Annotated in this window: 113 protein-coding genes and 1 pseudogene (2 of these 114 only partly in view); 70 read left to right on the plus strand and 44 right to left on the minus strand. The window is 67.5% G+C overall.

From position 1 onward, the window contains the following. On the plus strand, positions 1 to 967 hold the 3' portion of the coding sequence (locus tag IU448_RS26540; RefSeq protein WP_416383053.1) for a phosphatase PAP2 family protein. It extends 482 nt beyond the left edge of the window; only the last 967 of its 1,449 coding nucleotides appear in the window; the start codon falls outside the window, past its left edge; its stop codon occupies positions 965 to 967. A gap of 296 nt (positions 968 to 1,263) precedes the next feature. Here the strand turns inward: IU448_RS26540 and mnhG are convergent, their stop codons facing one another. From mnhG to IU448_RS26585, 9 genes are all read right to left on the minus strand, one after another. Beyond that, complete coding sequence (mnhG, locus tag IU448_RS26545) at positions 1,264 to 1,602, minus strand: monovalent cation/H(+) antiporter subunit G (protein WP_195058444.1); 339 nt, start codon at positions 1,600 to 1,602, stop codon at positions 1,264 to 1,266. Beyond that, positions 1,599 to 1,859 carry a monovalent cation/H+ antiporter complex subunit F gene (locus IU448_RS26550; RefSeq protein WP_195058445.1) on the minus strand — a complete coding sequence of 87 codons (261 nt, stop codon included), beginning with the start codon at positions 1,857 to 1,859 and terminating at the stop codon, positions 1,599 to 1,601. Before IU448_RS26550 ends, mnhG begins: the two co-directional genes overlap by 4 nt. Beyond that, positions 1,856 to 2,410 (minus strand): Na+/H+ antiporter subunit E, encoded by a 555-nt coding sequence (locus IU448_RS26555; RefSeq protein WP_195058446.1) that lies wholly within the window; start codon positions 2,408 to 2,410, stop codon positions 1,856 to 1,858. Before IU448_RS26555 ends, IU448_RS26550 begins: the two co-directional genes overlap by 4 nt. Then, on the minus strand, positions 2,407 to 4,002 hold the full coding sequence (locus tag IU448_RS26560; protein ID WP_195058447.1) for a Na+/H+ antiporter subunit D: 1,596 nt from the start codon (positions 4,000 to 4,002) through the stop codon (positions 2,407 to 2,409). The genes IU448_RS26555 and IU448_RS26560 overlap by 4 nt, the downstream gene beginning before the upstream one ends. After that, a complete protein-coding gene (locus IU448_RS26565) occupies positions 3,999 to 4,379 on the minus strand; it encodes a Na(+)/H(+) antiporter subunit C (RefSeq protein ID WP_195058448.1) in 381 nt (126 codons plus the stop codon). Before IU448_RS26565 ends, IU448_RS26560 begins: the two co-directional genes overlap by 4 nt. Further along, positions 4,376 to 7,162 carry a Na+/H+ antiporter subunit A gene (locus IU448_RS26570; RefSeq protein WP_195058449.1) on the minus strand — a complete coding sequence of 929 codons (2,787 nt, stop codon included), beginning with the start codon at positions 7,160 to 7,162 and terminating at the stop codon, positions 4,376 to 4,378. The genes IU448_RS26565 and IU448_RS26570 overlap by 4 nt, the downstream gene beginning before the upstream one ends. 432 nt (positions 7,163 to 7,594) lie before the next feature. Next, positions 7,595 to 9,835: an AAA family ATPase gene (locus IU448_RS26575; RefSeq protein ID WP_324188725.1), complete on the minus strand. Its 2,241-nt coding sequence runs from the start codon at positions 9,833 to 9,835 to the stop codon at positions 7,595 to 7,597. Between the two features lie 33 nt (positions 9,836 to 9,868). Then, positions 9,869 to 10,321: a hypothetical protein gene (locus IU448_RS26580; RefSeq protein ID WP_195058451.1), complete on the minus strand. Its 453-nt coding sequence runs from the start codon at positions 10,319 to 10,321 to the stop codon at positions 9,869 to 9,871. A 186-nt stretch (positions 10,322 to 10,507) separates the two neighbouring features. Then, entirely contained in the window at positions 10,508 to 10,672 is a 165-nt protein-coding gene (locus tag IU448_RS26585; RefSeq protein ID WP_195058452.1) for a hypothetical protein, read from the minus strand. 199 nt (positions 10,673 to 10,871) lie between these two features. Here IU448_RS26585 and IU448_RS26590 point away from each other — a divergent pair, with 199 nt between their 5' ends. Then, positions 10,872 to 11,324 (plus strand): SRPBCC family protein, encoded by a 453-nt coding sequence (locus IU448_RS26590; protein ID WP_195058643.1) that lies wholly within the window; start codon positions 10,872 to 10,874, stop codon positions 11,322 to 11,324. Here the strand turns inward: IU448_RS26590 and IU448_RS26595 are convergent. Further along, positions 11,299 to 12,345: a beta-ketoacyl-ACP synthase III gene (locus tag IU448_RS26595; protein ID WP_195058453.1), complete on the minus strand. Its 1,047-nt coding sequence runs from the start codon at positions 12,343 to 12,345 to the stop codon at positions 11,299 to 11,301. The two genes, IU448_RS26590 and IU448_RS26595, sit on opposite strands and share 26 nt — an antisense overlap. A gap of 255 nt (positions 12,346 to 12,600) precedes the next feature. On the opposite strand from IU448_RS26595, the gene IU448_RS26600 reads away from it, so the two are divergent. The 5 genes from IU448_RS26600 (at position 12,601) to IU448_RS26620 (ending at position 15,815) form a co-directional block, all read left to right on the plus strand. Continuing rightward, complete coding sequence (locus IU448_RS26600) at positions 12,601 to 12,861, plus strand: GlsB/YeaQ/YmgE family stress response membrane protein (RefSeq protein WP_195058454.1); 261 nt, start codon at positions 12,601 to 12,603, stop codon at positions 12,859 to 12,861. Positions 12,862 to 13,002: 141 nt separating this feature from the next. After that, positions 13,003 to 13,728, plus strand: a complete 726-nt coding sequence (locus IU448_RS26605; RefSeq protein WP_195058644.1) for a phosphatidylserine decarboxylase — start codon at positions 13,003 to 13,005, stop codon at positions 13,726 to 13,728. Continuing rightward, on the plus strand, positions 13,728 to 14,621 hold the full coding sequence (locus IU448_RS26610; RefSeq protein WP_195058455.1) for a CDP-alcohol phosphatidyltransferase family protein: 894 nt from the start codon (positions 13,728 to 13,730) through the stop codon (positions 14,619 to 14,621). The genes IU448_RS26605 and IU448_RS26610 overlap by 1 nt, the downstream gene beginning before the upstream one ends. Positions 14,622 to 14,672: 51 nt before the next feature. After that, complete coding sequence (locus IU448_RS26615; RefSeq protein WP_195058456.1) at positions 14,673 to 15,440, plus strand: Clp protease N-terminal domain-containing protein; 768 nt, start codon at positions 14,673 to 14,675, stop codon at positions 15,438 to 15,440. Between the two features lie 81 nt (positions 15,441 to 15,521). Next, a complete protein-coding gene (locus tag IU448_RS26620) occupies positions 15,522 to 15,815 on the plus strand; it encodes a DUF222 domain-containing protein (protein WP_195058457.1) in 294 nt (97 codons plus the stop codon). A gap of 101 nt (positions 15,816 to 15,916) precedes the next feature. On the opposite strand, the gene IU448_RS26625 is transcribed toward IU448_RS26620, so the two are convergent. Next, the gene (locus tag IU448_RS26625; RefSeq protein ID WP_195058458.1) at positions 15,917 to 17,518 is read right to left on the minus strand and encodes an amidase; all 1,602 of its coding nucleotides are present in this window, start codon (positions 17,516 to 17,518) and stop codon (positions 15,917 to 15,919) included. Positions 17,519 to 17,891: 373 nt separating this feature from the next. On the opposite strand from IU448_RS26625, the gene groL reads away from it, so the two are divergent. From groL to IU448_RS26645, 4 genes are all read left to right on the plus strand, one after another. Beyond that, positions 17,892 to 19,517 (plus strand): chaperonin GroEL, encoded by a 1,626-nt coding sequence (gene groL, locus IU448_RS26630; RefSeq protein WP_195058459.1) that lies wholly within the window; start codon positions 17,892 to 17,894, stop codon positions 19,515 to 19,517. 224 nt (positions 19,518 to 19,741) lie between these two features. Further along, positions 19,742 to 20,209, plus strand: coding sequence for a hypothetical protein (locus IU448_RS26635; protein ID WP_195058460.1), 468 nt, complete (start codon positions 19,742 to 19,744; stop codon positions 20,207 to 20,209). Next, entirely contained in the window at positions 20,202 to 20,564 is a 363-nt protein-coding gene (locus tag IU448_RS26640; protein ID WP_195058461.1) for a hypothetical protein, read from the plus strand. The genes IU448_RS26635 and IU448_RS26640 overlap by 8 nt, the downstream gene beginning before the upstream one ends. Positions 20,565 to 20,633: 69 nt before the next feature. After that, a complete protein-coding gene (locus IU448_RS26645) occupies positions 20,634 to 21,401 on the plus strand; it encodes a hypothetical protein (protein WP_195058462.1) in 768 nt (255 codons plus the stop codon). Between the two features lie 509 nt (positions 21,402 to 21,910). Here IU448_RS26645 and IU448_RS26650 read toward each other — a convergent pair. After that, entirely contained in the window at positions 21,911 to 22,915 is a 1,005-nt protein-coding gene (locus IU448_RS26650) for an SMP-30/gluconolactonase/LRE family protein (RefSeq protein ID WP_195058463.1), read from the minus strand. A gap of 121 nt (positions 22,916 to 23,036) precedes the next feature. On the opposite strand from IU448_RS26650, the gene IU448_RS26655 reads away from it, so the two are divergent. Together IU448_RS26655 and IU448_RS26660 are read left to right on the plus strand one after the other, a co-directional pair. Further along, positions 23,037 to 23,537 carry a MarR family winged helix-turn-helix transcriptional regulator gene (locus IU448_RS26655; RefSeq protein WP_228814375.1) on the plus strand — a complete coding sequence of 167 codons (501 nt, stop codon included), beginning with the start codon at positions 23,037 to 23,039 and terminating at the stop codon, positions 23,535 to 23,537. 135 nt (positions 23,538 to 23,672) lie between these two features. Continuing rightward, complete coding sequence (locus IU448_RS26660; RefSeq protein ID WP_195058464.1) at positions 23,673 to 25,745, plus strand: prolyl oligopeptidase family serine peptidase; 2,073 nt, start codon at positions 23,673 to 23,675, stop codon at positions 25,743 to 25,745. A gap of 5 nt (positions 25,746 to 25,750) precedes the next feature. On the opposite strand, the gene IU448_RS26665 is transcribed toward IU448_RS26660, so the two are convergent. Beyond that, a complete protein-coding gene (locus IU448_RS26665) occupies positions 25,751 to 26,611 on the minus strand; it encodes an alpha/beta fold hydrolase (RefSeq protein WP_195058465.1) in 861 nt (286 codons plus the stop codon). Positions 26,612 to 26,651: 40 nt separating this feature from the next. Beyond that, positions 26,652 to 27,284 carry a TetR/AcrR family transcriptional regulator gene (locus IU448_RS26670; RefSeq protein WP_195058466.1) on the minus strand — a complete coding sequence of 211 codons (633 nt, stop codon included), beginning with the start codon at positions 27,282 to 27,284 and terminating at the stop codon, positions 26,652 to 26,654. A 245-nt stretch (positions 27,285 to 27,529) separates the two neighbouring features. Here IU448_RS26670 and IU448_RS26675 point away from each other — a divergent pair, with 245 nt between their 5' ends. Then, positions 27,530 to 28,216, plus strand: a complete 687-nt coding sequence (locus tag IU448_RS26675) for a ZIP family metal transporter (RefSeq protein WP_195058467.1) — start codon at positions 27,530 to 27,532, stop codon at positions 28,214 to 28,216. A 29-nt stretch (positions 28,217 to 28,245) separates the two neighbouring features. On the opposite strand, the pseudogene IU448_RS26680 reads toward IU448_RS26675, so the two are convergent. Both IU448_RS26680 and IU448_RS26685 read right to left on the minus strand, forming a co-directional pair. Further along, positions 28,246 to 29,316, minus strand: a pseudogene (locus IU448_RS26680) (NADP-dependent oxidoreductase); the annotation flags it as partial. 150 nt (positions 29,317 to 29,466) lie between these two features. Continuing rightward, positions 29,467 to 30,567 (minus strand): helix-turn-helix domain-containing protein, encoded by a 1,101-nt coding sequence (locus IU448_RS26685; protein WP_324188726.1) that lies wholly within the window; start codon positions 30,565 to 30,567, stop codon positions 29,467 to 29,469. Between the two features lie 124 nt (positions 30,568 to 30,691). Here IU448_RS26685 and lpdA point away from each other — a divergent pair, with 124 nt between their 5' ends. Next, complete coding sequence (gene lpdA / locus IU448_RS26690; RefSeq protein WP_195058470.1) at positions 30,692 to 32,095, plus strand: dihydrolipoyl dehydrogenase; 1,404 nt, start codon at positions 30,692 to 30,694, stop codon at positions 32,093 to 32,095. A 268-nt stretch (positions 32,096 to 32,363) separates the two neighbouring features. Continuing rightward, positions 32,364 to 32,645: a hypothetical protein gene (locus IU448_RS26695; protein ID WP_195058471.1), complete on the plus strand. Its 282-nt coding sequence runs from the start codon at positions 32,364 to 32,366 to the stop codon at positions 32,643 to 32,645. A 6-nt stretch (positions 32,646 to 32,651) separates the two neighbouring features. On the opposite strand, the gene IU448_RS26700 is transcribed toward IU448_RS26695, so the two are convergent. From IU448_RS26700 to IU448_RS26715, 4 genes are all read right to left on the minus strand, one after another. Continuing rightward, the gene (locus tag IU448_RS26700) at positions 32,652 to 33,197 is read right to left on the minus strand and encodes a carboxymuconolactone decarboxylase family protein (RefSeq protein ID WP_195058472.1); all 546 of its coding nucleotides are present in this window, start codon (positions 33,195 to 33,197) and stop codon (positions 32,652 to 32,654) included. Positions 33,198 to 33,287: 90 nt separating this feature from the next. Next, a complete protein-coding gene (locus IU448_RS26705; protein WP_195058473.1) occupies positions 33,288 to 34,004 on the minus strand; it encodes a polysaccharide deacetylase family protein in 717 nt (238 codons plus the stop codon). Between the two features lie 258 nt (positions 34,005 to 34,262). Further along, a complete protein-coding gene (locus IU448_RS26710) occupies positions 34,263 to 34,664 on the minus strand; it encodes an ArsR/SmtB family transcription factor (RefSeq protein WP_195058474.1) in 402 nt (133 codons plus the stop codon). Further along, positions 34,664 to 35,320, minus strand: coding sequence for an SRPBCC family protein (locus tag IU448_RS26715; RefSeq protein WP_195058475.1), 657 nt, complete (start codon positions 35,318 to 35,320; stop codon positions 34,664 to 34,666). Before IU448_RS26715 ends, IU448_RS26710 begins: the two co-directional genes overlap by 1 nt. A 363-nt stretch (positions 35,321 to 35,683) precedes the next feature. Between IU448_RS26715 and IU448_RS26720 the strand changes: the two genes are divergently transcribed. Continuing rightward, positions 35,684 to 36,955 carry a helix-turn-helix domain-containing protein gene (locus tag IU448_RS26720; protein ID WP_267467263.1) on the plus strand — a complete coding sequence of 424 codons (1,272 nt, stop codon included), beginning with the start codon at positions 35,684 to 35,686 and terminating at the stop codon, positions 36,953 to 36,955. Between the two features lie 77 nt (positions 36,956 to 37,032). Here the strand turns inward: IU448_RS26720 and IU448_RS26725 are convergent, their stop codons facing one another. Beyond that, complete coding sequence (locus IU448_RS26725) at positions 37,033 to 37,884, minus strand: patatin-like phospholipase family protein (protein ID WP_195058477.1); 852 nt, start codon at positions 37,882 to 37,884, stop codon at positions 37,033 to 37,035. 169 nt (positions 37,885 to 38,053) lie between these two features. Here IU448_RS26725 and IU448_RS26730 point away from each other — a divergent pair, with 169 nt between their 5' ends. The 9 genes from IU448_RS26730 to ramB all read left to right on the plus strand — a co-directional run bounded on the left by IU448_RS26730 (position 38,054) and on the right by ramB (position 46,506). Then, a complete protein-coding gene (locus IU448_RS26730; RefSeq protein ID WP_195058478.1) occupies positions 38,054 to 38,434 on the plus strand; it encodes a VOC family protein in 381 nt (126 codons plus the stop codon). 171 nt (positions 38,435 to 38,605) lie between these two features. Beyond that, positions 38,606 to 39,475, plus strand: coding sequence for a nuclease-related domain-containing protein (locus IU448_RS26735; RefSeq protein ID WP_195058479.1), 870 nt, complete (start codon positions 38,606 to 38,608; stop codon positions 39,473 to 39,475). Between the two features lie 156 nt (positions 39,476 to 39,631). Continuing rightward, the gene (locus tag IU448_RS26740; RefSeq protein ID WP_195058480.1) at positions 39,632 to 41,458 is read left to right on the plus strand and encodes an acyl-CoA dehydrogenase; all 1,827 of its coding nucleotides are present in this window, start codon (positions 39,632 to 39,634) and stop codon (positions 41,456 to 41,458) included. 85 nt (positions 41,459 to 41,543) lie between these two features. After that, on the plus strand, positions 41,544 to 42,767 hold the full coding sequence (locus tag IU448_RS26745) for a multidrug effflux MFS transporter (protein WP_195058481.1): 1,224 nt from the start codon (positions 41,544 to 41,546) through the stop codon (positions 42,765 to 42,767). A 139-nt stretch (positions 42,768 to 42,906) separates the two neighbouring features. Next, positions 42,907 to 44,127, plus strand: a complete 1,221-nt coding sequence (locus IU448_RS26750) for an inorganic phosphate transporter (protein ID WP_195058482.1) — start codon at positions 42,907 to 42,909, stop codon at positions 44,125 to 44,127. A gap of 1 nt (position 44,128) precedes the next feature. Further along, positions 44,129 to 44,410 carry a hypothetical protein gene (locus tag IU448_RS26755; protein ID WP_195058483.1) on the plus strand — a complete coding sequence of 94 codons (282 nt, stop codon included), beginning with the start codon at positions 44,129 to 44,131 and terminating at the stop codon, positions 44,408 to 44,410. After that, on the plus strand, positions 44,410 to 44,748 hold the full coding sequence (locus IU448_RS26760; protein WP_195058484.1) for a DUF3349 domain-containing protein: 339 nt from the start codon (positions 44,410 to 44,412) through the stop codon (positions 44,746 to 44,748). Before IU448_RS26755 ends, IU448_RS26760 begins: the two co-directional genes overlap by 1 nt. Further along, positions 44,748 to 45,026, plus strand: coding sequence for a DUF3349 domain-containing protein (locus tag IU448_RS26765; protein ID WP_195058646.1), 279 nt, complete (start codon positions 44,748 to 44,750; stop codon positions 45,024 to 45,026). Before IU448_RS26760 ends, IU448_RS26765 begins: the two co-directional genes overlap by 1 nt. 73 nt (positions 45,027 to 45,099) lie before the next feature. Beyond that, entirely contained in the window at positions 45,100 to 46,506 is a 1,407-nt protein-coding gene (ramB, locus tag IU448_RS26770; RefSeq protein WP_195058485.1) for an acetate metabolism transcriptional regulator RamB, read from the plus strand. A gap of 463 nt (positions 46,507 to 46,969) precedes the next feature. On the opposite strand, the gene IU448_RS26775 is transcribed toward ramB, so the two are convergent. Further along, on the minus strand, positions 46,970 to 47,932 hold the full coding sequence (locus IU448_RS26775) for a hexose kinase (protein ID WP_280456674.1): 963 nt from the start codon (positions 47,930 to 47,932) through the stop codon (positions 46,970 to 46,972). A 97-nt stretch (positions 47,933 to 48,029) separates the two neighbouring features. Further along, positions 48,030 to 49,031, minus strand: coding sequence for an XdhC family protein (locus IU448_RS26780; protein ID WP_195058486.1), 1,002 nt, complete (start codon positions 49,029 to 49,031; stop codon positions 48,030 to 48,032). A gap of 638 nt (positions 49,032 to 49,669) precedes the next feature. Here IU448_RS26780 and aceA point away from each other — a divergent pair. The 5 genes from aceA (at position 49,670) to IU448_RS26805 (ending at position 58,095) form a co-directional block, all read left to right on the plus strand. Continuing rightward, positions 49,670 to 50,959: an isocitrate lyase gene (gene aceA / locus IU448_RS26785; protein WP_195058487.1), complete on the plus strand. Its 1,290-nt coding sequence runs from the start codon at positions 49,670 to 49,672 to the stop codon at positions 50,957 to 50,959. Between the two features lie 574 nt (positions 50,960 to 51,533). Next, positions 51,534 to 52,397: a 3-hydroxybutyryl-CoA dehydrogenase gene (locus IU448_RS26790; RefSeq protein ID WP_195058488.1), complete on the plus strand. Its 864-nt coding sequence runs from the start codon at positions 51,534 to 51,536 to the stop codon at positions 52,395 to 52,397. 351 nt (positions 52,398 to 52,748) lie between these two features. Continuing rightward, complete coding sequence (gene metE / locus IU448_RS26795) at positions 52,749 to 55,058, plus strand: 5-methyltetrahydropteroyltriglutamate--homocysteine S-methyltransferase (RefSeq protein WP_195058489.1); 2,310 nt, start codon at positions 52,749 to 52,751, stop codon at positions 55,056 to 55,058. A gap of 297 nt (positions 55,059 to 55,355) precedes the next feature. After that, the gene (locus tag IU448_RS26800) at positions 55,356 to 56,408 is read left to right on the plus strand and encodes an NAD(P)-dependent alcohol dehydrogenase (RefSeq protein ID WP_195058490.1); all 1,053 of its coding nucleotides are present in this window, start codon (positions 55,356 to 55,358) and stop codon (positions 56,406 to 56,408) included. 571 nt (positions 56,409 to 56,979) lie between these two features. Next, positions 56,980 to 58,095 carry a S1C family serine protease gene (locus tag IU448_RS26805; protein ID WP_195058491.1) on the plus strand — a complete coding sequence of 372 codons (1,116 nt, stop codon included), beginning with the start codon at positions 56,980 to 56,982 and terminating at the stop codon, positions 58,093 to 58,095. A 22-nt stretch (positions 58,096 to 58,117) separates the two neighbouring features. Here IU448_RS26805 and IU448_RS26810 read toward each other — a convergent pair whose 3' ends face one another. The 10 genes from IU448_RS26810 to IU448_RS26855 form a co-directional block, all read right to left on the minus strand. Further along, positions 58,118 to 58,684: a vitamin K epoxide reductase family protein gene (locus IU448_RS26810; RefSeq protein ID WP_195058492.1), complete on the minus strand. Its 567-nt coding sequence runs from the start codon at positions 58,682 to 58,684 to the stop codon at positions 58,118 to 58,120. Beyond that, complete coding sequence (locus IU448_RS26815; RefSeq protein ID WP_195058493.1) at positions 58,681 to 59,427, minus strand: DsbA family protein; 747 nt, start codon at positions 59,425 to 59,427, stop codon at positions 58,681 to 58,683. Before IU448_RS26815 ends, IU448_RS26810 begins: the two co-directional genes overlap by 4 nt. A 140-nt stretch (positions 59,428 to 59,567) precedes the next feature. Further along, a complete protein-coding gene (locus IU448_RS26820) occupies positions 59,568 to 60,413 on the minus strand; it encodes a polyphosphate kinase 2 family protein (protein ID WP_195058494.1) in 846 nt (281 codons plus the stop codon). A gap of 10 nt (positions 60,414 to 60,423) precedes the next feature. Beyond that, positions 60,424 to 61,164, minus strand: a complete 741-nt coding sequence (locus tag IU448_RS26825; RefSeq protein ID WP_195058495.1) for an ESX secretion-associated protein EspG — start codon at positions 61,162 to 61,164, stop codon at positions 60,424 to 60,426. After that, complete coding sequence (locus IU448_RS26830) at positions 61,161 to 61,736, minus strand: hypothetical protein (protein ID WP_195058496.1); 576 nt, start codon at positions 61,734 to 61,736, stop codon at positions 61,161 to 61,163. Before IU448_RS26830 ends, IU448_RS26825 begins: the two co-directional genes overlap by 4 nt. Beyond that, complete coding sequence (locus IU448_RS26835) at positions 61,729 to 62,133, minus strand: hypothetical protein (RefSeq protein WP_195058497.1); 405 nt, start codon at positions 62,131 to 62,133, stop codon at positions 61,729 to 61,731. The genes IU448_RS26830 and IU448_RS26835 overlap by 8 nt, the downstream gene beginning before the upstream one ends. Positions 62,134 to 62,290: 157 nt before the next feature. Beyond that, complete coding sequence (locus IU448_RS26840; protein WP_195058498.1) at positions 62,291 to 62,974, minus strand: class I SAM-dependent methyltransferase; 684 nt, start codon at positions 62,972 to 62,974, stop codon at positions 62,291 to 62,293. Further along, a complete protein-coding gene (locus IU448_RS26845; RefSeq protein WP_195058499.1) occupies positions 62,971 to 64,212 on the minus strand; it encodes a saccharopine dehydrogenase family protein in 1,242 nt (413 codons plus the stop codon). Before IU448_RS26845 ends, IU448_RS26840 begins: the two co-directional genes overlap by 4 nt. Before the next feature lie 39 nt (positions 64,213 to 64,251). Further along, the gene (locus IU448_RS26850; protein WP_195058500.1) at positions 64,252 to 65,655 is read right to left on the minus strand and encodes an ABC1 kinase family protein; all 1,404 of its coding nucleotides are present in this window, start codon (positions 65,653 to 65,655) and stop codon (positions 64,252 to 64,254) included. A 126-nt stretch (positions 65,656 to 65,781) separates the two neighbouring features. Then, the gene (locus IU448_RS26855) at positions 65,782 to 66,468 is read right to left on the minus strand and encodes a TetR/AcrR family transcriptional regulator (RefSeq protein ID WP_195058648.1); all 687 of its coding nucleotides are present in this window, start codon (positions 66,466 to 66,468) and stop codon (positions 65,782 to 65,784) included. 194 nt (positions 66,469 to 66,662) lie between these two features. On the opposite strand from IU448_RS26855, the gene IU448_RS26860 reads away from it, so the two are divergent. The 5 genes from IU448_RS26860 to IU448_RS26880 all read left to right on the plus strand — a co-directional run bounded on the left by IU448_RS26860 (position 66,663) and on the right by IU448_RS26880 (position 71,167). After that, positions 66,663 to 68,015 (plus strand): DUF445 family protein, encoded by a 1,353-nt coding sequence (locus IU448_RS26860; RefSeq protein ID WP_195058501.1) that lies wholly within the window; start codon positions 66,663 to 66,665, stop codon positions 68,013 to 68,015. A 98-nt stretch (positions 68,016 to 68,113) separates the two neighbouring features. Beyond that, a complete protein-coding gene (locus tag IU448_RS26865; RefSeq protein WP_228814379.1) occupies positions 68,114 to 68,608 on the plus strand; it encodes a helix-turn-helix domain-containing protein in 495 nt (164 codons plus the stop codon). After that, entirely contained in the window at positions 68,605 to 69,273 is a 669-nt protein-coding gene (locus tag IU448_RS26870; protein ID WP_195058502.1) for a heparin-binding hemagglutinin, read from the plus strand. The genes IU448_RS26865 and IU448_RS26870 overlap by 4 nt, the downstream gene beginning before the upstream one ends. Positions 69,274 to 69,341: 68 nt before the next feature. Then, complete coding sequence (locus IU448_RS26875; protein WP_280457634.1) at positions 69,342 to 69,638, plus strand: DUF2516 family protein; 297 nt, start codon at positions 69,342 to 69,344, stop codon at positions 69,636 to 69,638. Positions 69,639 to 70,123: 485 nt separating this feature from the next. Further along, positions 70,124 to 71,167 carry an alpha/beta fold hydrolase gene (locus IU448_RS26880; protein ID WP_228814380.1) on the plus strand — a complete coding sequence of 348 codons (1,044 nt, stop codon included), beginning with the start codon at positions 70,124 to 70,126 and terminating at the stop codon, positions 71,165 to 71,167. Positions 71,168 to 71,193: 26 nt separating this feature from the next. Here IU448_RS26880 and purU read toward each other — a convergent pair whose 3' ends face one another. Together purU and IU448_RS26890 are read right to left on the minus strand one after the other, a co-directional pair. Further along, entirely contained in the window at positions 71,194 to 72,078 is an 885-nt protein-coding gene (purU, locus tag IU448_RS26885) for a formyltetrahydrofolate deformylase (RefSeq protein ID WP_195058503.1), read from the minus strand. A 101-nt stretch (positions 72,079 to 72,179) separates the two neighbouring features. Beyond that, positions 72,180 to 72,713: a GNAT family N-acetyltransferase gene (locus IU448_RS26890; RefSeq protein WP_195058504.1), complete on the minus strand. Its 534-nt coding sequence runs from the start codon at positions 72,711 to 72,713 to the stop codon at positions 72,180 to 72,182. Between the two features lie 167 nt (positions 72,714 to 72,880). Here IU448_RS26890 and deoC point away from each other — a divergent pair, with 167 nt between their 5' ends. Beyond that, positions 72,881 to 73,567, plus strand: coding sequence for a deoxyribose-phosphate aldolase (gene deoC, locus IU448_RS26895; RefSeq protein ID WP_195058505.1), 687 nt, complete (start codon positions 72,881 to 72,883; stop codon positions 73,565 to 73,567). A gap of 58 nt (positions 73,568 to 73,625) precedes the next feature. On the opposite strand, the gene IU448_RS26900 is transcribed toward deoC, so the two are convergent. From IU448_RS26900 to IU448_RS26915, 4 genes are all read right to left on the minus strand, one after another. Continuing rightward, entirely contained in the window at positions 73,626 to 74,351 is a 726-nt protein-coding gene (locus tag IU448_RS26900; RefSeq protein ID WP_195058506.1) for a DUF2993 domain-containing protein, read from the minus strand. 128 nt (positions 74,352 to 74,479) lie between these two features. After that, the gene (locus IU448_RS26905; protein ID WP_324188728.1) at positions 74,480 to 75,277 is read right to left on the minus strand and encodes a class I SAM-dependent methyltransferase; all 798 of its coding nucleotides are present in this window, start codon (positions 75,275 to 75,277) and stop codon (positions 74,480 to 74,482) included. Beyond that, complete coding sequence (locus tag IU448_RS26910; protein WP_195058507.1) at positions 75,247 to 75,762, minus strand: DUF2505 domain-containing protein; 516 nt, start codon at positions 75,760 to 75,762, stop codon at positions 75,247 to 75,249. The genes IU448_RS26905 and IU448_RS26910 overlap by 31 nt, the downstream gene beginning before the upstream one ends. 59 nt (positions 75,763 to 75,821) lie before the next feature. Next, complete coding sequence (locus IU448_RS26915; RefSeq protein WP_195058508.1) at positions 75,822 to 76,310, minus strand: DUF2505 domain-containing protein; 489 nt, start codon at positions 76,308 to 76,310, stop codon at positions 75,822 to 75,824. 90 nt (positions 76,311 to 76,400) lie between these two features. Here IU448_RS26915 and IU448_RS26920 point away from each other — a divergent pair, with 90 nt between their 5' ends. Continuing rightward, on the plus strand, positions 76,401 to 77,441 hold the full coding sequence (locus tag IU448_RS26920; protein WP_195058653.1) for a UDP-N-acetylmuramate dehydrogenase: 1,041 nt from the start codon (positions 76,401 to 76,403) through the stop codon (positions 77,439 to 77,441). Between the two features lie 230 nt (positions 77,442 to 77,671). Here IU448_RS26920 and IU448_RS26925 read toward each other — a convergent pair whose 3' ends face one another. Continuing rightward, on the minus strand, positions 77,672 to 78,406 hold the full coding sequence (locus tag IU448_RS26925; RefSeq protein ID WP_195058509.1) for an SDR family NAD(P)-dependent oxidoreductase: 735 nt from the start codon (positions 78,404 to 78,406) through the stop codon (positions 77,672 to 77,674). A 108-nt stretch (positions 78,407 to 78,514) separates the two neighbouring features. Between IU448_RS26925 and IU448_RS26930 the strand changes: the two genes are divergently transcribed. The 8 genes from IU448_RS26930 to IU448_RS26965 all read left to right on the plus strand — a co-directional run bounded on the left by IU448_RS26930 (position 78,515) and on the right by IU448_RS26965 (position 88,022). Further along, positions 78,515 to 79,339: an alpha/beta fold hydrolase gene (locus IU448_RS26930; protein WP_280456614.1), complete on the plus strand. Its 825-nt coding sequence runs from the start codon at positions 78,515 to 78,517 to the stop codon at positions 79,337 to 79,339. Positions 79,340 to 79,716: 377 nt separating this feature from the next. Then, a complete protein-coding gene (gene mshA / locus IU448_RS26935) occupies positions 79,717 to 81,057 on the plus strand; it encodes a D-inositol-3-phosphate glycosyltransferase (RefSeq protein WP_195058510.1) in 1,341 nt (446 codons plus the stop codon). Next, on the plus strand, positions 81,054 to 81,551 hold the full coding sequence (locus IU448_RS26940; RefSeq protein ID WP_195058511.1) for a YbjN domain-containing protein: 498 nt from the start codon (positions 81,054 to 81,056) through the stop codon (positions 81,549 to 81,551). Before mshA ends, IU448_RS26940 begins: the two co-directional genes overlap by 4 nt. Positions 81,552 to 81,709: 158 nt before the next feature. Then, entirely contained in the window at positions 81,710 to 82,636 is a 927-nt protein-coding gene (locus IU448_RS26945; protein WP_195058512.1) for an ROK family protein, read from the plus strand. Between the two features lie 126 nt (positions 82,637 to 82,762). Continuing rightward, entirely contained in the window at positions 82,763 to 83,500 is a 738-nt protein-coding gene (locus IU448_RS26950) for a phosphoglyceromutase (RefSeq protein ID WP_195058513.1), read from the plus strand. A gap of 330 nt (positions 83,501 to 83,830) precedes the next feature. Continuing rightward, positions 83,831 to 85,882: a CocE/NonD family hydrolase gene (locus IU448_RS26955; protein WP_195058514.1), complete on the plus strand. Its 2,052-nt coding sequence runs from the start codon at positions 83,831 to 83,833 to the stop codon at positions 85,880 to 85,882. 218 nt (positions 85,883 to 86,100) lie between these two features. Continuing rightward, positions 86,101 to 87,336: a sensor histidine kinase gene (locus tag IU448_RS26960; RefSeq protein ID WP_195058515.1), complete on the plus strand. Its 1,236-nt coding sequence runs from the start codon at positions 86,101 to 86,103 to the stop codon at positions 87,334 to 87,336. Beyond that, positions 87,333 to 88,022, plus strand: a complete 690-nt coding sequence (locus IU448_RS26965; RefSeq protein WP_195058516.1) for a response regulator transcription factor — start codon at positions 87,333 to 87,335, stop codon at positions 88,020 to 88,022. Before IU448_RS26960 ends, IU448_RS26965 begins: the two co-directional genes overlap by 4 nt. A gap of 341 nt (positions 88,023 to 88,363) precedes the next feature. Here IU448_RS26965 and IU448_RS26970 read toward each other — a convergent pair whose 3' ends face one another. Both IU448_RS26970 and IU448_RS26975 read right to left on the minus strand, forming a co-directional pair. Next, on the minus strand, positions 88,364 to 88,669 hold the full coding sequence (locus tag IU448_RS26970) for a hypothetical protein (protein WP_195058517.1): 306 nt from the start codon (positions 88,667 to 88,669) through the stop codon (positions 88,364 to 88,366). A 299-nt stretch (positions 88,670 to 88,968) separates the two neighbouring features. After that, positions 88,969 to 89,820: a hypothetical protein gene (locus tag IU448_RS26975; RefSeq protein WP_195058655.1), complete on the minus strand. Its 852-nt coding sequence runs from the start codon at positions 89,818 to 89,820 to the stop codon at positions 88,969 to 88,971. A gap of 144 nt (positions 89,821 to 89,964) precedes the next feature. On the opposite strand from IU448_RS26975, the gene IU448_RS26980 reads away from it, so the two are divergent. The 9 genes from IU448_RS26980 (at position 89,965) to IU448_RS27020 (ending at position 98,632) form a co-directional block, all read left to right on the plus strand. Continuing rightward, a complete protein-coding gene (locus IU448_RS26980) occupies positions 89,965 to 90,993 on the plus strand; it encodes a Ppx/GppA phosphatase family protein (protein ID WP_195058518.1) in 1,029 nt (342 codons plus the stop codon). Continuing rightward, positions 90,990 to 92,660 (plus strand): hypothetical protein, encoded by a 1,671-nt coding sequence (locus tag IU448_RS26985; RefSeq protein ID WP_195058519.1) that lies wholly within the window; start codon positions 90,990 to 90,992, stop codon positions 92,658 to 92,660. Before IU448_RS26980 ends, IU448_RS26985 begins: the two co-directional genes overlap by 4 nt. Before the next feature lie 12 nt (positions 92,661 to 92,672). Beyond that, complete coding sequence (locus tag IU448_RS26990; RefSeq protein WP_195058520.1) at positions 92,673 to 93,542, plus strand: sugar phosphate isomerase/epimerase family protein; 870 nt, start codon at positions 92,673 to 92,675, stop codon at positions 93,540 to 93,542. A gap of 271 nt (positions 93,543 to 93,813) precedes the next feature. Further along, on the plus strand, positions 93,814 to 94,716 hold the full coding sequence (locus tag IU448_RS26995; RefSeq protein WP_195058521.1) for a thioesterase family protein: 903 nt from the start codon (positions 93,814 to 93,816) through the stop codon (positions 94,714 to 94,716). A gap of 118 nt (positions 94,717 to 94,834) precedes the next feature. Then, on the plus strand, positions 94,835 to 95,653 hold the full coding sequence (proC, locus tag IU448_RS27000) for a pyrroline-5-carboxylate reductase (RefSeq protein WP_195058522.1): 819 nt from the start codon (positions 94,835 to 94,837) through the stop codon (positions 95,651 to 95,653). Positions 95,654 to 95,816: 163 nt separating this feature from the next. Next, on the plus strand, positions 95,817 to 96,047 hold the full coding sequence (locus IU448_RS27005) for a helix-turn-helix domain-containing protein (protein WP_086007797.1): 231 nt from the start codon (positions 95,817 to 95,819) through the stop codon (positions 96,045 to 96,047). 206 nt (positions 96,048 to 96,253) lie between these two features. After that, positions 96,254 to 96,355, plus strand: coding sequence for a 30S ribosomal protein bS22 (locus IU448_RS27010; RefSeq protein ID WP_003402602.1), 102 nt, complete (start codon positions 96,254 to 96,256; stop codon positions 96,353 to 96,355). A 184-nt stretch (positions 96,356 to 96,539) separates the two neighbouring features. After that, a complete protein-coding gene (locus tag IU448_RS27015) occupies positions 96,540 to 97,622 on the plus strand; it encodes an NAD-dependent epimerase/dehydratase family protein (RefSeq protein WP_280456618.1) in 1,083 nt (360 codons plus the stop codon). Beyond that, the gene (locus tag IU448_RS27020; RefSeq protein ID WP_195058523.1) at positions 97,619 to 98,632 is read left to right on the plus strand and encodes a lysophospholipid acyltransferase family protein; all 1,014 of its coding nucleotides are present in this window, start codon (positions 97,619 to 97,621) and stop codon (positions 98,630 to 98,632) included. Before IU448_RS27015 ends, IU448_RS27020 begins: the two co-directional genes overlap by 4 nt. A gap of 31 nt (positions 98,633 to 98,663) precedes the next feature. Here IU448_RS27020 and IU448_RS27025 read toward each other — a convergent pair whose 3' ends face one another. Beyond that, complete coding sequence (locus IU448_RS27025; protein WP_416383049.1) at positions 98,664 to 99,689, minus strand: HAD family hydrolase; 1,026 nt, start codon at positions 99,687 to 99,689, stop codon at positions 98,664 to 98,666. Between the two features lie 108 nt (positions 99,690 to 99,797). On the opposite strand from IU448_RS27025, the gene IU448_RS27030 reads away from it, so the two are divergent. From IU448_RS27030 to IU448_RS27070, 9 genes are all read left to right on the plus strand, one after another. After that, complete coding sequence (locus IU448_RS27030) at positions 99,798 to 100,061, plus strand: glutaredoxin family protein (RefSeq protein WP_195058524.1); 264 nt, start codon at positions 99,798 to 99,800, stop codon at positions 100,059 to 100,061. A gap of 247 nt (positions 100,062 to 100,308) precedes the next feature. Continuing rightward, positions 100,309 to 101,268: a redox-sensing transcriptional repressor Rex gene (locus IU448_RS27035; protein ID WP_280456619.1), complete on the plus strand. Its 960-nt coding sequence runs from the start codon at positions 100,309 to 100,311 to the stop codon at positions 101,266 to 101,268. Then, a complete protein-coding gene (locus tag IU448_RS27040; RefSeq protein ID WP_195058525.1) occupies positions 101,265 to 102,692 on the plus strand; it encodes a glutamyl-tRNA reductase in 1,428 nt (475 codons plus the stop codon). The genes IU448_RS27035 and IU448_RS27040 overlap by 4 nt, the downstream gene beginning before the upstream one ends. Then, positions 102,689 to 103,870: a hydroxymethylbilane synthase gene (hemC, locus tag IU448_RS27045; protein WP_228814382.1), complete on the plus strand. Its 1,182-nt coding sequence runs from the start codon at positions 102,689 to 102,691 to the stop codon at positions 103,868 to 103,870. Before IU448_RS27040 ends, hemC begins: the two co-directional genes overlap by 4 nt. After that, the gene (locus IU448_RS27050) at positions 103,867 to 105,429 is read left to right on the plus strand and encodes a uroporphyrinogen-III synthase (RefSeq protein ID WP_195058526.1); all 1,563 of its coding nucleotides are present in this window, start codon (positions 103,867 to 103,869) and stop codon (positions 105,427 to 105,429) included. Before hemC ends, IU448_RS27050 begins: the two co-directional genes overlap by 4 nt. A 364-nt stretch (positions 105,430 to 105,793) precedes the next feature. After that, positions 105,794 to 106,777, plus strand: coding sequence for a porphobilinogen synthase (gene hemB / locus IU448_RS27055; RefSeq protein ID WP_195058527.1), 984 nt, complete (start codon positions 105,794 to 105,796; stop codon positions 106,775 to 106,777). Beyond that, positions 106,765 to 107,274, plus strand: a complete 510-nt coding sequence (locus IU448_RS27060) for a hypothetical protein (protein ID WP_195058528.1) — start codon at positions 106,765 to 106,767, stop codon at positions 107,272 to 107,274. Before hemB ends, IU448_RS27060 begins: the two co-directional genes overlap by 13 nt. Before the next feature lie 355 nt (positions 107,275 to 107,629). After that, positions 107,630 to 108,139, plus strand: coding sequence for a hypothetical protein (locus tag IU448_RS27065; RefSeq protein WP_195058529.1), 510 nt, complete (start codon positions 107,630 to 107,632; stop codon positions 108,137 to 108,139). A gap of 128 nt (positions 108,140 to 108,267) precedes the next feature. Then, the gene (locus IU448_RS27070) at positions 108,268 to 108,543 is read left to right on the plus strand and encodes a hypothetical protein (protein ID WP_195058530.1); all 276 of its coding nucleotides are present in this window, start codon (positions 108,268 to 108,270) and stop codon (positions 108,541 to 108,543) included. Here IU448_RS27070 and IU448_RS27075 read toward each other — a convergent pair. Next, entirely contained in the window at positions 108,525 to 108,920 is a 396-nt protein-coding gene (locus IU448_RS27075; RefSeq protein WP_228814384.1) for a hypothetical protein, read from the minus strand. The genes IU448_RS27070 and IU448_RS27075 overlap by 19 nt on opposite strands. 171 nt (positions 108,921 to 109,091) lie before the next feature. Here IU448_RS27075 and hemL point away from each other — a divergent pair, with 171 nt between their 5' ends. The 6 genes from hemL to resB all read left to right on the plus strand — a co-directional run. Continuing rightward, a complete protein-coding gene (hemL, locus tag IU448_RS27080) occupies positions 109,092 to 110,426 on the plus strand; it encodes a glutamate-1-semialdehyde 2,1-aminomutase (RefSeq protein WP_416383050.1) in 1,335 nt (444 codons plus the stop codon). Positions 110,427 to 110,515: 89 nt separating this feature from the next. Further along, positions 110,516 to 111,187, plus strand: coding sequence for a histidine phosphatase family protein (locus IU448_RS27085; protein WP_280456626.1), 672 nt, complete (start codon positions 110,516 to 110,518; stop codon positions 111,185 to 111,187). Beyond that, a complete protein-coding gene (locus IU448_RS27090; protein ID WP_195058532.1) occupies positions 111,184 to 111,810 on the plus strand; it encodes a TlpA disulfide reductase family protein in 627 nt (208 codons plus the stop codon). The genes IU448_RS27085 and IU448_RS27090 overlap by 4 nt, the downstream gene beginning before the upstream one ends. Then, on the plus strand, positions 111,807 to 112,061 hold the full coding sequence (locus IU448_RS27095; protein ID WP_195058533.1) for a hypothetical protein: 255 nt from the start codon (positions 111,807 to 111,809) through the stop codon (positions 112,059 to 112,061). The genes IU448_RS27090 and IU448_RS27095 overlap by 4 nt, the downstream gene beginning before the upstream one ends. After that, complete coding sequence (locus tag IU448_RS27100; RefSeq protein ID WP_195058534.1) at positions 112,058 to 112,942, plus strand: cytochrome c biogenesis CcdA family protein; 885 nt, start codon at positions 112,058 to 112,060, stop codon at positions 112,940 to 112,942. The genes IU448_RS27095 and IU448_RS27100 overlap by 4 nt, the downstream gene beginning before the upstream one ends. Further along, positions 112,939 to 113,971 carry the 5' portion of a cytochrome c biogenesis protein ResB gene (gene resB / locus IU448_RS27105; protein ID WP_195058535.1) on the plus strand. It continues 584 nt past the right edge of the window, so 1,033 of the gene's 1,617 nt are visible here — the first part of the coding sequence; it begins with the start codon at positions 112,939 to 112,941; its stop codon lies off the right edge, out of view. The genes IU448_RS27100 and resB overlap by 4 nt, the downstream gene beginning before the upstream one ends.

Below are 113,971 nucleotides of genomic sequence, written 5' to 3' on the forward strand. Positions count from 1 at the left end.
CTGGGTGATGGGCCGGGCGCTGGAGGTTCTGGGCCCGATACCGGATGCCGTTCTGCATTGGGTGTACATCGAATTGCCCGCGGCGGCGATCGTGGTGGCGGTATGGCAACTGCGTGCGGTGGCGGGCGGCGGCCGGTGGCCGAGCCACTATCTGGTGCGGACGTTCCTGGTGCTGGGGCTGGTGGGGCCGCTGGTGTACATCCTGTTCCCGGTGGTCGGGCCCATGTTCGTCTACGGCGTGGACGGTAACGGTTTCCAGGTGGGCAACTTCTGGCCCGGTGTGGTTCCGCCGCTGGACCGCAGTCCCGAGGCGCTGTTGTTCTCCGATCTGGCCCCGCGCAACTGCATGCCTTCGATGCACACGGCCTGGGCGCTGGCTCTTTTCCTGCACACGCGCCGGCGGGCCGACGGCACCCTGGCCCCCACCTGGTTGCGCTGGGGTGGCACCTTCTGGCTGCTGTGCACGCTGGCCGCGACTCTCGGATTCGGCTACCACTACGGCGTCGACCTGGTCGCCGGTGCGGTGCTCTGCCTGACGGTGGAGTCGGCGCTGCGTGAACCCGAACGCGGCTGGGGCTGGTTCCGGGTGCGCCTGGTGGGCGGCGGCGTGCTGGTCCTGTTGACGTTGCTGCTGGGGTATCGGTTTCTCGCAGTACAGATGGCCGACCATCCGGTGGTGGCGGGATCGATCGTGCTCGCCCTGCTGGCGGCGGTGGCCGCCGGTTTCCACGCGACCTGGTTCGCCCGCCGCCGCGCCGGTGTGCCCTTGGCCGTAGGCTCGGACGGGGCGGGCACGGACAAGTTCCTGACCGCCCCGGCCGGCGTCCCGGACCGCCATCCGGCAGCGGAGTCCGTGCGGCAGCGGACAGCGGGAGCCCGGAGCAGGACCGGTGATATGCCGCCGGATTCATCCGGGACCGTCGACAGGACCTCCGAGTCGCCGGGCGAACCTGTCGAATCACGCTGACCTGGGGAGTCGCCTATGTCCGTACTGCAAGACCGGCCGGGCCCACCCACCTGAGTCGTGCGGCCAGTGCCGCGTTCCGCCGTCGCGGCATTCCGCTAGCCCGGTGCCCGTAGGCGAGGCGTCGCTGCCGCGCGCGATCCCGGCAGAGCACGACGGGGTCGCGATAATTCATCTGGACGGTTCCATCCCGTGCCGGAAGCGCGTGCACCACGCCATCGCCGGACGCCCGCAAGCTCCCGCCCCGCGCAAGCAGCGTCGGAAGCGGGGGCCGAATGCCGTATCGGGGGTAGGGGCCGCTACTGCTCGAGTTTGTCGCCGAGTTCGTCGACGACGAGCAGGTCGGCGCGGTAACGCCGTTCCCGGTAGGCGGTGCGGCCGATGAGGTGGGCGATCACCGGGGCGGTGAGCAGGGTGAACAGGCCGACGAGTACCAGCATCCAGACGTTCGGGTCGTCGTAGACCCGCAGGCAGGTCCCCGCCAGTACCAAGTTGAGGCCGATCACCTGCGGTTTGGTCGCGGCGTGCATACGCAGCAGGGTGTCGGGGAAACGTACGATCCCGATCGCCGCGGTGAGTGCCAACAGCGCGCCGATGATGATCAGGGTGCCCGACAGCCAGTTCAATATCGTGTTCATCGGTCGTCCCGGACCCGGTAGCGGGTGACGGCGGCGGATCCCAGGAAACCCACCAGCGAAAGGGCCACGATGGCGGGCACCACGGAGGTGTCGCGGCTGTAGGCGGCCCATACCGCCAAACCGCAGATCGCCATCGCGATGATCGAGTCGATTCCGACCACCCGGTCGAGAGTGCCCGGACCGGCGAGAATGCGGTATCCGGTGATCAATGCGGCCGCCGAGAGCAGGACGGCGGCCACTACGGCTACGACGATCACGGCTTCACCTCCTGAGGGGGCAGCGGGGTTGCGCGGTTCTCCAGACCCGCGATCAGCAGCGCTTCGATCTGCCGGATGGTGCGGTAGAAGCTGGTTACGGCCTTATCGCTGCTGACATCGATAACGTGGACATAGGCCGCGCACCGTTCCCGGTCGATTTCGAGCACCATGGTGCCCGGGATCAGGTTGAGCAGGTTGGCGCACAGCACCATCACGAGATCCGAGCGGAACGCGAACTGTACCTCCAGCACACCCGAGACGGGCGGCGGCCCGGGGCGCAGGGCGAACCAGGCCAGTTGGAGACTCGATTCGATCGCGGAGTAGATACTCACCCCGAGCAGTTTCAGCAGCGGCCATATTCGCAGCCGGCCGCGTACCGGGATCCGGGGCAGCGGCAGCGCCACCATGATGACCGCGCCGACCACCAGCCCCGCCAGCACATTGGCCACGCTGATCTGCCCCCACAGCCCGACCCACACCAGCGCCAGCCAGGCCAGTACGCCGAGGCGATGGGCGTTGTCGCGGCTGAGTGCCAGCCGCAGCCGAGTCATTTCGTACTCCCGCCGAGGACTGCGCTGATATAGATTCCGCGGTCCTGGAGTTCGGCGGCGGAGCGATCGGCGATACCCAGCACCGGCCCGGCCCAGACGGTGAGCGCGATACCGACTGCCACCAGCGCGGCGGTCGGCAGCACCATCATGGCAGGCAACCGGCCGGGGTCGGTGCGTTCGTCGTAGAGCATATCGGTGTTGTCCTCGACCAGCGAGGGCAGTGTCGCAGAGACCAGATGACCGTCCGGTGCCTGTTCGCGCGGCCGCCAGAACGCCTTGCTCCACACCCGGGCCATCACATACAGCGTGAGCAGGCTGGTCACGATCGAGCCGGCGACCAGAACCCAGGCCAGCGCACTCCCGTCCTCGGCGCCGGCCTGCAGTAACGCCACCTTTCCGATGAAACCGGAGAACGGCGGAATTCCACCGAGGTTCAGCGCCGGGATCAGGAACAATGCGGCCAGTATCGGGCTGGCCGCCGCCATTCCGCCGACCCGGCGCAGGGAGGTCGAACCGGCTTGGCGTTCGATCAGTCCGGCCACCAGGAACAGTGCGGTCTGCACGAGAATATGGTGCGCGATGTAGTACACGGCACCGGTCAGGCCGATCTTGTTCGCGATTCCCACCCCGAACAGCATGTAGCCGATATGGCTGACCAGGGTGAACGAGAGCAGCCGGCGGATATCGTTCTGGGCGATCGCGCCGAATATGCCGATCAGCATGGTGAGCAGGCCGGCGATCAGCAGCAGATTGTCGAAGCCGCCGTCGGGGAACAGCAGGGTCTGGGTGCGCACGATGGCGTAGACACCCACCTTGGTGAGCAGGCCGGCGAAGACCGCGGTGACCGGCGCGGGCGCGGTGGGGTAGGAGTCGGGCAGCCAGTTGGACAGCGGGAACACCGCCGCCTTGATGCCGAACGCGACGAGCAGTACGGCATAGCCGGCCTGACGGATCCCGTCGGGAACGGTATCCATCCGCACGGCCAGCTGCGCGAAGTTCAGGGTGCCGGTGGCGCCGTAGACGACGGCGATACCGATCAGGAAGATCAGCGACGACACCATCGACACCATCACATACGACACACCCGCCCGGATGCGTTCGGCGGTAGCGCCCAGAGTCAGCAGGACGAACGAGGCCACCAGCAGGATCTCGAAGCCGACGAACAGGTTGAACAGGTCACCGGCGAGGAACGCCATCGAGACACCGGCATTGAGCACGAGGTAGGTGGGCCAGAAGATCGAGGTGGGCTGGCGCACCTTGCTGTCCCCGATGTTCTGCCCGGCGCCGTAGGCCGCGACGGCGAGCAGCACGATCTGCGAAACCAGCAGCATGGCGGCCGACAGCCGATCCACCACGATGGTGATCCCGATCGGAGACTCCCAGCCGCCGACCTGAACCGCGACCGTACCGTCGCGGTCGGCCAGGTACAGCATCAACGCGCACACCACGACTACGGCGATATGCGCGACCATGACCACGACGCGCTGGAAGCGGGGCCGGCGGCCGACGATGAGGGTCGCCGCGGCGGTGAGCAACGGGATGAGCACCGGCAGTGGTGCCAGGACGGGAAGCAGAGTCTGCGGCAGGGTCATTCCTCGGGTTCCTCCAGCTCGCGCTCGGCGATCCCGACATCCTCCGGGTCGTTCTCGACTTTTTCGCTGGTGGTCAGGATGTAGGAGCGGTATGCCAGCGCGAGAACGAACGCAGAGACGCCCATGGTGATGACGATGGCGGTCAGGATGAGGGCCTGTGCGAGTGGATCGGACATTCGGTCGCGGACGGTATCGACGGCGCCTTGGATCGGTGGTGCGCCGTCGGGTCCGCTCATGGTGAGAATGAGCACGTTCACGGCGTTGCTGACCAGCAGGATGCCGAGCAGCATTTTCGTGACCGTACGTTCGAGCAGCAGGTAGACCCCGCAGGCGATCAGGACTCCGGCGACGGTCAGCAGGGTGAGGTTCGCGCTCATGATTGCACCAGTTCGTCGTCGAGGCGCGCGCCGAGGCTGCGCAGGACGTCCAGGACCAGCCCGACCACGATCAGGTAGACACCGAGGTCGAAGAACAGCGAGGTCACCAGTTTGACATGGCCGAGCAGCGGGAGCGTGGCCTCCAAGATGACCGACTGCAGCGGCGGCGCACCCAGCAACAGCGGGACGGTGGCCGTTCCGGCGGCCAGGATCAGACCGGCGCCGAGTAGATGGCCGGCGTCGACGGGCAGCGCCTCGCCCAGTTCGTACTGTCCGCCGGCCAGATAGCGCAGGACCAGCGCGAGACCGGCGATGAGTCCGCCGGCGAACCCGCCACCGGGCGCGTTGTGGCCGGAGAAGAAGAAGTAGATCGACAGCACCATCATCGTCGGGAACACGAGGCGGGTGGTGATCTGCAGAACCATCGACCGTTCCCGGCGGTCGACCAGCCGGCCGGCCGGCAGCCAGCCCACTTTCCCGGGACTGTAGTTCGGTGCGTCCGCGGCCCGCGGCGGCAGACCGAACCGGCGACTGCGGAACACCAGTGAGGCCACGCCGGTGGCGGCCACCAGCAGCACCGATATCTCGCCGAGGGTGTCCCAGGCGCGCATATCGACCAGAAGTACGTTGACCGCGTTCTTCCCGCCGCCGAATTCGTAGGCGGCCGCAGGTATGCGTTCCCAGATCGGCACGGTGCTGCGCGCGGCGCCGGCGAACGCTGCCAGCACCGGCACCGCGATACCGACGGCGATGGCGATCGCGGCCCGGCCGATCTGGAACCCGGCCTGCTGGTCCGGTCCGATCTCGGCCGGGAAAGCGCGCAGCACCAGCACGAACGCCACCAGTGTCAGGGTTTCCACGAGGAACTGGGTCAGGGCCAGATCGGGTGCGCCGTGCAGCGCGAAGATCACACCGCAGCCGTAGCCGGTGAGCCCGACCACCAGCACACTGGCCAGGCGGTTGCGCAGCACGGTCGCGCCCAGCGCCATGGCGATCATGATCGCGCCGATCACCAATTGCAGCGGGCGGTCCCAGAGCCGTAACTCGACGCCCGTGCGCGTGCCGACGGCCAGGACCGTCGCCGGGAGGATCACCAGGGTGCCGAGGATGATGGCCTGATTCAGGGGCAGGGAACCGCGCTGCACCGAACCGGTCATCCGCAGCGATATCCGGTCCATGGCCCGCAACGCGGCATCGTAACCGCGGTCGGCGTTGCCGAGCAGGGTCGCCGATTCACCGAACCACTCCCGGCGGGCGAAGAACAGGGCGCCGCCGGCGATGATCACCACGGTCAGCAGTAGCGGCCAGGTCAGGCCGTGCCACAGTTGCAGGTGCGCAGTCAGGGCGCCGGGCAGCGTGGCAGCGTACGGCGCGAGCAGGCCGTCCACCCAGGGCGCGGCGAGCCCGGCGCCGAGCGAGCCGAGTGCCAGCAGGGCCGGTACGGCGATCAGCGCGACCCCCGGCGCATGCCAATCGGGGACCGGGACACCGCCTTTGCCGGCGAAGGCGCCCCAGAGGAAGCGCGCGCTGTACGCGAGGGTCAGCATCGAGCCCAGCACCAGGCCGGCGCAGAGCAGGATCCGGCCGGTGCCGCTCAGCGGCTCCGCGTCCAGGACCGCGCCGAGCGCGGATTCCTTCGCCACGAAGCCCCACAGCGGGGGGATGCCCGCCATGCTCAGCGCGGCCGCGGTCGCGGTCGCGAACAGCACCGGCGAGCGGCGGCCGAGCCCGGACAGTTCGCGGATGTCACGAGTGCCCGCACCGTGGTCGATGATGCCGACCACCAGGAACAAACAGGCCTTGAACAGGGCGTGCGCGACGATGAGCGCGATACCGGCGAGTGCGGCGTCGGGTGTGCCGAGGCCGACCATGACCACCAGGAAGCCCAATTGGCTGACGGTGCCGAAGGCGAGGACCAGTTTCAGGTCGGTGACCTGCATGGCGCGCAGGCCGGCGAGCAACATCGAGGCCAGGCCGAGGGTGAGGATCAACGGCCGCCAGACCGGTTCGCCGGCGAAGGCGGGCGCGAGGCGGGCGATCAGGTAGACACCGGCCTTCACCATGGCCGCGGCGTGCAGGTAGGCGCTGACCGGGGTGGGCGCCGCCATCGCGCCCGGCAACCAGAAATGCAGGGGGACGATGGCCGATTTGCTCAGCGCGCCGACCAGTACCAGCACCAGCCCGACCTGCACGGCGATCCCCCCGGGCGGTTCCTGGGCGAGCAGGTCCGAGAGCAGATAACTGCCGTAGGTCTGGCCGAGTACGACGATCCCGCCGAGCATGGCCAGCCCGCCCGCGCCGGTGACAAGCAGTGCCTGTAGTGCGGCCCGGCGTCCGGGCACGCTGTCGGAGTTGTGTCCGACCAGCAGGAAGGAGAGCACCGTGGTGATCTCCCAGAAGACGAACAACAGCAGCATGTTGTCGCTGGTGACCAGGCCGAACATGGCTCCGGCGAAGGCGACGAGCCAGGCCGCGAAGGACCCGAGTTTCGGTTCGTCGTCGTCGAAGTAGCGGGCGCAATAGGCGAGCACCAGGGCGCCGATCCCCAGGACCAGCGCGCTCATCACCGTGGCGAGAGAGTCGAAACGCAGCTGCAGGGCGAGGTCGATCGTGGGCGCCCAGGCGTAGCGCACCTGTTGGACGTCGTTCCATCCCGCGATCACCCATACCAGTGAGAACAGCGGGACCAGTGCCAGCGGGTAGAACGCGTTACGCCCCACTGCTCGCACGGCTGCGGGCGCGGCAAGCGCGGCCAGGGCGTGTGCGAGCAGGATGGCGAGCAAGCGTTACCTCCGTCGGAATCAGGGGCGGCGGGGTATTGCGCGCTCATCATATGCGAGCACGAACTGGCACAATCGTACACGTATGCGGACCTCGGTCCGTATCCGGCTACCGTTCGGCAACGGTTTGCGCAGGTCAGACATAACGGACAAGGCTCCGCGGCGACCGGCTCCCGGACCGATGCCGACCCGGACGCAATCGGTGTCCCCGGCCTGCTCATCGGCTCGGCAAATCGACGCGCCCGGCGACCGTGCCCGGCCCTGGTACCGGTCCTGGTCCGGTTTCCGTCGTACACCTTGCAGGTGCCGATGCCGAGGTCGTCGCGGGCGAGATCGGGATCGTGGCTTCGCCGAGCCCGGCCGATTCCGTCGAGGCGTGCAGAATCCACGGATCGAAATCCGCGGTCCCGGAGCCGTCGTGAATCAGGGGAGCGATTACCCCTCGGAGTAGCGGCGCAGCGCTTCGACCTGGGCCGGGTCGAGCGACGGGCGGACCGTCCGCCGGGCGGCGGCGATATCGTCGGCGGTGACATCGGCGGCCAGCACATCGCGGCGCATCGCGGCGAGTGCGGCTTCGCGCAGCAATGCGGCGCAGTCGGCGGCGGAGAAACCGTCCAGGTCGGCGGCCAGCCGGGCCAGGTCCACCGATTCGGTCAGCGGAACCGAACGCCCCGCCGTCCGCAGGATCGCCTCCCGGGCCTGGGCGTCCGGTGGTGGAACGAAAACCAGCCGTTCGAGGCGGCCCGGCCGCAACAGTGCCGGATCGATGAGCTCCGGACGGTTCGTGGCGCCCAGCACCACGACGTCTCGCAGCGGTTCCACCCCATCGAGCTCGGTCAGCAGGGCCGCGACCACACGATCGCCGACCCCGGAATCGGAACTCTGCCCGCGCCGCGGCGCCAGCGCGTCCACTTCGTCCAGGAAGATCAGCGACGGCGCGGAATCGCGGGCGCGCTGGAACAACTCCCGCACCGCCCGCTCCGACGAGCCGACCCATTTGTCCATCAGCTCGGCGCCCTTGACCGTGTGCACGCTCAACTGCCCGCTACCCGCCAGCGCGCGCACCAGGAAAGTTTTTCCGCACCCCGGCGGGCCGTACAGCAGAACCCCGCGCGGCGGATCGATCCCCAGCCTGGCGAACGAATCGGGGTGGCGCAGCGGCCACAGCACCGCCTCGGTGAGCGCCTGTTTGGTCTCGGCCATATCGCCGACATCGTCGAGGCCGAGACTGCCGATCGCCAGTTCTTCGGTTCCCGACCGGGACAGCGGCCGGATCACCTCCAGTGCACCCAGCAGATCCTCGTGTTCCAACCGGGGCTCGATGCTGCCTTCCCGGCTGGCCCGCGCCGCGGCCCGCAACGCCGCCTCCCGGCACAGCGCGGTGAGATCGGCGACCACGAAACCGGGCGACCGCGCGGCGATATCCTCGAGCCGCAGTTCGCCGGTGGGCACCTTCGCCAGCAACTGTTCGAGCAGGGCCTTACGGATCGCCGCGGTGGGCAGGGCCAGCGCGAGTTCGCGATCGCACAGGTCCGGCGCCCGCAGCCGGGTATCGACCGCGGCAGGATGCGCGGTGGTTGCCAGCAGGGCCACACACGGCTCGGCCACCGCCGCGCGCAACTGATCGAGAATCAGGGTCGCCACCGGTTCGGCCGGTTCCGGTAGCAGGGCGTCGATATCGGTGATGAGCAGTACGCCGCCCTTACCCGAGGTCGCCGCAACAGCCGCCGCCACCTCGCGTAACCGGGCCCCGCTCTCGGCAGCGCCCACCGAGGGGCCGTCCAACTCCACCACCCGGCGCGGTGCGGCCACCGCCCGCGCCAACGTGGCCTTGCCCACTCCGGCCGGCCCGGTGATGAGAACGCCCAGGTGCGGTGCGGCGCCCAGCGCTTTCAGCAATTCGGGTTCGTCGAGTGCCAGACTCAGCCATTCGTCGAGTTTGGCGGCCTGCTGACGCGCACCGGCCAATTCCTCCACCCGCACTCCGGGCGCGGGCGCACCGGTCACCGGGGCCGGCAGATCGGTTTCACCGACCGTGTCGAGGTGACTCGGCACCAGCGGCTGCTCCGGCCCGCCCTGCTCGTTCACCCGCACCGCCGCCGGGTGGTTCCCGGCCACCGCACCGGCGGCCCATTCGACCGCCGAGTTCGGCTGTACGCTCACCGGTCCGCCGGGGGGATCGGTGGCGACCACCGTGAGCAGTTCGGAGGTCCAGGCGATGCCGAACGCCCGCGACAGAGCCTGGCTGGCCGTCGACGACGGAATATCCGGGCCCAGATCGCGGGGGAGCAGCGAGACCGTATCGCCGACGGTCACCACTTTGCCGAGCAGAGCCTGCCGCAGGGTGGCGGCCGGTATCGACCGAGTGGCGTGCCGCGACCCGCTCACCGAAATATGCCGGGCGCCATGTACCACCGCGGGGGACACCACCACCGTGGCGTTCTCCCGGAGCCCCGCGTTGGACAGGGTCACATCGTCGAGCAGGGCGGTCCCGGCCGGCGTATCGGCCGGCGCGCGCCCGGCGACGGCGGCGGTCCGGCGCGCGCCGACCAGGGTGATCCCGTCCCATTCGCGCAGCCCGAGCGCGGTCAGCACTTCCGGGTGGAGCCGGATCACCCCCCGCCGGGCATCCGCGGCGGACGAATTCAGTCGGACGGTCAAAGCCAGATCAGCCACAGGTTCCATTCTGCGCGCCCGGCGGGGGACAACTCACCCTTCGACGATGCCGGATACTACGGCGACTTTCTGATCGGCGAGCTTGCTGGAATTACAGACCAGCTTCGCGGTACCCAGAGCGGCGTTGGGGTTGCCGACGAACGAACTGTCGGGGTTCTCGGCGAGAATCGCGTGAACCAGTTGTTGCTGCTGCGGCTCATCGAGCTGGGCGAACTGGGCGCATGTGGTGTCGGACGCCCGCCCGGAAGCGGGGGCTTCCGCCGCGGCGGAGGTCGGCGCGGGCGCTTCGGCGGCCTCGGTGCTTTCGCTCGGCGCGGGGGATTCTTCGGTGCTGCCGGTCTCCGAACCGGTCTGCGGCGACGTCTGCGTGGTACCGGTGCTCTTCGGGGGGCCGGATGTTTCGGCCGGTTCCTCCGATGAGCAACCCGTCAGCACCAGCGCCGCGGCGGCGGCAGCGGCCAGGACAACAGTTGAAATTCGCTTCATAACGCATTCCCCGAGATCAGCCACGCCGGAGCCTCCGGCGCGACCAGCAGCGTACTGGGTTCGAAAGCGCTGCCTCCGGGGCAGCGCGGGGTTCGGGGTTCCGCACCGTTCATGTGAACCGTCGGGGAGTTCGGTGTCGGTGCCGCTGTCCGCGGTGATCAGGGGCCTGGGCGGCGAGCCCGGTAATCAAACCCGGTGTTTGCGCACCATATCGAGTTCGGTGGGGGTGAGCAGACGTTCCAGCCGCTCGTCGACGCGGTCGTCGGCGAGGGTGTCATCCGGTGGTTCGAGCGCGGGCAGCTTGGGTAAGCCCTCGGAGTTCTGGCGGCGTAATAGCGAGCGAAGGTTCACGGCCCATCACCTTACCGTAGCTGAGTGTTTGCTGGCGTCGTGTCTTGCTTGCGGTGGCGTTGACTGAACTCGCGGGTCTTACACCTCGATTCTGCTTCCGGATCCACGTCATCGATATGACGGCCGGGAAAACGTGACCGAGACGAAGCCGATCGCTACTCTTTCTGATACTTGGAGTGTCAGCTACCTGGAGGCAATGGTGCCGAAGAACTTGGAAGCCAGTATCGATATCGCCGCGGCGCCGGAACGGGTGTGGGCGGTGCTCGCCGACCCGCGCCGGATGCCGGAGTTCAGTCCGCAATGCGTGCGCATGATCCCGATCGGCAAACCGAAAGCCGGCGTGATCACCGTCAACCTCAACCGCGACGGCTGGAAATTCTGGCCGACCACCTCCCGCATCGTGCGCTACGAGAAGAACAGTGCACTGGCGTTCCGGGTCAGCCAGAACCGCACCGTCTGGACCTACACGCTGGAGCCGACGGCGGACGGCACCCGGCTGATCGAACGCCGGGACGTCCCCAACGGCACCACCTGGGTATCGCAGACTCTGATCAACGCGATGCTCGGTGGCGAACAGGCATTCGAGGAGAGCCTCGTCCACGGAATGAACGAATCGCTGGCGCAGATCAAGAAAGCGGTCGAGGCGGGCTGAACTGCGGCAGCTTCACCACCTGCGCGGCGTAGGACAGTCCGGCGCCGAAGGCGATCAGCAGTGCGGTATCGCCCGGTTTCGACTCGCCGGTCCGCAGCAGCGTCTCCATGGCCAGCGGAATCGAGGCTGCTGAAGTGTTGCCGGCCTCCTCGATATCGTTGGCCAGCGCGCAGTTCTCCGGAAGTTTCAGCACCCGCGCCATGATCTCGATGATCCGGCCGTTGGCCTGATGCGGGATCATGGCGTTCAGGTCGTCCATGGCCAGCCCGGCCCGGTCGACCGCGTCGCGACAGACCTTCTCCAGCGAATGTGCCGCCCACCGGAACACCGCCGTGCCCTCCATCGCGAGATACGGGCGCACGGCGTCGAGGCCCTTCTCCTCGATCTCGGCGAAGAACTCGATCCAGTCCTTGTCCTGCCGGATCGCCTGGTGCTGGGTGCCGTCGGACCCCCATACGGTCGGGCCGATCCCCGGTTCGTCGGCCGGCCCCACCACCACTGCCCCCGCGCCGTCGGCGAACAGGAACGCGGTGCTGCGATCGGCCGGGTTGATCGTATCGGTCAGTTTTTCCACTCCGATGACCAGCACTCGCGACGATGTCCCGGCGCGGACCAGGTCCGAGGCCATTGCCAGGCCGTGGCAGAAACCGGCGCAGCCGGCGGAGATATCGAAGGCCGCGGCGCCGCCCGCGCCCAGTTCGGTGGCGATCCGGGGCGCGGCCGCGGGGGTGAGCAGCAGATGGGTCGAGGTCGCGACGATCACGCAGTCGACCTGGTCGGCGGCGATCTTGGCGGATTCCAGGGCGCCGCGTGCGGCCGCGACGCTCATCGAGTGGATGGTCTCGGAATCGTCGGCGAATCGGCGGGTGCGGATACCCGAGCGGGTGCGGATCCACTCATCGCTGGAATCGATCGGGCCGGCCACTTCGTCGTTGGTGACCACGCGTGCCGGGCGATAGACGCCCAGTCCCAGGATCGCGGTGGACTGCGCCCCGGTCGTCTGGGCGATCTGAGTAGCCATGGTGCTTCTCCTATGTACCTGCGGCGGCGTCGCCGCGAGGGTTGACCCGATTCGATGTGGATTCCTCGCCCGGTATCGGCTGACGTCTGCCGGGCAATCCGAAGACATGAGGCACCCTCATATTAGCTCGGTGTTCGCGAGATGGCAGCTCATATCCGATTTTCCTCGCGGGGTTATCCCGACCGTGCCCGGGTACCGCCCGGGTAGGCGTTCGTCACCGCGAACGTGCAACCGGACAGATAGCGAGGAACACTCATGCTCGGTCTCGGCATCATCGGCTGGATCATCATCGGCGGCATCGCCGGCTGGATTGCCAGTAAGATCATGAAAACCGATGCGCAACAGGGCATCCTGCTCAATATCGTGGTCGGTGTCGTCGGTGGTCTGCTCGGCGGCTTCCTGCTCGCGGCCTTCGGGGTCGACGTCGCGGGAGGCGGCTGGTGGTTCAGCTTCTTCACCTGCCTGCTCGGCGCGATCATCCTGTTGTTCCTGGTGAAGTTGGTCGTCAGGAGGTAAGCCTGCGGCGACACCCGGCACGAATACACCCGCTCGGCGTAAGGTGTGAACGCTTGCGCCGACAGGTTCGGCCGGGACGCCACGGGTGTCCGACCGTACCGTCGGTCCGAGTGGATCGAATCGAGTATGAAAGAGGAATCTGTGGCACGCCGTCCCACTCCGCCCGGCACCCCGGAACGCACCGGGCCGGGCCATCTGGCCGATCTGGTGCGCAAAGCGGTCCCGCCCATGCATCCGGCCGGATTGCCGTTCGTGGCCGCGCCGCTGGCCGTGGCGCTCGTGGGACGGCGTCGCCCCTGGCTACGCCGCGCCGGCCTGGCCGCCGCCGCGGCGAGTGCCACCTTCTTCCGGCACCCGCACCGGGTGCCGCCGAACCGGCCGGGCGTCGTTGTCGCGCCCGCCGACGGTGAGGTGGCGCTCGTCGATACCGCGGCCCCGCCCGCCGAGCTCGGTCTCGGGGACGCTCCGCTGCCGCGGGTCAGTATCTTCCTGTCGGTCCTGGACGTGCATGTGCAGCGCACACCGGTTTCCGGTGTGGTCGGCGGGGTGCAGTACCAGCGCGGCAGCTTCAAATCCGCCGACCTCCCCGAAGCCAGCGCGATCAACGAACGCAACAGCATGGTGATCGATACCGAATCCGGGGAACAGGTGGTCGTGGTCCAGATCGCCGGGCTGCTGGCGCGGCGGATCGTCTGCGATGCGGCCCCCGGCGACCGGATCACCATCGGCGACACCTACGGCCTGATCCGTTTCGGCTCGCGGGTCGATACGTATTTCCCGGCCGGCACCGAACTGCTCGTGAACACCGGGCAGCGGACGATCGGAGGGGAGACGGTGCTGGCGGTCCTGCCGTCGGCAGGATCGTGATGGAGCAGGTCATCGAAGGCAGGCGGCGCCGATCCATCAGGTTGCTGCCCAGTATCGTCACGATCCTGGCGTTGTGCTCGGGGCTTTCCGCGGTGAAATTCGGCCTCGAGGGCGAGTTGGAGATCGCGCTGGCCATGATCGGCGCCGCCGCGGTCCTCGACACCCTCGACGGCCGGCTGGCCCGGTTGCTGTCGGCCACCACCAAGATCGGGGCGGAGCTGGATTCGCTGTCCGACGCCATCTCGTTCGGAGTGGCGCCGGCGCTGGTGGTCTATATCGTGCTGTTCGACGGCGAGAGCAATAGTGCCGGCTGGATCATCGCCCTGCTGTACGCGGTGAGCATTGTGCTGCGGCTGGCACGGTTCAACACGCTGATGGACGACGACACCCGGCCGGATTGGTCCCGGGAGTACTTCGTCGGTGTGCCCGCGCCCGCGGGTGCCCTCATCGCGATGGCGCCGATCGCGCTGTTCGTCCAGTTCGGCGACGGCTGGTGGACCAGTTTTCCGATCGTGGCGGCCTGGACCGTGTTCACCGCGGCACTGTGCGTGAGCACGATTCCGACACTGGCCATGAAATCGGTCTCGGTGGCGCCACAGGCGGCCGCCGGGCTGCTCGTGCTGGTCGCGCTGGCCGGAGCCGCGTTGATCACCTACCCGATCGTGCTGCTGCTGGTGCTCATCGTGCTGTATCTGGGGCATATACCGTTCGCCTGGTATTCGCAGCGGTGGGTGGCCGCCCGCCCGGAGACCTGGCAGTACAAACCGGCCGAGCGGCGCGCTCAGCGCCGGGCCGATCGCCGGTTGCCGGTACTTCGCCGGCCGGAGATCCGGCGGCCGGTGCTGCGGGGGGACTCCCGCTTGCGATTGCGGCGGCCCAGCGGCCGGAGCTGAGATCGTCAACCTGTAGTTGACGGTAAATGTACGTCAACCTATAGTTGACGGATGAACTCGCCAGTGCGCTTGGACGATCTCATCGAGGTCATCAAAAAAGCCCGTCCCGACAATGCCCTGGAACAGCTCTCCGACGCGGTGGTCGCCGCCGGACACCTCGGCGATGTGGCCGACCATCTGATCGGTCATTTCGTCGATCAGGCCCGCCGGTCAGGTGCCTCCTGGACCGAAATCGGCACGAGTATGGGCGTCAGCAAACAGGCCGCGCAGAAACGCTTCGTGCCGAAGGCGCCCGGAGATCCGTCCGCCGAAATGGACGCAGATGCGGGCTTCGCCAAATTCACCGAACGAGCCCGGACCATGGTCGTCGCCGCGCAGGAAGCGGCCAATGCATCCGGCAGCGCCGAAATCCACCTCGTCCATCTCGTCCTCGGCCTGCTCAGCGAATCCGACAGCCTGGCCGTCCGGCTCATCGCCGACCAGGGCATCGCGCCGGCCGATCTCGCCACCGCCGCCATCGCCGCCGCAGGGGCGCAACCGGGCGCCGCGATCTCGCCCGAGCAACTGAAAGCCGCTACTTCCAGTGGCACGATGAGCGGTCTCGTGCCGTTCGACGGCGAAACCAAGAAGGTTCTGGAACTGACATTCCGGGAAGCGCTGCGGCTCGGTCACAACTACATCGGCACCGAACACGTCCTGCTGGCGATCCTGGAACAGGAGAACGGCACGGGCATCCTGTCGGATGCGGGCCTGCGCAAGGCTGCGCTGGAAACGCGGCTGGTCGAGCTCCTTCAGCAGATCGTCGCCGGTAGGGGGTAATCCGGCGGTTGCGCGATGGCCCGGCGTTGGCGTTCGCGTCGGCGTGCCCAGTACGGGCGGTTATCCCGGTAATCTATAGCAATGGCGGATGAAACGGACCCCGATCTGGTCGCCGGGGAACACCGGGACGATCTGCTGCGCGCGCTCACCTATGTCTCCACCGAATCCCTGTCCGACGGCAGCTACGTCGTCAACGGTGACCTGCCACCCGAGGTCGCACCCCCGTTCATTCGAGCGATCATGCGGGTCGAAGCCGAGCTTCTCCTGCACGACGCCGAATTCGTCACTGTCGACGAGGGGGAGCCCCGGAGTCCGGAAGAGCGGCGCGCGGACGCCTTCCTGGCCCTGGCCCTCCGGGTCACCGACAGTCTCTGACCCGGCGCCGATCCCCGCGCCGGGCACTGCCGCACCGTCGAGGTTCCCCGATTGCGACGTTGCACTCCTCGGGCAGTGACGTCCCGCGGGTGCGTTGGGGGTCAGCTGGTGGCGGTGGTCGGGACGAACCGGAACGGCGGGGGGACGACGATCGTGCCGGTCGGATCAGGTCCTCGTCCGGGTGCCGATCGTGCGGTATCCGGAAGTTCCCGGGTGCCATCCGGTAGATCGGGCATCTCCTCCCAAACCGGTTCAGCGGCCTGTAGCTCGAGTCCGATACGGATTAATTCGGGCTCCGACCAGGGCCGGCCGCTGATCTGTACGCCGAACGGTAGGCCCGTGGCAGCGGAACGGCCGATCGGTAGCGCCACTACGGGAGCACCGCAATAGTTGGCCCCGATCGTGGGCGGGCTCGTATCGAGCGGGTCGGGAGGGGTGTTTCTGCGCTCCTGCCGGTCATTGGTGACCGTAGGCAGGATCACGGCCGCCAGATCGTTCTCGATGAGTAATCGGTTGTAGTTGTGCTGATACCGGAGGCGCTCGCGTTCGAACGTCAGGTATATCTCGATCGGTGCCGCCAGGGCGGCCAGTCCCGAAGTGACCATGGCTGCGGACGCCGGTTGGTAGAGCCCCAGCCGATCGATCCACTGGTGGTGATAGCGTCCTATTTCCACACTGTCGTCGAGGAGAGTGCCGGGCAGTTCAGGCATCGTGATATCGCGTAGCCGGCCGCCGAGCCGGACGACGAGGTCGAGGAAGCCGGACATCAGCACGCCCAGGGCGGCGGGGAGTTGGTCCATCGTTTTCCGGTCCACGCCGAACACCTGGCCGGCGAGGGGCGTCGTGCCGCCCGTGGCAGTCAGCGGATATCCGCCCTGGGGAACCGCGGACGCGGTGGCGGTTGCGGGATCGTTCGGGTCCGTTCCCGTAAGTGCCGAGAGCAGTAGCGCGGCATCGGCGATACTGCGTGCCATCGGACCGATATGGTCGCGCGATGGAACTGTGGGAACGACGCCGTGGCGGCTCACCTGACCATAAGTGGGCTTGATTGCGCTCACTCCCGAGCGCGAGCTCGGGATACGCAGCGAACCGCCGGTATCGGTGCCCACGGCCAGCGGAGCGAAACGTGCCGCCAGCACCGCCGCATTACCGCCGGAGGAGCCGCCGACCGATGCGGTGGTATCCCACGGGTTACCGGTCTGCGCGCAAATACCCCCGAACCCGAATTCGTCGTTCTGAGCGTGGCCCACCAGAACCGCGCCCTGGTCACGCAGTCGCTGCCAGGCCGTGGCATCGCCGGCGGCGATATTGCCTGCGAGTACTCGGCTGCACGCGGTTACCGGTAGTCCCGCGACCGCGATCAGATCCTTCAACGCGATTGGCAGCCCGCACAGCAGCGGCGCATCTCCGGCCGCCAATCGCCGACCGGCCTGTTCTGCCTGCTCGTAGGCCAACTCGGGATATGTCCGCACCCAGGAGTTGATCGGACCGTCGAATCGGGCGCTGCGGTGTAGGCAGGCTTCGAGCAGCTCCCGGGGATGTAATCTCTTGGCCTGCAGCAGCGCGGCGGCATCCGACGCAGAAAGTAGCGCCGGGTCTGCGGGGATCCGGTTGGGTGCGGGTAATGGGGCCGATCGTGCTGTTGTGGGTGGAGCGGCGACAATCGCGGCCGCGAGTCCGGCCCCGACCGAGTGCAGGAACATGCGCCGGGATGGTTGGGGAATCACCGTATCAACCTGCTGTCCGTGGGGCAGCGATCGATCTCGGCCCGTCACGTCGGGGGATACTGTGACATTCCATCAGCGGATCCTAATGGCCTGATAGGGCTTTCACAATCTTTGCGCGGCGTTCTTGGGGGGTAGCGCGACGGTCGACCTTGCACTCGCTATCGACGAGTGCTAAAAATGGCTTTGGCACTCTCGATCGGAGAGTGCTAGGTCGGGACGGTGAGATCGGGTACACGACACCCCTGGTCGTCCGTCGCGGGCACCGGGCCTGGCCACAGCGTAGCTAAGGGTGACCCGACAAGGCGGTCATCCTGTGTGTCAGCCTCATTACTTGGAGGATCTCACCGCAATGGCCAAGACAATTGCGTACGACGAAGAGGCCCGTCGCGGCCTCGAGCGGGGCCTGAACAGCCTCGCCGACGCGGTCAAGGTGACGCTGGGGCCGAAGGGCCGCAACGTCGTGCTCGAGAAGAAGTGGGGCGCCCCCACGATCACCAACGATGGTGTGTCCATCGCCAAGGAGATCGAGCTCGAGGACCCGTACGAGAAGATCGGCGCCGAGCTGGTCAAGGAAGTCGCCAAGAAGACCGACGATGTCGCGGGCGACGGCACCACCACCGCCACCGTGCTCGCTCAGGCGCTGGTGCGCGAGGGCCTGCGCAACGTCGCGGCCGGCGCGAACCCGCTGGGCCTGAAGCGCGGTATCGAGAAGGCCGTCGAGGCCGTCACGGCCAAGCTGCTCGACTCCGCCAAGGAGGTCGAGACCAAGGAGCAGATCGCCGCCACCGCCGGTATCTCCGCGGGCGACCCGTCCATCGGTGAGCTGATCGCCGAGGCCATGGACAAGGTCGGCAAGGAAGGCGTCATCACCGTCGAAGAGGCGCAGACCTTCGGTCTGTCGCTGGAGCTCACCGAGGGTATGCGCTTCGACAAGGGCTACATCTCGGGCTACTTCGTCACCGACCCCGAGCGTCAGGAAGCGGTCCTCGAGGATCCGTACATCCTGCTGGTCGGCTCGAAGGTTTCCACCGTCAAGGATCTGCTCCCGCTGCTGGAGAAGGTCATCCAGGCCGGTAAGCCGCTGCTTATCATCGCCGAGGATGTCGAGGGCGAAGCCTTGTCGACCCTGGTCGTGAACAAGATCCGCGGCACCTTCAAGTCCGTCGCCGTCAAGGCCCCGGGCTTCGGCGACCGCCGCAAGGCCCAGCTCGCCGATATCGCCATCCTCACCGGTGGCGAGGTCATCAGCGAAGAGGTCGGCCTCAACCTGGAAACCGCCGGTATCGAGCTGCTCGGCCAGGCCCGCAAGGTCGTCGTCACCAAGGACGAGACCACCATCGTGGAGGGCTCCGGCGACGCCGAGGCCATCCAGGGCCGGGTTTCGCAGATCCGCACCGAGATCGAGAACTCGGATTCCGACTACGACCGCGAGAAGCTGCAGGAGCGCCTGGCCAAGCTGGCCGGCGGTGTTGCGGTGATCAAGGCCGGCGCCGCGACCGAGGTCGAGCTCAAGGAGCGCAAGCACCGCATCGAAGATGCCGTGCGCAACGCCAAGGCTGCCGTCGAAGAGGGCATCGTCGCCGGTGGTGGCGTGGCCCTGCTGCAGTCGGCCCCGGCGCTGGACGACCTGAAGCTCGAGGGTGACGAGGCGACCGGCGCGAACATCGTCAAGGTGGCGCTGTCGGCTCCGCTGAAGCAGATCGCCTTCAACGCGGGCCTGGAGCCCGGCGTGGTGGCGGAGAAGGTTTCCAACCTTCCGGCCGGCCAGGGCCTCAACGCCCAGACCGGTGATTACGAAGACCTGCTCGGCGCCGGTGTCGCCGACCCGGTCAAGGTCACCCGCTCGGCCCTGCAGAACGCGGCGTCCATCGCGGCCCTGTTCCTGACCACCGAGGCCGTTGTCGCCGACAAGCCGGAGAAGGCGGCCGCCGCGCCGGCCGATCCGACCGGCGGCATGGGCGGCATGGACTTCTGAGTCCTGCTACCCGGCAACCAGTTTCGAACCGATGGCCGGTCCACCTACGGGTGGGCCGGCCATCGGCCTTTCGCGCCTGTGTCGATACAGGCTCATGGGGCATCCTGGACGTCTACAACCGACCGGCGATACCCAGAGGGGTGGGTGGCCGCAACAAGGCGGCCTACCGTCGATAGCTCCCGCAATCAACTGAACTACTTTCGAAGTCGGGGTATCATGGCGGCATGGCTACTCGGACCTTCGCTTTCTCGACGCTGATCAACAAGCAGACCAGTGTCTTCCCCGCTCTGGAGGATGCGGATGTGATCCTCGAGCGTCGTGACGCGGAGAACCTGGTGCTCATGCGCTCCGAGCGCTTCGATGCGCTGGTCCAGGGGCTCGGTCTGGCCGCTCGCTCGCTGGCCATCATCGCCAAGAGTAACCGGGCACTTGCGGAAGAGGTCTTCGCCGAGGAGCTACCCTGGCTGAAGTGGCTCCCTGTCGAAGCGCGGCCGCAGTGTGTCACTGAACTTCTGGATCACCTACTCGCCGGTGCGGCAACTGGACTGCTGTTGCCTTTTGCGCGGGCGTTCACAGAATGGCAGTCGACCGCCGAGATCTACTCCGATCCAGTTCTGGTCGCGCGCCTACGCGGGCCGTTCGATACAACCGGGTCCGCGGAAGTGCAGCGGCCCGGTGGTGGTGATGACTGACAAGCTGGGGCGTGGTGACGAAGTCCGCCGCCCGACCGGCTGGGTGGTGCGGGTGGTCGATCGGCAGGCGGCGATCGGATGGGCCGCACTTCGGTCTCAGGTTCCAGGGAACCTGGACCGCGCTTGGTTCGCACTGACCGCCGATCCGCGGTGCCGTGATGAACCAGCCCGGCAGCATCCGTTGAAGTACGACCTGGCCAGAGTGAAGATCGATGCTATCGAACTGGAGCAGTGGCAATACGAGGTCACCGGTGGCGGTCGTGTCTGGTATGCGATCGACGACGAGTCCCGGACAGTGTGGATAACGCAGGCCGGGGCCGGGCATCCCAAGCAGACGGATAGGCGTCGCCGGTGACGGTCTGGAATCCGCCGGGCAAGTCGAAACCTACGCGGGAGAAATTCCTTGCCGACCTACGATGACAAGATGAGCGAGCCCGGTGTGTCCGCGCGGCGGATCCGGGCTCTCACGCCCGCCGATGTGCGGACCTGGGAACACATCGAGGGCGGGATCCGGCTCGGCTCCGTGGTGGGGGAGGGTTACGGCCGGATGAGCGTCGGCTTCACGCAGCTGGACGCCGGCACGCGGGCTCCGCTCTTGGCCCCCTACGAGGAAGTGTGGATCGTTACGGCGGGGAAGATGATCGTCGACAGCGACGACGGCAGTGTCTGCGCGCGGCCGGGAGACCTGATCGCGCTGCGTGCGGCGAGCCGCGGTGAACTGCGCGTCGAGGCCGATGTGGAGATGATCGCGCTGGCCTATCCGCCCGCGTGGGAAATCGACAGCGCGGCATGGGAAAGCGCCCGTGTTCGGTCGGTCGCAGGACCGCCGGCGACCGTCTTGCCTGCCGGCCGGTCATCGGGCGTGCGGCCGAGGGGAGAGAGCCGGGAATTGTTCGCTGCCCACGAAAGAGCCGATTCGGCGCAGAATCACTTCGGAACCGGGTTCTGGCGGGCGGAGACCCAGGCCGGTATCGAGTTCCACACCCCACGCGACACTCTGGTGGCGGCAACGGCCGGGCAGTTCGGGATCGGTGTCGGCGAGGAGCCGCACGGCGGCCGTCGCGCGACTCCCGCGCAGCGCCGGCTCGTAACTATCCGGCCGGGGGAATTCGCTTACCTGCCCGCGGGTTCCGCCGGCACGCTGTCGGCCGGTCCGGGTGCGGAGATGGTATGGGCGCAGCAGGCACAGTGAACCCGGCAGAGCAGGCCGGTCGGGAGTTCGGTACCGCGACTCCGGCGTCGGGTGGGGCCCGGGCTCGCCCGTCTCCACCGGGCACTCGGGCATTAGCCGCGCTCGGTGCTGTATCAGGCCGCCGACGTGGACGGGATCGACGTGGCCGGTGGCCGGAAGGGATTGCGCGAGAGCGATGCCCGTGTCGACGAGTGATGAGCGGCGGAGGCGGATGACATCGGAAGTCGGTGTCCAGATCGATTCGGCGATCTGCCCGTTGGGTTCGGCCCGGAGCTCGCCGCCGGTGATGCGAAGGGCGTAGAAAACGCCCACGTTCTGGTGCTCGGCTCCGGAGCGGGCGACGGCCGCGGGGATCACCCTCGAATCCACGCCGAGTAGGCGTTCCACGGTGCCGCGACAGCCGGAGGGCAGGATGGGCGGTGCAACAGTTGCAGCACCGTGGCGCCGAACAAGTCCGTTGCTGTGTAGCGAATGAACGTGGCCGGTCGGTCCGGGTGCCGCAGGTGTGCTCAGATTCCGGATATCTCCAGGACTCGGAAGGCAATGGTGGGGGAGCCGGGACCGAGCGGGCCGCCCTTGTCGAACTGGGAGGCGACGACCAGGGTGTGACCCGAGTGGTGGACCAGGGTGGTGGGCGTGTCGAGGGCCTCGTCGTGGTAGCCGGTTGTGCGGGTTGCGGAGGAGCCGTCGGGGGACACTGTCCAGGCGCTGAGCGTGTCGTCGGTGTTGTGGGCGACCCGGAGAGTGCCGTCGTGCAGGTCGAGGCCGTCGCCGAGGTGCAGATCGCCGCCGTCGAGAGTCACCTTGCTGACTGCGGCGGTGGGGGTGGTGAGGTCTATCCGGTAGAGGTCGCCGCCGGTGGAGTCGACGGTGAGCAGGTAGGAGCCGGTGGGGTCGGCGGCTATGCCGTTGAGGGTGTACGCGCCGGGGTCGTGGGGTTCCAGGGATGGGTTCAGGTCTACGGAGTCGGTGAGTTCGCCGTGGCCGCCGGCGGCGATCGCGCGGGTGAGGGCGTCGGGGGTCACCCGGTAGACGACAGCGCGGCGGCTGTCGGTGAGGTAGGCCGTGCCGTCGGGGGTGAGGGCGATGTCGTTGAGGAATCGGTCCGCGGGGCCGACTGCGTCGAGGCGGGCGAGGAGCGCGCGTGTGGTGAGGTCGTAGACGGTGACGCCGGTGGTGGAGTCGATAATCCAGAGCCGGCCGTCGGGGTCCACGCGTAATCCGTTGGCTGTCCGGCGGCCGTCGCTGCCGGCTGGTAGGAAGACCTCGGCCCGCGGGGCGCCCGGAGCGGCCCGGTAGATGGTGCCGTCGGCGAAGGAGCCGACGTAGATATCGCCGGTCCGTTCGTCCAGTGCGATGCCTTCCGGGTAGACCCGGTCGCCGGGGAGTTCGAAAGCCGTCTCGATTCCGGTCGGTGGTGTGGGCGGGGCTGTGCTCCCGCATCCGGTCAGGGCAAGTCCCGCGACGACCGCGATCAACGGCGCCGACCAGCGCTGGAGCTTCGTTTCGAGCATGGGTAATCGGGCCTTTCCGAAGTTTCGATAGCAAGCGAATCAGGATGCGAGCACGAAGCATAATTAGAGTACTAATGCTCGTCAAGACTCTAATCTGTGAGTGGCTGGATACCATGCCTGCATGACCTCCATGCCCGCCGGCGAACGCATCGGTTCGTACGTGAAACGCGCGGAACAAGCGCGCACCGCGGCCAAACTCGCCGTGCTGAAACCGGCGGGGGTTACCGAAGCCCAGTACGCGGCGTTGCTGTTCCTCACCGAGAACCCCGGCATCTCCGCCGCGGCACTGGCCCGGCTGTGCGGGGTGACCCCGCCCACCATGAACACCGTGCTCACCAACCTCGTCGACCGCGGGATGATCGAGCGCACTCCGCACCCCTGGCACCGGAACATGCTGGAAACCCGCCTCACCGAGAAGGGGGAATCGGTGATGCACGATGCCGATGCGCGCGCGATCGCGGTGGAGCGGTCCGTCGGCGACGGGTTCACCGATACCGAACGGGAAACGCTGTTCCGGTTGCTCACCCGCTGCGCCGACCTGTTCGACACCGCTCGGGCGGAAATCCCCGCCCGTTTCGAGGGCCCGGCGGGCTCCCCGGATGAACCCACGCGGAAGTCGTGACGGCGCGAGCCCCGCAACGCTGACCGTCGGCCCGGTCCGTCCGGCGACCCGAACCCGGACGCGCCGGCTGCCCGTACCGGCGGATCAGGGCTGACCGGCGGTACGCACCTCGTCGTGCTGGGTGAGAATGGTCGGATGAGCGATGCACGGGACAGCGCAGCCGACCCCTATCTCTGGCTCGAAGAGGTCACCGGCGAGCGGTCGCTGGATTTCGCCCGGGCGCACAATGAGGTGGTTGTGCAGCGGTTCGCCGCGGCCGACCGCTTCGATGTGCTGCAGCGGCGGATCCTGGAAATGCTCGATACCGATGCCAAGATCCCGTTCCCGGGGCGGCGTGGGGAATGGTTGTACAACTTCTGGCGCGATGCGCACAATCCCCGGGGATTGTGGCGGCGGACCACTTTCGCGGAGTACCGGAAACCGGAACCGGAATGGGATGTCCTCATCGACCTCGACGCCGTGGCCGCGGCCGAGGACGAGAACTGGGTATGGGGCGGGGCCGGTGTCCTGCGGCCGGAACAGAATCGTGCCCTGATCAGCCTTTCCCGCGGCGGTGCCGATGCCAAGGTGGTGCGTGAATTCGACCTCGAGGCCAGGGAATTCATCGCTCCCGAGGACGGTGGCTTCTTCCTGCCGGAAGAAAAATCCCGGCTGAGCTGGATCGATATCGACACCGTGTATGTGGGAACGGATTTCGGACCGGGCTCGCTCACCGATTCCGGCTACCCGCGGATCGCGAAACGCTGGCGCCGCGGCACCGCTCTCGACAGCGCGGAAACGGTGTTCGAGGGTGCGGTGACGGATGTCGCCATCAGTGCCGGCTACGATCGCACACCCGGCTACGAGCGCCACTATGTGGGGCAGGCGACCGATTTCTACAACGAGGACGTCTACCTGCTGCAACCCGACGGTTCCCGGGTCCGGCTCGAAACCCCGTCCGATGCCGACGAATCCTGGTACAAGGATTGGCTGCTGGTGCGGTTGAAGTCCCCGTGGGAGACCGGTGGCCGCACCTACGTGGCGGGATCGCTGATCGTCACGAATTTCGACCGGTTCCTTTCCGGCGAACGCGTTTTCGAGGTGTTGTTCGAGCCCGACGCGCATACCGCGCTGCACGGTTACGGCTGGACCGAGAACCATCTGCTGCTGGTGACCCTGGAAGATGTGCAAACCAAACTGTATGTCCTGACCCCGGGGGACGGCGGCTGGCACCGGGCACCGCTCGCCGATACCCCGGCCATGGCCACCACCGGCATCATGAATCTCGATCCGCTCGAAGGCGGTGACGATTTCATGCTGATGACAAGCGGTTTCACCACGCCGACGACGTTGCTTTCGGGGGTGGTCGGCACACCGGCGACCGAGTTGAAACAAGCGCCCGCCTTCTTCGACGCAACCGGAATCGATACCGAGCAGTTCTTCGCTCGTTCGGACGACGGCACGATGATCCCGTACTTCGTGATCCGGCATCGCGATAATCGCGGTGAGCCCGCGCCCACGGTGATGTCCGGCTACGGCGGATTCGAGGTTTCCCGCACGCCCGGATACAGCGGAGCATCCGGGATGGGCTGGCTGGAGCAGGGCGGCACCTGGGTGACGACCAATATCCGCGGTGGCGGGGAATACGGTCCGGAATGGCATACCTCCGTGCAGAAAGCGAACCGGCACAAGGTCTATGAGGATTTCTCCTCGATCGCGCGGGATCTGGTGGAGCGGGGGATAACCACCGCGCCGCAATTGGGCGCCGTGGGCGGCAGTAACGGCGGTTTGCTGATGGGTGTGATGCTCACCCGGTATCCGGAATTGTTCGGCGCCATCGTCTGTCAAGTTCCGCTACTCGATATGCGGCGCTATCACCTGTTGCTGGCCGGGGCATCGTGGGTCGCGGAATACGGTGATCCCGATATACCCGAGGAATGGGAGTACATCAGCCGCTATTCGCCTTATCAGAAAGCGATGGAAAACGGTGCGGGCGTGACGTATCCGCCGATTCTGCTCACCACCTCCACTCGTGACGACCGGGTGCATCCCGGGCACGCGCGGAAAATGGCGGCGCTACTCGAGGATCAGGGACACCGCGTCTGGTATCACGAGAACATCGAGGGCGGGCACGGCGGTGCCGCGGACAACAAGCAGTCGGCCTTCCAAGCAGCGCTGATCTACGAATTCTTCACCCAGATGCTGGTCGAGGGCCGTACCTCGAAATAGCCGCCTCAGCGGTCGTGCAACCATCTCTCGATCCGGTCCACTACCGGGGCCGGTTCGGAAATCCAGCCGTTGTGTCCCAGTTTCCGGGGTTCGTGCCAGCTGGTCGTGTCCGCGGCGGGGAGTTTTTCCAGCAGGTGGCGGGCCGAGGCGGGCGGGGCCAGTTCGTCGCCGGTGAGGGTGATCGACAGGACCGGCAGTTTCAGCCGGGCGATTCGCTGCTCGTAGTCGATATCCGCACCGGCCGGGGTGAACCGGCCGGTGCGCGCCAGCCGCGCCCAATCCGAGATCAGTACTTTGGATTGGCGGCCGAACCCGTTGAGGCCGAGTTTGTCGCCCGGCCAGACACCGGCGAGGTTGGCGGTGAGCGAGACGGCGGCGGTGCCGAGCAGCAGCCCCGGGCCCAGGATGCCGCGGAATCCGCGGTAGTACGGGGTGCCGGAGGCGACGAGTATCAGCCCGCCGAGCCGCCCGCGGACCCGCGCCGCGTACAGCACCGAGAGATGTCCGCCCATACTGTGGCCGAGCAGGTACGGGGTGCTGTCCGGGAACCGGGTGCGGACCGCTTCGAAGATCGCCGGGAAATCGACCGCGGCCAGTTCGTGATAGCCGTAGGAGCTGGCCGCGCTCGGTTTCGGGGTGCTGTCGCCGTTGCCGCGTAGTTCGCCGACCGCCACGTCGACGCCGCGGCGGGCGAGTTCCCGGGCGAAGTACAGGTAGTACTCGCCGGGTACGCCCAGCCCGGGAATCAGCACGAGTACGGGGCGTGGCCGGTCGAGGGCTATCGGATGCCGGTGTGGTCCGGTGGCGGGGATCAGCCGCACCGGGACGGTGCTACCGTCCGGCATCTGGATGGCAACGGTTTCCACGGCGTCAACGCTAATCGACGCGCCCGGCCGCGCCGGTGTGTCAGGCCCGGATGGCGCCGATGATGATCCGGCTCAGCACCCGGATGACCTCGTCGAGCGGCCGCTGGGGTTCGGTTCCGCTCCACTGCTCGACCACGTAGTTCACGGCGCCGATGATGGCGAGCATGCGCAGGTCGTAGTCGCCGGTCGGGATCTCCCCGTGCAGGGCGGCGTCCTCGGCGGTGCGCGCCAGGACGGAGCTCCAGGAGCGGCGCGATTCCGTGCGCATCTTCTCCACTTTGGTGCCCGCGCCGACCACCTCGACCAGGACCACCCGGGCGCGGCGCATATCGGATCCGATCGAATGCACGTACGCCCGGACGGCCGCGTCGATCCGCTGGATCGCGTTCTGCTCGGCGCTGTGGTCCAGCGATGCCAGCACCGCTGCCCGGGATTCGCGGTCGATGAGTGCGAAGAGTTCGAGAAGTAAGGATTCGCGGCCGGTGAACTCCTCGTAGAACTGACGCGAGGACAGCCCCGCGTCTTTGCAAATGGCACCGACCGAGCTATTGGCGTACCCGTCGCGGGCAAAAACCGTCAGGCCGGATTCGAGAAAACGTGCGCGTCGCTCGCGTTGCCGATCTTCTACGGGCTGGCCGGCATACCTTCGTCCCGAAATCGCTTCCTGTGACATCGCGCAGAACAATACCGAAAAGCCCGATCCCCTCGTCATCGATCGGGCCTTTCGCAGCGCACCGGCAGGTGACCGCAGGTTTGCCGAAAGTTGGCTGCTTGCAGGCACGGTCGCCGGAAAAACCGCCGAACCGGACAGTACGCGGGCGGGGTTGAGATGTCGTATTTTAGAGGGAAATAATAGAATAATTTTCAGTGGCCGCGTGGAATCGAGGTATTTACCGGGAAACCCATAGTGTCGACCCTATGGGAACCGCACTGCTGTATGGCCTCGGTACGGCAATTCCATTGGTGATCGGTGCCGCGATCGGGCTGCGCACCACATTGCCCGAACCATTGCTCGCCTCGCTGATGGCCTTCGGTGCGGGCACGATGATCGCCGCGGTTTCCAATGAACTGTTCGAACCTGCCTTCTTACAGGCCGGGGCCGTGACCGCAGGCGTCGCGCTGTTCGCGGGCGCCGCAGTCTATGTGGTGGCCAACCGGTTCCTGGAGCGGCGGGGCGGCGGGGCGGCGGTCGGCTGGGCTCTCATGCTCGGCACCGTCCTCGACGGCGTTCCGGAGAACACGGCGCTCGGTGTCACGCTCGGGTCGGGCGGCGGACTGGCGCTGTTGGTGGCCATTGCGGTCGGCAATGTGCCGGAGGCGATCGGCGGATCTGCGCTGCTGCACCGGGAACGCAAGGTATCCACCGGTAAAGCGTTCGGTCTGTGGGTATTGACCGGTGTGGCGCTCGTCGTGGTCACCGTCGGAGGGCAGGTGCTCTCCGAATATCTCGGCGCGACTCCCATCAGCACCATCCAGGCGTTCGCCGGCGGTGCCACGGTCGCGGTCCTCGCCGATTCGCTCATGCCGGAGGCCTATCGTGAGGGCGGCTGGTGGGTGGGTATCGCGACCGCGGCGGGGTTTCTGGTCGCCTTCCTCCTCGGCTGAACCCCGGGAGCGTTACTGCCGCGCTGATCGAGGCGCACCAGCATCTTGCCCGAATTGGCGCCGGTGAGGACACCGAGGAACGCAGCCGGAGCTTGTTCGAGCCCGTCGTAGATTGTCTCCCGGGTCCGCAGGGTGCCGTCGGCCAGCCAGCCGGACGCCTTCGCGATGTACTCCCCGAAGAGCGGGAAGTAGCTGTTCACCAGCATTCCACGCAGGGTGATCTCCCCGGTGGCGGCGAGATACAGATCCGGGCCCCGCTCGGCCGAACCGCCGTTGTAGCCGCTGATGGCGCCGACCAGCGCGATCCGCCCGCGTGGGCGCATGGCTTCGACCGCCGCGCGCAGGTGATCACCGCCGACGCTGTCGAGGTAGACATCGATACCGTCCGGTGCGGCTGCCGCCAACCGGCCGGACAGATCGCCGGCCCGGTAGTCGATCGCGGCGTCGAAACCGAACTCCGCGGTCAGGAGTTCGGTTTTGGCCGGGCCACCTGCCGAGCCGATCACCCGCCCGGCGCCGAGTACGCGCGCGATCTGCCCGGCAACGCTGCCGACGGCACCGGCCGCGGCCGAGATGAAAACAGTGTCACCCGGTTCGATCGGTGCCACATCGGTGAGCGCGGCGTAGGCGGTGAGCCCGGTAGTGCCGAGTGCGCCGAGAAAATGGTGCGGTGCGGCCACTGCCGGATCGATCGGTGTCGCCTGCGCGGCGTCGAGCACCGCATGCTCGCGCCAGCCGGCGAAATGGGTGACGGTCGCGCCGACCGGGATTTCGGCGGAGCGCGAGGCGATCACCTCGCCCGTCGCCGAGCCTTCCAGCGCCTGCCCCAGTTGGAAGGGCGGGATGTAGGAGGGTTTGTCGTCCATCCGGCCGCGCATGTACGGGTCGACCGACATCCAGGTGTTGCGGACCAGGATCTGGCCGTCCGCGAGTTCCGGAATCGGAGTCGAGACCAGGGCGAAGTCCGACGCGACCGGCGCTCCCGAAGGCCGGGCTGCCAAATGGATTTCGCGGGTGGTGGCGGGAAGTACCGGAGGTGCCTGCTCGTCGGCCGCCCCGGCGAACTCGCGATCGGACCGGCTGTGCGTATCTTTCTGCATGGTTGTGCCCTTTCTCGTTTCGCGGACTGTTCATCCGGATACGAGAAACGCTATGGCGGTGCCGGCCCACGACACAGGTCCGCGCATGCCGCTTCCCGGTCCATACGCGACAACTCGAGATTCGGTGTGCGATGCGCCGGACCGAGCCGATCAGCGATTCCGCAGGGCGCTCGGCGGCGCTCCACTCCAGCGGCGAAAGGCTTTGCGCAGAGCGCGGTCATCGGCGAAGCCGAGCCGATCGGCCACGGCGGCTGTGGTCGCCCCCGAGGTCAGCAGCTCTTCGGCGCGCCGATAGCGGAGCAGGTCGAGTTCGTGGCGCCAGGTGGTGTCGTGTTCGGCGAGACGCCGTTGCAGGCTGCGCGGGCTCATCGCCAATCGGGCGGCGACGGCGCCCAGGGTGGGATCGCCGGTGTCGATCGCGACGGCCAGTGCGGTGCGGAATTCTTCCAGCGGCCCGGGTATCGGCCGAGCCGAGGCGAGTACCAGGTCGGCATGGCTGCGCAGCAGCTGCGCGAGCGCGGGGTCGGCACGCTGCAGTGGCGCCTCCGCGTCGGCGGCGGCGAAGGTGATGGTGTCGGCGGGTGCGTCGAACTCGATCCGGTGGGTGCCGAACCCGTCGATCAAGACTCGGTGTTCGCGGGGAGCGGGATGGCTGAAGGTGATCCGGGCCGGCACAACCGGTCGGCCCAGGCCCTCCCGGGCGCGCCGCAAATAGTAGGACAGGACGTACTCGTTGATCACCGAGGAGACCGCCGGATCGCCCGCGGTGGTGCGGTAACCGATGGTCAGCTCGCCGTCGTGGTGCAGATCGAACCCTTCGGCGGCGGCGGTGACCAGCCGGTGATACGGCTGCGCAGCGGTGAGCGAGGCGGCCAGTGTGGCCCCGGTCGTCACGAGATAGTCCCAGGTGCTGAGCCTGCCGAGCGGAGCGTCGGCGACCACCGCGAGTCCCGCGCCCGGCCCGGCACTCGCCAGTAGTTCCCACAGCCGGACCAGTGAACGCATCGGAATACGGTCGAGCTCACCGCGCAGTTCGCGATCGTCCACACCGTGGATCGCGTCGACGCGGTCGATACCGGCACCCGCCCGCAGGGCGGCGTCGCGGACCAGCCGGATCAGCTGGGTGGAGGCCGTTGCGGCGAGCGGATCGGCGACTGCCGGTGGCGTACCGGTACGGGTGGCCACCGGCGGTGGCGGCCGGTCCGGGACGAGCTCACCGGTCGAGCCGATGCCGGGAGGTCGAGCAGTCACCACGGATACCAAGGTAGCCACTCCGGAGCGGCAGCACGGGCGCGCACCGGAACCGGTGATCCGGTTCACCAGTGGGGGCGGGTGGGGTGGGCCGGGCCACTCGGCGAGAGTTAGGCTCGACATCGTGACTTCCCACTACGATGTCGTCGTTCTCGGTGCTGGTCCCGGCGGTTACGTCGCCGCGATCCGCGCCGCTCAACTCGGCCTGCGAACAGCGATCGTCGAGCAGAAATATTGGGGTGGCGTATGCCTGAACGTGGGCTGCATCCCGTCCAAGGCGCTGCTGCGCAATGCGGAGCTGGCCCATATCTTCACCAAGGAAGCCAAGACCTTCGGTATCACCGGGGAGGCGTCGTTCGATTTCGGGGCGGCGTTCGACCGGAGCCGTAAGGTCGCGGACGGCCGGGTCAAGGGCGTCCACTTCCTGATGAAGAAGAACAAGATCACCGAATACGACGGCAAGGGATCGTTCACCGATCCCAACACCATCTCGGTCGAGCTCAGTAAGGGCGGTACGGAGTCGATCACCTTCGACAACGTCATCATCGCCACCGGCACCACCACCAAACTGCTGCCGGGCACCTCGCTGAGCAAGAACGTGGTCACCTACGAGGAGCAGATCCTCACCCGCGATCTGCCCGGTTCGATCCTGATCGTCGGGGCCGGCGCCATCGGTATGGAGTTCGGCTACGTGCTGCGCAACTACGGCGTGGACGTGCGGATCGTGGAATTCCTGGACCGCGCGCTGCCCAATGAGGACGCCGATGTGTCCAAGGAGATCACCAAGGCGTACAAGAAGCTGGGGATCACCATCAGCACCGGCGCGGCCGTGCAGTCCATCGACGACGACGGGTCCAAGGTCACCGTGGCCATCAAGGACAACAAGTCCGGTGCGGTGGAGACGGTCACGGTCGACAAGGTGTTGCAGGCCGTCGGCTTCGCACCCCGTGTCGAGGGCTACGGGCTGGAGAACACCGGGGTCGCGCTCACCGAACGCGGCGCCATCGCCATCGACGACAATATGCGCACCAATGTGGGGCATATCTACGCCATCGGCGACGTCACCGCGAAACTGCAGCTCGCGCACGTCGCGGAGGCCCAAGGTGTGGTCGCGGCCGAGACCATCGGCGGCGCGGAAACCCTGACCCTGGGCGATTACCGGATGATGCCGCGCGCCACCTTCTGCCAGCCGCAGGTCGCCAGCTTCGGGCTCACCGAACAGCAGGCGCGCGACGAGGGCTACGACGTGAAGGTCGCGACATTCCCGTTCACCGCCAACGGCAAGGCGCACGGCCTCGGCGATGCCACCGGGTTCGTGAAGCTGATCTCGGACAACAAATACGGTGAACTGATCGGCGGACATCTGATCGGCCCGGACGTCTCCGAACTGCTGCCGGAGCTCACCTTGGCGCAGAAGTGGGATCTGACCGTGAACGAGCTGGCGCGCAACGTGCATACGCACCCGACGCTGAGCGAAGCGTTGCAGGAGGCCATCCACGGCCTGGCCGGCCACATGATCAACTTCTGATCGAAATCCGGTCGGTGAGACCCGGCGCGGGAGTCCGCGCCGGGTCTTCTGCGTTCCGGGGTACCCGACCCGCCGGTGGACGATGAGGTTCGGTTCGGGTTCGATTGCCTCTATCCGTCGTTCCTGCTCGGTGGGGTGCATGGCGCGCGGATCGGACCAGCGTCGCTGTCGGTCTGAAGGTCCGCGGCTGGAACAACAACCACAACGGAGCAGCATTCGGGGGCATGCTGCCCGCGATGACCGACCCGTTCTTCGGGTCGATGGCGCAATGGCAGCGCGGCGACGAGTACACGATCTGGAACACCCCGGTGACGACCGAATTTCTGCCGCCCGTCGTGGGGAGGTGCGAGCGGCGATGTGGGTCGCGCCGGACGAAGTGGAGATCATCCGGCGCAATGTCGCCGAGGCGGGGAGTTCGCGTACGACACACACCGCGGATCCGATCGGTGCGGACGGCCGGATCGTGGCACGGCACGAACGGGTGGGATATGCGCGGCGGCGCGTCGGACCGGGTGAACTGCGCGGGACCGATCATGCTTCCCGGGAGTGAGCCGGCTCAGAAATCGTCGCGACGGATGCGGAGGGTATGGATGGTGGCGGCGAGGCCTTCGTACTGATTTACCAGCAGCACGATTTCGATCAGGCGTTTGTCGTCGTAGTAGGTGGACAGGTGGTTCCAGGTGGTGTCGTCGATATCGCGGGTCTGCACCAGCTGGTCGACGGCGGTCAGCAGGGCTCGGTGTTTATCGGTCCAGCCGTCGGCGCCCGCGCCCTGGCGGATCCGGTCCAGGATTTCCGGGGTCACCCCGGCGCGCCGGCCCAGGCGGATGTGGTGGTCGGTTTCGTAGGCGCAGTCGCGCAGGTGGGCGACGCGCAGGATCACCAGTTCGCTGTCGTGGCGGCGTAGCCGGCCCGCCGGCATCAGCATTCCGGAGAAATGCAGCCAGCCGCGGAACAGGCGGCCGGTGCGCCCGAGGGTGCTGAACAGTTGTGCGTCCGAGGTGCCGGAAGCACGGGACAGCACCTGCCAGGCCGCCCAGTTGATCGGCCCCAGCTCGCGCAGGCGGCCGGGGGCGATCCGGGGTTGCGACGCCGAAACCATCAATCTGCCCCTCTCAGGTGGAAGTCGTTACCTACCGCGATCGGCTCTCGGCGGTACGCGGATGTCTGCGAACCTACCCGCCCGGCCGGTTCACGGCTTGCCGGAACCGGTGCCGTCGATCAGTTCGGAGACCGTGACGAACCGGTACCCGTCGGCCCGCAGCCGCTCGACAATCGGGCCGATGGCCGCCCGCGACGCCGCACCGCTGCCGAACATGGCGTGCAACAGGATGATCGACCCGGGCCGCACCTGTTCGACGGTCGCGGCGACGATCGCGTCGGCCGAGCTGTTCCCGGGTTCCGGTTCCACATCCCAGGTGACCGTGGTGCGGTCGTGATCGGATAGGTACTTCGGCAGCGTCCACAGTTTTTTGCCGTACGGCGGACGGAACGTGATGTCGCCCTGATAGCCGGTTCTGCGGATCTCGGTATCGGTGCGCTCCACCTCGTCGGTGACCGTGGTGGGCGAGACCAGCACCATGCGGCGGTGGTTGTAGGTGTGGTTGCCGATCTCGTGGCCGGCTTCGGCGATCGCCCGGCCGAGTCCGGGGCGGGCGGCCAGATCGCGTCCGTTGAGGTAGAAGGTTGCGGGTATATCTGCGGTGGCGAGCAGATCGAGCACTTCATCGGCGTGCTCGCCAGGGCCGTCGTCCAAGGTCAATGCGACTACTTTCGCGTCGGTTTCCACCCGGTCCACCAGCCGGCCGGCCAGCTGGTAGGTCCGCGAATTCATCAGGAAGTAGCCGCCCGCGAGCACCACCAGTACCGTCACCAGACCGAATGCCGAGCCGATCATCCACCGTCGCATCAGAGCTGTATACCAGGAGCGGGTGGACGTATCACCGGCAAGACCGGGCCTCGGGCGGCGCCCGGCGAAACAGCCCAGCGGGCCGCGGCGGCCACCGTCCAGGCGGCGACGGTCTGCCGGTCTCGGCGTTCGGCCGGCGAGGGCACCGCAGATTCCGTCCCACCGGCAGGGGCGCGGCCGCCGGCTCACCACCTACCTCGGCACCGGAATCGACGGTGCGTTTCCGTGAGCGGGATGGTTCGGCCGGCTCGGCGGCGTTCAGGCGGACCGGGTATCGCGCTCTGCGCCGCCGGGTTCCGGGCGCTGCCGACGCCGTTCGCGTTTACCCCGTGCGACCTCGGTGGCGAGCGCGTCGAGCGGCTGCGCGAACGCTGCCACCGGATCGAGCAGGGCGGCCAGCCAGTCCTGGGCCGCAGCGATACCGTCCGGGTCCAGCGTGTAGATCCGCTGGGTTCCGGCCGGTCGCACCCGCAGCAACCCGGCCTCGCGGAGCACTTTGAGATGCTGCGATACCGCGGGCTGAGAAATGGGGGTATACGCCCGGACCCCGGTTACCAGCGCACCGGCCGGCTGTTCACCGGCGGCGAGGAGTTGCAGGATGGTGCGCCGGACCGGGTCGGCGAGTGCTTCGAAAACCGCCGTAGCAACAGAACTCGCCATCAGGACGGTGCGTCCTCCTCCGGGACGATGGTGTAGAAGGCCAGTGTCGCCTCGGCCGCCGGCCGCGCGTGGGCGGGGTCGTCGCCGTCGGCTATCGCTGCTTCGGCCCAGGCCGATGCGGCCGCGCGGACGAACGCGATGCCTTCCGGTGTGGTCGGGAATTCCAGTGCGGCTTCCTGGTCGACGCCCGCGCCGGTATCCAGGTGCAGACCCAGGCCCATGAGCCCCAGATCCCAGCCGACCCCCACCGCACCGGGCCCGAATTGCGTCCACATATCCGGATCCACCGGTGCTTCGTGCACCAATTCGAGCGTGGTTCCCTCGGCGGCCGGATCGAGCCGGATTTCCAGCCAGGAGATCATCGGACCCATTTCCCAGGTGACGGCGAATCGTTTCGGTGGTTCGCATTCTTCGACGACCCCGCCGGCATTTCCCTCGAGCTGGTATCTGCCGCCGACGGACAGGTCGCCGCTGATCGGCAGGAACCAGCGCGGTATCCGGCCGATATCGGTGAGCGCATTCCAGAGATCGTCCGGGTCGGTGCCGTAGCTGCGCCGGGCAACGGCGATCCGGGTCGGCGCGCCGTGGCGTTCGCCGGTGCGGACTTCCCGGGTCACCAGTCCGGCGACAGCGACGGGATCGGTGAGTAAAGCCACGTTGTCCTCCTTTGATAAGATGCAACTTATATTAATCGAAGGTATCGCGCTGCGCTACCGGCCCCTTGCGCCGGCGTCGGTAGCGACCGCTGGACCGTCCGGTCGGGTGGGGGAGGATGCCGGCCGGGCCGGTGCGGTCGGAGTCGACGGCCCCGCCATTTTGCGTACCCGAATATCTCCGCAATACCGGGCGGCTGTACGGAAAAAGCGCATTCCTGTGCGGCCGGCCCGGAAAAACCGCATTCACATCGTCTCGATGCGCAAAACCCTTACCGCCGTCCGGTATCCGGGCGCAGCGGTGGCCCTACTATCGGCCCAGGGCCGGAGGGCGCATCCGGTCGCGGCGAAAGGCGCATCCCACTGATGACTGATCACGAATCCGGGATCGGGCGCAGGATTGCTTATTATCGTGCCCGAAAAGGATTGTCCCAACGTGATTTCGCGCCGCTGATCAAACGGTCCGAGGCGTGGGTGTCGCAGGTCGAGCGAGGGGTCCGGCCGGTCAAAGCGCTGGATGTGCTGGGGCGGATCGCCGAGGTGCTGGATATGCCCGTCGCGGAGCTGGCCCCGAACGCACCCGCTGCCCGGGCCGAACCGACCCCGGCGCACACCCGGGCCCTGCGCCTGCTGCTGGCCACCGATCATGCCCTGCGCGCGATGGTGACCGAGCCGGCGGCACGGCCCGATCTCGACCAGCTGGCCGAACAGGTCGATATCGTCTGGATCTGCGCCCGGCAGGCCCGTTATGCCGAACTGCACACGCTCCTGGAAGTTTTGCTGCCGCAACTCGAAACTGCCGCCGCGGTGCGGGATTCGAGCCACGCCGATGTCCTGCTGGCCGAAACCTGCCAGGTCTGGGCGATAGCGCTGGCCGAACTGCAGCAGTTCGACGCCGCCTGGGCCGCCGCCGAACGCGCGATGCGCGTGGCGCACCGGCGCGCGGATCCGGTGCTCATGGCGGCCTGTGCGTTCCGGCGCACCATTGTCTTCCAGCGTGGGCAGCGTCTCGACCTCGCCCGGCAGACCGCCGAAAGTGCGCGCGCTGCCCTGGAAGGAATGCTGGATCAACCGGCGTCACAGGCGCTGATCGTCTACGGCGCGCTCACCCTGCAATCCGCGATCATCGCCGCCCGAGCCGACGATGCCGAACGAGCTCGCGAGCTGCTGGACGACGCCCGTAAAGCGGCGAGCGCCGCCGGAACCGACCGGGAGGAGTACCGGGTCGAATTCGGGCCGGCCGCCGTCGCTGTGCACGAGGTCGCCGTCGCGGTGGAACTCGGCGACGCGGGTACCGCGATCCGGCTGGCCGCCGAGATCGATACGCGCAACCTCGCGGATTTCCATCGCGTCCGGTTGCTCGCCGATACGGCCCGGGCCTGGGCGCAGCGGCGCCGGCCCGACCGTGCGCTGGCCCGGCTGCTCGACGCGGAGGCGCTCGCCCCGGAATACCTCGCGGGCCACCGAGCGGTGCGGTCGACGACCGTGGACCTGCTCAGCATGGACCCGGGCACGCCTGGGCTCGACGAGTTCGCGCGGCGTATCGGTATCGATATGCCGCGTGTCCCGTCGCCGGCGGGGCGCAAAAACACCGCGCGTATCGCATTGCGGGCAGCTCGCGGCCCGCGGAAACCTTGACGCCGAACCGCACGCGTGGCGGCCCGCGCCCGCCTGCCCTGTGCCGGCGGAATGACCGTTGCGGTCCCCCGGCCGGGTCAGGCGTCCGGCCAGAAATCGCGCAGCTCCGCGGCAGCCGCGGGGGCCTGGCGCAGCCCGGATTCGTAGGCCGGGACCAGCGCGGCCTCGCCGAACAGATCAGGGCCGAAAGCGGCTACAGCGATTTCGTCCGGCGCGATGGTGACCTCCCGGGCCGAGCCCAGGTTACGATCGGCGCGGGTCCGGGGATAGAGGTGCGCGAGTGGTTCGAGGATCACCACCGCGTCGTAACCGGTGGCGAGGTCGGCGTTGATCGTGGAGCGCACTCCGCCGTCGAAGTAGTGACGGCCGGCGATCTCGATCGGCGGAAAGATCCCCGGGACGGCGGTGCTCGCCGCCAGCGCCTGGGCGAGCGTGGCGCGGTCGTCGCGCGTCCAGGCCGTGCGCGTGCCCGAGCCTATATCGATCGAGGTGACCAGTAGGTCGTGGTCGGGCCAATCGGCGAAATCCACGAGTGCGCCGATCCGCTGGATGTGTTCGGCGGGGTCGCCGGTGTCCGCGCCCAGGGCCAGTTCGCCCACGCGCTGGAGAACGAGGTCGCGGTCCTGGTCGACAGCGCGCAACAGTGTGGTGATCTCGAGCAGTACTTCGTAGTCGTGCTCGGGTGCCGTCGCGGGTGGTTCGGCGGCCGGGCGAGGGGTGAACAGGGTGGACAGATCCGTGCCGGCGGCGATGGCCGAACCCACCACCGCACCGGCCGAGGTGCCGATGATGCGGTCGGCGCGAGCCAAATCTGTTCCGGCCGCCCGTAATCCATTGGACAGGCCCGCCAGCCAGGTGATTCCGACGGGGCCGCCGCCTCCCAGTACCAGGGCGATGGTGGTTTCTCGGTGCGATGCGGCTCGGGGCATGGCAGCAGGTTAGCCAAGACACGCCGGGCGCGCTCGGCTCGGCGGCTCGGGGAAGCCGGCGCACCCGGCCGGGCGGTGTGAAGCAGATCACGGTGTAACGCGGCGGGCGGCGAGGTAGAAATAACTACGTACGACGTACGAAGTTATGGGACGAACTTGTGGAGGCCTCATGCGCACAACTGGAACCGCCATTTCGCTCAACGTCGCCGACCCGGCCGCCTCGGCGGGTTTCGTCTCGGCGCATTTCGGTTTCACCGAACAGATGTCGGCCGACGGATTCGTTTCCCTGACCCATCCAGACGCCGGTGTCAACCTGATCTACCTGCGCACCGGGCTGTCCACGTTCAAACCCGCACGTATCGCCGGGGCGGCCGGCGACGGTTTGCTCGTGGTGTTCGTGGTGGCCGATATCGATACCGAATACGCCCGTCTGCAGGCCGCGGGCGCACCGATCGTCACGCCGATCGAAACCGAGGAATGGGGTGAACGCTACTTCCAGACAACGGATCCGAACGGAATCGTCTACCAGTTGGTGCAGTGGGTCGACTGAGGCCGGCCGTTCACCGGCCGGCCGGAAATTTCCGGATCGTCGGCCACTGATTCCTGATTCACCTGAGCCGCAGCTCATATGAGTGGTACGAAAGGGGCTGTCGGGTGAAGATCGACAGCGGGGGTCAGTGGTGGTACCGGGAGCAACGGCACGCAGCAGAGGTGGAACACGATGCTGGTGAAGGTCGACGATCGGGCGGAACTTTCCGCTGCCGAGCGGGAATTCGTGGAATGCCTGCGGCAATTGCCGTCGACCGGGCTGGCGATCGTCGACCTGAGAGTGGGGACCCGGCGCGGTACCCGCCAGATCGGTGCGGTGGTCTGGACTCCGCAGGGGATTCTGGTGGTAGAGGTGATCGGTTTCCGCGGCAACCAGAGCGGAATGCTGTCCGTATCCACCGAACATCCCTGGCGGGTGGGTGACGCCGTCGCCGATCTGGATCTGGAACTCGGGGCCGATCCCGTGCGGCGCGTGGAAAGCGCCCTGCAGGAGGTGCAGCTCACCTTCGAGCGGGCCTCCTACGATCCCGGCCAACTGTGCGGTGCGGTGGCGCTGATCCCGCGGCGGGGTGCGGTGTTACGGCCCGGCCGCGAAACGCTGCGACCGGGTCTCGATGTGGTGGTGGGCACTGTCGCCGAACCCACCGAGCTGCGGATCTTCCTGGAGAATTTCGCTCCCGGCCCGCCGCGCTGGACGCTCGGGCGGGTCTGTGCGGCCACCCGGGCGCTCACCGGCTGGGCGCCGGACCGCGGCGAGTTGATCGCGGCCGGGTTCGAGGACAAATTGCCGGAGCCGCCGAAGAAACCGCGGGCGTGGCCGCTGCGGCGGCGTCCGGATTCGCGGCGCGCGCACGATCTGATCGGCTGGGGCGTGCTGGCGGTCGCGGTATTCGGCATGCTCATCGTGCTGGCCGCGATCGCCGGTTCACTGTTCGCCGACGGGCCCGCCGCCGAACCCGCGGCCCCCAGTAGCAGCGCCGACCCGACCGTGCCGCCGCCGACCGGACCGGCGGAGTGCTGGCCACTGCAGGCGGGTTGCTGAGCAGGCCGGACGTCCGGTCCGGAGTGTCCTTCCGGTGTCGAGGCTACGGTTGCGTAGCCGTCTCCCGGTCCGGCAGGCTGCGGTTTGTACGATGTCCAAAAGCCTGTAACCATGCGGTCCGTCCGGCCGCCAGGTAATCGACCGGGAGGACGAGCGGTGGGCCACTACCAGGCGAATCTGCGCGATATCGAATTCAACCTGTTCGAAGTATTCGAACTCGGCAAACTGCTCGATGCCGGTGCCTACGGCGATCTCGATACCGATACCGCCCGCGAGATCCTGGCCGAAGTGAAACGGCTGGCCGAGGGACCGGTCGCGGAATCCTTCGCCGCCGCCGATCGAGAGCCGGTCGAATTCCGGCCGGAAACCCATTCCATCGCGGTCGGCGAACCGCTGACCAAAACGATCCTGGCCATCCGCGAAGCCGGCTGGAACCGGCTCGGCAAACCCGAGGAGATGGGCGGAATGCCCGCGCCCGCCGCATTGACCTGGGCGGTCAGCGAAATGATCACCTGCGCCAATCCCGCCGCGATCTTCTTCGATATGGGCGCGGCCATGGCCCAGGTGTTGTACGGAATCGGAAACGAACAGCAGCGGCACTGGGCGGTGGCCGGTTTCGAACGACACTGGCAGGGCACGATGGTGCTCACCGAACCCGACGCGGGTTCCGATGTCGGCGCGGGCCGCGCCAAGGCGGTCGAACAGCCCGACGGCACCTGGCATATCGAGGGCGTGAAACGGTTCATCTCCGGCGCCGATGTCGGCGATACCGCGGAGAACATCTTCCACCTCGTACTGGCGCGGCCCGAAGGCGCCGGGCCGGGAACGAAGGGGTTGTCCCTGTTCTATGTGCCGAAGTACCTGTTCGATCCGCAGACCTTGGAACTGGGCGAGCGCAACGGTGTCCATGTCACCAATGTCGAGCACAAGATGGGCCTGAAATCCTCGCCGACCTGTGAGCTCACCTTCGGCGGTGAAAGGCCCGCCGTCGGCTGGCTGGTCGGCGATACCCACAACGGGATCGCCCAGATGTTCAAGGTGATCGAGAACGCGCGCATGATGGTGGGCGTCAAATCGAGCGGTACTCTCTCGACTGGATATCTGAACGCGCTCGAGTACGCCAAACAGCGTGTTCAAGGCGCGGATCTGACGCAGATGTCGGATAAGGCGGCGCCGCGGGTCACCATCACCCACCACCCGGATGTGCGGCGCAGCCTGGCTATGCAGAAGGCATACGCAGAGGGTCTGCGCGCGGTGTACCTCTATACCGCCGTCCATCAGAACCCCGATGTCGCGGAACTGGTTTCCGGTATCGACGCCGATACGGCGCACCGGGTGGACGATTTCCTGCTGCCCATCGTGAAGGGTGTGGGTTCGGAGCGGGCCTACCAGTACCTCACCGAATCGCTGCAGACCCTGGGCGGTTCCGGGTATCTGCAGGATTATCCGATCGAGCAGTACATCCGCGACGCCAAGATCGACTCGTTGTACGAGGGCACCACCGCCATCCAGGCGCAGGACTTCTTCTTCCGCAAGATCGTCCGGGACAACGGGGTCGCGGCCGGGCATATCTTCACCGAGATCAACGAATTCCTGGATGCGCCCGGCGGGCGGCTGACCGCCGAGCGCGCATTGTTGCGCACCGCGCTGGGCGATGTGCAGGGTATGGCCGCGGCGCTGAGCGGGTATGCGATGGCGGCCCAGACCGATCCGGCCGAGCTCTACAAAGTGGGGCTGGGATCGGTGCGCTTCCTGCTGGCGGTGGGGGATCTGCTGATCGGCTGGTTGCTGCTGTGGCAGGCGGAGGTGGCCGCGGGGGCGCTGGCCGGTGCCGCCGAGGACCGGGACCGGCAGTTCTATACGGGCAAGGTCGGGGTGGCGAGCTTCTTCGCAAAGAATGTGCTGCCCACGCTGACCTCGACCAAGATTGTTATCGAAACCCTCGACAACGACATCATGGCGCTCCCGGAGGATGCATTCTGACTTCGGTGGCCGGAACCGGCGGGCGGAATCGTCCGGCAGGTAACTTATGTTCGCATAAGTAACTACCTGGAGGAGGTGTGCCGCTATGCCGACGACGACCCGCCCCGGAGTCTCCGGCGTGTTACTGGTGACCCTGGCGTTGCTGTCGGCCGCGGCCCCGTTCGCCACCGATATCTACCTGCCGGCTTTCACCGATCTGGCCGACGATCTGGGCACCGGTGCCGCAAGCGTCCAGCTCACGCTCACCACGTTTCTGGTCGGCCTGGCCGTGGGGCAGTTGTTCATCGGTCCACTGTCGGACCGGTACGGCCGGCGTAAACCGCTGGTGCTGGCGACCGCGGTCACCGTGGTGGTGACCGTGGCGTGCGCCCTGGCACCCAATATCTGGTTGCTGATCGCGATGCGGTTCGTGCAAGGCTTGTCGGCCGCCTCGGGCCTGGTGATCGGCCGCGCGGTCGGCGCCGACCGGACCGAAGGTGCGGCCACTGCCAAACTGTTCACGCTGTTCTCGGCGATCGGCGGTATCGCGCCGGTGATCGCGCCGCTGATCGGCGGGGCCCTGGTGTCCTTCGGCTGGCGGGCCGAGTTCTGGGCACTGAGCGTGATCTTCGCACTGATGTTCCTGGGTGCGTTGCTGGTGGTACCCGAATCGCTACCGCCGCAGAGCCGGCAGACCGCCGGATTCGGCGCAACGCTGCGGACCATCGGCCGGCTGACGGCCGACCGCGGCTACCTCGGCTATATCTTCACGTTCGCATTCGGGTTCGGCGCGCTGATGTCCTATATCTCGGCCTCGCCGTTCGTGGTCGAGAACGTACTCGGTATGTCGAACCGGGCCTACACGCTGATCTTCGCCATCAACGCGGCCGGCATGGTGGCCGTCGGAACGGTGAGCTCCCGGCTGATCGGCAGGCTCGGCCCGGAGCCGATACTGCGGACCGGCCAGGTCGTCACCCTGGTCGGCGGACTCGTATTGCTGGCGCTGCTGGCCGCCGGCGCGCCCGCCGCGGCGGTACTGCCGGTGCTCTTCCTGACTGTGATATCCGCACCGATGGTGATGGGTACCGCCAGCGCACTGGCCATCGGCCGCGCCCGCCACGCCGCCGGTAGCGCCTCGGCCCTGATGGGTGCACTGCAGTTCGGGCTCGGCGCGCTGGTCTCACCGATCGTCGGTCTGGCCGGCCCGGGCACCGGCGTCCCGATGGCGGTGTGCATCGTGGTCGCCGTCGTGCTCGGGATGCTCGCCCGGCTGGTGGCGCGTACCGCCGGCCCGGTTCCCGAACCCGAACGCCATCTCGTCCGAGCATGAACCCCGCTTCCGTTTCCCACTGGGGAAGGCAGCACGGTCGGAGCCCGGCGAACGCCGTACCAGCCGATATCCGAACACTTCGGCAACGGCACCGTACCGGTTTCCGGTGCGCCGCCACCCGGCGTGCACAATGCCAGTTGTGACAGTAGAGCTGCTGATCCTGCTTGTCGTCATTGTCACCGCGCTGGCTTTCGACTTCACCAACGGGTTCCACGACACCGCCAATGCCATGGCGACGTCCATCGCCACGGGGGCATTGCGCCCCAAAGTCGCCGTGGCCTTGTCCGCGGTCCTGAACCTGGTGGGTGCGTTCCTGTCGGTGGCCGTGGCGGCGACGGTGGCCGAGGGGATCGTCCGGCTCGACGCGGTCTCCGGGCACGAACTGCTCATCATCGTGTACGCCGGTTTGGTGGGCGGAATCCTGTGGAATCTGCTCACCTGGCTGTTCGGTCTGCCCTCCAGCTCGTCGCATGCGCTGTTCGGCGGTTTGATCGGCGCCACCCTGGCCTCGCTCGGCTGGAGCGGGGTGGTCTGGGCGAGCGCGGACGGCGGCGTGGTCTACAAGATCATCCTGCCCGCCCTGCTCTCGCCGATCATCGCGGGACTGGTCTCGGCCATCGGGACCTGGTCGGTGTACCGGATCACCCGCGCCGCCGAACCCGGCAAGGTGACCACCGGCTTCCGCTGGGGGCAGATCGGCTCGGCCTCGCTGGTATCGCTGGCCCACGGCACCAACGACGCCCAGAAAACCATGGGCGTGATCTTCCTGGCGCTGGTCGCGCACGGCACGGTCACCGCCGATACGGAGATGCCGATCTGGGTGATGGCGGCCTGCGCGATCGCCATCGCCGCCGGCACCTACCTCGGCGGCTGGCGGATCATTCGCACCCTGGGCAAAGGGCTGGTCGAGATCGAATCGCCACAGGGCTTCTCGGCCGAATCGGCCTCGGCGGCGATCATCTTGACCTCCGCGCATTTCGGGCTTCCGCTGTCGACTACCCAGACGACCACCGGTGCCATCCTCGGCACCGGAATCGGCCGCGGCGCCGAGGTGCGCTGGGGTGTGATGGGCCGGATGGCGGTGGCCTGGCTGCTCACCCTGCCGGCCGCCGGGATCATGGGCGCGGTGTGCTGGGCGCTGGCACATTACCTCGGCGGACTCGCCGGGGTCCTGGTCGTCTTCGCACTGCTGGCGGGACTGGCCGGGCTGATGTATCGCCGTTCGCTGCACGACCGGGTCTCCAGTCACAATGTCAACGATCCGGCACCGCCCGCGACGCCCCCGCCGGGAATGGCGCCGGCGCCGGCTCCGTCCGAATCGCGGGCCGAGCTGCGGACCCCTGCCGGAGAGGAGGCATGAGATGTCCACTCTGCTGAGCGAACTGCGCGCACTGTTCGACGTCACGCTGGCAGCGCTCATCCTGGGCGCCGCCGTACCCATGCTGTTCGCCCTCGGGGTGCGATGGTGGTCGGGCGCGGAGGTGACCGGCCCCGACGGCGCCGTCCGGCGTAACCCGGTCGCGATGGCCGGTGCATGTCTCTGCCTGCTCATCGTGCTGACAGTCGTGGTCGCCGGGGTGCTGTTCGTTGCCAAGGGCTTCCTCTCCGACCGGCTCGGGATCCACCTGTTCGGGGAGTCCTGATGGCCACGGACGAGGTGCGGCCGCCGCGGCAGGGCCTGCTGTCGCGGATCGTGGGCTGGTTGCGGGCGGGATACCCGCAGGGCGTCCCGCAGACCGACTACGTCGCACTGTTCGCGGTCCTGCACCGCGACCTCACCGAATACGAGGTGGTGCTGGTCGCCGAGGAAGTGCTGCGCGACCGGGTCGAACGGCAGGAGATCACCCACGCCGATATCGAGGCGGCCGTGGAACGCGTGGCCAAGGAGCAGGCCGGTCGCGAGGATATCGCTCGCGTCGCCTCACATCTGGCCGCCGGCGGCTGGCCGCTGGCCGCGCCCGCGCAGGAGGAGCGGCAATGATGCCCCGGATGCTGCACGCGGTCATCGACTGGTTGCGGCGCGGGTACCCCGACGGTGTGCCGGAATCGGATTACATACCGCTGGTCGCGCTGCTGCGGCGGCGGCTCACCGACGAAGAGGTCGAGCAGATCGCGACCGAGGTATTGAATTCCCCCGCGCACCGGCTGGACCGGATCGATATCCGGGTCATGATCACCAAGGTCACCGACGAGATGCCGTCCGATACCGATGTAGCGCGGGTCCTGTCCCGCCTGGACCCGCCCGGATGGCCGGAATGAAACCCGGCCGCTCTGGCTCGCGAAGTTGCTAACCCTGCTATCGCAGCTTGCGAACATCTCCTAAACTGGTCGTATGGCCAAGACCTACGTCGGGGCCCGGCTCCGGCAACTGCGTACCGAACGCGGGCTCAGCCAGGTAGCGCTGGCCCAGCAGCTGGAAATATCGGCGAGCTACCTGAACCAGATCGAGCACGATGTCCGCCCGCTCACCGTCCCGGTACTACTGCGGATCAGCGAGGTATTCGGAGTCGAGGCCACCTTCTTCTCCCCGCAGGACGACACCCGGCTCATCGCCGAACTGCAGGAAGTCGTAATGGACCAGGAACTGGGCATCGAAGCCGACGCCCGGGAGATCGCGGAAATGGTATCCGCCCATCCGAGCATGGCCCGCGCCCTGGTCAATATGCACAACCGCTACCGCAACACCAGCGCCCAGCTCGCCGCGGCCACCGAAGACCGGTTCGCCGACGGCTCGGGCAGCGCCACGATCAGCAAACCGCACGAGGAAGTACGCGACTACTTCTATCAGCGGCAGAACTATATTCATCAGCTCGATACCGCCGCCGAGGAACTGGCCAACCGGATCCGTTTCCACGGCGGAGACCCGCACAGCGAAATCCCCAAGGTCCTGCGCAGCCACGGCGTGCGCATCATGGAACGGATCGACCTCGGCGAAGGCGTCCTGCACCGTTACGACACCGAAAACCAGGTGCTCGAAATCGCCCCCCACCTCTCGGGCGGGCAGCGCCTGTTCAAACTCGCCGCGGAACTGTCCTACTTCGAATGCGGCCCGCTGCTGGAAAAACTCGTGGACGAAGGGAACTTTTCCGGCCCCGACGCGCGCCGGCTGGCGCTGCTCGGCCTCGCGAACTATTTCGCGGCCGCGACGGTACTGCCCTACACCTACTTCCACGAGGTCGCCGAGGACTTCCGCTACGACATCGAACGACTCTCGGCGTTCTTCACCCAGAGCTACGAGACGATCTGCCACCGGCTGTCCACCCTGCAACGACCGGAACTACGCGGTGTGCCGTTCTCGTTCGTCCGGGTGGACCGCGCCGGAAATATGTCGAAACGCCAATCCGCCACCGGATTCCACTTCTCTTCCAGCGGCGGCACCTGCCCCCTGTGGAATGTGTACGAGGCCTTCACCTTCCCCGGCAAGATCATGACCCAGATCGCCCAGATGCCCGACGGCCGCAAATACCTGTGGGTGGCCCGCACCGTCGAACGCCGCGCCACACGCTACGGCCAGCCGAGTAAAACCTTCGCCATCGGCCTGGGCTGCGAAATCCGCCACGCCGCACGCGTGGTGTACGCGGACGGAATCGATATGCGCGAGGTCAACGCCACCCCGATCGGCGCAGGCTGCCGGGTATGCGACCGAGCCAACTGCCCGCAACGCGCCTTCCCGCCACTGGGCAAAACCCTCGACATCAGCGAACACCGAAGCTCGGTATCCCCCTACGTCCTGAAATAGGGGCTGTATCTTTTGGCGCCGCCTGCGGCGGCGCGGGTTTCGGCCCCCTTGGTCCCTGCTGTCCGCACTCGATGCTCGCGGCTGCGCCGCATCGCATCGAGCACGGACAGCAGGGACGGGCCGAAACCTTTCAGGGCCTAGTAAGACTCGGCTCCGCTGTTGGTTGCGTTGGGGTTGTTGGTGGGCCGAAGCGATTCGGGCCTAGTAAGACTCTGCTCCGCCGTTGGTTGCGTTGGTGTTGTGTGTGGGCCGAAACGATTCAGGGCCTCGGACGACCCGGCACCACCGCTGGTTTTCGTGGGGGCGAGACCTTTCGGTGTCCGTTGGGCTCGGCGGCGCCGCTGGTGCGCCGGCTCCCGGGGCGTCGAGTGATTTCGTCGAACTCGGCGCCGTTGTCGGCCGCATTCGCTCCGCGGTGCGGGCTGCTGCGGTGTTTTCCGGTGCGTTGGGGGACGGTGGGTCTTCAACTCCGAGTGGAGCTGGAACCTGGGTTCGCCAACTCGGAGACCACGACGGTGGGGGCGAGGTGTCCGCGTAGGCGGCGATCTATTTCGCCGGCCACCGGAATGACCACGGAGGCCGCCGAGGTCGCGACTGCGTCCACCAGGATCTCCGGCCAATCGGGGGTGGTGGTGTTCGCCAGGGCGGCTATCACCGCGGCCGCCACGGTATCGCCTGCGCCCGTGGGGTTTCCGGTGAGCGGTTCGGGCAGGTGGGCGTCCCAGGCGCCGTCGGGAGTGACTGCCACCATGCCCAGTGGGCCGCGCGTGACGATCACCGCCCCGGCCCCGCGGTCCACCAGCGGGCGGGCCGTGGCGACCAGCGCGGCCGGTGTCTCGGCGCCGGATTTCGTCAGCTGTTCGAACTCCGCGAGCCCCGGCAGCAGCACCACGCCGGGTACCCGCGCCGCCATCCGCAGGGCGGGCCCGTCCAGATCGCATACCGTCGGCACACCCGCCTCCAGGGCCGCCCCGGCGATCCGGGCGGGCAGCCCCGGATCGATACCTTCGGGTAGCGATCCCGCGATCACCAGCCCCGAGATATGCGGCAGCATGCCCGAGACTCGCACCTCGAGCTGTTCGGAAGCATGCGGGTTGGCGACCCGGGCGCCCGGTTCGCGTAGCGCTGTCGCGGTGCCGGTATCGGATTCGCTGATCACCACGGTGCGCCGCACCCAGGGCAGCGCGTGCACGAAATCCACCGGCATTTCGGCTTCGGCCGCGGCGGCGAACGCATGATCCGCGAAACCGGTGGCCCGGGCATAGCGCCCCAGCTGATTCAGCACCCGTGTCACGTTGATGCCCTTACCGCCGAGTCGCTGCTCGACCGACCGAACCCGGTGCGTGCGGCCGCACGTGAAATTCTCGACCCGGTAGGTCACATCGTATGCGGGATTCATTGTCACGGTGAGGATCACGAGAACCACTGTCCACGAGCGTCGGCGCGCCGCAAATCCGGGCGGGCGGCGGGCGCGCAAGAAGCCGGTCGCCGGGTGTCACGATCCCGGCACGGAGATCGCGAAATCAGATCGCCGCCTCCGCAGGGAAAGCGACGGTGATACGGCCCAGCCGGCCGTTACGTGCCGCCACCATCTCCGCGGCCACCGCGAGTGCGGTCTCGGTGGCGGTCGCGGCGCCGATATCCATACCGGCCGGTGTATGCAACCGTGCCAGCAGCGCCTCGTCGAACCCGCTGGCACGTAGCTCGTCGAGGCGGCGGGCGCAGGTGAGCGCCGATCCCGTCACTCCGATGTAGCCGATCTCCGGGAGGCGCAGCGCCACCGTGAGCAGCGGAATCTCGAACTGTGGATCGTGGGTGGCCAGCACGATCCCGGTCGATGCGTCCACCTCGCCCTCGGCGACCAGTACATTCAGATATCGGTGCGGCCAATCGCACACCACTTCCGCACCCGGGAACGACTCCGGAACGGCGAACGCGGGCCGGGGATCGCAGATGGCCACCCGATAGCCCAGGAGCTGGGCCTGTGCGGCGAGCGCCGCGGTGGTGGTATTGGCGCCGAAGATCACCAGCAATGGCGGCGGGGCGTACGAAGCGACGAAGATATCGGATTGCGGTAGCGATACCAGCTCGGTCGCATGCCGCTTATCGGTGATCAGATGCTGGCCGATCATCCCGGGCTCCGGATTCCAGACCACGGTGAAAACCGTGACCCGCCGGTGTTCGGTTATTTCGGTGGCGACGGTCGGGAATTCCGGGAAATGGCCGCGCGAGAACGGTTCGGTGAACACATCGATTATGCCGCCGTCGCCCGCCGATTCGGCGCCGGGCACGGTGAGCCGGTGTAAAGCGCGCTGACCGGTACGGGCCGATTGCAGGGTGGCCTCGTACACGGTGTCCTCGATACCGGTGGACGCCATGGATCCGTAGATCATTCCGTCCGGGTCCACCAGCATCGTGGTCCCCACCGGAATATCCACGTACCCACCCGTGCGCACGATGGTGGCCAGCCCGCCGGTCCGGCCCGAACGCCACACCTCTAGCAGGTCGTCGACGATGTCGCGCATCAACAGCTCCGATCCCACCGTGCGACGGAGGGCAGGCGCTCACCATCGGCACCCGTCACCGATGACCGCGCACGTGACGGACACCCTAGCGCTGTTCGGTGAGAATTTGGCACGGCTGCGAAAATCTCATCCGGCCGAAGTATGAATGCTGTGCTAACTGGCGCGCCTGGCGAATGGACGACCGAAAATTTTGGGCGCCCCGCTGAACGCGGCACCGCCATGGGGCTGTAAGGCGCAGGTGTGGATCGATGTCTCGGTTAGCTCGAGCAGAGTGAGGTCGGGTGACGTCAGTTATGAACGTCCTCACAGCGGATGCCCGGGGTCGGTGCGAGTCGGCCCGGGTCGGTACCTCGGCTAACAGTACGGGCGTTACGCTAAAATCCCATGTCAGCGCTACTCGTCAGTAGATTTCGCGAGGGCAATGTGCTGGCTACTTTTGCAGACTTAACAATCTTGTGGTTGATCCTAGCTCAGATTCACAGAAGCAACAGGTAGACGGCGTTTTGATCGTGTGCCATGGTGTGCAAGTACCCCCGCTGGGCATTGCAAGCCTGCAAATCGTCGATCCAGCAGTGCGGTGCGGAAACGCACCGTCGACGCGGGCGACGGACCGACCGACCAAGGAAGTGGAGTCGAAGATGTCGACCACCGGCACCCCGAAGACCCCTGAGGAAATCCAGAAGGATTGGGATACCAACCCGCGCTGGAAGGGCGTCACCCGCAACTACACCGCCGAGCAGGTGTCGAAGCTGCAGGGCACCGTCGTCGAAGAGCACACCCTCGCACGGCGTGGCTCGGAGATCCTCTGGGACCTGGTGAACAACGAGGACTACATCAACTCCCTCGGCGCCCTCACCGGTAACCAGGCGGTGCAGCAGGTCCGCGCCGGCCTCAAGGCCATCTACCTGTCGGGCTGGCAGGTCGCCGGTGACGCGAACCTGTCCGGTCACACCTACCCGGACCAGAGCCTCTACCCGGCCAACTCGGTGCCGAACGTGGTCCGCCGCATCAACAACGCGCTGCTGCGCGCCGACGAGATCGCCAAGGTCGAAGGTGACACGTCGGTCGAGAACTGGCTGGCCCCGATCGTCGCCGACGCCGAAGCCGGCTTCGGTGGCGCGCTCAACGCCTATGAACTGCAGAAGGCCATGATCGCCGCCGGCGCCGCCGGTGTGCACTGGGAAGACCAGCTGGCCTCGGAGAAGAAGTGCGGCCACCTCGGTGGCAAGGTGCTGATCCCCACCCAGCAGCACATCCGCACCCTGACCTCCGCCCGGCTGGCCGCCGACGTCGCCCAGGTGCCCTCGGTGATCATCGCCCGCACCGACGCCGAGGCCGCCACCCTCATCACCTCCGATGTGGACGAGCGCGACCGCGAATTCCTCGACGGCACCCGCACCGCCGAAGGCTTCTTCGGCGTGAAGAACGGCATCGAGCCCTGCATCGCGCGGGCCAAGGCCTACGCCCCCTACGCCGACCTCATCTGGATGGAAACCGGCGTGCCGGACCTCGAGGTCGCCCGGAAGTTCGCCGAGTCCGTCCGCAGCGAGTTCCCGGACCAGCTGCTGGCCTACAACTGCTCGCCGTCCTTCAACTGGAAGGCGCATCTGGACGATTCCACCATCGCGAAGTTCCAGCGTGAGCTGGGCGCTATGGGCTTCAAGTTCCAGTTCATCACCCTGGCGGGCTTCCACTCGCTGAACTACGGCATGTTCGACCTGGCCTACGGCTACGCCCGCGAGGGTATGACCGCCTTCGTCGACCTGCAGGAGCGCGAGTTCAAGGCCGCCGCCGAGCGTGGCTTCACCGCCATCAAGCACCAGCGCGAGGTCGGTGCCGGCTACTTCGACACCATCGCCACCACCGTCGACCCCAACACCTCGACGGCCGCGCTGAAGGGCTCCACCGAAGAGGGACAGTTTCACTGAGCCGCGCTGACGCGCGGCGGGGTTTCGGCCCCCTCGGCGTCACCGTTCAGCCCTCGAGACTCGCGGCTGCGCCGCGTCGCTTCGATGTCTGAACGGAGACGCGGCCGAAACCTCCAAGGCCCTCGCTGATTTCGGCACCGCCGCTGGGCGCGCCGGATTCGGAATGGGCCACGGTCCCCACCGGCTCGGTCCCGGGTTTGCCCGGGATCGGACGTGGTATCCGTGACGGATACCGGCAACCACTACCTCGGTAGGGGTGTACCGCCGCCCCCTCGTAACAGCCCGACGAGGGGGCTTCGGTGCCTCTACTGTGGATCACGAAAACACAACCTCACCCCCATATCGGCACATCCGTCTTCTCACCGCTGTACGCGCCGGCGCCTTCCATACCGAGAACACTCCACGGTTCGGGCCCGTCTCGGTTCTGGAACGCAGAGCGCAGCGATTGAGCGCAGGAGTGTAAACCCGAGACCGAGGGGGCCCCGAACCGGCGACGCCGGAGGCGGCGCAAATAGGCACAGGGCCCCGAACCACGCGACGCCGAAGGCGGCGCCAAACGATACAGGAGCGGGACGTGAGCAGCGAAAAGATTCAGCGCGTCGGTGTCATCGGCGCCGGGCAGATGGGCGCCGGCATCGCGGAGGTGTGCGCCCGCGCGCATGTCGATGTACTGGTGTACGAGCAGACCCGTGAACTCGCCGCCGCCGGCCGGTCGCGCATTCTGCGGTCGCTCGACCGCGGCGTGAGCAGCGGCAAGATCACCGAACGCGAACGTGAGCAGACGGCCTGGCGGCTGCGATTCACCTCCGACCTGGGCGACTTCGCCGACCGTCAGCTGGTGGTGGAGGCTGTTCTGGAAGACGAGAAGGTCAAGACCTCGATCTTCGCCGAACTGGACAAGGTGGTCACCGACCCGAATGCGGTGCTCGCCTCCAACACCTCCTCCATTCCGATCATGAAGATCGCCGTCGCGACCAACAACCCCGAGCGGGTCGTCGGTATGCATTTCTTCAACCCGGTGCCGGTGCTGCCACTGGTCGAACTGGTGACCACGCTGAAAACCAGCGCCGCCGTCTCCGAACGCGCCGAGAAATTCGCTGCCGATATCCTCGGCAAAGAGGTCGTGCGATCCTCCGACCGCTCCGGATTCGTCGTCAACGCCCTGCTGGTGCCCTATTTGCTGTCCGCCATCCGGATGGTCGAATCCGGGTTCGCCACCAAGGAAGATGTCGACAAGGCGATGGTCCTCGGATGCGCCCACCCGATGGGGCCGCTGGCGCTCACCGACCTCGTCGGTCTCGACACCGTGAAATCCATCGCCGATTCGATGTACGGCGAATTCAAGGAACCGCTCTACTCGGCCCCGCCGCTGCTCATGCGCATGGTCGAGGCCGGACTGCTCGGCAAGAAAACCGGCGCAGGCTTCTACCAGTACTGAATCTTTGGCGCCGCCTGCGGAGGCGCGGGATTCGGCTCCCTCGGCGCCGCCGTTCAGCCCTCGAGACTCGCGGCTGCGCCGCGTCGCTTCGAGGTCTGAACGGCGATGCGGGCCGAAATCTTTCAGGGCCTCGTAAGACTCGGCTCCGTCGTGGGTTGCGTTGGACGGCCGGGATGCTTACGAGTGAGGCGCGGCCGGAAATTCTATGGGTGTGTTGCAGTCGGGTGATGTGGGCGTTTGGCGGGTAGGCAGGTCATGGTGCCGGAAGCGGCAACTCTGATTCGTGGGTAGAACCGGGGCAATATCCGTACCGTCGGCGGGTAATGGCCCCAAATGACACGGAGGTCGGCAATGGTCAATGTCAGCGAGGGGTTCGGGTCGAGTGTGCTCGGCTATCCGCGGATCGGTCCGCACCGGGAGCTCAAACGAGCGCTCGAGGCGTACTGGCGCAAGGCGATCACCCAGGAGGAATTGCGGGCGGTCGGTCGCGATATCCAGGAGCAGCAGTTCCACGAACTCGCGGCCACCGGGCTCACGCAGGTTCCCGGTAACACCTTCTCCTTCTACGATCATGTGCTCGACAACGCTCTGCTGTTCGGTGCGGTGCCGTCCCGGTTCGCCGAATACCGCGACGAGATGGACCCGCTGGATTTCTATTTCCTGATGGCGCGGGGCCGCCCGGATCTGCCGCCGCTGGAACTGGTGCGTTTCTTCGGCACGAATTACCACTACCGCCAGCCCGAACTCGACGCCGATACCGATTTCTCGCTGCATCCGGAGGCATTGCTCGACGAATGGGACCGGGCGATGGCCGCCGGTATCGAACTGCGCCCGGTGGTGCTGGGGCCGGTCTCGTTGCTGCTGTTGTCCAAGGCCGGCAGCGTGCCGGGCGAATCGGCGGGTTTCGACACTGTCGAACTGCTGGACAAGCTGCTGCCGGTGTACGAGGAACTGTTCGAGATTCTGGCGCGGCGCGGTTCCACCTGCGTTCAGCTCGACGAACCATGTTTCACCGCCGAACGGTCGGCGGCCGAACTCGCGGCGTTCGAACGCGCCTACGACCGGCTGTCCAAGGCCCCGCTGCGACCGCGGCTCCTGGTCACCGGGCAGTACGGTGATTTCGGCGAGGCGCTCACCATCCTCGCCGCCTCCGGCGTGGAGGCGATCGGCCTGGACCTGGCCTCCTACCGGATTCGCCCCGAGGTGCTCGCCGCCATCCCCGGTATCCGGCGTAAACGGCTGTACGCGGGGGTGATCAGCGGCACGAATGTGTGGCGGGCCGACCGCTACGTCACCCTCGAATACCTGAACGAACTCGCCGCGGTGTGCCCCGACCTCGTGGTCTCCACGGGGACCACGCTGCTGCACGTGCCATACGATGTGCTCGCCGAATACGATATCGACGGCAATGTGGCCGATCGGCTCGCCTTCGCGAAGCAGAAGGTCGGCGAGGTCGTTTCCCTGGCGAAAGCGCTCACCGAGGGGCCCTCCGACAAATGGCGTAAACGCCCCGGCGAAGTGCATTTCAAACAGAAGCACGCCGTGCGTCAGCGGGTCTATGCGATCACACCGCAGATGCGTGAACGCCAACCCTATTCGGTGCGCCGGGCCGCGCAACAAGAGAAACTGCAGCTACCCCCGGTGCCCGCGACCACGCTGGGCTCGTACCCGCAGAGCGCCGAAGCGCGGCAGGCCCGCCACCAATTGGGTGAGGGCCGGATCTCCTACGACGAATACCGCAAGAAAATCGAATCGGAGATCGCCGCGACAATCGCGCTGCAAGAGGATATCGGCCTCGATGTGCTGGTCCACGGCGAACACGAACGCAACGATATGATCCAGTACTTCGCCGAATTGATGGACGGTTTCGCGACCACGCATTTCGGCTGGGTGCAGGTGTACGGTTCCCGTTGCGTGCGGCCGCCGATCATCTACGGCGATGTGTCCCGGCCGGCCCCGATGTCGGTGGGGTGGATTACTTACGCGCAGTCGCTCACCGATAAACCGGTCAAGGGGATGGTCACCGGCCCGGTCACGATGGTCGCGCGCTCCTTCGTCCGGCAGGACCAGCCGATCTACGAAACCGCCGATCAGGTGGCGCTGGCCATCCGCGACGAGGTGGTCGATCTGGAACGCGCCGGTATCGGCATCATCCAGGTCGACGAGCCCGCCCTGCGCGAGCTCTGGCCCGCCCGGCCCGAGGGCCGCACCGAATACCTGCGCTGGGCGATCGGCGCGTTCCGACTGGCTACCTCCGGGGTGCGGCCGGACACCCAGATCCACACCCATATCCCGTACTCGGGCCGCACCGAGATCGTGGAGGCCATCGAACAGCTGGACGCCGACGTCACCGCAATCGTGGCGACACGGTCCATCGAGTGGGTGCTCAAGGCGCTGGAGGAGGATTACGCCTCCGGGCACGGCCTCAGCCACGGCGTGGGGCCGGGTGTCTACGAGAGCCGTTCGGCCCGGATTCCCGATATCGACGAATTGGACGAACTGCTGACCGCCGCGGCGGCCGCTGTCGGCCCCGAACGCCTGTGGGCCAACCCGGACGGCGGCCTGAAAACCCGCCACCACTGGCAACTGGACCCGGCCCTGCGCAACATGGTCGCCGCCGCCCGCCGCGTCCGCCGCAGGTTGCGCGAAGCCGCGCAGTAGCACGCTGCCCGGCGCCGCATAGTCAGTTGCACTGCGGTCGGCAGGTGCGGCTTACGGAGGCTGTGAATAGAGCTACAGACGGCTCTCCGATCCGGCCCCCGGTGCAGCGACGCACAGCCCTCGAAACCCGACGCAACCAACGGCTGGTGCCGAGTTCAGCGAGGCCCTGTGAGGTTTTGGCCCGCGTGGTCGTTCAGCGCTCGATGCGATGCGGCGCAGCCGCGAGTGTCGAGTGCTGAACGACCACGCCAAGGGGGGCAAAACCCGCGCGGCCGGAGGCCGCGCCATCATTGCAGCATGAGTAGTGCTGCCGCTTATGCCATGGCCGGTCCCGATGCCGCGTTCGAGAAGGTCACCATCGAGCGCCGGGCCCTCGGTCCGCGCGATGTGCTGATCGATATCGCCTACGCCGGGATCTGCCATTCCGATATCCATACCGCGCGCAACGAATGGGGTGGGGCCGGATACCCGTGCGTTCCGGGACATGAAATCGCCGGTACGGTGGCGGCGGTCGGGTCGGCGGTCACCCGTCATCGGGTCGGGGACCGGGTGGGGGTGGGTTGTATGGTCGATTCCTGCGGGGTGTGCGAACCGTGTCTGCAGGAAGAGGAGCAGTACTGCCTGCGCGGTGCGGTGATGACCTACAACGGCCGCGTACCCGAAGAGGTGCAGGCCGGCGGGTACACCCTCGGCGGCTACTCCACCCAGATCGTGGTGACGGAGAACTTCGTCCTCGGAATTCCGGAGGGGATCGACCTGTCGGTCGCCGCGCCGTTGCTGTGCGCGGGGATCACCGTGTATTCGCCACTGCGGCATTGGGGAGCCGGGCCGGGTAAGCGGGTCGCGGTTATCGGAATGGGCGGGCTCGGGCATATGGCCGTGAAGATTGCCGCGGCGCTGGGCGCCGAGGTGACGGTTCTCAGCCATTCCCTGAGCAAACAGGAGGACGGGAAACGGTTCGGCGCCCAGCACTACTATGCCACCAGCGATAAACAGACGTTCCGGGAACTGCGCAGCCACTTCGACCTGATCATCAATACCGTTTCCGCTGATCTGCCGATCAACGACTATATGAAACTGTTGCGCCTGGACGGCACGCTCGTCGTACTGGGGCTGCCGGAGCAGCCGCTGGCGGTGCAGCCGAAGGTGCTGGCCGGGCGGCGGCGGTCGCTGTCGGGTTCGATGATCGGTGGTATCGCGCAAACGCAGGAAATGCTGGATTTCTGCGCCGCGCACGGAATCGGTGCGGAAATCGAGGTTATTTCCGCGGACGAGATCGACGGTGCCTACGAGCGGGTTGTGGCCAGTGATGTGCGGTACCGATTCGTGATCGATACGGCGACCATTTGATGCCCGGTCCGGCCTGAATTCGGCCGGGGCAGGACGACTGGATCGACCGTTGTCGAACAATGCCGCCTTCCCCAGGGGTGGTGTTTCTCCCCATGTGGAGAAGCCTGTGGAAAAACTCGTCGGCCTTGTGGATGAGCGGATGCAGTTGTGGATGGATTTCTCCGGGCATTCGATGGTCGGTCCCGGAAATCTATTGATTCGGTGACCGATGGATAACGACCGGGGCGGGATTTCCGTCGGGCTTTTTCTTCCGTTGCGAACCGGAAAACAACCTGTCAGCGGGTTGTTTTCCGGCCTCGGCCGCGCACCGGAGGCCCACCGCTGTGACGTGGGCGTGACCGTGGCGGGCCCGTGGATAACGAATCCACAGGTCGGGCGGGAGGTTGTACCCAGGCGTCGAGCGCCCTGTGGATAACTGGGGAAACCTGTGGATAACTTTTCCCTCCGCAGGTCGTGGCACGGCTCGACCGAATAAATCCTCCCGGCCGCCGCTGACTTGGGAGACACTTGACGGTATGGCTTCGCCCCGAACCGAACGTGCCCAGCGGCGCCGATAAACACAGGAGGCTCGTTGGACGACCAGTGGCAGGGCACCGGGCCCGGGCGGCCGGGCGGCGGCGGGCGTGTGCTTGTCACCGTGTTCGCCGTCGTGCTGGCATTCGGCGCTCTCTTCGGGTATCGGGGTGAACTGCCCGGCCTGGCCCGCCCGGGCCCGGAGGTGGCGGTGGCGCCCGCACGGCCGGTGCCGCGGCCGCCGTTGGACGCCGACGATGTCACCCGCGATGTCTCGCCCGTTCTGGTGAACATCACCGCCACCACCCGGCCGTTCGGGGCGGCCGCGGCCGGGTCGGGGATCGTTCTCACCGGCGACGGCCAGGTGTTGACCAGTCATCATGTCGTGAAAGGCGCGAAAACGGTCCAGGTCAGCCGGGTTGCGGACGGAGCGATGTACAGCGCGCAGGTCCTCGGTTACGACGCGCGCGCCGATATCGCGTTGCTTTCGCTCACCGGGGCCGCCGGCCTGGCGGCAGCCCGGATCGGCAGCTCCGCCGATCTGCGGGTCCGGGACGAGGTGCTGGCGATCGGTAACGCCGGCGGCAGCGGCGCGGCAACCGCTGTTAGGGGCCGGGTCAGCGATCTGGACAGCACGATCATGGCGGTGAACGAGCAGGATCTGTCCCGGCAGGCGCTCACCGGGATGCTGGAGATCGAGGCCCCCGTCAGTTCCGGGCAGTCGGGGGGTGCGTTGGCCGATCACACCGGTGCGGTGGTGGGTGTGATCGCGGCAGCCTCCGGGGACCGCGACCCACCTCCGGGCGATACCGCCGATCCACCGAACGGGTACGCGGTACCGATCGATTCGGCCATGCGGGTCGTGCGCCAGATCCGGTCGGGAACTCCCACCGAATCGGTGCATATCGGCCCCGCCGCGACCCTGGGCGTGGTGATCTCCGATGCGAGTCCGCGTGGCGCGCGCATCGATATGGCGATCCCGGGCCTGCCCGGCCAGAGCGCGGGGCTGGCCAGCGGCGAGATCGTCACCTCGATCGACGGCCGCGCTGTCACCAGCGCCCGGGCCCTGCGCACGGCGATCGACACCCGCCGGCCGGCCGAGGTCGTGCGGTTGGGGGTGCTGGAAACCGACGGTGACAAGCGGGTCGTCTCGGTGCGGTTGGCACCCGGGTAGACCCGCCCGCAGCGGTCGGCGATCAGACCAGTGACAACCAGTAGTCCTGGAATCGCAGGAACACCAGCACCAGAACCAGCGCGTAGAAGACGGCCACGAACGTCCAGCGCCATTCCGCGACAACCCGTAGCGCGCCGCGGTCGTTACCCCACAGCTGGCCGGTGAGCATCGCGAGCAGCGGGGTGATGATCGCCCAGACGACCATGCAGTACGGGCACAGCGCGTTGATCCGGTACAGGCTCTGGAAGATCAGCCAGCAGATGAACAGCGTTCCCGCAGCCGTGCCCAGCCACAGGCCCGCCCAGATCCAGCGGGGCAGGCCGACGCCCGCGACCGCAGACACCGCCAGCGTGACGACCACCGAGAACCCGACCACGCCGATGATCGGGTTCGGGAATCCCAGTACCTGCGCCTGATCGGTGAGCATCACCGATCCGCAGGACAGTACCGGGTTGAGACTGCACGACGGCACGTACCCGGGTTCGCTGAGCAGTTTGAAATCTTCGACCAGCAGGACCAGCGCGGCTACCCAGCCGGCCAGGCCGGTCAGGAGCATGATCCAGGCGGCCCGCGGCGAGGTGGTGATCACCGGCCCGCAGCCGCCTGGATCGCGGTGGCCAAGGGGGCGGTGTCGAAACCGGTCCGTTCCTGGTTGAGGGTGAGGTTCACCTGCTCACCGTTGACGAAAACCGTCGGCGTGCCGTCGATACCCTCGGACAGCGATTTATCCGACATCTCGGCGACATAGCTTTCGTAGGTGCCATCGTTGATGCACTTGTCGACTGCCGGATCGGTGTAGCCGGCCTCGTGCGCGATATCGATGAGTTCCTCGTTCGTCAGGCCGGCCCCGCCCTCGGGCGGCTGCTTCCGGAACATCAGTTCCAGCCAGTCCGGGTAATTCTCGGTGCCCTTGTCCGCGACACAATACGACGCGTTGGCCGATCGGGTGGAGTAGTCGGTGGTGGACATGTTGTCCAGATAGCCGACGATGTTGTATTCGATCTGCGCGGTGCCGTCGGCCACCGACTGCTGTAGCAGTTCGCTGTGATCGGCTTCGAACTGTTTGCAGACCGGGCACTGCATATCGGCGACGATCCGCACCGTCGCGGGGGCATCGGGCTGCCCGATCCGGATCGCGCCGTTCTCGGTGGCCGCTGCCGGTACCGGTCCGTCGTAGTCGGAACCGGAGTTGCGCACGGCCAGGCCGATCCCGATCGCGGCGACCAGTGCCACCAGCACCGCGGTGACGCCCACCTGTATCGCGATCTTGCGATTGCGTTCCGCGCGCTGGGCCGCCGCCAGGGGATTCGGCCGCCCGGGTTTCTTGCTCACCGTGCGTTCACCACGCCTTTCGCTACCTGGATACCCCACCCGGTGGTAGGCCCGGCGGGGGAGGCCGGGATATCCGGCGCACCGCCCCCATCATTGCCCGGCTTGCTGAGAGTTTCCACAACCCGGCGTGTGCGGGCCGGTCAGGAGCGTTCGAGGCGGCGTAGTTCGGCCGCCGGGTCGAACGTGGGCGCCGGCCAGCTCAGGTCCAGATCGCGCAGGGCTTCGATCAGCAGTTCGGTGACGGCCAGCCGGGCGTACCATTTCGCGTCGGCCGGGATCACGTACCAGGGCGCGTACTCGGTACCGTTGCGGTCCAGTATCGCCTGGTAGGCATCTTGATAGGCGGGCCAGTATGCACGTTCGTCGATATCGCCGGGGCTGAACTTCCAGTATTTGTCCGGCCGCTGCAGGCGTTCCCGCAGCCTGGCTTTCTGTTCGTCCAGCGAGACGAACAGGGCGACCTTCACCAGCGTCGTACCGTTGTCGACCAGTTCCCGTTCGAATCGGTTGATCTCCTCGTAGCGTCCCTGCCAGACCTCTTCCGGGACCAATCCGTGCACCCGGGCGACCAGGACATCTTCGTAATGTGACCGGTCGAACACGCCCAGTTGCCCACCGCGGGGCAGTGCGCGCCGGATCCGCCACAGGAAGTGATGTTGTTTCTCCTCCTCGGTGGGCACACCGAAAGCGGCATGGTCCACGCCCTGCGGGTCCACCGATCCGATCACGTGCCGAACGATCCCGCCTTTGCCGGCGGTATCCATACCCTGGAGGACCAGCAGTACACTGCGCCGGTCACCGGAGCGACCGTTGGCGTAGAGCTTCTCCTGCTCCCCGGCCAGCACGCGGCCGCGTTCGACGAGCAGCCGTTTACCTCCGGCCTTGTCGCCGTGGAAACCGGGGCGGGCGGAGGTGTCGAGGTCGGCGATCCGCAGGCCGTCGGCGCGTAGCGCCCGGCGCGCGGGTTCTTTCCAGTACTCGGCCATCGGAGCAGTATCACAGCCGGGGGGTGATACTGCGGATACCAGCCAGACCGAGCAGCTTGCCGGCGAATTCGGTATCGCCGACCGGGTCCAGAACCAGGACGTCGGCCGTGGTCAGCAGATAGCGGCCGTCGCCGCGGATATCCAGCCAGCTGCGATGCCGGGTGGGCGGGGACATCGGATCGTCGGGCGCGACGGTGACGGTGATGAAACCGCGGGAATCCACCGGTCGGCGCAGCGTGGCGCGCAGTCGCGCCGCATCACCGGATTCGCGGCAACCGGGAATCGGCGCGTCGGTGAGGACGGCTTCCTGTGGTTCGCACAGTGGACCGTGGGTGCCGCGACGGGCCGACCCGATCAGCGCGACCAGCCGGTCCCCGAGATCATGCGCATGGCACATCTGCACGGTGACCCGGGTCGGGGTGGCGTGGAGGACGGCGGCGTGGTGCTCTATCACGGCGGCAAAGCCGAGGATCTGCTCGGTATGCGGCGATTCGCCGTGCCGGGGGAGTACCGAGCGTTCTCCGGAAATGGTGACGGCGGTGGCGTCCTGGCGGGCGCAGAGCATGAGCGCGGCTGCCAGATCGGGGTCGGCCTGTCTGGCGAACCGCTGAGGTAATCGTAGGGCGGCCAATTCGGATTCGGTGCGGACCACGCTGGCCGGTGCCAGGTTCACCGGGTAGGGCCGGCGGTCCAGGCTCGTCTCATTGGCCCAGACGTAACTGAATTCGTCCGGAGTCAATATCCATTTCACCGGTGTGGGCTCCCCCGGTCGGCGCCGGTGGACGTACCGGGGAATCTGGGCACTCGATCCCCGGAAGCCGGGATGGTGGGCAGATAGATGCCGGTCATCGCATCCTGCGCGTCGGCGGTGGCCGCGGCCGAGGCGATATCGTGCTCCATCCGGCGCCGGCCGCCGTGGACGGCCTCGGCGGCCGGGTCGTCGAGCCGGCGATACGGTTGCGGGGCGGCCAGCGCGGCCCGCAGTGTCTGCGCCGCATCGGAATTACCGCTCATGATCCGCTGCAGCGCCCGGCAGACGTCGTGGGTCGCCTCGCCGGTACGGATGAAATCCTGGGTGGCCTGCCATGCTGCGGTGGCGGTATGCCCGGACCAGCCACCGAATTCCCGGCGCACGGTGTCGGCGAAGGTCGCGAAGGCCGCGGCCACGGCATCGGCATTCGATTTCCAGGCCGCGGCCGATGCGCCGAGGGCGGCGGGATCGAGCACCTCGTGCACCCGGTCCCAGATTTCCTGATGGGTGAAACTGCCGAAGCATTCGCGTTCTGGCGCGAAAGGCGGGTTCAGTTCGGCGTATTCAGCCATTCCCATCCCCTTCGGCCTGCACGGTGACGGCGAGTGCGGCCCGGTTCGCGAGATCGGCCTCGGTGAGCCGGCCCGCGGCCGCCAGATAGGCCGCTTTGAAGCGGAGCGCGGTTTCCTGCAACGCGGTGAGCGTGTCCAAATACTCGACTGCCCGACCGGCGAAACCGGCGGCGAGAGCGTGTCCGGTGGGCAGATCGGGGAAACCGGCGGTCCCGGACGCCGCGGCGAGCTGCCGGCCACCGGCCCGGGCCGCTTCGAGGTCGGCGACCAGCGCATCGCACGCCGCCGCCAGGCGCAGGGCGACATCCTCGGTGAGAGTGAAGGAATCCGTGCCACCGGACACGGCCGCGGCGTACAACCGCCGTGCCACGCCTTGGCCCAATTCCGGGAGCGACATCTGAGATCCCCCTTCCGGACCGTTGGTACGACCCGTGACTCTACCGACGGGTAGCTCGCAGTGCCCGGGGAAATCCGGCGTGGCGGGCGATCGCACTGTGAAATGGCGCACGAGGCAGCGAGTTTGCCCGGCCTCGCGTACGATTGCGGCCGCCCGGTCAGACCCCGCTGTTCGAGGTGGCCGACCGGCCCTCTTGCCGCGGTGCGCCTGTCGCGGGTTTCACCGCGGTGAGGTACTGCAGGAACCGGTGCACCTGCTGATCGATATCGACCAGCCCGGCCGCGGCGAACAGATCGGGAAAGGTCTGCGGCCCGAACATCCGCAACCCGCTGAGGGCCGCGGTGCGGCGGGTCAACTCGCCGAACACGTTATCGGGGCGGTAGCTCGTGGTGACCGCCAGCCGGCCGCCGGGGGCCAGCACCCGGATCATCTCCCGGGCCGCGACCAGCGGGTCGGGGATCAGATACAGCGCGCCGAAACAGCACACGGCATCGAAAGTTTCGTCCGCGAACGGTAGGAACCGGGCGTCGCCGCGCACGTAACCCGCACGCGGTCCGGCATTGTCGGCGAGCGCGCGGGCCAGCATCGGCGGTGAGAAATCGATACCGGTGACGTATCCGTCCACGGGAACGTGCTCGCTGAGATAGCGCGTGAAATTACCCGGACCGCAAGCGATATCCAGCACTCGGCGGGCCGTGCCCAGCCGCAGCGAGTCCACCGCGAAGCGGCGATCGGCCCCGGTGCTGCGGCCCGAGGCGAGGTAGAACAGTGTGGGCCGCCACGCCCGCTCGTACACCGCCGCCAGCGCCGGTGCGTTCATCGTGCGCCGGGCGAGGTTCATCCCAGCGGCTCCACGTCGATGGTCATTCCCGCGGCCCGCAGACGTTCGGTCAGGACATCGCCCATGGCAGCGGCCGGGGTGAGGATTCCCGCTGCTTCCGGTTTCGGATCGAAGGCCAGTGCCAGGCCGCTCTCCCCGAGCATGACCGCGGTCGCCTTGTAGCCGGGATCGCCTTGGCCCGAGAACGTCGCGAGATACCGTGCGCCCGAGCTGGTACGCGTATAGGTGCGCATCCGGAACCAGCCGTTCTCCCGGGTCCGCTCGCCGGGACCGGTACCGGGGGCGGGCAGAATACGGTCCAGCAGGGCCCGGCCGGCACGGAACCGGGACAGCAGGCCGCCGGCGGCCATCCCCGCCAGCACACCGCCGGAGATTCCGGCCGCGACCACGGGGGCCAGCGCCGAACTACCCGCGCCCATGGTTTCGCGGTAGCGGAAATTCTTGCCGTACACCCAGCCCAGCAGGCCGTTGCTGCGGCGCACGATCTTCGTATTGTGGGCGGCCATGACGAAGGTGCCCACCCAGCCGTCGAGGCTGGGGTCGATCTCGCGTGCCCGTTCCAGGACGAGGTCGGATTGCCGGCCGACATCGGGGTCCATGGATTTATCGGGGCTGAGCGAATACGGATGGCTCAGGATCGCGCCCTTGGATTTGTCCGCGGCGACGGCCTCCATCATCGCGCGTCCCGAATCGACCGTGCCGCCGCTGACCCCGCCGCGCATGGTGGCGATGAGCGTGGTGTCGCCCAGTTCGCCGGTGTTGTCCGCCACCGTGCGCCGATACAGCTGGTAGACACTCAGGTCCGACGGCACCGAATCGTAGCCACAGGAATTCACGATCTTGGCGCCGGTCCGCACGGCCTGCTCGTGATACGAGTCGATCGCCTCGCGGATGAACAGCGGTTCACCGGTCAGATCCGCGTAATGCGTACCGGCCTGCGCGCAGGCGGCGACCATCGGCATCCCGTACCGCAGATACGGACCCACCGTGGTGATCACCGCGGTGGTGCGGGCGGCCAGCGCGTCGAGCGAAGCCTGATCGGTGCTGTCGGCCACCACCAGGCCCCAATCGTGCGCGCCGATCTCGTCGCGGACGGCCGCGAGCTTGCGCTCGGACCGGCCCGCCAGTGCGATCCGCGCCACCGCGGGGGCGGCGTCCAGCAGGTAGCGGGCGGTGAGTTTGCCGACGAAACCGGTCGCGCCGAAAACGATCAGGTCGAATTCGCGTGTATCCGTCATGAAAATGAACCCCTCGTGGATGTGCTGTCGTGGACGCGGTCAGCCGGTGCGGCGGCTACCGCGTTTACGCGGCCGGCGCCGGGCCAGCCATTCCCGATGAACCCGGCCGAGTTCGGTGACCGGCTCGTCGCCGTACAACCATTCCCGGGCGATCCGATGCCAGTTCGCCGTCGCCTCCAACTGTCCCAGCATCCCGAAGGTCAGGAAATCGGCGCGCCGCGAGAACAAATGCTCCGGCGGCAGGTTCTGTTGTTTCATCCCCGAGAATTCGCTCGAGCGCGGGTCGACGGCCAGCAAGAAGGCCCCACTGGCCAGTTCCGGGGTGATGGTGAGTTCCTGGTCCACCAGGCACCATTCAGAGGCCGAGAGCACGTACTCCAGGCATTCCTCGACGCCGATCTCGTCGGTCGAATCGATGACTCCGCGCTGGACCATGAGCTCCCGCAGATCCGCGCCACGGTCCTCGGCGGCCGCGCACAGGCAGATCGCCTCGAACCGCACATGCTCGGGATCCATCCGGTTGAACAGCCCGAAATCCAGGAAACCCACCCGGCCGTCCGCGGCGAGCAGCACATTGCCGGGATGCGGGTCGCCACAGAACTCGTTGAAGGTGAACAGCGAACCCACATAGAAGCGATAGATGATCTCACCGACGCGGTCGCGTTCGGCCCGCGGCATCGCGCGAATATCCTCGAAAGCCGTTCCGGCCAGATATTCGGTGACCAGCACCCGCTGCGTACTGTGCTCGAGCACCGGCTGCGGGACCACGATGAACGGGTGGCCGGCGTAGAGCGCCGCGATATCGCGCTGGGTTTCGGCCTCGATGTGATAGTCGAGCTCGGATTCCATGTTCAGCCGTAGCTCGTCCAGAACCGCGGGGGTCACCCAGGGCATGGCCGACTGCAGAACCCGCCGGAACATGGTCAGATTCTTGAGATCTGCCCGCACGGCGGCATCGATGCCCGGATACTGCACCTTCACCGCGACCTGCCGGCCGTCGTGCAACCGGGCCAGATAAACCTGGCCGATCGAAGCGGCGGCGATGGCCTCGGGTTCGAATTCGGCGAACACCGCGTCCAGCGGCTGCCCGTAGTCCTCTTCGATCACCGCGCGCATCGCCTCGAACGACACCGACGGCGCGGCATTACGCAGAACCGCCAGCCGTTTCTGGAACCGTTCCCGATGTTCCGGCGGGACCAGGTCCAGATCGAGCACCGACATCATCTGGCCCAGCTTCATGGCCACGCCTTTCATGGTGCCCAACACCATGACCAGCTGTTCGGTACTGCGCAGTATCGATTCCTCGGCCATCTGGGCCCGCACCGCCTCCGAACGGCCGCGCATCGAAAGCCGGGCGCGCTGGGTGCGCACCATCGACCCGGCCGCCACCGCACCCAGTTTGGTGCCGCGGGCCAGCCGGGAAGTCGGCACTTGTTTCGCCATCGAGGTACCTCCGTTGGTGCCGACGCGCGCCCACGGTGGCCGGAGAGCTCAGCCGGTTCTCCGCCGCCGCACGGCAATCAGACTAACCAAACCGGCGAGGTTGTCGAGCCCGGCGAGCCGGGTGGCTCAGACGGCCTGGTCGCCGGTGGGGATCGGCGGCAGCACATGCTCCTGTTCGCCGAACTTGTCGCGCGAACCGCCGGCCCGGGCCATCCCCTCGATGGCACTCCACACCATCATGGTGAGGTAGTCGATCACCTCGTCGCGGTCCATCGACTTGTTGGTGGTCCACCAGTGCGTGGCCAGCTGGATACCGCCGACGATCACATACGACCACAGCATCACTCCCTCGGTCTCGATCCCGAGTGCGCTGCCGCGTTCGGTGATGGCCGCCGCCACCACCTCGGCGAACAGCCGCTCGAAATCGGCCAGCGAGGACGGGTCACCGGAACCGGTGCCCATGATGAATCGGTAGACCTCGGGGTCTTCGTCGACCGCGCCCACGTATTCGGCCAGCGCGGAACGCACCAGCTGATATTCGTCGGCGTCCAAACTGATCGCGCCGTACACGCGCGGCATCAGGGTTATTTCGATGAACCGCTGCATAGCGGCATTGACGAGATCGTTCTTATCGGCGAAATAGCGGTACAGGACGGTTTTGGAGACGCCGATCTCGGCGGCGATCTCGTCCATCCCGGCACTACCGCCGCGGGTACGCACCGCCGCCAGTGTGCCGTCGACGAGTTCTTCCCGCCGATTGATCTTGTGCTGGCGCCAGCGGCGCTTGCGCCCGTCGGTCCGCGGGGCACGCACCGGCGCCGATCGATCGGCGGGATTCCCGATATCGAGCAGGTCGTCGGTGGACAGCGTGGGGCTCCTCGGTCCGTTCGGTTCACGTCCGTTCCACTCTATGCCCACCCTTCGCCCCCGTGTTTCGTTTGGTACGCCTAAGACCTGAACCCCCCGTGCAGCCGGAGGCGCTGCCGAAGACACAGCAGAATGGGGGTATGCAGAAAGCGACCGGCAGTAGTGCGGTGCTCGATTCCGCTCCCGCGACTCGCGGACCCGGCGGTTCGGCGGAACCACCGGGCGTCTTCTCCACACTCACCGACGATGCCGCAAAAAAGCGCGACCTGCGGCGGATGAAGGCCGTCGCCACCGGCCTGCTGGCGGTGGCGACCGTTATCTACCTGGTGTGCCGGTGGCTCGAGTCACGTGGCGGCGCCGGTGAATGGGTGGGGTATGTGCGGGCCGCGTCGGAGGCGGGAATGGTGGGCGCGCTGGCCGACTGGTTCGCGGTGACAGCGCTGTTCCGGCATCCGCTGGGGCTGCCGATACCGCATACCGCGATCATCCGGCGGAAGAAGGACCAGCTGGGTGCCAGTCTGGGCAGTTTCGTGGGCACCAATTTCCTCTCTCCGGAGGTGGTGACCGCGAAGGTGAACTCCGCGCAGATTCCGTGGCGGGTGGGGCGCTGGATGGCGAATCCGGCCAATGCCGCGCGGGTGGCGGACGAGAGTTCGACGATTCTGCGGGCCGTGGTCGGGGTGTTGCGGGACGAAGATGTGGAGCAGGTGATCGATAACACGATCGTGAAACGGATCGCCGAACCGCAGTGGGGTCCGCCGATCGGCCGGGTGCTGGCCGAGTTGCTCGCCGACAACCGTCAGTTGCCCCTGCTCGATCTGCTCGCCGAGCGGGCGCACCAGTGGGCGCTGGGTAGCCAGGAGACGGTGGACCGGATCGTCATGGGGGAGGCCCCGCAGTGGGCGCCGAAGTTCGTGAACGTGCTGTTGTCGGAGAAGGTGTATCGCGAGCTGGTGGAATTCACCTGGAAGGTGCGTTCGACCCCGGATCACGAGGTCCGGCTGGCCGCGAACCGTTTCCTGGAGGAATTCGCCCACGATCTGCAATACGACGAGACGATGATCGCGAAGGCGGAGCGGATCAAAACGCAGATCATGGGACGGGATGAGATCACCGGTCTGGCGGAGGCCACCTGGCGGGCGGCCAAACGGCTGATCCTGGAATCCGCCGACGATCCGGACAGCACACTGCGCCGGAAGGTCGCGGAGAATGTGCAGCAGCTGGGTGAGCGGTTGCGTGACGATACCGATGCCCGCGCGAAGGTGGACGGGTGGATCGAACGCGGCGCTCGCTACCTGGCGGCCAACTATGCCGACGAGATCGCGACCATCGTCAGCGATACCGTCGCCCGCTGGGACGCGGAGGAGGCCAGTAAGAAGATCGAGGTCCAGGTGGGTCGTGACCTGCAATTCATTCGGATCAACGGCACGGTGGTGGGCAGTCTCGCGGGTCTGCTGATCTACACCGTCTCCCATCTGATGTTCGGCGGGTGACGCGACCGGGGAAGCGCCGGAAATTCTGCTAGCACAAGTGCTTGCTATTGCTAGCACCCTGTTCTATCGTTGCGTACGTACAAGCCAGAAGGTGAGTGATGGCCGAGGAGCCCCACGTTTCCGCCCAGTACACCGACGATCCGGCGGCCACCGCCGGCGCCGGCGAAAAAGCAGCCCGCGTGGTGAACGCGGCGCAGGACATCGGCGGGTTCATCCGGGCACAACGCGAGGCCGCGCAGGTCTCGTTGCGTCAGCTCGCCCAGCTGGCGGGGGTCAGCAACCCGTATCTCAGTCAGATCGAGCGCGGTTTGCGTAACCCCTCCGCCGAAGTGCTCACGCAGATCGCCAAGGCGCTGCGGGTCTCTTCGGAGGTGTTGTACGTGCGCGCCGGCTACCTAGAGCAGCGGGCGCACAGTCCCGTCCGGGATGCACTGCTGGCCGATTCCGCGATCAGCGAGCGGCAGAAGCAGGTCCTCCTGGACATCTACGAATCGTTCCGCCGGGAGAACGGGCCGGCGGAAACGATCGTCCGGGACAGCGTTGTTCCAACACCGAACACCGACGCTCCGCCACGCCAGGAGAACGATAAATGACCGAGAAGAACACCACTGTGAAACCGCTGTTCGCCACCGTCGGTGCCACGGACGCCGTCTACACCGCGGTCCTCGACGCGGTGACGCAGGTGCGGGAACGCGCCACCGACGTCAACGGCCGCGTGGACGAGGCCCGCGAGCGGTTCGCCGGGCTACCCGCCGACGTGCAGACCCAGTTCGAGCAGATCCGGGCACGGCTGGCCGAACTGCCCTCGGAGTTGCCGGAGGATCTGGCCGAGCTGCGCGAGAAGTTCACCCCCGAGGAACTGCGCAAACTGGCCGAACAGTACTACCGCCAGGCGCTCGGCCTGTACTCCGATCTGGCCGTCCGCGGTGAGGAAACCATGGAGCGGCTGCGCGCGAACCATCTGCTCGACGAACAGGTGGGCCGGGTGGAAAGCCTGTACAAGGACGCCAGCGGCCGGGCCGAGGAAGTATTCGACCGGGTATCCGGCTTGATCGGCCGGACGGGTAAGGCTTCGGCGGCGACCGCGCCGGTCGTGACGACCGAAGCCCCGGCCGCGCCCGACGTCGTCGACGCCGAAGTGGTGGAGCCGGCGCCCGAACCCGCTCCGGCGCCGGAACCGGTGAAGAAGGCGCCCGCGGCCAAGAAGACCGCCGCGAAGAAGGCGCCGGCCAAGAAGGCCACCCCCAAATCGGTCTGACCGGCCGATCCGGGCTCGCGCCCCCGTGTGCCGCCGGCGCCCGGGGGCGCTGCTCTTAGAATGGTGGGGTGCAGCAGGTGTATGGCTTGACCGGATGGATCATGGCCGCGCTGTGGCTACTGGCGATCAGCGCGACAGTGTTCGCGCTGGTGCATGCCGTGCGCCAGCGTTCCGACGCGTTCACCGCGGTCGACAAACTCACGAAACCGATCTGGCTGGGCATCCTCGGCGCGGCCGTGCTGTTGTTGATGCTGCCGCCGCTCCAATTGGGGCTGCTGGGTTTCGTCGCCATCATCGCGACCGGTATCTATCTCGCCGATGTGCGGCCGAAGGTGGACGAGGTCCAGCGCGGGCCCCGCTGGTAGTGCCGTAGCCGATACGTTGTGACGGTGCCCCTGGTCGACGATGGTCGACCAGGGAGCGGCGATGACCGGGCGGGTGGGCCGGCCTGTATCCGGAGGTCGGGGGCCGGTACCCCGCTCTCGGTGCAAGGCCGTTCGTGAAGGGGCGGGCTGTAATTTTGGAGCCGCTCCGCGGCTCGAGGGTGGGGCCCTTCGGGGCTCGGTCCTTCACTCCGGCGCTCCTCCGCTTCGCTCCCCCGCTCTGTCGCTCCAGAACCGGGCGGGCCCCACCCCGGGGATCGGTGAGGTGTACCTACCGTTGAGTGGGTTGGTTGTGTTCTTCTGGGCTGAATCTGTGGAGTGCTTGATCGACTGTGTCGTCGACTGCTCGGGTCGAGGTTGGATGGTGTAGTGCGGGCCGGGTGTGCACGGGAGGGGTGACTGGGACACGGCTGGCGGGCGTCGCGTGCAGGTATTACTGTGTCAGTTGGTAACACAAAGGAGTGTCGATGCGTGCGATGAAGTCCGAGCTCTGGGGTGCCCTCGCGCGTCAGATCGATGGGTTGTTCGAGGTGCACCGGGCCGGCCTGCGCAGTCGCGGCGGATACCGCAACCCTGCGCTCAATCCGCCGGGCGTGGAACACCAGGTCATCGATGTGCGGGCTGCGGACGGGGCCCGGCTGCGCGCGCACGCGTACGGTCCGGAGAATGCGCAGCCGGTGGTATTGGTGCACGGCTGGACCTGCTGTCTCGAATACTGGAACCCGCAGATCAACGCCTTCGCCGGGGAGTACCGGGTGATCGCCTTCGATCTGCGCGGGCACGGGGAGAGCGAATTCGGCCGTCCCGATCAGCTGGATTGCCATCTGCTCGCCGACGATCTCTGCGCGGTCCTCGACACGGTACTGCGGCCGGGACAGCGTGCGGTGCTGGTCGGGCACAGTCTCGGTGCGATGACATTGCAGGCGTGGGCCGGAAAGTATCCACAGCGGGTGCTCGATCAGGCCGCTGCGGTGGTGCTGGCCAATACCGGACCGTATGCCCTGGTGGACGAAACCACTGTGGTGCCGTTCTTCAACCGGCCGCTACCACTGCTGAACCGGAAGGTACCGCTGCCGATGTGGCTCGGGCGGGGCGGTCTGAGTGCCCGGATCGTGTTCCCGCCGGTGGCGCCGGTCCGCTGGGTTTTCGCGCGGCAGATCATGAGCCTGGCCGCCGACCCGGAAACCATCGACTTCGGGATGAATATCGTCCGGTCCTGCCGCTCCCGGGTACGCTCGGAATTCGGCCGGTTGCTGGCGGAGATGGATCTCGGCGACGCCGCCCGCCACCTGATGGTCCCGACCACCGTGGTCGCGGGCACCGCCGACGATATGACGCCCGCCGTGCACGCCGAGCAGATCGCGCAGTGGTTACGGGAAACAGGCAATCTGGCCGGGTTCGTCCTGCTGCCCACCGGGCACCTCGGCACCGTTGAAGCGATCGATCGCTTCAACGAGATCCTCGGTGAGGTACTGGTGTCGGTGCGCGCGCCGGCCGAAGCCGTGAGCTGACCGCGCGCACCGGCCGCAGGCGCCGTTCAGGAGAACACGACGGTGCGCTTCCCGTGCACCAGCACCCGGCTCTCCAGGTGCCAGCGCAGGCCACGCGCCAGCACCACCCGTTCGATATCGCGCCCCTGCCGGACCATATCGATCACCCCGTCGGCATGATCGACACGGATCACGTCCTGTTCGATGATCGGGCCCGCATCCAGCTCGGCCGTCACATAGTGGCAGGTGGCGCCGATGAGTTTGACACCCCGCGCGAAGGCTTGATGGTAGGGGCGCGCGCCGACGAACGACGGCAGGAAGCTGTGGTGGATATTGATGGCCCGCCCGGCCCAGTGCTCACACAGGTGCTCCGGTAGCACCTGCATGAACCGGGCGAGCACCACCGCGTCTGGGTCGTGTTTGTCCACCAGTTCCCGGACCTGGTCGAAAGCCGGTCCGCGTTCGGCCGGATCCTTGGGGAACGGCACATGGTGAAACGGGACACCGTGCGCTTCGGTGATGGCGGCCAGATCCAGATGGTTGCCGATCACAGCCTCGATCGTGGCGGGCAGTTCCCCCGAGGCGGCCCGTCCGAGCAGATCGTGCAGACAGTGCCCTTCCTTGCTGACCAGTACCACTGCCCGCCGGCGGACTCCCGAATCGTGTACCTGCCATTCCGTATCCGGGCCGAGCTCCTCGGCGATCTGACCGAATCGCTGCCGCAGTTCCGCTACGCCGAACGGCACGGTCGAGGCCTTGATGGACTGCCGGGTGAAGAACCAGCCGGTCTCCAGATCGGAGTGATAGCCGGCTTCCAGGATGGAACCACCGAACTCGGCGATGAACGAGGTGATAGCGGCAATGATGCCCGTGCGATCACGGCAGCCCAGCGTCAGCACATATCGGCGATCGTCGGAGACAACGGAAACCATGAGGCGAGCCTAGCCGTGTCGTTCGGCGCGGCTTCGGGCACCGACCGGGCGGCCCGTTTCGTTCGCGTGCCTGGTCGGGACGGTCGGGAGTCCGATTGTGTTCAGAGACCGTAGAAAGCGGCGGTGTACCGGAATTCGCCGACGATCTGGGAGTCGTAGGCGGTCAGCGGGCGGACCTGGAAAAGACCGGCCCGATCGGGCCGGTCGGGGACGATACCCAGGCGTTCGCCCGGCTGGAAGCCGAAACGCGGGTAGTAGTCCGGACTGCCGAGCAGGCCGATCAGGGGTTCGTCGAGGGCGTCGGCGGCACCGGCCACCGCATGGATGAGCGCGGAACCGACACCACGGTGCTGCCGATCGGCAAGCACCGCGATCGGACCCAGGGCGAGCACCGGGAACGGGCCCACGGTCGCCCGGGTGAGGCAGACGTGGCCGACGACGGCCTCATCGGCGACCGCGACCATGGACAAGGTGGGAATCCAACCGGGATCACTGCGTAACGCGTCGAGGAGCGCGACCTCGGGAGGATCGTGCGCCGTATCGCCCCCGGTTGCGGCGTAGTGGGCAGCGAACGCGCTGCGGTGCACGCCGGCCACGGCAGTGGTGTCGACGGAACGTTCGCGGCGGATCAGCAAACTCGTCCTCTCTTCGGTGGCCGGGTGCGGACCACCCGAGGGCCGAGCGCTGTGCGCCACCCGGGTGCGCGACCACGAGTGTTACCCGGTGGTGCCGATCACGAGTGTTCCCGACGGACCGGAGGCCCGCAACGGAATTCGCCCCGGATGTGCCAGACTCTGGTCCCATGGCCGATTCCGTATCGCTGACCCGGTCCGAGGTGGCCGACATGATCGACCACACGCTGCTCGCCCCGGAAGCGACCAGCGCGGATGTTACCGCTGCGGTGGCCGAGGCCCGGGAGCTCGGCGTGTACGCGGTGTGCGTTTCGCCGGCCATGCTGCCGGTGCGGGCGCCGGGCGTGGTGGTGGCCACCGTCGCCGGGTTCCCGTCCGGGAAACATCATTCGCTCGTGAAAGGCGCCGAGGCCCGGCTCGCGGTGGATCAGGGGGCGGCGGAGGTCGATATGGTCATCGATATCGGCGCGGCGGTCGCCGGCGATTACGCCGCGGTCCTCGCCGATATCATCGTGGTCCGCGAGGCGATCGACCAGCGGGCGGTGCTGAAGGTGATCATCGAATCGGCCGCGCTCACCGACGAGGCGATCATCGAGGTATGCCGGGCCGCCGAACAGGCCGGCGCCGATTTCGTGAAAACATCCACCGGATTCCACCCCGCCGGAGGCGCCGACCCTCATGCGGTGCGTCTGATGGCCGAGACCGTCGGCGGCCGCCTCGGAATCAAGGCCAGCGGCGGTATCCGCACCGCAGAAGCCGCCACCGAACTGATAACCGCCGGTGCCACCCGCCTGGGACTGTCGCGCACCCGAGCAGTCCTGGAAGGTTTCCCGAATGAGACGGCAAGCCTGACATAAGCTCCCCACCGCGCCACATCAACCCGGAACCCCGAGCTCAGGCAAACCCGACCACACCTCAGCAGGAAGTACTGCCCTCGGCCGGCGGCGGCAACTCCGCCCGGCCGCCTTCCAGGTCGATCTCGATACCGTTTTCGGTGACCCGCAGCTCCGTCGGCTCCAGCCCCAGCGGGTAGACCTGCATACTCTCGGTCATCAGGTTCACCACTCCCTCGGCCAGGTCCTCCGGCACCCCGAGGCCCAGGAACTGCGCCTGCCCGACTTCCAGTTGTACCTTCCCGTCCACGATCTGCGGCGTGATCCGGAGTTCGCCCAGCCCGCCGAGCACCGCCATGGTGAGTTGTCCGGCGGCCGGATCGGACCGGACCTCGCTCACGAGACCTTTCAGCGTCTGGGCGATTCCCTCGTTACTCCAGCTGACGTCGGCGTTCGAACTGCCGATCGTGCTACCGCTGTTACTGCCCTCCGGCATCTGAATATCGTGGAATTGCGCGTGTACCTGCATATCGACCGCCGGACCGAACTCCGCACCTTCGCTGTCGACATCCATCCGCGAGACCTTCCCGTCCACCCAGGTGACGAGTAGCGGTTTGGTGCCGAAGCCGACATTGATCTTCGAGCCCATCTCCTTCTCGAATTGGCTGCTGATACAGCTTGCGATCCGGTGCCGCGCATAGGCTTCACCGCCGATCAGCGCGGCGGCCACCAGCACGACGGCGGTGATGACGGCGATGACCGCGGTCCGGCGAGTGACCTTCGGTACCGACAGGGTCTTGGTGGGCATGCACGTGATTGTTCCGCATTATTCTGTGCCGGCTCTGAGGCTCCGATATGGGCAGATGATGAACGTGGCGACGTCAGCGGCGGTCGGCCCCCGGATTTGTGAGATGGACCACATGGCGTGGCAAGGGGTCAGGAAGGCGCGACGGTGCTCCAGGGGACGGTCAGCAGGTTGTCGCGTACGCGGCGGCGCGGGTCGTGGACCGGCCAGCCCTGTTCGCGCAGGAGCCGAGCGGTGGCGCGCCAGCGGATCCGCGGGCCGAATACGGCCTGTGGGGCGGTATGCGCCCAGGCCAGATCGGCCGCCGACAACAGTGCGTGGATACGTTCCCCGGGGATATTGCGGTGGATGAGTGCCTTGGGAAGTCGTTCGGCGAGGTCGGAGGGGCGCTCGACGGTCAGCGGATCCCAAGCCAGCGTGAGGCTGCGCGGGCCGGACCGGTCGAGGACCACCCAGGCACAGCGCCGGCCGAGTTCATCACAGGTTCCCTCGACCAGCAGCCCGTCCGGCGCCAGGCCGGACAGGATCGTCGACCACGCCTCGCTGACCGCGGATTCCGGATACTGGCGCAGCACGTTGAATGCGCGGACCAGGTTCGGTCGCAGGCCCGCCAATTCGAAACCGCCGCGCGCGAACCGCACACCGTCGCGGGCCGGTACGACGCGGGCCGGGTCGATTTCCAGGCCCACCACGCGCACATCGGGGCGCACCGAACGCAACCGGGCGGCCAGTTCCAGCGTGGTCCACGGTTGTGCGCCGTAACCGAGGTCCACCACCAGTGGGTCGGTGGCGCGGTGCAGTACTTCGGTGATCTGCGGGTCGTGCACGAGGCGGCGGTCACTGCGGCGGAGCCGGTTCGTTCCGGTGGTACCCCGGGTGACCGTGCCGAGGGGAACGTTCAGTTGCCGGTTTTTTGTTCGTCCAGCCACTTCTGGGTCACTTCGGCCTCGGCGCGGAACAGATCGACCAGATTCACCAGCATGAGCTGTTCCAGCCGCGGCCCCACCATCGGGATGAACACCTTCGCATCCGAGGAGATACGCATGGTGCAGCCGGTGTCGGTGGGGAAAAGACGCATGGTCCCGGTGAGGCTGCCGGGGCCGGCCGGGATGGAGGCGGAGTACTTGCCCTCGACCTCCGGGCCGAACGCGCCGTAGCTCTCTTTCCGGGTGATGACCATATCCTTGCGCATCACCGACTGCGCGATCTCCGGCAGCATTTCCCGGGGCAGGATGTGATGCAGCACGACATCGATCCCGTCCTCGCTCGCATTGATGGAGACCACCTCGTTGGGCGAGTACTTCCGCATTTCGACCATCCGGGCTTCCCAGTAGTCCCGGTTCGTCAGCGCCGCGTACACCTCTTTGGTGGTGTGCAGCGGGTAGCGGGCGGAGTAGTCGAGTCGGCGAGCCATGCGCGGTAGGTTACCGTCCGGTTGCGTCCCGGCGGGCCGGAGGCCGGGCAGCGGTCGTGCTACTGGTGTTCGGCGATCCAGCCGTTGGTGAATTCGGTCTCCTCGGCCAGCAGTTCGGTGAGGCGTTCGCCGATGGCCTCCTCGATCTTGCGGCCGAACAGCGGAACCTTCACCTCGATCGACCCGGAGATTTCGGCGAGGGCGCCGGTGGCATCGTCGGTGGCGGTGATGGTGCCGCGCACCTCCGCGGGCGCGCCCTCGACCCGGGCCTCGAAACTACCGGTGGTCCCGGACCACAGCTCGGTACGCGGAATGATCAGATCGCCGGGGTGTACGGCGGTGATGGCGGGCGGCAGCAGATCGGCCGGAATGGACTGCACGACCTCGATGCGAACCTGTTCACCGTCCACCTGGAGGGAGACGAACCGGGCATTGGGCCCGCCCACCGCGGCGATACGGTCCTGCCAGTACTTCTCGGTGCGGAACGCTTCGCGTACCGCGGCAACCGGGTGAGAATAGCGAGCCGTATACGCCAGCGCTGTAGCCATGACCGAACACGCTACCGTCTGGGCGTGCGAACTTCTCGGGTTGTCCCCGCGGACGAACTACGGCAGCTGCTGGCCGGAACGGGTGCGCTGGTGCGTGCCGCGGTACCGCTGGCGGAGTTGACGACGCTGCGGGTCGGCGGGCGGGCGACGGTCGCCGAATGCGCCGGCACCGAGGCACTGGTGGCGACGATCCGCGCGCTGGACGCGGCCGGGGTTCCGGTGGTGCTGCTCGCCGGCGGATCCAACCTGCTCGTTTCCGACGATGAGGTGCCCGGGGTAGTGGTCCGGATCGCGACCGAGGGAGTCGACCTGGGGGCCGATTCGGTGACCGCGGAAGCGGGGGCGAACTGGGACGCGGTGGTCGCGAAAACCGTGCGCGCCGGGTTCGGGGGTCTGGAATGCCTGTCGGGGATTCCAGGGGCGGCCGGGGCCACGCCCGTACAGAATGTCGGCGCATACGGCGTGGAGGTCGCCGACCTGCTGCGCCGGGTGCGGTTGCTCGATCGGGCGACCGGCGACACCCATTGGGTCGAGCCTGCTGAACTCGGATTCGGGTATCGGACGAGCCGCCTCAAACACCGGTCCGATGCGGTGGTGCTGGCAGTGGAGTTCGCCCTCGACCCCACCGGTGCGAGCGCCCCGCTGCGGTATCGCGAACTCGCGGAACGGCTGGGTGCCGCGGAAGGCGAAAGCCGTCCGGCGGCGGCCGTTCGCGAAACGGTTCTCGGCCTGCGGGCCGGGAAGGGGATGGTGCTCGACCCCGCCGATCACGACACCTGGAGCGCCGGCTCCTTCTTCACCAACCCCGTGGTCGGCCACGACCGGGTGGATCGGGTGCGCGCCGCGATCCGGGAGCAGCTCGGCGAGGTGAAGGTGCCCGAATTTCCCGCCGTGGACGGTGTGAAATTCTCCGCCGGCTGGTTGATCGAACGCGCCGGCTTCGCCAAGGGCTTCCCGGGCCCCGATGCCGCCGCCCGGTTGTCGACGAAGCACACGCTGGCCCTCACCAACCGCGGCGCGGCCACCGCCGCCGATATCGTCGCGCTGGCGCGCACCGTGCGCGACGGTGTGGCCGACCGATTCGGTATCGCGTTGACGCCTGAACCGGTCACGGTCGGCGTGGAGATCTGACCGCACCGACCGCCTGCGCGCGGGTGCAGCCCGGCTGCCCGCCACTGCCGATCGCGTAGGCGTCGCAATCGGGCAGATGATGCCGGCGGTTCTCCGAGTTCGGCGCATTGACCTGGTGCCCGGCGGTGCGGACCCGCCGTCCGGCAACGAGACACTCACTCCGGTATGCGCTCGTTTCGAACCGGGGACCGGGGGTGGGGCCCAGGCCGGGGAGGATCAGGCCGGCGCGGTCAGTTACGGCGAGCGAAACGGCCCGGACCGGCCTGGTCGCGGGGTTTGACGATGATCTGGTCCAGGTTCACGTGCGGCGGACGGCTCGCGGCGAAGGCGACGATTTCGGCGATGTCCTGGGCCATGAGCGGGTCGATACCCTCATAGACCTTCGCGGCACGCTCGGTATCACCGTCGAAACGGACCAGTGAGAACTCCGTTTCGACCGCGCCGGGCGCGATCTCGGTGAGACGGACCGGCTGCCCGAGCAGTTCACCGCGCAAGGTGCGATGCAGCACGGCCTGGGCATGTTTCGCCGAGGTGTAGCCGGAGCCGTTGTCGTAGGCGTGGAACGCCGCGACCGAGGTGATGGTGACGATCAGGCCGTCGCCGGAGGCGATGAGTTTCGGTAGCAGGGCCTTGGTCATCCGGAGGGTGCCCAGCACATTGGTTTCCCACATCCAGCGCCAGTCGTCGAGATCGGCCTCGGCGACAGTCGCCAGCCCTTTGGCCCCGCCCGCGTTGTTGACCAGTACGTTCGCGCTGTCGATCGCTTCGGCGAAGGCCGCGACCGATTCGTCGGAGGTGACGTCGAGCGCGAGCGCGGTACCGCCGATCTCGGCCGCCAGCTCCTGCAGCCGGTCGACCCGGCGGGCGCCCACATAAACGTGGTAGCCCTGCTTCGCGAGTTCCCGTGCCGTGGCTTCCCCGATCCCCGAGCTGGCCCCCGTGACGACAGCAGTGCGTTTACCCATGCCCCCGATCCTAATTACCCGCTCTCCACCCAAGCCTCTCAGCGGCCCTACTCCCATTCGCGCAGGGGCCCTGAACCCGCGCTGCCGTAGGCAGCGCAATATGACACCGTGATCAAGGAAGCGCGCAGTATCGACGGCACCGGCATCGTTTATCGGATCGACGGACCCGCGGACGCACCGCCGTTGGTGCTCGTGCACGGCTGGGCGGCGGATCTGCGCTGCTGGGGGCGGGTATTCGCCGAGTTCGCCGCCGAGTTCCGGGTGCTCGCGGTGGATCTGCGCGGACACGGCTACTCTGGAGCGCCCGCTACGGGCTACGACCAGCCGAAGAACTGGGCCGGCGATATCGCGGCGGTACTGGCAGCGGAATCGATCGAATCGGGCGCGGTGCTGCTGGGGTGGTCCTACGGCGGGATCGTGATCAGCGATTATCTCGCCGAGTACGGCACCGGCGTGATCGCGGGAGCGGTTTTCACCGGGGCGATGGCCAATATCGGCCGGGGTGTGCCGGGTGCCGAGGTCGGCGCGGCGATGCAGCAGGCCATTCCGAGTGTGTTCGAGGAGCGCCCGGGCCGGGCGATGCGCGGGTTCGCCGCATTCGGCAACGCCAATACCGGGGACGGCGCTGACAAGGGCGCGGATGCACAGCGTTTGTACGGGGCGAGTCTGGCCACTCCGCCGTTCGTCCGGAAGGCGCTGTTCTATCGCTCGGTGGACAACACCGAGACTTTGCGGGGGCTCGACATTCCGGTGCTGGTGCTGCACGGTTCGGCCGATCCGGTGGTACCGGTCGCCGACGGCCGCTATATCGCCGAAACCGCGCCGCGGGGCCGGGCGTCGATCTGGGCGGGGGCTCAGCACGGGCTGTTCATCGAGGACCCGGATCGGTTCGTCGCCGAGGTTCGCGATTTCGCTCGGGAGTGCGCGCGGTGATCCGGAGCTGAGCAGCGACGTGCGTGGTGAGGCCGTAGGCATTGCGGCGCGCTCCTGCGAAGTCCGGATGTGCACCTCGGGCGGCGCGCGAGGGATCCGTTCGACAGGACTGTGAAGATGCGCGCGGACGCCCCCGGGCGCGGACTTCACGGGACACGGCAGATCGGGAGCGACCGACACTGCGAACTCGCACCCCCTGCCGTCGGAGTCGCCGAGCCCGAGCGGGGCGGCCGACACGCGTTCCTGGGGTCTGCGCTGGTGTCGTCGGCCGGACCCGTTATGCACGGTGCGGGCAGATGCGGCGCGGAATCGGCCGGGTGTGATCACTTTCACGCCGCGGGAAGGAGCCGTCGGGCCGCTGTGTTGCACCGTGCAATATGGACATCGTGAGTGAACGCCCGGACCGACGGCCGAACCGTATCGCCGTACTGACGGTGCACACCTCACCACTGGCCCAGCCCGGTACCGGCGATGCCGGCGGCATGAACGTCTATGTGCTGCAGACCGCCGAACAGCTGGCCCAGCGGGGAACCGAGGTGGAGATTTTCACTCGGGCCACCTCCTCGGACCTGCCGCCGGTGCAGGAAGCCGCGCCCGGCGTGCTGGTGCGCAATGTCGTGGCGGGGCCGTTCGAGGGCCTGGACAAACACGATCTGCCGACCCAGCTGTGCCCGTTCACCGCGGAGGTGCTGCGGCAGGAGGCCAGGCAGGTGCCCGGCTATTACGACCTGGTGCATTCGCACTACTGGCTGTCCGGCCAGGTCGGCTGGCTGGCGCGGGATCGCTGGCGGGTACCGCTGGTGCATACCGCGCACACCTTGGCCGCGGTGAAGAACGCCGCGCTGGCCGACGGTGATTCGCCCGAACCGGTGACTCGCGAGATCGGTGAGAAACAGGTGATCGCCGAAGCCGATCGGCTCACTGCGAACACCGCCCGGGAAGCCCGGCAACTGGTCGATCTGTACGGCGCGCCACCCGAGCGTATCGATATCGTGCCGCCCGGTGCGGACCTCACCCGTTACCGCCCCGGCGACCGGGCGGCCGCGCGCGCCGTACTCGGGCTCGCCGCCGATGAGGAAATCGTCGCGTTCGTCGGCCGGATACAGCCGTTGAAAGCGCCGGATGTGCTGGTCCGGGCGGTTGCCGAGACGATCCGGCGGCGGCCGGGTCGTAAGCTGCGCGCGCTGATCGTCGGCGGTCCGTCGGGGTCCGGACTGGAACGTCCGGACGCGCTCATCGAACTCGCGGACCAGCTCGGTATCAGCGACCAGGTGACCTTCCTGCCACCGCAGCCCGCCGACCGGCTGGTGCTGGTGTACCGGGCCGCGAACCTGGTGGCGGTGCCGAGCTACAACGAATCGTTCGGCTTGGTCGCGCTGGAAGCGCAGGCCAGCGGCACCCCGGTGCTCGCGGCGGCGGTCGGGGGCCTGGGGACCGCGGTCCGGCACGAACACAGCGGGCTGCTCGTGGCGGGGCATCGCATACCCGATTGGGCGGGCGCCCTGGAGTATCTGCTGGACGATCCCGCCCGGCTGGATCTGATGGGCCGGCGCGCCGTGGCGCATGCCGCGGATTTCTCCTGGGCCCATACCGCCGACAAACTGCTCGCCAGCTATACCGCCGCGCTGTCCGGCTCCGGCCGTGCTCCCACTATCCTCGGCGAGAACCAGGCCAGATCGCGGGCGCTGTGGCGGCGCCGGACGGGAGTGCTCCGATGAGCGAGGTGCCCGAGACCGCGCGGATCGTCGAAGAGACATTGCGTGACCGGGAGATCGAATACACCCGCCCCGCGGAGGACGTATTCGTCGCGGTACTGCCCGGCGAGCGGAAACTGAAAACCAATGTGATGCTCACTGTGGGCGGCCACGGCGTGCGGTTCGAATCGTTCGTCTGCCGTAAGCCCGACGAGAACTTCGAAGGCGTCTACAAATTCCTGCTACGCCGTAACCGGCGGCTCTACGGTGTTGCCTACACCCTGGACAAGGTGGGCGATATCTACCTGGTCGGCCGCGCCGCCACCCATTCGGTGACGGCCGAGGAACTGGACCGTATCTTCGGCCAGATACTCGAAGCGGTGGACGGCGATTTCAACACGCTGCTCGAACTCGGATTCGCCGAATCCATCCGCCGGGAATGGAAGTGGCGGGTATCGCGCGGCGAATCACTGAAAAACCTGCGCGCCTTCGAACATCTGGTGGACGGAAACTCCTGAGCGGTCGCGGGCGGCGCGATCTCTCGTTCGAGAAAGCCCGGCATGTTGTCGATCACCCGGCGAATATGGGTGACAATCGGCGGATCCGGGGAATTATGCGAGCTGCCGGCGGCACGGAGGCGTCCGGCACTGCGGACGGGCCGGCTATGGAGGCGTGAGTGGCGGTTCTGGCACTGGATATCGGAGCGACGAAATTCGCCGTGGGTCCGGTCGACGATATGGGGAATGTCTATGCGGTGCGGCGCGCGCCGGTGCCGCCCACCGGTGTGTGGGAGGTCTGCCGCGACTTGCTGCTGGCGGTTGCCGGCGGTGACACGGTGACGGCGGTGGGCATCGGATCGGCGGGGCCGGTGGATGTCCCGGCCGGGATCACGGGCCCGCTCAATATCCCGGAATGGCGTTCCGGATTCGAGATCGTCGCCGCGGTCGGTGCACTCTTCCCGGGCGCGACCGTGCGTTTCGCGATGGACGGCGCATGCCTGGCCTTGGCGGAACGGGAGTCGGGCGCGCTGCGCGGAGTCCGCAACGCCTTGGCGATGACCGTATCGTCCGGGATCGGCGGCGGAATTCTCGTCGACGGGCGGGTGTCGCTGGGACGCACCGGAAATGCCGGGCATATCGGCCATATCGTCGTGCCCGGCTGGGAAGTTCCGTGTGCCTGCGGCGGCGTGGGGTGTGTGGAAGCCGTGGCGAGCGGGATGTCTTCGGCGCGCTGGGCGCGGGAACGCGGCTGGAGCGGCGAGACCGGTGCCGAGCTGGCGCAGGCCGCCCGGGCGGGAGATTCGATCGCCCTGGCCGCGCTGGAGCGGGCCGGAACGGCGCTCGGTCAGGCGATCAGCTCCGCGGCCGGTCTGCTGGATATCGACACGGTGGTGGTAGGTGGCGGTTTCGCTCACTCCGGCGAGCCGCTCTGGCGGCCGTTGCGCGCGGCGGTCGAGCGGCATGCGCGGCTGAACTTCGTGCGCGGGCTCCGGGTGGAACTGTCCCGGCTCGACGAAGGCGCCACCCTGGTAGGCGCCGCCGTCCTGGCCCACTCGGAAACAGATCCTTTCGACCCCGAAACTCCCACTCGCCCAGCGACGTGACCCCACCGGTTCGCAAAACCGGACACACCGAACCGTAGTGACCTGCCGATGACCCCCTCCTCCGCATGGTTCGAGGCGAAGACGCCGGAGACGAAGCCGGATAAACAGCATGGCAGGATTACTCGTATGACCTACACCCTCGTTTTGCTGCGCCACGGCGAGAGCGAATGGAATGCCCTGAACCTGTTCACCGGCTGGGTGGACGTGCATCTCACCGATAAGGGCATCGCCGAGGGGAAACGCGCCGGTGAACTGCTGGCCGAGCACGGCATCCTGCCCGATATCGCCTATACCTCGCTGCTGCGCCGGGCGATCTCGACCGCGAATATCGCACTCGACGCCGCCGACCGGCACTGGATTCCGGTGGTCCGGGACTGGCGGCTCAACGAGCGGCACTACGGCGCCCTGCAGGGGAAGAACAAGGCGCAGATCCGGGACGAATACGGCGAGGACCAGTTCATGCTGTGGCGGCGTAGCTACGACACCCCGCCGCCGCCGATCGATCTCGACGACGAATACAGCCAGACGGGCGACGCGCGGTACGCCGATATCGAGGTTCCGCGTACGGAATGCCTGCTCGATGTGGTGAACCGGATGGTTCCGTACTGGGAGTCGACCATCTCGCAGGAGCTGCGGACCGGCAAGACCGTGCTGGTGGCTGCGCACGGTAATTCGCTGCGTGCGCTGGTGAAGCATCTGGACCGGATCTCCGACGACGATATCGCGGGGCTGAATATCCCGACCGGGATTCCGTTGCGTTATGAACTGGACGAGGATATGCGTCCGGTTCGTCCGCGGGAGTACTTGGATCCGGAGGCCGCGGCGGCCGGAGCCGCCGCGGTGGCGAGCCAGGGCGGGCGCTGAGAATTCTTTTGAACGCCGCAGCCTGTAATGGGCTGCGGCGTGTTGTGGAGGCGCTCTGCGCCTGGAGGGGCCCTGTCAACCCGGTTTTTCACTCCGGCCGGTCGCTGTGCTCTCTCCTTCTGGTCGTTCCAGCACCGGGCGGGCCCCACCCATGGTCACAGGTTTTGTGGATTTTCCCGGTGGGGCGCGATTCTTTTTGTGGCTGGGCACCGCATTGTGTCGGGCGAAATCGGTTTCGGGTGACATCTGTCCCAGAAACCCTCGTTACCCGCCGGTAACGCTGTGTATGCTCTCGATCATTCGACCAGCTCGAGAGATGGATCACGGCCTATGAAGTTCGTGTTACGCGCCACAGTCGCCATGGCTGCCGCCGTGCTGCTGGTGCCGCTGTTGGGGGGCGGCGCCGCGGCCGCGCCGGTGGTTACCGGACCGGACGGGGGAGCGGCGGGTGCCCAGTGGGCCGCCACCCACGACGGGCCGCAGCAATACCCGAATATCCACATCACCTGGGATGTGCCGATCACGATGAGTGACGGCACGGTGCTGAAGGCCAATGTGTACCGACCGGCCGATACTGCCTCGCGGCCGATCGATACCCGCACGCCTGTGCTGGTGAACATGACGCCCTACACCAAACTGGCGTCCAACCTGGTCGATCACATGGGGTCCGTGCCGGGACTTTCCGATGCGGTGAGTCAGCTGGCTCGCGATATCGATATGACCGGGACTCCGCTGTCCGGGCTCACCGATCTCACCAAGGCGCTCGGCGGCGGTGCACTACGGAGCTTCGCCGTCGACCGGCAACTGGTCAAGAGCGGCTATGTGCAGGTCGTGGTGGACGTCCGGGGTACCGGGTTCTCCCAGGGCGTATGGGACATGCTGCGGCAGCGGGAACAGGCCGATACCGTCGAGGTGATCGATTGGGCCGCCCGGCAGCCCTGGTCCGACGGACAGGTCGGGATGACCGGTATGTCGTATTCGGGGATCAACCAGCTCCAGGCCGCCGAAAAGCATCCGCCCGCGCTGAAGGCGCTGTTCCCCGTCGTGCCGGGCAGTGATCTCGCCCAGGATGTACTCATGCCCGGTGGCGGGTTCGGCTTCAACTTCATCCCGCTGTGGATGACACTGATCAACGCGACCAAATGGGTCCCGAATGTGGAATCCATGGTCAACGGGACCTTCGATGCGCGGTGGTTGCACGACCGGCTGTCCTCGCCGTTCACCTACCTGGACGTTTTCCTCAACGCCTACACCACCCCGCGGGTGGAGGATCTGGATCCGCGGCTGCAAGAGATGATCCGCGGCGACAGTCCCGACCGGCAGGCATGGCTGGGCAACCCGGCGAATATCCATGTGCCGACCTTCGTGACCGGTGGCTGGCACGACCTGTTCACCTACTCCGAATCGCAGATCTACAACGAGATGCCGCTCCCGCCCGGACAGAAACAGCTGCTCATGGGCGATACCTATCACATCAATTCGGGTAGCGAAGCGGGCAAACCCGGGCTGCCGCCGCGCTTGGACGTGCTGCAGCGCGCCTGGTTCGACAAGTGGCTGAAAGGTATCGACAACGGCATCGACCGGTACGGGCCGGTGACCTTGCGGCAGCAGGGTGCAGGCTGGGTCACCCGGGACGGTTTCGGCGCGAGCGCACCGGCCGATCAGCAGGCCGAACACCGGCGGATGTATTTGTCCGCGGCGCCCAGCGGGACCGGCGGTCACAGCGTGCACGACGGATCGCTGACCACCGTCGCCGACAGTTCCGCGCGCCTGACCGTGGCTCCGGGGCTCACCGGTTTGTGTTCCAACGACGCCGGTCAGGCCACCGCGGGCGTGATCGCGATCATCAATGCCTGCGGTGCGGATTCCCGGATCCAGGAATCGAACGGGCTGACCTTCACCAGTGCCCCGGTCACCGAAGCCGTCGATATCTCCGGCCCGATCGCGGTGCATCTGGAGACCGTGCACGATGCGGCCGACGGCTACTGGTCGGTGACGGTCAACGATGTGGCGCCGGACGGGCAGTCGCGGGTGCTGTCCTCGGGGCAGTTGATGGCCTCGCTGCGGGAGATCGACGAATCCCGCAGCAGCCGGTCGGCGAACGGCGACTACACCGATCCGCGGCCGTTCGTCACGATCGAACACCGGCGGCTGACCGTGCCGGGTGAGATCACCGCACTCGATATCGCGGTCCCCGCGATCGAGGCGCGGCTGGAGCCGGGGCACCGGCTGCGCGTGGATGTCTATGCCGGCAATCCGCCCAAGGGGGTGCCGCCGCTGCCGATGCTGCTCGACACCGGGTTCAAGCCACAGCATGTGCAGCTCGACCCGAACCGGCCGAGTTTCGTGAACGTGCCGGTGCGCGGAAACCCCGGCTGGTGATCGCTCGGCCGGGCTGATCGACGCGAACCCCGTTGTGTCCCAGACGCAACGGGGTTCGTCGTGGATCGGGGGCTGACACGCCCGGATCGATTCGAAACCCGGCCCTCGCCCAACAATGCGTAAACGCCCGGCGAACACCGCCGTAATCGCCCGTGACCTGCGTGAAACTTCACCGACCCCGGGTTTGTTTACGCGTCGTCGACCGTACGATTCTTGGTGTGAGCGTTCCCCAGGCCGTACTGCTGGCAGTCCTGGCGGCTGTCGTCGGACTGGCCGTCGGTGGACTGGTGATCCCGTATGTGAACGCCCGGACGGCGCAACGTCGCCAAGCCGACTCCGGTCTCACCATGTCCCAGGTCCTCGATCTGATCGTGCTCGCCTCGGAAAGCGGTATCGCGGTCGTGGACGAGTACCGCGATGTCGTGCTCGTCAATCCGCGCGCCGAGGAACTCGGTCTGGTGCGCAACCGGCTGCTCGACGAACGCGCCTGGGAAGCGGTGGAGAAGGTGCTGGCCACCGCCGAATCGGCGGAGTTCGATCTCACCGCCGAGAAACCCACACCGGGGCGGGGCCGGATCGCGGTGCGGGGGCTGGCCCGGCCGCTCTCGCCGGAGGAGACCAGTTTCACCGTCCTGTTCGCCGACGACGATTCCGAACAGGCGCGGATGGAAGCCACCCGCCGCGATTTCGTCGCCAATGTGAGCCATGAGCTCAAAACCCCGGTCGGCGCGATGAGCCTGCTGGCCGAGGCGCTGCTGGAATCGGCCGACGATCCCGAGGCCGTCCGGCATTTCGGCGAGCGCGTCCTGGCCGAATCCAGCCGCCTCGGGAAGATGGTCACCGAGTTGATCGCCCTGTCGCGACTGCAAGGGGCGGAGAAACTGCCAGAGCTCGAGGTCGTCGATGTCGATACGGTCGTCAACCAGGCGGTGGACCGGTCCCGTACGGCCGCCGAAGCCGCGGGCATCACGGTCAGCACCGACCGGCCCAGCGGGCTCGAGGTCCGCGGCGACGAAACCCTGCTCATCACCGCGCTGTCGAACCTGGTGGAGAACGCCATCGCCTATTCCCCGCGCGGTTCGCATGTTTCGGTCAGCCGGTCGATCCGCGGCGACTATGTGGCGATGGCCGTCACCGACCGGGGGATCGGGATCGCCAAGGACGACCAGGAACGCGTATTCGAACGTTTCTTCCGATCCGATAAAGCACGGTCCCGCGCGACCGGGGGAACCGGCCTCGGCCTGGCCATCGTGAAACATGTCGCCGCCAACCACAACGGGGAGATCACGCTGTGGAGCAAGCTCGGCACCGGCTCGACATTCACCCTGCGCATACCCGCGCACCAGGAGACCGACGGTAACGACGCCGCCGGTCTGTCCGCGTTGACGAAAAGAGAACCCAGCCCGCGGCCGCCCGGCCCGGGCCGATCGAATGGTGTGGAGGCACGCAGATGACGAGTGTGTTGATCGTCGAGGACGAGGAATCGCTGGCCGACCCGCTCGCCTTCTTGCTGCGCAAGGAAGGTTTCGAGGTCACGGTCGTGGGCGACGGCCCCTCGGCGCTCGCCGAGTTCGACCGCTCCGGCGCCGATATCGTCCTGCTGGACCTGATGCTGCCCGGGATGAGCGGTACCGATGTCTGCAAACAGTTGCGCACTCGCAGCGGCGTCCCGGTGATCATGGTCACCGCCCGCGACAGCGAGATCGACAAGGTGGTCGGACTGGAACTCGGTGCCGACGACTACGTCACCAAACCGTATTCGGCGCGGGAACTGATCGCCCGGATCCGGGCAGTGCTGCGCCGCGGCGCCGGCGACGAACTGGACGCCGGTAGTGAGAACGGTGTGCTGGAGGCGGGGCCGGTGCGGATGGATGTGGACCGGCACACGGTGCTGGTGAACGGCAACCCGGTGACCCTGCCGTTGAAGGAGTTCGACCTGCTCGAATACCTGCTCCGCAACTCCGGCCGGGTACTCACCCGTGGCCAGTTGATCGACCGGGTGTGGGGCGCGGACTACGTCGGTGACACCAAAACCCTCGATGTGCATGTCAAACGGCTGCGGTCGAAGATCGAGTCCGATCCGGCGCGGCCCGAACACCTGGTGACCGTGCGCGGTCTCGGTTACAAGCTGGAAGCCTGAGGCCCTTCCGGGACGCGCTGCGCGTCGGAGCAGGACTCTCTCGCTCGGGACCACAGCTCGACCGAGCCCGGAGCCCGCAGGCGGCGGCGCGTCGCCACGAAGGAACCGCAGTCGGGCCGAGCGCAATGCCCGAGTGGGCAGAACTCGGGGTGGCGGTCGCCACGGAATGCGTCCCCGGGCCTGAGGAAACGCAGCCGCGAGCGAGGGGGCCGATTGCGCAGTGGTCATGTCGGGGCGCTCAGCGCATGTCTGTGAATCGGCTCGCCGAGCAAGGCGCGGCAAGGGGTTTTGCAGCCCGGAAGTGCGGTGCCCGCTGGCCTGCCGGGTTGCCGGACACGCTGTCAGGGGAAGTAGATCCAGACCTCGCCCACGGGCGTCTCTGTCCGGTGCAGGGGTGCCCAGCCCAGGCCGTCTTCCTGGCTGCAGTCGTAGAGCGGCACGGTGGTGCCGTTACCGCGGCAGACGATACTGCGCCGGGTTCCGTGTGGGCTGAGTACCAGTTGTTTGCCGGTATCGCGGGCGGCCAGCGCGTTGGGGGCACCGAGCGGAACGAATTCGGTGCTGCGGTCGGAGAACTGATGAGGGTCCGGGCCGGGTTGTGCGTACGCGCCCGCCGAGGCCGCGGTCAGGCCCGCCGCGATGAGCACGGCCGTGCAGAAAACGCGGGGTGCGGCAACCGCCCGGACAGTGCGGGCTGTCCGACCGGCCGACCGGAGCGTTTCGGGCCGCCACGCCTGCGGCCGTAGTGTGCGAGCCGGCCGAACCCGGCGGCCTTCTCCTGGCGGACGGCGCGACAGAGAGGATTTACCGGGAACGACCGCGGCACTGCGCGGCCTGTGCCCGCCCGAGTAGGTGGGGGGTTTTCGATCGGGGCGAACGGTCCTGGTGCGGAATGCAGCGAATCGCCCGATTTTCATGGCGCGGCCTCCGGGGGTGGGAGTTATCGCTACTCGAGTCCCCGGATTTTATCGGGCGCCGGCTGGAAACCGTTGTGACGCGCCCGGGCCTTGCGGCGGGCCTGGGTGGTCGCGGGGTGCTCGGCGATGACCGGGGTCCCCTCGCGGCGCCGCAGCTGCCGTTCCAGCTCCCGATAGGCGGGTTCGCCGAGCAGTTCGACGAGTTCGGCCCGGTAGGCCTGCCAGACCGGACGTTCCCCGATATGCGCGTCGGGTGATCCGGAGCAGTACCAGTCGAGGTCGATTCCGCCGGGCCCCCAGCCGCGCCGATCGTATTCGGTGAGCACCGTCCGCAGGATCTGCACGCCGTCCGGCCGGGTCACCCACTCTTGGGTCCGGCGGATCGGGAGCTGCCAGCAGACGTCGGGCTTGACGGTATGCGGCTCCAGGCCCCGGCGGACGGCCATGATATGCAGGGCGCATCCCGCCCCGCCCGGGAAATCCGGGCGGTTGAGGAAGATGCAGGCGTCGTCGATGCGCCGCGTCCGTTCGGCGGTCTCGCCGTCGAGCTCGTCGGTTTCCAGGTAGGACTTCCGGCCGATCTTGCCCTTGTCGTTGCGCGCCCGGTCCATCAGCTGCCAATCGTCGGGGGTCAGCATCTTCACCGCTTTGCGCAGCCGTTTGCGATCGTCGTCGTCGGAAAGGAACGCCCCGTGGGTGCAGCAGCCGGCATCGGGTTGCTCGGCGAGGATGCCTTGACAGGCGGGGGTGCCGAAAACGCAGGTCCAGTGCGAGAGCAGCCAGGTCAGATCGGCCGCGATCAGGTGTTCGTCGTCGGCCGGATCCACGAACTCCAGCCATTCCCGGGGAAAATCGAGCGGCACTTCGCGGCTCGGCCGCATCTTCGGCATCGGAAGATCGGTCGCGGGGTGCCCGGTGGGGGCGGGCACTGAGTCGTTCGTGGCTGCGCCAGACGTCACAACCCCTAACGCTAACACCACGACCAGGTCGATTGCTGTTCAGGTAGACCAAGTACCGTGTTCGGGGTGCGTCTAGGTGTCCTCGATGTCGGCAGCAACACCGTTCACCTACTGGTGGTGGACGCGCACCGGGGTGGTCATCCCATGCCGATGAGTTCGACGAAGGAATCGCTGCGGCTTTCGGAAGGCATGGACGATGCCGGCCGGATCACGGCCGAGGGGGCCCAGAAACTCGTCGATACGGTGGCCGATCTCGCCAATCTGGCGGTTGTCTCCGGTTGTGCGGAACTGATGGCGTTCGCCACGTCGGCGGTGCGCGAGGCCACCAATTCCGAGGAGGTGCTGGCGCGGGTCCGCACGGAGACCGGCGTGGATCTGCGAGTGCTGGCCGGAGTGGACGAAGCGCGGCTGACTTTCCTGGCCGTCCGCCGCTGGTACGGCTGGAGCGCCGGCCGGATCCTCAATCTCGATATCGGCGGTGGTTCGCTCGAGGTGAGCAGCGGGGTCGACGAGGACCCCGATGTGGCGCTGTCGCTGCAGTTGGGGGCCGGCCGGTTGACCCGCAAATGGCTGCCCGAGGATCCGCCCAGCAAACGACGGATCGGCATACTGCGGGATTGGCTCGCCGCCGAACTGGTCGATCCGGCCAAACAGTTGATGGCGCCGGGTAAACCCGATCTGGCGGTCGGCAGCTCCAAAACCTTCCGATCGCTGGCCCGGCTCACCGGTGCCGCCCCCTCGGGCGCGGGGCCCCGGGTGCGGCGGACGCTGACCAGTGCGGGATTGCGGCAACTGATCGCGTTCATCTCCCGGATGACCGCCGCCGATCGCGCGGAACTGGAAGGGGTCAGCGCCGACCGATCGCAGCAATTGGTGGCCGGAGCCCTCGTCGCCGAGGCCGCCATGCGCGCACTTTCCCTCGATACGCTGGAAATTTGTCCGTGGGCGCTGCGCGAAGGGCTGATCCTGCGCAAACTGGATACCGATATGAATGGTGGACCACTGACAACGAACGCTCCGAACGCGGCGGCCGGTAACGGTTGGGCGCCCGGTGGCGGCACGTCGGCGGGCCCGGTCGAAACGGTGCCTTCATGAGCAGGAACTCCAATCAGCTGTCGGTGGCCGAACTCCTGGCCCGCAACGGCCAGCAGCCGGCCTCCGGCGGCGGCGGTCGCAGACGGCGCGGCGGCCGGGGTGTTTCGGTCTCCGAGCTGACCGGTGATCTGCCGGTCGTCGACGGCGGTACGCACGCTGCCGCCGACGAGGACGAGGAGCCGGCCGGTCCGCCTGCGGGGTATCCGCCCGCAGGCACCGGATACTCGCCGCAGGACTATGCAGGCGAACAGGTTTCGGGCGGAGAGCCGAACCAGTCGCCGATGTCCGGGCCGATCACTGTGTACAACCCACTGGCGCCGACTCGAGGCGACGCCTCGGCCGAGCCGGCGCCGTACGTGGCCGATGAGGCCGCGGCGCGGCGCGGCGGCCGGCGACGGCGCGCGGAACCGGACGACGTCGAACAACCGGCCGGCGAGGCTCCGGTCGCCGATTCGGCCGCGCGGCCCTGGGAGACCGGGCCACCACTGCCCAGCGGTGGCCGGGCCGCGCGCAGAAGGGCGGCGGAAGCCGCCGAAGCCGCGGCGGCACAGGATCCGGCGTCGTCTGCGGCGGAAGCCGGCGCATACGGCCTTCCTCCGGACGTGGGTAATTTCGATCCGTTCCCCGCGCCCGCCCCGGCCGCGCCGGAGTTCGGGCATCCCGATATCGATATGGGTCCGCCCTGGCAGGCGCCGCAGGGCGGGACTCCGCGCCTGGGTCCGCCGGCACCCGCCACGGAGGCGTGGCCGGCACCCGCACCCGCCACCGAGGCGTGGCCGGCACCCGCACCCGCCGACGACCCGCGGCCCAAGCTCGAACGCCGCCGCCGCGGCACCCGCTCCCTGCCCGATCCCGCTCCCTGGCCGGAACCTCCGCAGCAACCGGACGAAGCGGCGAACGCGGACCACGCGACCGCGGTGTGGTCGCTGGCCGAACAGAGTCAGCGGACACCCCCGGGCACCCCGGATCTCGCCGCCGCGCCGCTGGAGCAGCCGGGCCGAGGCCGGCGTCCCGGAAAACGCGACGATCAGCCCGGTGCCCCGGCGCCGATCGATCCGGGTTTCGCCGCGCCCGGCGCGCCGCCCGCGGATATCGCGGCGGATGACGGTTTCCGCAACACCGATATGTATGCCACGGATGTGCACGGCCCCATGCCGCCGGCGCCGGGGCCGATGCCGCGTGAGCACGGTACCGACACCGGCGGTTTCGAGCCGGACTCCGATTTCTATGCGATACCCGAGGAAGACGCCGACGACGAGTCGCGCAAGGAGCGCAACCGCCGCCCGCGTACCGGCAGGCTCGGCGCGGCCGGCGCGAAATTCGGTGGGGCGAGCGGTAAACTCGCGGCCGCCCGCTCTCGTTTGGCCGCCGGCGGCCGGGAGCGTGACAGCGCGGAGACGGCGGATCCCCGGAAACAATGGGTTGTACTGGGCGTGCAGAGCGTCGGCGCGGCCCTCGCCGGTATGGTGCTGTTCAAGGGGTTCGAAATGCTGTGGGAAATGCAGCCGCTGGCGGCGCTCGCGCTGGCCGTCGTGGTGATCCTGGGTCTCGTGGCCCTGGTGCGGATCCTGCGCCGCACCGACGATATCCTCAGTACCGTGATCGCCGTGGTGGTCGGTGTCTTCGTGACATTGGGGCCGTTGGCATTTCTACTCAGTGCGGGCTGAGCGAGGGAGACGATGGCAGGCAGCACTCCCGCGGCCCGGCGGCGGGACGGGGGAATCAAGGTCGGTCTGTCGACTGCCTCTGTGTATCCACAGAACACCGAGGCCGCATTCCGTTATGCGGCCGAATTGGGTTACGACGGTGTCGAATTGATGGTGTGGGCCGAACCCGCCAGCCAGAGTGTCGACACCGTGCGCGGGTATTCGCGCAAGTATTCGGTACCGGTCCTCGCGGTGCATGCGCCCTGCCTGCTCATCTCACAGCGGGTATGGGGCGCCGATCCGGTGGCCAAACTCGCCCGCAGTGTGCGCACCGCGGAAGCCCTCGGCGCGGACACCGTGGTCGTGCATCCGCCGTTCCGGTGGCAGCGGCGCTATGCCGAGGGATTCGCCGAACAGGTGGCCGATCTGGAACGGCAGAGTTCGGTGGCCGTCGCCGTGGAGAACATGTTCCCGATGCGGGCCGATAAATTGTTCGGCCGCCGGTCCGGTGATATCCGCCGCCTGGAACGCCGCGGCGGTCCCGGCTTGGCCCTGACCGCTTTCAGCCCGAGCTACGACCCCACCGATACCGGTTTCCAGCATTACACACTGGACCTCTCGCATACCGCGACCGCGGGTACCGACCCGCTGGTTCTGGTCGAACGGATGGGCCGAGGTCTGGCCCACCTGCATCTGGCCGACGGGCGCGGCGCCGCCCACGACGAACACCTGATCCCCGGCGAGGGCACTCAGCCCTGCGCCGAGGTATGCGCCGCATTGGCCGGCAACGGCTTCACCGGGCATGTGGTCGCCGAGATCAACACCCAGGAAGCGCGCACCGCCGCGGCCCGTGCCGCCATGCTGACCCGCACCCTCGATTTCGCCCGCGAACAACTGCACTGACCCACGCTCGGAAACCCGGTCCAGCTCCACCTGAACTCGTCCGACCCACTGTGGATCGTGTCACACTGCACGTGCTCACCCGACGCGAAGGACCACACCTCTCAAAGGGCTTTTGGAAAACCCCCGTAGGCTGTCTCCTCAGAAACAGCACCACCGTGGCGCCGAGTCCAGCGAGGCCCTCGAAGGGGTGAGGCCGCGTCGTGCAAGCACGACGCCTGGGGCCTCACTCCCGCGGCGCCGCAGGCGCCGCAAAATAAACACAGGAGTATTGATGACGACGGAAACGGAGCCCGGCACCGATATCGACCTGGTGCAGGCGGAGGCGCCGTTCAGCCGGGTCTGTGCTCTGACCGAACTCGCCGCCGATGAGCCGGGTGCCGGCCGTTACCGCGGCGTCATCGACGAGATCTGGACCATCGGCCCGAAAGTGCACGGCGGCACGATGGTCGCGGGTTCGGCCGCGGCCGCGACCCGCTGGTTGCGCACCGTGGAACCGGATCGGGGCGCCATGGCGCCGCTGTCGGGCAGTACCGATTTCCTGGGTGCGCCCGAGCCCGGGGAGGTGCTGTACGAGGTATCCATCCGTAAGGTGGGCAGGCAGATCTGCCTGGTGGATGTGACGCTGAACCAGCGGGGGCGCCCGCTGGTGCGTACCGCGTTCACCTTCGGACATCTCGACGGCCAGGACCGGGCTCCGCTGTACACCCCCACCCACACCGACCTGCCGGTGGAGCCGGCCGCGGACGCGATCGGTTACGAACCGGGTTCTTCGATGGGCCGGATCGTGCACGTCGCTCGCGGTATGGACGCTTTCCTCGATCGAGAATGGGCGCGGTTCATCGACAACGAGCACGGCGAACCCCGGTTGCGGATGTGGCTGCGGCCGCGGCCGCAGGATCAGGCCGACCCGGAGACCGCGTCCTATATCGCGATGATGGCTGCCGATATGTGCCCGCCGGTTCCCACCAACCTCGGCTATTTCGGCTGGTCACCGACGGTGCAGATGACGACATACCTGCGGCGGCGCCCGGTGCCGGGCTGGTTGCGGATCATCGCCACCACCCACGAGGTGGGCGAGGGCATGTTCGATTCCGATCAAATCGTCGTCGACTCCACCGGCGCACTGGTTGCGCAGAGCCGTCAGCTGGCACTCCTGCCTTCCCGGAAGCGGTAGTTGTCCGACCCGCCGCGGATCTGCCCGGACGTAGCGTGACCCCGCCCGTTGTCCCGGGCGACTCTCGCGGTTCGGGGCCCGTTCGTGCTCGCGGAGGCGGGCGTTGGACACTGTCCTCATGACACGTATTGCGGTGATCGGCGGTGGCCGGATCGGTGAAGCATTGATCGCCGGCTTGCTGGAGGCCGGGCGAGCCGTCAAAGACCTGGTGGTCGTCGAAACCCATGCCGACCGGGCGGAACTGCTGGCGGGACGATTCGGGGTGCGGGTGACCGATGCGATCGCCGACGCGGCCGTCGGCGCCGACCTGCTGGTTATCGCGGTGAAACCCAACGATGTGGAGGCGGTGCTCAGCGAACTCGGTAAAGCCGATCTCGGTGGGGAACGCGATCAGATCCTGGTGTCGCTGGCGGCCGGGGTGCCGACGGCGCGGCTGGAGAACAAACTACCGGCGGGCTTCCCCGTGGTCCGGGTCATGCCCAACACCCCGATGCTGGTCGGTGAAGGTATGAGTGTGCTCGCCGCGGGGCGTTATGCCAAACGTGAGCAACTGGAACTGGTCACCGAGCTGTTGAGCACCGTGGGCCAGGTGTGTGTGGTTCCCGAATCGCAGATGGATGCGGTGACCGCGGTATCGGGTTCGGGGCCGGCCTACTTCTTCCTTGTCGTGGAGGCGATGATCGAGGCGGGGGTGGGCCTGGGACTCACCCGGGATATCGCCGGCCAGCTGGTCACCCAGACAATGCTCGGTTCCGCGGCCATGCTGGCCGAGTCGGGGCAGAGCGCCGTGGATCTGCGGGCTGCGGTCACCTCGCCGGCGGGGACGACCGCGGCGGCCCTGCGCGAACTGGAGCGGTCGGGGCTGCGGTCGGCTTTCCTGGAGGCGTTGCACGCGGCGAAGCGGCGTTCATCGGAACAGGGTGCGTCTGCAGAATGACCGGACGACCCCCAGCGTATGAACCTGTTTTCTCACTCCCGTCGCAGTAATCCCACTGGTCCCGCTAAGCTTCAAGGAGCACGTGCGTGTCTGTTCCGCCGGTGGGGAAGCCGGCGGCGCGGACGTGCCGGAGGTCAGTGGTGCGATGATGTCTTCTAACAAGATGTCCGCTGGTGGCGGCGGTGGTTCGTCGCCAGGACAATCAATACTCGGTGGTGGGACGCAATTTCTCACCGTCGCCGAGGTGGCAGATCTGATGCGAGTATCGAAGATGACGGTGTACCGGCTGGTGCATTCGGGAGAGTTACCGGCAGTACGTGTCGGGAGATCGTTCCGGGTGCACGCCAAGGCGGTGCACGAATATCTGGAGACGTCCTACTTCGATGCCGGGTGAAGGCGGTTACCGGCCCCGCCCGGTGGGCCGGTAACATCAACCCTCGCTGTGTTGGATCGGTGGCGGTTATCGACCTGCCCGTGGGCGGTCGTGGCCGGCTGCCGCCTCCAGGGCTGAGTGTTCAGCCGCGAGCAACCGGGCGTACGGCCGGATAGTTGACGTAAGCGAGCGCGTGACGCGCCGAGGAGAGAACGCGAGGACACCCTATGGGTTCTGTGATCAAGAAGCGCCGCAAGCGCATGTCGAAGAAGAAGCATCGCAAACTGCTTCGTCGCACCCGCGTGCAGCGGCGCAAACTCGGCAAGTAAGCGCGAGCGCGCATCGTATCCGGAAAAACCCGCTACCATTCGGTGGCGGGTTTTTCTTTGCGTTTCGGTGGGCTGAAGTCGGGGTTAGATCCTCGTTAAGGGTGGCGGGGTTCACGAACGCGGTCGCTAGTCTGGTACGTGGAACAGTGAGCGGGGGATCCGATGCTCGAGGTGGGACGGTCCGGTGCAGGTGGACGCTGACGTGAACGGCGAATACAAGCCCAGGGTGGTGCTGGTGACCGGCGCCAGCCGGTACTTCGGCGGAAATGTCGTCTCCCGGCTGGCGGCCGACCCCGAAATCGAACGCGTTGTCGCAGTCGATGTATCGACCCCCGCCCCGCCGCTGCGCCGCCGGATGGGCCGCGCCGAATTCGTGCGCGCCGATATCCGGAACCCGTTGATCCGCAAAATTTTCGAACGGCACGACGTCGATACCGTGGTACATACCGCGATTTTGTCGCAACCGCCGTCGGGCGGCGGCCGACCGGCGATGAAAGATATGAACGTGCTCGGCGCGATGCAGTTGTTCGCGGTCTGCCAGAAATCACCGGCCGTGCGCCGGGTGGTGTTGCGCTCGAGTTCCGGGGTATACGGCGGCAGTGCGAAGGACCCCGCCAAATTCACCGAAGAAATGAGCGCACGCACGCCCCCGGGCGGCTGGTTCGCCCGTGACATGATCGAGGTCGAGGGTTTCGTGCGCGGCCTGGCCCGGCGGCGGCCGGATATCACCGCCGTCACCTTGCGTCTCGCGCCGATCATCGGCCCCGGCCTGGGCGGGCGCGCCGCGCAGCTACTACGTTCGCCGATCACGCCGACCGTGCTCGGACGGGACGCGCGGATGCAGTTCCTGCACGAGGAAGACGCCGTCGCGGCGCTGGTCCACGCCACCACGGCGGCGGGGCCGGGCGGCACCTACAATATCGCCGGCGACGGAGCCTTGGCACTTTCTCAGGCGGTACGCCGTGCGGGCCGGGTCGCGATGCCGGTACCGTGGTCGGTGTTCCGCACCGTCGGCCGGACTCTGATGGGTCCGGTGATGCGTGATTTCAGTTCCGAACAGCTCGATTATTTTCTTTTCGGTTGTGGTCTGGACACGACGCGTATGCGCGCCGAACTCGGGTTCGAGCCGCGCTGGACGACGGTACAGGCGTTCGACGACTTCACCGGGGGCGCAGCGTTGCGGCCCGTAGTCGATCCAGCGTGGATCGACGCCGCAGAAAACAAACTGCTCGGTCTGCTGAAGGCCGGTACGGGAGCACATACATGAACGACGTCGCCAAAGTTATCCGCCTACAAGATCTCTCCACCGTGCCGCGGCCCCGGCCGCCCGCGCGGGACCGGGCCGGTACCGCCGACCGATCGGTGACCTCACTGATCGACCGGCTGACACCCCCCACCCCGCCGCCACCGCGGTCGTTCGGAGATCTGCTGCGCGACGCCGTCGGAAAACAGATCGGGCGTACAGCCGAGTTCGCCCGTCGCCGGCTCACCGGCGACTACCAGGTCGACGAATTCGGCTTCGACGAACATCTGCTCGAATCGGTACTGCTGCCCGCCCTGCGACCGCTCGCCCAGAACTGGTTCCGGGTCCAGGTGAACGGCATGGACAACATTCCGGAATCCGGCGGCGCGCTGATCGTGGCCAACCACGCCGGCACCGTTCCGCTCGACGGACTCATGCTGCAACTCGCGGTGCACGATCATCACCCTGCGCAGCGGGCTCTGCGCCTGCTGGCGGCCGATCTGGTCTTCGAGATGCCGATGGTGGGCTCGCTCGCCCGTAAGGCGGGACACACCCTGGCCTGCCGCCCGGATGCCGAACGGTTGCTGCGCTCCGGCGAGATCACCGGGGTCTTTCCCGAAGGGTTCAAAGGCGTCGGCAAACAATACGCCGACCGCTACAAACTCCAGCGCTTCGGCCGGGGCGGCTTCGTGGCCGCCGCCGTGCGCACGGGTACGCCGATCATCCCGTGCTCCATCGTCGGATCGGAGGAAATCTATCCGAAACTCGCCGATCTCAAACCGCTCGCGCGATTGCTGGGACTGCCCTACTTCCCGGTGACCCCGACCTTCCCCCACCTCGGCCCCCTGGGCGCCGTCCCGCTGCCCTCCAAGTGGTACATCGAATTCGGCACCCCCATCAGTACCGCCGGATACGAAACCGAGGACGCCGACGACCCGATGCTCATGTTCGAGGTCACCGACCAGGTCCGCGAAACCATCCAGCAGACCCTCTACAAACTCCTCATCAAACGCCGCAACACCTTCATGGGCTGATCTCTCGGCGGAGCCGGCGGCGAAGGACCGATCAGTGGTTGCGGCGCCGGGTGACTGCCGCGGCGACGGCGCCGCCGGCCGCGCCCAGGGCCAGGGCGGTGGGGACGCCGATTTTCGCGGCTTTGCGTCCGGTGCGGAAATCGCGGATTTCCCAGCCGCGGGCCTTGGCGACCTCGCGCAGGTCGGAATCGGGGTTGATCGCCACTGCCGTGCCGGTGAGCGAGAGCATCGGCACATCGTTGTGGCTGTCGGAGTAGGCCGTGCACCGTTTGAGGTTCAGTCCCTCACGGATGGCGAGTGCGCGTACGGCGTGGGCCTTGCCGAGGCCGTGCAGAATATCGCCGACCAGGCGGCCGGTGAATTTGCCGTCCACACTTTCGGCGACGGTGCCGAGGGCGCCGGTCAGGCCGAGTCGTTTGGCGATCACCTGGGCGAGTTCCACCGGGGTCGCGGTGACCAGCCACACCTGCTGGCCGGCGTCCAGATGCATCTGTGCCAGGGCGCGGGTGCCGGGCCAGATCTTGTCGGCGATGATCTCGTCGTAGATTTCCTCGCCCAGCGCCGCGAGTTCGGCGGTGGAGCGACCGGCGATGAATTCCAGTGCTTTCTCTTTACCGGTGGCCATATCGGTGCTGTTCTCTTTGCCGGTGATCCGGAACTTCACCTGCTTCCACGCGATATCCACGAGATCGGCGCTGCGAAAATATTTGCGCGCCGCCAGGCCGCGAGCGAAATGCACGATCGAGGCGCCCTGCACCATCGTGTTGTCGACGTCGAAGAATGCGGCGGCGGTGAGGTCGCGCGGGACCTCGGGGATACCGGTAGCGCCGGTCCCGGCCCGTTCGGCGTCCTGGAGTGCCAGGGCGGCGTCGGCGCTGGCCTCACCGGCGACGTTGGCGCGGACCTCTTCCTCGCTGGGCCCGAACGGGCTACGCGAGATACGTGCGAGTTGCTCGGTGAGACCCTGCCCCAGCGGCCCCAGATTCCAGCGCACCGGAAGTTCTCCGAACCGGCCCGCGATGAACCCGGTTTTCCCCACCTTCGATCGTTCCGGCACCAGTACCTCCGCCTGTTCGCGCGAATCACGTCCACACTAACCGCAGGTGCGTCCCGGGACGCACCGCAGTGGCGCGAACGGTGCCGCCGGGCGGGTTGAATAGCGGTTATGACCAACCCGAGGACTCATGAGGTGACACTGCTGACCCGCGCCGGTTGCGTGCTGTGCGACCGGGCACTGGACCAGCTGCGGACGCTGTGCGCGGAATTCGGTCTGACCCCCGGGGTGGTGGACGTGGATGTCGCCGCCGGCACCGACCCGGCACTGCGTGCGGAATATGGTGACCGGCTCCCGGTTGTGCTGCTCGACGGCCGCGAGCACAGCTATTTCGATGTAGACGAGACACGTTTACGGAGCGACCTCGGTCGTTGACCCTGTGCGAATTGTGGGCGCAGATCGTACAAGGCTCGGCCGCGACACAAAATGAGGCGAATTTCACCGACTTTGTGCATGGGTTCACAAGCAGTTACGGTGGTGGCACGCGAACCGCAGGCCGGGGCGAGTATCCGGCCGCCGGTAGCAGGTGAATCAACCCGATATCCGACCCCAGGCGCATCTTCATGGCCGAGGTCGCCGAGCATCCCGGGCCGTCTGGCGGTCCGGACGAGGAGCCGAGGACGTGAGTGAGCACCATGAGACGCGCGGCGTCTCCAGCGATGCTCCCAACGTCACCTCTCGACCACCGCAGAAGGACATCCCCCAGGCTACGGTGGCCCGGCTCGCCACCTATCTCCGGGTGCTCGCCCTGTTGACCGATGACGGTGTCGCCATCGTATCCAGTGAGGAGCTGGCTGTCGCGGCGGGTGTCAATTCGGCCAAACTCCGCAAGGATCTGTCGTTCCTGGGTCCCAACGGAGTACGCGGTGTCGGCTACGACGTGGCCCGGCTGCGGGCCCGGATCGAAGATGTTCTGGGCCTGTCCGGTGGTCATCGGGTGGTGCTGGTCGGCGCCGGCAATCTGGGCCGTGCGCTGGTCGGTTATCGCGGTTTCCGGCGGCGGGGGTTCGCCGTGGTGGGGATCTTCGACAACGATCCCGAGGTGATCGGCCTGGAGGTCGAGGGCCTGCGGGTGCGCGATGCCGCCGACCTGGCCGGCGAGATCGCGTTGCTTCGCCCCACCATCGCGGTGATCGCGGTGCCCGACGACAGTGCCCAGCAGGTGTGTGACGAACTGGTGGCGGCCGGGATGCAGTCCATCCTGAGCTTCGCGCTGTGCCAGCTGACCGCACCGCCGGGGGTCGAGTTGCGGCGGGTCGATCTCGCCGTGGAAATGCAGATGCTGTCCTTCGAACGGGTCCGCAATGCCGACCCCGAGGAATCCGGCGAGGGCTCGACCACCGCGGATGTGGCGGAGACCGCCACCGATCCGGCGAATGATCCCGGTGCCGCCGGCGTTGTACCGAACAGTGCCGTACCGGCCGCCCATCCACTGACCGGTTCCGGCCGGATCGCCCGCCGGGTGCCCGCGCACCCGACGCCGGGCCCGGCCGGGCTGTCGCATTGCGCGGCGCAGGCCGCCCAGACGACCTCGCATACGGCAACGGAGCCAACCAGCAAGGGATCGGTGGTCACACCATGAGCGTTCTTCTCGTCGGGATCTCCCATCGCAGCGCCCCGGTTGCGATGCTGGAGAAGGTGGCGATCACCGATGCCGATCGGCCCAAACTGATCGACCGCATGCTGGCTTCGAGCCATATCTCCGAAGCGATGATCGTTTCGACCTGCAACCGGGTGGAGATCTACGCGGTGGTCGACGCGTTCCACGGTGGTCTCGCCGATGTGGGCGAATTGCTCACGGCGCATTCCGGCCTGCCGATGCCCGAACTCACCCGGCACGCCTATGTCCGCTACAGCGAGGCCGCCGCCGAACATCTGTTCGCGGTGGCCAGCGGGCTGGACTCGATGGTCGTCGGCGAGCAGCAGGTGCTCAGCCAGATCCGCAGTGCCTACACCTCCGCCGATGCCCAGCAGGCCGTCGGCCGCACCCTGCACGAGCTGTCGCAGCAGGCGTTGCGGGTCGGTAAACGGGTGCATTCGGAAACCGGGATCGACCGGGCCGGCGCCTCGGTGGTGTCGGTGGCACTGGACCGTGCGGCCACCGTTCTCGGGCCGCTGGCCGGCCGGACGGCTGCGGTGGTCGGCGCCGGCGCGATGGGTGGATTGTCGGTGGCGCATCTTTCCCGCGCCGGGGTCGACGAGATCCTGGTGGTCAACCGCACCATCGAACGGGCCGAACGCCTGGCCGCGACCGCCGAATCGCACGGTGTGAGGGCCGGTGCCTACGAACTGTCCCGGCTCGCCGAGGCACTGGTGGCCGCCGATGTGGTGATCACCTGCACAGGAGCGGTGGGCTCGGTGGTGACCCTCGCCGACGCGCACAACGCGCTTTCGCATCGCGAACGCCGTACCGGCCGGCCGCTGGTGTTCTGCGACCTCGGGCTACCTCGCGACGTCGACCATGCCGTGGCCGGGCTGCCCGGTGTCACCGTGATCGATATCGAGACCCTCCAGCGCGACCCGGCGGCGGGGGCGGCGGCCGACGATACCGCCGCGGCCCGGGCCATCGTCGCCGACGAACTCGCCAAATACCTGGCGGGGCAGCGGATGGCCGAGGTCACCCCGACCGTGGCCGCACTGCGGCAGCGGGCCGCCGAAGTGGTCGAGGCCGAATTGCTCCGGCTGGATTCCCGGCTGCCCGGACTCGCCGATCCGACCCGCGACGAAGTGGCCCGGACCGTGCGCCGGGTGGTGGACAAATTGCTGCACGCGCCGACCGTTCGGGTCAAGCAGCTGGCCACCACACCGGGCGGTGACAGCTACGCCGAGGCGCTGCGCGAGCTGTTCGAACTGAAACCGGGAGCGGCCCAGGCCGTCGCGGCGCCCATGGAGATCAGCCGCGCCGAACACAACGGCGCCGGCTGGATGGGCCTGGACGGAGATGTGGCCCTGGCCGACGATTTCACCCCCGGCAGCCACGACGACGAACAGGAGCGGTCGACATGACAGTCCTGCACGGCGAAGGCGCCCCGGCCGTGGGACCCGGCGCCGGCGATCGGCCCGTGTGGCGGATCGGTACCCGCGCCAGCCTGCTCGCCCGCACCCAGGCCGGTGATGTGCGCGACGCATTCATCGCCACCGGGCAGCCGGCGGAACTGGTGCTGATCGAAACACCGGGCGATCTGTCGGCAGAGCCGGTCGAACACATCGGTGTCGGGGTTTTCACCAGCGCGCTGCGCGCCGAACTGGCCGCCGGGAACATCGATATCGCGGTGCATTCGTACAAGGACCTCCCCACCGCCGTCGACGAGCGTTTCGTACTCGCCGCGGTGCCGCCCCGCCAGGACCCGCGTGACGCGCTTGTCGCCCGCGACGGCATGGTGCTCGGTGAACTTCCGCCGGGCGCGGTGGTCGGAACCTCCGCGCCCCGCCGGATCGCGCAACTGCGCGCGCTGGGCCTGGGCCTGGACATCCGGCCGCTGCGCGGCAATCTGGACACCAGGCTCGGCAAGGTCACCGGCGGCGAACTGGACGCGGTGGTTGTGGCCCGCGCCGGACTCGCCCGGATCGGCCGGCTGGATGTCGTCACCGAATCCCTGGAACCCGTGCAGGTGCTGCCCGCGCCCGCTCAGGGCGCGCTGGCCGTCGAATGCCGGGCCGGGGATACCGAACTGATCGAGCTGCTGGCCGCGCTCGACGATCACGGCAGCAGAACCGCCGCGACCGCCGAACGCGCCCTGCTCGCCGAACTCGAGGCGGGCTGCACTGCGCCCGTCGGAGCGATCGCCGAAATCGTCGAATCGTTGGATGACGACGGACGCATCGTCGAGGAACTGTCACTGCGCGGCTGCGCCGCCGCAGTCGACGGTTCCGATGTGATAAGGGCCTCGACGGTGGGAGCACCGGCGCAGGCCGCGGAACTCGGCCGCGCACTGGCCCGCGAACTGCTGGAGCTGGGTGCACGCGAGCTACTCGCCGCCGAGCTCGGCACCGCGCAGGCCGCCACGCCGGCCGGGAGCAGTACCACCCCGGTGGGAACGAGCACCGCCGTAGCGGAATCGGGCGGCACCGCCGCAGCGGGAACGAGCGGCACCGCCGCAGCGGGAACGAGCGGCACCGCCGCAGCGGGAACGAGCACCGCCCCGGACTTCACCGAACCCAGTCCAATGGAGAACAACCGATGAGTCGAGCCAGCAAGAAGCATCCGGGGCGGATCCTGTTCGTAGGGTCGGGCCCGGGCGACCCGGCATTGCTGACCACCCGATCCCGCGAAGTGCTGTGCCGGGCCACCCTTGCGTTCACCGATCCCGATGTGGACGCCGGAGTACTCGCCCTGATCGGCACCGAAGTGGAAGCCGACGCCGAGGGGCAGCGTCCCGTGGACGTGCGGCCCGCCCTCGGCGATCCCGCCGAGGTCGCCAAGACCTTGATAGCCGAGGCGAAGGCCGGCCACGATGTGGTGCGGGTGGTCTCCGGTGATCCGCTCACCACCGACGCGGTGATCGCCGAGGTCACCACGGTCACTCGGTCGCATATCGTTTTCGAGGTGCTACCCGGTCTGCCGTCCGGGTCGGCGGTGCCCAGCTACGCGGGTATCGCGCTCGGTTCCGGGCATACCGAGGCCGATGTGCGCGGTGAGGTGGACTGGCCGGCGCTGGCCGCCGCCCCCGGTCCGCTCGTGCTGCACGCAACCTCCGGCCATCTGGCCGAGACCGCGAGCGCGCTGGTGGAGCACGGTATGGCCCCACAGACGCCGGTCGCGGTGACGGTGCGCGGCACCACCCGCCAGCAGCGCACCATCGAGGCCACCCTGGCCACCCTGAACAGCACTGCTTCCGAACTGGTCGGTCCGCTGGTCGTCACCATCGGCAAGGCGGTGGCGCAGCGGTCGAAGATGTCGTGGTGGGAATCGCGGGCGCTCTACGGCTGGACCGTCCTGGTGCCGCGTACCAAGGATCAGGCCGGGGAGATGAGCGAACGGCTGGTCACCCACGGCGCCATCCCGAAGGAAGTCCCCACCATCGCGGTCGAACCGCCCCGCAGCCCCGCGCAGATGGAGCGTGCGGTCAAGGGGTTGGTGGACGGCCGGTACCAGTGGGTGGTGTTCACCTCCACCAACGCGGTGCGCGCGGTCTGGGAGAAATTCGCCGAATTCGGGTTGGATGCGCGGGCGTTCTCCGGTGTGAAGATCGCCTGTGTGGGTGAGGCGACCGCCGAGAAGGTGCGTTCCTTCGGTATCAACCCGGAGATGCTGCCCACCGGGGAGCAGTCCTCACTCGGCCTGCTCGCCGATTTCCCGCCCTACGACGATGTGTTCGATCCGGTGAACCGGGTGCTGCTGCCGCGCGCCGATATCGCGACCGAAACCCTCGCGGAGGGCCTGCGCGAACGCGGCTGGGAAATCGACGATGTGACGGCTTACCGCACCGTGCGCGCCTCCCCGCCGCCCGCGGAGACCCGCGAGATGATCAAGACCGGTGGTTTCGACGCGGTCCTGTTCACCTCGAGCTCCACGGTCCGGAACCTGGTGGGTATCGCCGGTAAACCGCACGCCCGCACGATCGTGGCCTGCATCGGCCCGAAGACCGCGGAAACCGCGGTGGAATTCGGCCTGCGCGTCGACGTGCAGCCCGAGGTCGCCCAGGTGGGGCCCCTCGTGGAAGCGCTCGCCGAACACGCCGCCCGCCTCCGTGCGGAGGGCCTGCTGCCTCCGCCCCGGAAGAAGAGCCGCCGCAGCCGGTGATGCCCGGGGCGCGGGCGGCCTCCGTATCGGGCAACGGTCCGCGCCACCGCCCGGTCCTGGTGCCTATCGGTGTATCCGGTCACGTCCGTCGAGTCGCCGCGCAGCCGGGTGATGCGCAGGGCGCGGTTTCCGCTTCGTGCAACGGCTCCGAGGCCGCGGTTCCCAGCCGACCCGGGGGCGTCCGGTGGGCCTGTCGGCCGAGGCCGAGAGTCAGCTCCCGCCGCGCGCACATGAAGTTCTCCAGCGTGTGAAGGCGCTGCTGTCGCTGGGCCGAACCATCCCGGCACGGCCGGACCGTCGGCCCGATGGATGGGCCGAGGGGGCCGAGACCCGCGCGCTGAAGGCGCGCCAATAGACTCGGCCCATGAGCGGAATCGAGCGTCCGCGGCGGTTGCGGCGCACCCCCGCGTTGCGGCGGCTGGTGGCCGAGACGAGCCTCGAGCCGCGGCATCTCGTATTGCCGATGTTCGTCGCGGATGGGTTGTCCGGGCCGCGGGAGATCGGTTCGATGCCGGGGGTGTTCCAGCATTCACTGGATTCGCTGCGCAAGGCGGCGGTGGAAGCGGTGGAAGCCGGGGTCGGCGGGTTGATGTTGTTCGGGGTGCCCGAACCCGAGGACAAGGACCCGGAGGGCAGTCAGGCGGCCGCGCCGGAAGGCATCTTGAACCGGGGGTTGCGGGCGCTGTCCGACGAGGTGGGTGATGCCACCGTGGTGATGGCCGATACCTGTCTGGACGAGTTCACCGATCACGGGCATTGCGGTGTGCTCGACGCGGCCGGCGCGGTCGACAACGATGCCACCCTGGTGCGCTATGTGGATATGGCGCTGGCACAGGCCGAGGCCGGGGCAGATCTGCTCGGGACGAGCGGGATGATGGACGGGCAGGTCGGCGCGATCCGGGCGGCATTGGACGCGGCGGGCCGCACCGATACCGCGATTCTGGCGTATGCGGCGAAATACGCTTCGGCGTTCTACGGCCCGTTCCGCGAAGCGGTGGCGTCCTCGTTGCAGGGCGATCGGCGCACCTACCAGCAGGACGCCGCCAACCGGCGCGAATCCATCCACGAACTGGAGCTGGATCTGGAACAGGGCGCCGATATCGTCATGGTCAAACCGGCCATGGCCTATCTGGATATCCTGCGGGATGTGGCGGACCGTTCCCCCGTGCCCGTCGCTGCGTACCAGATCTCCGGAGAGTATTCGATGATCACGGCGGCCGCGGAACGCGGCTGGATCGATCGCCGCGCGGCGGTACTGGAATCGCTGACCGGTATCCGCCGTGCCGGTGCGGATATCGTGCTCACCTATTGGGCGACCGAGGCGGCGCGCTGGCTGTGTCGGTCGTGAACCCGCCCGCGGATGTCGTCACCGCCCGGCAGATATGGTGGGGCGTAATCGGTTTGGGTCTGGTCCAGCTTTTCGTTTCGCTGGCCGATACATTGCTGAACCGGGAGCGGTTCAGTGCCGAGTTCCGGGAACGGATGCAGGCAGCCGATCAGCAGTTCGCGCCGGCGACGATCGATCTGCTCGTCACCATCGGAGCCGTACTCGGTGTGGTGTTCGGAGCGCTGATCGCCGCGCTGGGGATCGCGATCGTCCATCAGCTCGGCAAGGGCAAACTGTGGGCGCGGACGCTGCTGACCTTCGTCGGGATCTGGCTGGTGATCATGGGCGTTGCCGCCCTGTTCTCGATCGGTGTGGTGGACAGCGCCGGTCAGCTGCTGTCCGGGGCAGTATCGATCCTGCAGGCGGTGCTGGCGGGTGGAGCGATCTATCTGTGCCAGCGACCCGAGGCGGCGAAGTGGTTCATGCCGCCGGGGCCGGGTGCGTCCGGAAAGTTGTGAAATCTCCCGACCGGCTTCCTGACCAGCGGTTCGATACCGCCTTCGGGTAGGCGGCGCATTCGTATAACGAACGTCGAGTTTGTTCCCGGTATTCCGGCATGTATGGTGAGGGCTGTCACAGACGACATGCGAACCGGTGGTCATGGGTACCCCTCCAGTAGGGCGGAATCCCGGGCCGGTTGTCCGGGGATCGGAGGCAACGATGCGAGTGGTGATCCAGCAGCCGCAGAGTATTCGGCGGGATATGCTCGTCCTGACTCTTCTGATCCTGTTCGGTGTTCTCACCGTCGCGGTATTGCTGATTCCCAGCATCGTCGGCTGATTCGAGTGTTCCCGGTTTCCGGTTCGCTCCGGTATGTCTGAACGATCCGGCGCCGTGGCCGGCACCGGAGAGGTGCTTTTCACCGAGCCCGGAGCTCGCTGGCGGGCAGTGGCGTACGGCCCATTGATCTGTGCGGTTCTGCTGGCCGTGGAACTCGCCGCGGGTGTCACTCCGCACTGGTTTGCCTTGCTTTTCTGTGCCGTGCTGATCACGGGGTTCGCGGTGCTGCAGGTGTATGCGGCCCGCACACACGTGAGTGTGGAAGTCACCGACGGCTTCCTGCGCAACGGCGCGGAGACGACCCCGATCCGGTCCATAGCCGCGGTACTTCCGGCAGATTCGGATGAGCCTTGGGAAGACGGCCGGGCGCTGGGGGAGCTGACAGGAGTGCCGCGCCGGCGCACCGCCGTCGGCCTGCGGCGCACCGATGGCGAATTTATTCGTACCTGGGCGAAAGATCACCGGGCGCTGCGTACCGCGTTGACCGAGGCGATCGCCCGGTCCGGCCCGGGTTCGGCAGGCGACACAGCCCGCGACGATTGATTATCGGGTCGTGCCCGGGCAGCATCGGTTCCGCCCGGAAGTTATTGCGAGGTGCCCGCGCGCCGATCGGCGTTCTCCGGTAGCGGGACAGTCGTAACGGACCGAGAAGCAAATAGGCGAGGAGACCCGTGAACCGTTCGCATGTCGTACCGGCTGTCGATCTCGCGGTGGCGGTTCTCGCGATCGGGTTGGCCGCCCTGTGCTGGGCGCGGGGTCTGCAGACCACCGACCTTCCGGCCACCGCGGATTACCCGGCCTACACCGCGACCCGCTACGTCGCGCCGTGGCTTTTCCTGGCGGGGGTGCTGGTGACCGGCGCAGGACTGGCTGTCATCGACGCGGTTGCCCGGATCCTGCGCCCGCGCCCGGGATTGAGCGAACCGGCTCAGTCCCACTGCTGGTAGATATCGAAAACGCGGCCGTGCGGGGCGCCCGGAACGTGGACGAACACGATCACCGAACCGCCGTTGTCGACCGATTCCAGCATTACCTGGCGCAGCGAGGCGTGCACGCCGCCGTTCTCGTCGCGATAAAGACGGGTTCCGCTGTGCAGGCCCGCACCGATCCGGGAGGCGGGAACGATCTGATCGACCAGCGCCGGCACCGGGCCACCGGCCAGCGCCGCGGTTTCGGCCTGGTTGAGCCGTAGTCCTGCCCGCGCGTTCTCGGGGTCCACAACCGGTTCGGCCGCCGTGGCCGTTCCTGCGGCGAATCCGGTCGCCAGGACACCACATGCGACCGAGACGGCGGCCAGCGCCGAACCTCTGCTGCCAATTCGCAAAACGACCTCCCGGGCCGGTGATTCACGGAGTTGTCACGACGGAACAGAACAGTACGCACTCCGGGCGAACCCCCGGTGTATTTGGTGTGGCAAGTGTCGGGGCGGCGGTGTGGGTCACCTATGGCGCACCCTGTCGTGACTCCGCGGGGGTGGGCTGCCAAACTGGAGGCCGTGAGTTCTCTGCGCGTGGCCGGTACGGCGGTGCCGGCCTCCAGTCAGCTTTTCCAGCGAGCCGAAGCGGTTGTCCCCGGTGGAGTGAATTCCCCGGTACGGGCCTTCGGTTCGGTGGGCGGCACGCCGAGGTTCATCTCGTCCGCCCGCGGTTGCCGTCTGGTCGATGCGGACGGCAACGAGTATGTCGACTTGGTGTGCTCCTGGGGGCCGATGATTCTCGGGCACGCGCATCCGGCGGTGGTCGAGGCGGTGCGCGCGGTCGCGGGCGACGGGTTGTCGTTCGGTGCGCCGACGGCCGGCGAGGTGGAGCTCGCCGAACTCATCGTGGAACGGGTCGCCCCGGTGCAGAAGGTACGCCTGGTGAACTCGGGTACCGAGGCAACGATGAGTGCAGTGCGCCTGGCCCGCGGGTACACCGGCCGGTCCAAGATCATCAAGTTCGCCGGGTGCTATCACGGCCACGTCGATGCCCTGCTGGCGGACGCGGGATCGGGAGTCGCGACGTTCGGGCTGCCGACTTCGCCCGGCGTCACCGGCGCTCAGGCCGCGGACACCATCGTGTTGCCCTACAACGATCTGGAGGCCGTGCGCACGGCCTTCGAACAGTATTCCGGTGAGATCGCCGCCGTGATCACGGAGGCCGCGGCCGGAAATATGGGTGCGGTGGCGCCGCTGCCCGATTTCAACGCCGGACTGCGCCGGCTCACCGCCGACAACGGCGCCCTGCTCATCATGGACGAGGTGATGACCGGGTTCCGGGTGAGCAGTGCGGGCTGGTACGGGATCGATCCGGTGGCCGCCGATCTCTACACCTACGGGAAGGTGATGAGTGGCGGGCTGCCCGCCGCGGCGTTCGGCGGCCGGGCCGAGGTGATGGACCGGCTCGCCCCGCTCGGCCCGGTGTACCAGGCCGGCACCCTGTCCGGGAACCCGGTGGCAGTGGCTGCCGGCCTCGCCACCCTGCGTGCCGCCGACGAACAGGTGTACGCGGCGCTGAATCGCAACAGCGAACGGCTCGGCATTCTGCTCACCGAGGCCCTCACCGGCGCGGGGGTCGCGCACCAGGTGCAGTTCGCAGGCAATATGGTGAGCGTGTTCTTCGCCGAAACTCCCGTCCTCGACTATGCCGCCGCCAAGGCGAGCCAGACCTGGCGGTATCCGGCCTTCTTCCACGCACTGCTGGATGCCGGGGTATACGCCCCGCCCAGCAACTTCGAGGCATGGTTCGTCTCCGCGGCCCTCGACGACGACGCCTACGAGCGGATAGCCGCCGCGCTGCCGGCCGCCGCGGCCGCGGCGGCGAGCGCCACAGCCGAAGGACAGCCAGCGTGAGCCGATCCGATTCCGAGCGCCGCACCGCCGACACGGCGGATTCCCTCGACCGTATCGACTCCGCGGCCGCTACCGAGGCCGGGCGCGGGATCGCGGCCGAACCCCCCGCCTCCGGCGCCGACGACGCCGAATCCGTGGAAACCATCGTGCACGTACTGCGGCACGGCGAAGTGCACAATCCGCGGGGCATCCTGTACGGCCGCCTTCCGGGTTTCGGGCTGTCGGTCACCGGACGGGCACAGGCCGGTGCGGTGGCGCGGTCGCTGGCCGATCACGATATCGCCCTGGTCATCGCGTCCCCGCTGCAGCGCGCGCAGGAGACCGCGGAACCGATCGCGGGCAGGCACGGGCTCACCGTGCGCACCGACGAGAACCTCATCGAAGCCGGTAACACCTTCGAGGGATTGCGGGTCTCGGTGGGCGACGGCGCACTGCGTAAACCCCGGCACTGGTGGAAGTTGCGTGATCCGTTCACCCCGTCGTGGGGCGAACCGTATCTGCAGATCGCGCACAGGATGCTCGCCGCGGTGAACAAGGCGCGGGTGGAGTCGACCGGCCGGGAAGCGGTACTGGTTTCGCATCAGCTCCCGGTATGGACGTTGCGGCGGTTCCTGCAGGGGCAGCGGCTGTGGCACGATCCACGCAGCCGGCAGTGCGGTCTGGCGTCGCTGACATCGCTGGTCTACCGGGGTGACACCCTGGTGGACATCGTTTACTCCGAGCCCGCCGGCGGCTCGGATCCGACGGTGCACGGCGCATGAGTGTGCCAGGCGCATGGGCGCTCCGGGGCCGGTTGGTGCCGGCCCTCGCCGCGCTGGTGTGTCTCGCAGTGGTACCGGCCTGCTCGACCGGAACCGACGCTGTCGCCACGGGCGGCGGCACCTTCCAATTCGTTTCACCCGGTGGGCAGACCGAAATCTTCTACGACCCCCCGTCCGCCCGCGGCACCATCGGCGACCTATCCGGCCCGGATCTGATGTCCGACGAGGACGAGACGGTCTCGGTGGACGATTTCCCCGGACAGGTGGTCGTCCTCAATATCTGGGGTCAATGGTGTGGGCCGTGCCGCGCCGAGGCGCCCGCGCTCGAACAGGTCTACGAGCAGACCAAGGATCTCGGGGTCGCTTTCCTCGGGATCAATGTCCGCGACAACCACCGGAACAAGGCTCGCGATTTCGTTATCGATAACCACATCGGTTATCCGTCGATCTACGACCCGTCAATGCGCTCACTGCTGGCACTCGGTGGCATCCCGACCAGTGTCGTTCCCACCACGGTGGTGCTGGATCGGGACCACCGGGTGGCAGCGGTATTCCTGCGCGCCATACTCGCCGAGGATCTTATGCCGGTGGTGCAGCGCATCGCCGCGGAGGGAGCATCATGAGGAGTTTGCGGTCTCGAGGCGTACGCCGGTACGGGGCGACCCGCCCGCCGCGCGGCGTCCGTGCCGAAGTACTGGTGAAATCGTCGCTGGGTTCCTGGGAGCTACAACCGGCCGAAACCGCCGGTAGCGACCGGAAGGTCGCGAATTCGCGGCCGTCGTCGGGCGCGCGGGGTTCGACTGCCCCGGGCGGCCGGGCCGGGGACCGGCGGGCGAGCAATCCCGAATCGGAACCGGAGCGTAGTTCGAATTGATCGTGTTGGCAGGAGTGGGGGAGTCATTTCAGCAGACAGCGGCCACCGGGCCGCTGCTGCTCGCCCTCGGCGCCTGCCTGTTGGCCGGTCTGGTGTCGTTCGCCTCGCCGTGCGTAGTGCCGTTGGTGCCGGGGTATCTGTCGTATCTGGCCGGTCTGGTGGGGGCACAGGCGCCGCCGGTCACGGTCGACCAGGCCCGTCGCGACCGAGCCGCGGCCGTTGCCGGTTCGGGTTCGACGGCGGTGCTGACCGAAACCGCGGCGCCGAAGGACACCGGTCGCGCGCCGGATACCGGACGGTTGCGGGTCGCGGGTGCGGCCGGGCTGTTCGTGGCCGGTTTCACCGTGGTGTTCGTCCTGGCCACGGCCACCGTTTTCGGGCTCATCCAGACGCTCAATGTGAACCGTGAGCTGTTGCAGCGGCTGGGCGGTGTGGTCACCATCGTGATGGGCCTGGCCTTCCTCGGGCTGATCCCGATACTGCAGCGCGATACCCGGATGGCGCCGCGCCGGCTCGCCGGGATCGCCGGTGCCCCGCTGCTGGGTGCGGTCTTCGCGCTCGGCTGGACGCCGTGCCTGGGACCGACGCTGTCCGGTGTGATGGCGGTGGCCGCGGGAACCGAGGGCACCACGGCCGCGCGCGGGGTCGCGCTGATCGTGGCGTACTGCGCCGGGCTCGGGTTGCCGTTCGTGGTGCTGGCGTTCGGTTCGGCGAGTGCGTTGCGCGGCGTGGGCTGGCTGCGGCGCAACACCCGGACCATTCAGGTGATCGGCGGACTGCTGCTGGTTGCGGTCGGAGTGGCGCTGGTGACCGGGGCGTGGGACCTGTTCATCGGCTGGGTGCGCGACGGTTTCGTCGCCGAGGTGACGTTGCCGATATGACCGTGACCGACCACCCCGAGGCGACCCCCCGTCCGCCCCGGCAGTCCCCGTTGGGCCGTGCCTGGGCATTCCTGCGCAATACGTGGCGCGGCCTCACCAGTATGCGGACCGCGCTGGTGCTGCTGTTCCTGCTGGCGCTGGCCGCGATACCCGGTGCGCTGCTGCCGCAGCGGAGCCTGAACGAACAGAAGGTCGACCAGTACATCGCCGACCGCCCGGTCCTCGGGGAGTGGATGGACCGGTTCGAACTGTTCGATGTGTTCTCCAGTTTCTGGTTCACCGCGGTGTACGTGCTGCTGTTCATCTCGCTGGTGGGCTGCATTCTGCCGCGGGCCGTGGACCACTACCGTGCCCTGCGTACTCCGCCGGTGCGGGTGCCACGCAATCTGGCCCGGTTGCCGCATCACCATCGTGTGGTCGTCGACGGGACCGCCGCGGAGATCACCGATCGGGCCCGCGCGCGGTTACGTGGCTGGCGCACCGAGGTTCGCCCGGGGGAGCGCGAGGGCGAGATGACCCTCTCGGCCGAAAAGGGCTACACACGCGAACTGGGCAATCTGGTATTCCATCTCGCGCTGGTGGCGTTGCTGGTGGCCATCGCGGTGGGCAAACTGTTCGGCTACGAGGGCAATGTGATCGTGATCGCCAACGGCGGTCCGGGTTTCTGCACCACTTCACCGGCGGTTTTCGATTCGTTCCGCACCGGCAATGTCAACGACGGCACCAATATGACGCCGATGTGTATCAAGGTGAAGAATTTCCGGGCCGACTATCTCGACAACGGCCAGGCCGAGATGTTCACCTCCGATATCTCGTATCAGGCGGGCGAGGATCTGGCCACGAATACCTGGCGGGATACGACCATACGGGTCAACCACCCGCTGCGGGTCGGCGGTGATCGCGTTTATCTGCAGGGGCACGGGTACGCCCCCACCTTCACCGTGACGTTCCCGAACGGCGAGACCCGCACCGAGACCGTGCAGTGGGCGCCCAGCGATGCCACCACCTTCCTGTCCACCGGTGTGCTGC

This window comes from Nocardia flavorosea, from assembly GCF_015477805.1.
GTDB lineage: Bacteria > Actinomycetota > Actinomycetes > Mycobacteriales > Mycobacteriaceae > Nocardia > Nocardia flavorosea_A.

Coding starts and splice junctions, on each gene's coding strand:
- IU448_RS27005 (WP_086007797.1), top strand. CDS start 95,817: ATGTCCGCTGGTGGCGGCGGTGGTTCGTCGCCAGGACAATCAATACTC.
- IU448_RS26840 (WP_195058498.1), bottom strand. CDS start 62,974: ATGAACCTCGCCCGGCGCACGATGAACGCACCGGCGCTGGCGGCGGTG.
- IU448_RS27020 (WP_195058523.1), top strand. CDS start 97,619: ATGAACGACGTCGCCAAAGTTATCCGCCTACAAGATCTCTCCACCGTG.
- IU448_RS26835 (WP_195058497.1), bottom strand. CDS start 62,133: ATGTCGCTCCCGGAATTGGGCCAAGGCGTGGCACGGCGGTTGTACGCC.
- IU448_RS26695 (WP_195058471.1), top strand. CDS start 32,364: ATGGCAGCGCGGCGACGAGTACACGATCTGGAACACCCCGGTGACGAC.
- IU448_RS26660 (WP_195058464.1), top strand. CDS start 23,673: ATGAGCGATGCACGGGACAGCGCAGCCGACCCCTATCTCTGGCTCGAA.
- IU448_RS26675 (WP_195058467.1), top strand. CDS start 27,530: ATGGGAACCGCACTGCTGTATGGCCTCGGTACGGCAATTCCATTGGTG.
- deoC (WP_195058505.1), top strand. CDS start 72,881: ATGGCCGATTCCGTATCGCTGACCCGGTCCGAGGTGGCCGACATGATC.
- IU448_RS26580 (WP_195058451.1), bottom strand. CDS start 10,321: ATGAAGCGAATTTCAACTGTTGTCCTGGCCGCTGCCGCCGCCGCGGCG.
- IU448_RS26915 (WP_195058508.1), bottom strand. CDS start 76,310: ATGGCTACAGCGCTGGCGTATACGGCTCGCTATTCTCACCCGGTTGCC.
- purU (WP_195058503.1), bottom strand. CDS start 72,078: ATGGTTTCCGTTGTCTCCGACGATCGCCGATATGTGCTGACGCTGGGC.
- IU448_RS26600 (WP_195058454.1), top strand. CDS start 12,601: ATGCTCGGTCTCGGCATCATCGGCTGGATCATCATCGGCGGCATCGCC.
- IU448_RS26565 (WP_195058448.1), bottom strand. CDS start 4,379: ATGAGCGCGAACCTCACCCTGCTGACCGTCGCCGGAGTCCTGATCGCC.
- IU448_RS27010 (WP_003402602.1), top strand. CDS start 96,254: ATGGGTTCTGTGATCAAGAAGCGCCGCAAGCGCATGTCGAAGAAGAAG.
- IU448_RS26950 (WP_195058513.1), top strand. CDS start 82,763: ATGACCTACACCCTCGTTTTGCTGCGCCACGGCGAGAGCGAATGGAAT.
- IU448_RS26710 (WP_195058474.1), bottom strand. CDS start 34,664: ATGGCGAGTTCTGTTGCTACGGCGGTTTTCGAAGCACTCGCCGACCCG.
- groL (WP_195058459.1), top strand. CDS start 17,892: ATGGCCAAGACAATTGCGTACGACGAAGAGGCCCGTCGCGGCCTCGAG.
- IU448_RS26620 (WP_195058457.1), top strand. CDS start 15,522: ATGGCGGATGAAACGGACCCCGATCTGGTCGCCGGGGAACACCGGGAC.
- metE (WP_195058489.1), top strand. CDS start 52,749: ATGGTCAATGTCAGCGAGGGGTTCGGGTCGAGTGTGCTCGGCTATCCG.
- IU448_RS26595 (WP_195058453.1), bottom strand. CDS start 12,345: ATGGCTACTCAGATCGCCCAGACGACCGGGGCGCAGTCCACCGCGATC.
- IU448_RS26850 (WP_195058500.1), bottom strand. CDS start 65,655: ATGGCGAAACAAGTGCCGACTTCCCGGCTGGCCCGCGGCACCAAACTG.
- IU448_RS26735 (WP_195058479.1), top strand. CDS start 38,606: ATGCTGGTGAAGGTCGACGATCGGGCGGAACTTTCCGCTGCCGAGCGG.
- IU448_RS26910 (WP_195058507.1), bottom strand. CDS start 75,762: ATGGCTCGCCGACTCGACTACTCCGCCCGCTACCCGCTGCACACCACC.
- IU448_RS26975 (WP_195058655.1), bottom strand. CDS start 89,820: ATGCGGCCGAGCCGCGAAGTGCCGCTCGATTTTCCCCGGGAATGGCTG.
- aceA (WP_195058487.1), top strand. CDS start 49,670: ATGTCGACCACCGGCACCCCGAAGACCCCTGAGGAAATCCAGAAGGAT.
- IU448_RS26880 (WP_228814380.1), top strand. CDS start 70,124: ATGCGTGCGATGAAGTCCGAGCTCTGGGGTGCCCTCGCGCGTCAGATC.
- hemC (WP_228814382.1), top strand. CDS start 102,689: ATGACAGTCCTGCACGGCGAAGGCGCCCCGGCCGTGGGACCCGGCGCC.
- IU448_RS27065 (WP_195058529.1), top strand. CDS start 107,630: ATGTCTGAACGATCCGGCGCCGTGGCCGGCACCGGAGAGGTGCTTTTC.
- IU448_RS26990 (WP_195058520.1), top strand. CDS start 92,673: ATGGCAGGCAGCACTCCCGCGGCCCGGCGGCGGGACGGGGGAATCAAG.
- IU448_RS26635 (WP_195058460.1), top strand. CDS start 19,742: ATGGCTACTCGGACCTTCGCTTTCTCGACGCTGATCAACAAGCAGACC.
- IU448_RS26555 (WP_195058446.1), bottom strand. CDS start 2,410: ATGACTCGGCTGCGGCTGGCACTCAGCCGCGACAACGCCCATCGCCTC.
- IU448_RS27090 (WP_195058532.1), top strand. CDS start 111,184: ATGAGTGTGCCAGGCGCATGGGCGCTCCGGGGCCGGTTGGTGCCGGCC.
- IU448_RS27095 (WP_195058533.1), top strand. CDS start 111,807: ATGAGGAGTTTGCGGTCTCGAGGCGTACGCCGGTACGGGGCGACCCGC.
- IU448_RS26640 (WP_195058461.1), top strand. CDS start 20,202: ATGACTGACAAGCTGGGGCGTGGTGACGAAGTCCGCCGCCCGACCGGC.
- mnhG (WP_195058444.1), bottom strand. CDS start 1,602: ATGAACACGATATTGAACTGGCTGTCGGGCACCCTGATCATCATCGGC.
- IU448_RS26670 (WP_195058466.1), bottom strand. CDS start 27,284: ATGTCACAGGAAGCGATTTCGGGACGAAGGTATGCCGGCCAGCCCGTA.
- IU448_RS26655 (WP_228814375.1), top strand. CDS start 23,037: ATGACCTCCATGCCCGCCGGCGAACGCATCGGTTCGTACGTGAAACGC.
- IU448_RS26625 (WP_195058458.1), bottom strand. CDS start 17,518: ATGTTCCTGCACTCGGTCGGGGCCGGACTCGCGGCCGCGATTGTCGCC.
- IU448_RS26940 (WP_195058511.1), top strand. CDS start 81,054: ATGAGCGAGGTGCCCGAGACCGCGCGGATCGTCGAAGAGACATTGCGT.
- IU448_RS26645 (WP_195058462.1), top strand. CDS start 20,634: ATGAGCGAGCCCGGTGTGTCCGCGCGGCGGATCCGGGCTCTCACGCCC.
- IU448_RS27040 (WP_195058525.1), top strand. CDS start 101,265: ATGAGCGTTCTTCTCGTCGGGATCTCCCATCGCAGCGCCCCGGTTGCG.
- IU448_RS26860 (WP_195058501.1), top strand. CDS start 66,663: ATGCAGAAAGCGACCGGCAGTAGTGCGGTGCTCGATTCCGCTCCCGCG.
- IU448_RS26900 (WP_195058506.1), bottom strand. CDS start 74,351: ATGCCCACCAAGACCCTGTCGGTACCGAAGGTCACTCGCCGGACCGCG.
- IU448_RS27030 (WP_195058524.1), top strand. CDS start 99,798: ATGACCAACCCGAGGACTCATGAGGTGACACTGCTGACCCGCGCCGGT.
- IU448_RS26845 (WP_195058499.1), bottom strand. CDS start 64,212: ATGACGGATACACGCGAATTCGACCTGATCGTTTTCGGCGCGACCGGT.
- IU448_RS26780 (WP_195058486.1), bottom strand. CDS start 49,031: ATGCGCGACATCGTCGACGACCTGCTAGAGGTGTGGCGTTCGGGCCGG.
- IU448_RS26700 (WP_195058472.1), bottom strand. CDS start 33,197: ATGGTTTCGGCGTCGCAACCCCGGATCGCCCCCGGCCGCCTGCGCGAG.
- IU448_RS26725 (WP_195058477.1), bottom strand. CDS start 37,884: ATGCCCCGAGCCGCATCGCACCGAGAAACCACCATCGCCCTGGTACTG.
- IU448_RS26995 (WP_195058521.1), top strand. CDS start 93,814: ATGACGACGGAAACGGAGCCCGGCACCGATATCGACCTGGTGCAGGCG.
- hemB (WP_195058527.1), top strand. CDS start 105,794: ATGAGCGGAATCGAGCGTCCGCGGCGGTTGCGGCGCACCCCCGCGTTG.
- ramB (WP_195058485.1), top strand. CDS start 45,100: ATGGCCAAGACCTACGTCGGGGCCCGGCTCCGGCAACTGCGTACCGAA.
- IU448_RS26755 (WP_195058483.1), top strand. CDS start 44,129: ATGTCCACTCTGCTGAGCGAACTGCGCGCACTGTTCGACGTCACGCTG.
- IU448_RS26730 (WP_195058478.1), top strand. CDS start 38,054: ATGCGCACAACTGGAACCGCCATTTCGCTCAACGTCGCCGACCCGGCC.
- IU448_RS26720 (WP_267467263.1), top strand. CDS start 35,684: ATGACTGATCACGAATCCGGGATCGGGCGCAGGATTGCTTATTATCGT.
- IU448_RS27050 (WP_195058526.1), top strand. CDS start 103,867: ATGAGTCGAGCCAGCAAGAAGCATCCGGGGCGGATCCTGTTCGTAGGG.
- IU448_RS26615 (WP_195058456.1), top strand. CDS start 14,673: ATGAACTCGCCAGTGCGCTTGGACGATCTCATCGAGGTCATCAAAAAA.
- IU448_RS26955 (WP_195058514.1), top strand. CDS start 83,831: ATGAAGTTCGTGTTACGCGCCACAGTCGCCATGGCTGCCGCCGTGCTG.
- IU448_RS26705 (WP_195058473.1), bottom strand. CDS start 34,004: ATGCGACGGTGGATGATCGGCTCGGCATTCGGTCTGGTGACGGTACTG.
- IU448_RS26865 (WP_228814379.1), top strand. CDS start 68,114: ATGGCCGAGGAGCCCCACGTTTCCGCCCAGTACACCGACGATCCGGCG.
- IU448_RS26820 (WP_195058494.1), bottom strand. CDS start 60,413: ATGGCCGAGTACTGGAAAGAACCCGCGCGCCGGGCGCTACGCGCCGAC.
- mshA (WP_195058510.1), top strand. CDS start 79,717: ATGGACATCGTGAGTGAACGCCCGGACCGACGGCCGAACCGTATCGCC.
- IU448_RS26610 (WP_195058455.1), top strand. CDS start 13,728: ATGGAGCAGGTCATCGAAGGCAGGCGGCGCCGATCCATCAGGTTGCTG.
- IU448_RS26985 (WP_195058519.1), top strand. CDS start 90,990: ATGAGCAGGAACTCCAATCAGCTGTCGGTGGCCGAACTCCTGGCCCGC.
- IU448_RS26560 (WP_195058447.1), bottom strand. CDS start 4,002: ATGACCCTGCCGCAGACTCTGCTTCCCGTCCTGGCACCACTGCCGGTG.
- IU448_RS26800 (WP_195058490.1), top strand. CDS start 55,356: ATGAGTAGTGCTGCCGCTTATGCCATGGCCGGTCCCGATGCCGCGTTC.
- IU448_RS26760 (WP_195058484.1), top strand. CDS start 44,410: ATGGCCACGGACGAGGTGCGGCCGCCGCGGCAGGGCCTGCTGTCGCGG.
- proC (WP_195058522.1), top strand. CDS start 94,835: ATGACACGTATTGCGGTGATCGGCGGTGGCCGGATCGGTGAAGCATTG.
- IU448_RS26745 (WP_195058481.1), top strand. CDS start 41,544: ATGCCGACGACGACCCGCCCCGGAGTCTCCGGCGTGTTACTGGTGACC.
- IU448_RS26925 (WP_195058509.1), bottom strand. CDS start 78,406: ATGGGTAAACGCACTGCTGTCGTCACGGGGGCCAGCTCGGGGATCGGG.
- IU448_RS26650 (WP_195058463.1), bottom strand. CDS start 22,915: ATGCTCGAAACGAAGCTCCAGCGCTGGTCGGCGCCGTTGATCGCGGTC.
- IU448_RS26965 (WP_195058516.1), top strand. CDS start 87,333: ATGACGAGTGTGTTGATCGTCGAGGACGAGGAATCGCTGGCCGACCCG.
- IU448_RS26870 (WP_195058502.1), top strand. CDS start 68,605: ATGACCGAGAAGAACACCACTGTGAAACCGCTGTTCGCCACCGTCGGT.
- IU448_RS26765 (WP_195058646.1), top strand. CDS start 44,748: ATGCCCCGGATGCTGCACGCGGTCATCGACTGGTTGCGGCGCGGGTAC.
- IU448_RS26830 (WP_195058496.1), bottom strand. CDS start 61,736: ATGGCTGAATACGCCGAACTGAACCCGCCTTTCGCGCCAGAACGCGAA.